This is a genomic window from Paraburkholderia phymatum (assembly GCF_040965635.1).
Classification (GTDB): Bacteria; Pseudomonadota; Gammaproteobacteria; order Burkholderiales; family Burkholderiaceae; genus Paraburkholderia; species Paraburkholderia phymatum_B.
The window spans coordinates 55,718-142,203 of the sequence record NZ_JBFRCH010000019.1 but is presented as its reverse complement, the minus strand read 5'-3'; the positions used below and the strand labels follow the sequence as shown (position 1 = coordinate 142,203).

The following is an 86,486-nucleotide window of genomic DNA, read 5'->3' as shown; positions in this document are numbered from 1 at the left end:
GGATGTCGAGCCGCTGGGTAAAAGACGCGACCGGTAGTGGTCTGACGCCGTGCCAGTGATACCGCGATCCCTGTCTCGGGCGCTCGGCAGAAGTGCGATAAAAAAACGGGTTGTTCAGACCTTCCCCTGATGATCCGAGTCAGAAAGTTGCCAGCTTCCCAGAGCAGTTCGATTTCCTCACTGACCAGGAGGCCTTCCGGTATGGCGAGAAGCGAGCGCACACCTTTATCGATTGCATGCTTTCGACTCCACCGATGAAGGGAATGGCCGGCGACGATTTACAACTGGGAGACCAGGCGTCCACGGTCTAGTCGATTCTGTTTCGCGTCGCCATGTCCGCGTCGTAGTGGCCAGCCGGGGCCGTCCGAACAATTGTGGAAACCGGTTCATAGCCTGGAGTACCGCCATAGAGTCAGCCATCCGCAAGAAAGCCGCGGACCAGGGCAATCGTCGCTCCTGGGACTTCTTCCATCACCCAATGGCCTGAGTCCGGTATAACGCTCTCTCGCGCGTCGTCGGCAGCGGACCGCATCACCAAGGCCATCCGGTAGGTCAGAAGCGGCTCGAGTTCATATAGATTCCGTCGTCGACGAGCATAGCCGCAGTTCGAATTCAGCGTTCGTTCGAACGCTCATCGCATACCGCTTTCATGCGCGATCCGCACCAAACGCCGTCGCGCCGTCGCTTGCGCAGCGGCGTTTGTCATTTGAAGCGGCGCTAGCGTGACTTTGTATCGCAATGTATCTACCGCCGTTCAGGAAATAGTGGCGTACATTTCCGCGCGTTCGGGAAACAAGCGAGATACATGCGCCGGTTCAAATAACGTCACGCAAGGTTGATTCATGACAGTGCGACTCGCCGGGACGACATGGAATCGCGATGCAAGGTGCAACGCGCGACGGCCGCCCGGAAGCATCCAAGCCATTCAACTTCTGGAGAATACTCATGAAACTCGTGCAATCCCTCTTCGTCGCAGCATTGATCGCCGCTCCCGCCATTTCGTTCGCGCAGTCGAACCAGCCGCTGACCCGCGCGCAAGTGCGCGCTGAACTTGTCCAGTTGCAGCAGGCCGGCTACGACCCCGCTAGCGACAACACGCAATACCCGAAGAACATCGAAGCCGCGCTGTCCCGCATCCAGGCGCAAAAGGATGCGTCCTATGGCGGCGTCGCAGCGGGTCAGGCAAATTCGGGCTCGCGTCATGACATGGCACAAGCGCCCGCCGCGCAGCAAAACATCATCGGCCTCGAACCGATCTACGCGCACTCGTGATCGTTGCTGCTCCGAAGCGAATACGTGAGAGCGCCTTCGCTTCGGAGCACGAGCCCGTCGCACATACATCCATCGATAACAAATCGTTCAAAGGCACCACAATGACACGAACGCTCAGAACCTGCGTCGCATTCGCCATGATGCTGTGCGGACTTTTCGCGCTGCACACCGCGCGCGCCGCATCGCAAGCCGATCTCAAAGACACCAGCGTCGTCCTCGTGCATGGCGCGTTCGCCGACGGATCGAGCTGGAACCGTGTCATCCCTATTCTCGAAGCGCACGGTCTGCACGTCGTCGCCGTGCAGAATCCGTTGACCTCGCTCGCCGACGACGTCGCTGCTACGAAGCGCGTCATCGATCAGCAGAATGGCCACGTCGTGCTCGTCGGGCATTCGTGGGGCGGCGTCGTCATCAGCCAGGCAGGCAACGACGACAAGGTCAAATCCCTCGTGTATGTCGCGGCATTCGCACCGGATGGCGGACAATCGATTGCCGACATGACGCACGGCATGAAGCCGCCAGCATGGGCGAACGAATTGCAAAAGGATGCGGCCGGCTTTCTGACGCTGTCGGACAAGGCGGTGAAGGAAGACTTCGCATTGGATCTGCCCGCCGCACAGCAGCGCATCGTCGCCGCGACGCAAGGACCGTGGTTCTCCCGTTGCATCGACGACAAGGTGACGCACGCCGCGTGGCATGAGAAGCCGTCGTACTTCGTCGTCGCCGGCCGCGACCGGATGATCGATCCGCATCTGCAAGATCAGATGGCGAAGAACATCGATGCACAGGTCACGCACGTCAACGCAAGCCACGTCGCGATGCTGAGCCAGCCCGAAGCCGTCGCCAACGCGATTCTCGCCGCTGCGCGCCGGGCGCAGTAAGCGACGAAACATTCATGCTAACGGGAGCCGGAGGCTTTACTTCGTCAGCGCGACGCTGCTCGTTTCGGCGGTGCATTGTATTCGTTCGGTCTCTGCGTGCCCGGCGATGCGTCGCCACCTTCACAAGGTGATTCGCGATGAGTTGCGTGCATCGCCGGTAGCCCCATTCACGCGCCCGGCGCGGGCGCGATGTTCTGATTCAGGCGGAACATGTTCGTCGGGTCGTACTTTGCCTTGATCGAGGCGAGCCGACCGAGCTTGGTTCCATACGCAGCCTGCAATCCGGCGACGCCCTCGTCGCCGCCCAGATAGTTGACGTACGCACCGGGCGCTGTGTACGGGCGCAGCGCGTCGAGCAGCTCGCGCGTCCATGCAATGTTCCGTTCACTATCTTTCGCATCGGACCATGCAGACGTGACCACGATATTCCACGGCCAGTTGCGATGCCCGAACGCAGTCGCGGATTCGGGAATGCGGCTCCATGCGCTGTTGCCATAGTTCTCCAGCACGATCACGGTCTGCCTTGACGGGACACGCGCAAAACGATCGACGACGATATCGACGGCCGCGTCGTCAAGCGCCTTGAGATAGCTCGATTTCCAGTAACCGTGCAGGCCCGGCGGCCACAGGAAGTCCGCCATGCGCTGAGCTTCGTTGTATGGCGTGGGGGCGAACTTGTCGACGAGGGGCGGTCCGTATTCGCGCAATCGCCGCAAGACTTTCTCGCCTTCTTCGACTGGACCGGCGTAGACGCCACCGAGACCTGCGACGGGGGCGCCGCGCATCGGCGGAGGCAGCGAAGGATCATCCGGCATGTGAAACAGAAGCGCGCCTAGCGTCGATTCGTCCGGGGCTTCCGCTTCGAGATCTCGCCATCTGCGGATCGCACTCGCCGCTGCGCTCGCGGGATGGAGCACAATGCCGGCAAGCACGGTTCCGGCCGGGTGCGCCTGGAATTCGAACGACGTCACCACGCCGAAGTTGCCCCCGCCGCCGCGTATCGCCCAGAAGAGATCCTCGTTCTCGCGGCTGTTGGCCTTCACCTTGCGACCGTCGGCGAGCACCATCTCGGCGCCCAGGAGATTGTCAAGCGCGAGTCCATGCTTGCGGACAAGCCAGCCGAGCCCACCGCCCAGCGTCAGTCCGCTTACGCCAGTAATCGACACGAAGCCGCCCGTGGCGGCGAGTCCGTGCAACTGAAGCGCGTCATTGACTTCAGCCCAATTGCAACCGCTTTCCACACGCACGGTACGCGCCGACGGATCGACCGTGATCGCTTTCATGAGCGACAGGTCGATCACGACGCCGTCGTCGCATACTGCGTAGCCGGCGACGTTGTGACCGGTGCTGCGTATGGCAAGCGGCAGGTTGTGCTTGCGTGCAAGCGTCACGATCCTCGCGACATCGTCGGCGTCGACGCAGCGCGCGATCAGAACAGGACGCCGGTCGATCGACGCATTGAACACGGCACGCGCCTTGTCGTATTCCTGATCCCCCGATTGAATGACTTCGCCCTGAAAGCCGGACTGGCGAATTTCAGAAGAATTGATCATCGTTTTCTCCTTCGGTGATTCGCCCGTCACTTGGTAAAACCATGTTGATGTAAAACGCTGCGCAAATACGTCACTATTCCGGCGCCGATGAAGCGTCGGCTTCGTTTCGAAAAGCGAATGGCGACCCGCAGATCAGCCGACGGACTTCTTCAGCGCTTCGGCGCAGATGATCACTGGCGCTCGGTGAATCGGGTACTTCAGAATGGGCGTCAACCCGGACCGGTACGGCCCAGGTTCACTTTAGGAAAATGTAAGCCGTATATCAAGGTTCGCGACAGGATGGGTGCGATTCGCGTTGCGATCGCGGCGTCCGGTCCTGCGCACTGATCCCACGGTGAAGTGCTTCGTTAATACAGTGGCGACTGAGGTAGCGGTCGTATTGGGTAGCGGCCGTTCATCGTGCAAGTCAATTCAGCGTCTGCGCTTGCGGTGGCGTGAGCTCACGCAACTGGAATTTGCGGTTGTCGTTGAACAGCCAGTCCTCGAAGAGTTCCAGCTGCCCGCGTCCATTGAGCAGTTGCGCCGGCGGCTGCGGCAACGGCGAAGAGCGGCGAAGAGATGCGAGCGCAATGCTCTCGGCGTCGCCGTCGCCATTCGTCCGATACACCGAGGATTCGATCACGCGTCCGTCGCGATCTACGATGAACGAAACCACCACAACCGAGCGCAGCATTGCCTGGGGATTGCCGTGCAGCACGTCCGACGGATTGCTCTTCTCAATACGTTGCGCGACGGCGACCTGATACTGGTCGAGCTGGGTGGAGGGCGCTTGCACCTCGTTCGCCACCGGATCGGGATGCACGTCGCGCGCGCGTTTTTCGGTCCTGTTCTTCTCAGCCGTATCGAATGGATGCATCACCTGCCCCAAACGATCACCGCCGCCACCTGTATCCGCCTGCGAGCTTCCGACATTCCCTGCGTCGGGGATAGTCACGGCGACGCTCATCGGTTGCCGCGCACGAACCAGTTGCACTGCGGTAGTGGCTCCGGGGCGCAGTTTAGCCACAGCTTCGGCGAATGCGGCGGCGCTGCCAATCGCCCCGTCGCCGATCTGAACGATCACGTCCCCCGGCACGATGCCGGCCACTGCGGATAAAGATTCCGGCTTGACCGCGTTGACCAGCACCCCTGATGGCTGAGGCAAGCCAAGTGCAGCAGCAACGCCCGTACTGACATCCTGCACGTCCAGACCCAGACTATCGGGTACCCGTCCCACCGGACGTTCCTGCCGGCTTTGCAAAGTCTTCAACAGGACGTTGGCGGCATCGACGGGAATACCGATCGTCATTCCCGCATATCCATCGACATCCGGGTGCATCTGCACACCAATGCCGATCACCTGGCCGGCGCGGTTGAACAGCGGACCGCCGGAATTGTCTGGATTCGTTGCTACTTCCGTCTGGAAGAACGCAAGCCGCTTGCCATCGACAAGAGTGGTCGGCGCAGCGCTCACGATGCCCGCTGTCACCACGTTGCTCCCTGCACGCGTCGTTCCGATCGCGAGTACCGGTTCGCCGACGAGTACCTGAGAAGCGTCGCCTAGCCTGACGACGGGCAGATTCGTCGCGTCGATCTTGAGTATCGCCACGTCGCTTGTCGTATCGACCGAAAGCACCTTCGCCTTGTACGCGCGATGGTCGGTCATGGTAACCGTCACATCGCGCGCATGATCGATGACATGCGCTGTCGTCACGATGAGACCGTCGGCACTGGCGATAAAACCCGAACCAGCGCCCGTCATCACACCCGGAAAACGACCCGTGGTCGGCCGCATCTTTGGCGGCGAAGTATTGGAAAACGCAACAAGGGGATCGGCAGGATCGACGACTTCTACTGCCGGTGACTTCTGCCTGGACTGCGCTATGACGCTGACCACAGCGGGACCATATCGGTCGACGATAGCCGGAAAACCGCCTGGTTCGCTTTCCCTCGACACGACTGGCACAGCGTCGGCTTTTCCCGGCGGAGGTTGAACGACATCGGCAGCCATCGCTGCAGGCAGCGAGCCGGGAATACCGACGACAACGGCAAGCGCGATAGTCCGCAAAGCCCTGCGAACGCGCTTCTGGAGTAACACGAACTACTCCTGGTTCTGCTTCGTCGGTTCGGCTGAACGCCTTCTCGCGGCAACACAACTGCTGCTAAGGATGGCGAGAAGAACCGGCACGCCTCTCGCGCGTTCGATTTACCGTAGCATACCGAGTGCCCGCTACGGCGCTGCCGCCAAGCCCGCACGCTCGCCAGCAAACGGGCTTCTTTCATCAGCACCGAAGCACGTTTCATTGCCCCTCTAGCCGATATACAACTCCCCACATCAATCGCTCGAGTACATCCTCGACGCGTTAATGTTTCAATGGCTATTGCGATTTGTTCTTCGCTCGCTCTATGGTTTGGTGTCAATTGTCAGGTTAGCGTCTGCGGCGCCGGATCGAGCCGGCCTCAAACTCGAAGGACGGGTGGCCGAACCGCAAAATGGTCCAGCGCGCAACGGGTTTTCGACGAGCCACCGCGCCGGCGCTGATTGCAGCCGTCGTTCTGCGCCGATTCATTGAAGGAAGATGTGGCATGAAGAACTCACCGACGATCTGGCCAGTGCTTCTCGCATTGGCACTCTCACTCGCTGGCTGCGCCACAGGCGGCACGCCGGAAGGTATGACGCATCTGAGCGCAACGCAATGCCGCGACCTCACCGCTCTCAGAAACAACGCGCCCGTCACACAAGAGCGCAACAGGAGTGAACTCGCTGCGCTCGAGGCAGCGGGGTATGACCCGTCACGGTGGTTCGATCCGTACTATCCGGATGATCTGCAGGCGGCGCAACGTCAGGTCGATCATTGGTACCTGCAGGATTGCCAGCAGGCGCGGCCCGGTTAAGGCATGCTCGGCACCAGGTGCAGGCTGCCGGGCCGGTTGTCGATTCGCATGCGGATCGTTCGTCGTATCTACGGACCGGTCGGGTCCGTAGACCTGGAGAACATCATGCGCAAGCTCATCGTTTCCGCTTTCATCAGTCTGGATGGCGTAATTCAAGCCCCTGGCGGGCCTGGAGAAGATACCAGCGGCGAATTCCGCTTTGGTGGCTGGATCGTTCCCTATGCCGACGAAGCTATCAGGCAAAACCTGCAGGACCTGCTCTCGCAGCCATTCGACTTGCTGCTCGGGCGCAGCACCTACGACATATTCGCGGCGTATTGGCCGCACGTACCCGCCGATTCAGGCAGCCGCGCCATCGCCGACTTGTTCAACAGCGTACCCAAGCACGTAGCCACGCATCGATCCGCTACCCTCGACTGGCAGAACAGTCATGCGCTGGAGGGCGACCTTGCGGACGCGATCCGTGCGCTTCAACGTCAGGACGGCGCCAATCTATTGACGTTCGGCAGCGGCGACATGGTGCGCCAACTGCTCGCAGCGGGCCTCGTGGACGAGCTTCGACTTCTGACTTACCCCGTCATGCTTGGGCACGGCAAGCGCTTGTTCGGCGACAACGCGCTAGCGTCTGCCTTCACTCTGGCGCGCTCGATCAGCACGCCTAGCGGCGTGCTGATTACGCGCTACCTGCGCGACGGCGAGGTGCGCACAGGAGCGTTCGATCAAGTCGATTAACAATTCATGCGGCAAAGCTGCTTGACATTCTATCTAGCAGTAGATAAAGTACGACCCATGGACACGACAACCACAGTTCGCGATCAGATTCTCGACCACGCCATCACGTTGATGATGCTCCGCGGTTATAACGGGTTTAGCTATCGCGACCTGTCCGGGCTGGTTGGCGTGAAGACATCGAGCATCCACTATTACTTCCCGTCGAAAGATGACCTGGTGCTCGAAGCCGTCAACCAGTACAGCGGCGGCATTCTCTCCGCGCTTGGATCTATCGACGCTTCTCTTCGGGCGGATCAGAAGCTCAGCAAGTATACGAAACTGTTCGGCAGAACCCTCGGCGAAGGCGATCAGATCTGTCTGTGCGGCATGCTCGCCGCCGATATCGAGGCGTTGCCCGATAACGTGCGAGCGGCGGTGCAGGCATTTTTCAAGGCCAACGAAAGCTGGCTCGCGAAGGTGCTTGCGCAAGGTGCGAAGGAAGGCACGTTGAACGTCAATGGCAAGCCCGAGCATGTCGCACGAACGCTGTACGCCGCCTATCAGGGCAGCGTGCTTGCAAGTCGGCTGTTCAGGACGAAGTCGCGGCTTGAAGAAGTCGAGACTTCATGGAAGGTTTCGAAGTAGGGGTATTGCAGGCGGTCGAGCACCGCCTTTTGTTAGGCCATGTCGTCTATCTTCTAGTAGATCTATAACTGGCCCGAGAAGCATCGAAGAAGTAGTGGACGTTCGCACCGTTATCTATCTATTGGTAGATAGCAATGAATCGCACCGCATATCAACCACTGTTTGTCAGGAGTTACATCATGTCGATCGAAAAAGTTCTGTACCGCGCCCACGCTCATGCCACGGGAGGCCGCGATGGCCGCGCCGTCGTCCCTGAAGGCAAGCTCGACTTCAGGCTGGTCACGCCGCGGGAACTGGGCGGTGCGGGTGGCGAAGGCGCCAATCCGGAGCAACTGTTCGCGGCCGGCTACAGCGCATGTTTTCTTGGCGCGATGAAGTTCGTTGCGGCGCGCGACAAGACGCCGATTCCCGCGGACGTCTCCATCGACGGCAGCGTCGGCATTGGCGCGATCCCGAACGGCTTCGGCATCGAGGTCGAACTGAAGATCTCGCTGCCCGGCACGCCCCGCGACGCCGCTCAGTCGCTGATCGACAGGGCCCACATCGTGTGCCCGTACTCGAACGCAACGCGCGGCAACATCGACGTCACGTTGACGCTGATTTGATCGACTTCGCCGCATTGACACAATACTGGAGCACAAAATGAAAACCCTGAAGCCCCTCATCCTCGCCGCCGTTCTCGCCGCAAACACCGTGATTGCTTCGGCGGCAACGCCCGTCGCGCAGGCAACGCCGGATCGCGTCACGACGGCATTCCTCACGCAGCTCAACAGCGGCACGGGTCCCGCCATCAATACTTTGCCGCCCGCCAAGGCACGTCAGGTGCTGATCGATGCGCAGAACAGCGTGAAGGTCGACCTCTCGGGCATCGAAGTGTCGAACCGTACGATCGAACAGGACGGCATCAGCGTGCCGCTGACCATCGTGCGTCCGCAAGGTGCGACGGGCACGCTGCCCGTGTTCATGTTCTTCCACGGCGGCGGCTGGATACTCGGCGACTTCCAGACCCACGAACGGCTCGTGCGCGACCTCGTCGTTCAATCCGGCGCGGTTGCCGTGTTCGTAAATTACGCGCCCTCGCCCGAGGCTCGTTATCCTGTCGCGATCAATCAGGCGTATGCCGCAACCAAATGGGTCGCGGAACACGGCAACGAGATTGGCGTGGACGGCAGCCGTCTCGCCGTGGTCGGCAACAGCGTCGGCGGCAATATGGCGGCCGTCGTGAGCCTCATGGCGAAGGACAAGCACGGTCCGCAGATCCGCTTCCAGGGCCTGATGTGGCCCGTCACGGATGCAAACTTCAACGATGGCTCGTACCTCGCGTACCAGAAGAACCATTTCCTGACGCGAGCCATGATGCAGTGGTTCTGGGACGCCTATACGAAGGACCCGGCGCAGCGGGCGCAGATCTACGCTTCGCCGCTGCGCGGCTCCGAGGACGAATTGCAGGGACTGCCGCCCGCATTGATTCAGGTCGCGCAATTCGACGTGCTGCGCGACGAAGGCGAAGCATACGGACGCAAGCTCGGTGCAGCAGGCAACGAAGTCACGACGACGCGCTACAACGGCACGATCCACGATTTCGGTCTGCTCAATTCGCTGGCTTCCGATGCGCCGACGCACGCTGCGACGAAACAACTCGCGAACGAAATCAGGACGCGGCTGCAATAGTCGTTTGATTCCCGTCCCGTTGGAGTGGCGGTCAAGCCACCATGCCGGGCCCGGGTTTCGGCGAGAGCGTCAAACTTGGGCGCTCTCGCCTCTCCGACGACATTGACCGTACCCGGCAATGTCCACGTCAGGGATCGCATCGCGTTGTATCCGCGATGTGTTTGCGAAGGCATCACTATGCCTTTAGCTCCACGACGCAACTTGCGCACCGAGGCGCTCGAACACAAGACTCACTTCGAGGCAGCCTGCTCACGGACGATGAAGTCGGCATACCAGTCCGGCCAGTTTTCGTCGTGCTTGCCGGTTAGTTTCTCGCGCTCGCCGTGCGCGGCCGCAGCCCGGCGAAGCGCACCCGCAAGGTCCATCGACGAAGCGAATGTCGTTTCGAACTTCTCCACTCTTCCGGGAAGATGTGAGAAAGACTTGATCCCCTGACGCGGACTTCGCGTTCGACGTCATCTTGTCGAAGTCGCATTGTCGACTTGCATATCGACAAACGGTGTCGCGGTCATCGCCGCCGCGACGTGATCCGATGCCGGTAAAAGACCAGCAAACGCTGCGATACCTGTCGCGCACATCACTGCAACAGAGATGGCGGCGACGATGACGAGCGAACGACGGGTTGTGAAGGATGCGACGACGTTCCGCAGGATGAGCATGGCCATCTCCTGTATTGACGCGTCGATCGTTTGCAACTACCGCGCCAACGGAGATGGCGTCCGTTCCACTCTCTTCGGCATCGTGGCGTTTGGCCGTGCTATCAACGGTTGCGCGCGGCGAGCGATTGGCAAACGACTGCCGCAATGTTGGATTCATCCCAACACTGCACCGCGTCCGCTAGCTCCAAAGCCAACACCGACGACGCCAGACGTATCTCGTCGCCCGTTGCCCCCACGATGCGAGATCTCGAACAGGCGCAATCCACTGGCAACGTCAGCCGCGCCCGCGCATATCGCGCCGCCTGCGAACGCAAGTTTCGCTTTCAAGTACTTTGCAATTCCATATAAAAGTTTTCGGGTACTGAAAGAACCATTTCACGGCACTTACGAACGTATTCTGGCGAACCGATTGAGAGCTTCGCGAAAGCCGCGCGTCATCAGCTGTTCATCAAGTTCGTCACGCTACGCAGCGCGGGCTACGCGGAAGTGCCGAGAGGCGTTTCGTTCGCTCCGGGTACTGATGTCAATGGCATTTCTGATCTGGCCTTTCGAGCCAACGGCGACAAGACGATCACATCCACCTTGTATCCGACAAGGTTTTGGTACGTCGGCGATCTCCGCCAACGAGCGCTGTGTAGCATTTGATTAACGCGGTGGGTGCTACCACAATCATGACGTCAGGTGCCGGGCGACTCGCCGACGGGCGACTCCCAAGCTTCAATTCCCGCAAGGCGCGAAACATAGACGGCGAGAAAGACGTTGCACTCGTTCCAATGAGGAACACACGCGAAAGTACGAACGGCACACGTCTCAAAGATCAGTAGAAAGGCAAATTTTTTCCGTTGCTGCGGTGTCGCATTGCGTTTGGTCAGCGTAGCCTTGATCGTCTGACACGCAGGGTATCGGAAACTACCCACCGTCCCGCAGGTGGCGTCACGCCGGTGCGTATCAACACTTCGAGCACTTCGGCTTCAGGATGAAGCGAACAATGGGAATCATCCGGGGCAATTCCAGGTTCAGCCTTTTCCTGTACACCGGGATCGTTGCATTGGCATATTACGCGAGTGCAAAGATAGGTCTCGCCTACGCGGTCGTGGGCGGCGCGATCTCCCTGGTCTGGCCTTCAAGCGGTATCGCTCTTGTTGCGCTTCTCGCTCTGGGCTTCAGAGTTGCGCCGGGAATTGCCCTTGGCTCATTCCTTGCCAACGTCTCTGGGGGCGTGCCTGTTGGTGTGGCCGCGGTGATCGGCACCGGGTCAATGGTTGGCGCCTTGACGGCAGCCATCGTATTGAACCGCGCGACACGATTCCAGATCACCCTCGACCGCATCAACGACGTATTGGCGTTCATTGGCGTCGCCGCCGTGATGAGCACGGCAGTCAGTGCGCTGGTCGGCACGACCGCCCTGCTGGGAGGGGGCCTCGTGCCCGTCACCCAGTACGTCGCAGCGTTTCTGAAATGGTGGCTCGGCGACATGATGGGGGTTCTCGTCGTGGCACCGCCGCTGTTCAGCTTCCTCACGTACTCGAACCCTGTCCGCTCGATGGAGCAGGCCATAGAAGCGTGCGCACTAACCATTGCGGCCTTCTGGGTCAGCTACCTCGTCTTCGGCGCCCCGGAACTTGCCGGGCACGGCTACTATCCTGCAGCTCTGGCGATTTTCCCGTTCATCATCTGGGCGGCTCTGCGCTTCGAGCACCTCGGCACCAGCATCGCGACCCTGATGGTTTCGGTCGTCGCCATCCTGGGCACCAGCCACGGCACGGGCCCCTTCGCCGCCGAATCTCCAGTGGACAGCCTCGTGCGGTGGTGCACCTTCGCGAATGTCGTGGCGATTACGGGACTGCTGCTGGTGGCGGCACGTGCTCAGGAGCAGCGCGTCTATCGCCTGCTGCAGGCAGCGCACGTCGAGCTGGAACGACGCGTCCAGGAGCGAACGGAAGACCTGGAGAAGGCGAACGATGAACTGAAGGAGGAGATGGCGCGACGCCGTCTGCTCGAAGGAGAACTGATCCAGATCGGCGATCAGCAGCAGAGGCTGATCGGCCGTGAACTGCATGACGGACTCGGGCAACAGCTGACCAGCCTGGGACTGTACTGCACCGCCCTGAATCAGAAACTGCGGACGCAAGCCCACCCGGCCGCCGCCGATGCCGCTACCGTCGTCGGATTGGTGAAGCAGGCGTCCTTGACGACCCGCAGGATTGCCCATGGCCTCGACCCGGTCGCGATGGAATACGGTGGCCTTGCGGCCGCGCTGCGTGGGCTGGCGGACACGACTCACACGCTCAACGGCGTGGAGTGCACGCTGCGGATCGCACCGGACGTGGACTTGCTCGATCCGCTCATGCAGATCAACCTTTACCGTGCAGCGCAGGAAGCAGTGAACAACGCGCTGAAATATTGCCATGGACACCGCATCTGGATCGACCTTGAGCGGGCGGGCGGTCTGCAGACGCTTTCGATCAGCGACGACGGCATCGGCATCGGCCAGGAAGAAATGGAGCGTGCGTCGGGACTGGGACTGCACAACCTGCGTCACCGGGCAAGCCTTCTGGGCGGCTCTTGCACCGTGACTCGCAATGGTCTGGGTGGCACCACGGTCGCCATCAGCTATCCGCTACGGGAGGGTCCTGGCCATGCACGAGAAATCCGCTAGGACCCAGATCCTGATCGTGGACGACCACCCGATCATCCGCGAGGGGATGACACATCTGCTGAATCTGCAAGAGGATCTGCACGTCTGCTGCGCGGCCGGCAGCGCCGAACAGGCTCTCGCGGCGATGGACTGTCAGCCCGACATGGCCATTGTGGACATCAGCCTGCAATCGGACTCCGGCCTGGAGCTTGTCAAGACGCTCCGTCATCGCTATCCGAATCTGGCGATTCTCGTCCTCAGCATGCATGACGAAAGCCTCTTTGCCGAACGCGCACTGCGATCCGGCGCGAACGGGTATCTGATGAAACTCGAGGCCACAGAGCACGTGATGAGCGCCATCCGCGAAGTGCTGGCAGGCAATGTTTATTTGAGCGCCGCCATGCACGAGAAGCTGGCAAGAGCCCTTACGGTTCCCCATAAAAAGCCGGAGGGCCGAATTGCGAGCCTGTCGGAGCGGGAGTTCGAGGTCTTGCATCTGATCGGCCTCGGCTTCAGCACGCGCGAAATTGCAGGGAAGCTGAACAGGAGCGTGAAGACCATCGAGGCGCACCAGGCCAATATCAAGGAAAAGCTGAATATCCGTAGTGGCAAGGAGCTGATGCGGTTCGCCATTCAGTGGATCGAGAGTCAATAGGGCTGAGCCAGCCTGACCAGGTACTGAATAGGGCAATCCCCGAGTCTCTTTTAGGACGGGGGCCTTATTCATGCGCATGCGGCCAGCGAATACAGTCGACACTGCCGGCGTGCTGCGTCGGCGATGTCAATGCAACATGCTGGAGGATGCGATGAAAGCCATGTTTTTGATTCCCGTCGCAGCATTGTCACTGTATGCGATGCAGGTCCACGCCGACGACGCCAGTACGTCGAGCATGAGTTCCGACAGCAATGCCGCGATGACGACCGACTCCGTCGGCGGAACGACGGCAGGTGCGACCACCAGCGGAGCGAGTGTCGGCAAGACGCGCGCCCAGGTCTATCAGGAACTCATCCGGGCCGAAAAGGATGGATCGCTGAATCGGATAAACGGGTACTACGGTGGAAACTGACGCCTGATTCGAAAGGCATTCCGTCAATCTTTGCCAAAGTACCCGCGCCCTCGCATGGATAAACCCGATGTCCAGATTGGCGTCGATACAGATATGAGTCGTTTCGATGTTCTCAGGCCTGGTCAGAGGGCAAGTAGTCTTATATCGACGCCTGATTGCAAGAACTGAGCGGCGCGCTTTTTGAGTCGGCAATTCCCGGGCGCGGCTCGATACTTCCGGCGATCCGCGGATGCGCAACTACATGCAGCCAGACTGAAATCGATATCCGGGCTAATCGTCCTTCAATGGCGCGATGACGCTCGGCTCGTGGCCTCGCGATCACATCGAAGTAACGGTACGAAGATTTCCGCTCACAGCAGGCCTTTCACAAATGGTAGCGCCCCAACCGGATATCGAATCATCTTGTTGAATCAAGACGCCTCAGTACCGAGCGATCCGCTGCCGGTGCGTCTGCCGAAACCGTGCGACGGGTGCAACAGATGAGGACCCGACGCGACACGCTGAAGGAACGATCATGCGCGCACTCGACATCATGACTACGTCCGTCGTTACCGCCACGCCAGACATGACGATCCACGACGCCGCGAGACTATTCGTCGACAACCGTATCAGCGGCATGCCCGTCGTCGACGAGAACGGAAAGGTCGTCGGCATCGTCAGCCAGGACGACCTGTTGCATCGCGTGGAGAACGGCACCGGCCACGGGAGGCGTCAGTGGTGGCTCGAATTCCTGTTGTCGTCGCCGCGCGAGCAGGCCGCGAGGTACGTGAAGGAGCACGGTCATACCGTCGGCGACGTGATGTGCAATCAGGTGATTTCGATTTCGGAAGACATGCCGCTCGCCCAGATTGCGGACCTCATGGAGCGCCGGCACCTCAAACGCGTGCCGGTGCTCAAAGACGGCAAGCTGGTCGGAATCGTGAGCCATTCGAACCTGATCCGCGCACTGGCGAGCACCGCACCAGCCGCTGACCCAATTACGCACGACGATGCGAGCCTGCGCGACGCGATCGTTCGGGCAATGCACGGGCAGCGCTGGAGGCTGCCGAAACAGGGTGTGCTCGTAAAGGACGGTGTTGCGCACCTGTGGGGCGTCATTGAATCCGAAGAGGAAAAGCGCGCGATCCACATCGCGGCCGAGTGCGTGCCCGGCGTCAAGCGCGTTGAATACCACCTAGAGTTTCCGAGCGTGATTCCGACGCTTTAGCTGTTGTCTGCATGCGCCAGAAAAAATCGGGCAATAGCAAGTCCCGCGACAAGATCCAGCCGGAGACCAATCATGAGAACATTGTGCACCTTGACGGCCAGTCTGCTTTGCTGCCTCTTTGCAGCCGCGGCCTATTCCGCCGACATCACGGGAGCCGGCAGCACGTTCGCCGCGCCTCTCTACACCAGGTGGGCCACCGATTATCAAAAGTCAGGCGGAAGCAAGGTGATCTATCGCGGGACGGGATCGTCCAATGGACTCAAGCAGGTCATCGCACACGAAGTCGACTTCGCCGGATCGGACGCACCGCTCACCGAAGAGCAACTGGCCAAAAACGGCTTGCGGCAGTTCCCGACGGCGATCGGCGGCGTGGTGCCCGTCGTGAACCTGCCCGGCCTCAAAGCGGGCGAGGTCATCCTGACGGGGCCGGTACTTGCCGATATCTTCCTCGGCAAGATCCTGTACTGGGATGACCCCGCGATCGCGCGGCTGAATCCGAAGATCAAGATGCCCAACTACCCGATTGCCGTCGTGCGTCGCCAGGACGGCTCGGGCACGACGCTCATCTGGACGCACTACCTTGCGCAAGTCAGCCCGGAATGGAAGCGCAGGGTCGGCGAAGGCACGAGCGTGCGCTGGCCACTCGGCATCGGCGGCAATGGAAACGAAGGCGTTGCCACGTACGTCGGGTATCTGCCCGGCGCGATAGGCTATGTCGCGTGGGACTTCACGAAACAGAACCACTTGACGTACACGGCCATGACCAACGCGGCGGGCAACGTCGTTCAGCCCGGCGTCGCGACATTCAAGTCAGCGGTGGCCAGCGCCGACTGGTCCGGTTCGCTCTATCAGTTGCTGACGAACCAGCCGGGCAAGGATGCATGGCCGGTGATGGGGGCCACCTACGTGCTGCTTCGTGAAACGCCGGACCAGCTGGGCCACGACGGAGCGACGTTGAAGTTCTTCGATTGGGCATTCAACCATGGGGGAGAGACAGTCAATGTTCTCGACTACGTACCGCTTCCCGAGTTGGTCCTGACGAAAATCCGCGCGCAATGGCCCGCAACTCCCGGCGAAAACGTGGCGGGCAAACGGCTCGCGGGTCAATGATTCGAAATTGCCAACATTAACTCACTACACAGCGCGCGTCCTTTAGACGAGGCCATGAAGCAATATCGGGCATTGCTTGCATCATACGAATCCGTAACGTGTGCATTGTCCGATTGCAAGAGACGGTTCGGGGCAATGTCCGTTCAGACGCGGCCGAACCTACCGCTTTCGTCGGTACTGCCGTGACAGCGAGGACAAGCTGCGACGGACACTCAGCGTCCCATACGTCTGTCATAACTGCGCGAGATGCGATCGAGCAGTGAAGGGTCGCGCGCGTCCTTCGAGTTGAACTGCACGACGACACTTCCATCGGCTTGCTGCCGTACGCTCGAGGTCACAGTCGCACCGTCGAGTCCGCCGACGATCGTGCCGCTCGCAGGGTCCTGCACAGTAATCGACAGCCCCTCGTCGCGCATTGCGCCCGATGCGGCAGCAAAAGAGCGGTCAAAGCTGGCGGGCGTTGTAATGACGGTGCCGGGAGGCGCCGCATAGTATGGACATCCCGTCAGCGGCAGCAGCGAGCCGAGAATGCCCGTCAGCAAGAGGCACCTGAAGATCAGGCCGAATGGTCCCGGCTTGCCGCGCATAGCCTTCTCCGTGCCTGCGTGAAACTGGCTTGTTCCGCGAAGAATCATCGCTGTTCACCCGGATCGAACACGACATCCGCGCATCGTTGGTTGCCAGCGTTCGCGCCTCTATAGTAGTGTTCCGCGCCGCTTTTACTGCGCGGCACCAGGCGTGACCGTGATCGCGACGGCCTCTGTATAGACGATCTCCACCTGATCGCCCTTGCGGACGTTCTTCATCTGCTCCGGGTCCTCCACTTGCACGTCGACCAGATTGCCCTGCGGACCCTTCAACGTGACCGTCTTCGCCTTTGTATCGACCGAGACGACATCTGCCATCACGGTGATCTCCCGGCCGATCGTGCCGCCTGGCTTGGCTCCCGGAGAAGCGCGCTCTTCAATCAGGCGTTGCGTCGCTGAACGTGGACCGTTGGTTTTCGAGAGGCTCAACGACATCGCTTCCCTGTATTCCGTCGTGACGATATCTCCGACCTTCAGTTGATCGAAGTTGCGCGCCTCTTCGCCGACCTCCAGCTGGATCACCTTGCCTTTGCTGTCCTTGAGCGTAACCGTCCGGGTCGCGGGCTCGATTGCTACGACCGTGGCCGTCACCTTCGACGTTCCGGCAACCGTCGCGCTTCCCGCCCCTTTCGTGACATCCACCGAGGTTTGCGGTTGGGCAAGTGCCGGGCACGCCATCATCACAACAGCCATCGCAAGCAAAACGTGACTCGCTTTCATTTCCGCGCTCCCGACGATCGGCCAGTAGATCGGCCAGTAGTCCGCGGCTCCGAACAGGTTCTGCCGGAGAAGGACTGCGGCCCACGGTCAATGGCGATTAAATTGAAGAATCCAGCATGGCTCATATGCGCACGCACGCTCGACGCTTCGTGGCCAGTGTGCGCGCATCCAGTCTAGGCGCTGTCTCTGATCGACGGTATTGGACTTTGGTCTTATGGACTACGGACGTGCGGAACGCGCATTCTTCCTGAATAGGCCGCCCGACTCCTCTATTGCCGTTGGCGTGACTGGACTATTCTTCTTTTGAAACGGCATTGCGTCCGCTATCCGGTGAGCGGCTCTTTCGACCACGAGCATCAACACATGCAATCCGATCATCCCGTTCCTGAAGGCGGGCATGTTGCGGCCAGAGCGCCAGGATGGTTGCGCTGGCTGCCGGGCCTGACGACGTTGAAGCAGTATCAAGCGAGCTGGCTGCCTAGTGACCTGACAGCCGGGCTCGTATTGACCACCATGCTGGTGCCCGTCGGCATTGCTTATGCCGAGGCGTCCGGTGTTCCTGGCGTCTACGGCCTCTACGCGACGATTGTTCCGCTGCTTGCGTACGCCATTTGGGGGCCCAGCAGAATACTCGTCCTGGGTCCGGATTCCGCACTTGCTGCGCCGATTCTTGCCGTCGTCATTGCTGTCGCGGGCGGCGATCCGTCGCGCGCGATCGCGGTGGCCAGCATGATGGCGATCGTCTCCGGCCTGTTCTGTATCGTGATGGGGCTTTTGCGGCTCGGATTCATCACGGAACTGCTGTCCAAGCCGATCCGATACGGCTATATGAACGGCATTGCGTTGACCGTCCTGATCAGCCAGTTGCCTAAGCTCTTTGCCATTTCCTTCGACGATCAAGGCCCGCTGCGGGACCTCCTGACGCTCGGCAACGCCATCGCTGCGGGCAAAGCGAACTGGTACAGCTTCGCCGTCGGCGCGGGATGCCTGGTGCTGATCCTCGCGCTCAAGCGCTTCGAGAAGGTTCCGGGCATTCTGATCGCGGTTGTTCTGGCGACGCTGTGCGTCACCGTATTCGACCTCGATAGCGCCGGCGTCAAAGTGCTGGGCAAGATTCCGCAAGGCCTGCCGTCATTCGCGTTGCCATGGGCGAGCGATGCCGATCTCGTCAGGATATTGCTTGGCGGCTGCGCGGTCGCGCTGATCTCATTTGCGGATACGAGCGTGCTGTCGCGCACCTTCGCGGCGCGGTTTCACACTCGCGTCGATCCGAATCAGGAAATGGTGGGGCTGGGGGCAGCCAATCTGGCGGCCGGCTTCTTTCAGGGTTTCCCGATCAGCAGCAGTTCGTCGCGAACGCCTGTGGCGGAGGCGGCGGGTGCCCGAACGCAGTTGACGGGCGTCGTCGGCGCGGTGGCGGTTGCGTTCCTTCTGATGGTGGCGCCGAATCTGATGCGCTATCTGCCCAATAGCGCGCTGGCTGCCGTCGTCATTGCCGCGGCCCTCGGACTCTTCGAATTTGCGGACCTCAAGCGCATCTATCGCATTCAGCAATGGGAGTTCTGGCTCTCCATCGTCTGCTTTGCCGGAGTCGCGGTTTTCGGCGCGATTCCCGGCATTGGCATCGCGGTGGTGATCGCGGTGATCGAGTTTTTGTGGGACGGATGGCGGCCTCATTTCGCCGTTCTCGGCCGCGTGGAGGATTTGCGCGGCTACCATGACATCAAGCGTTATCCGCATGCTGCGCAGATTCCGGGACTGCTGCTGTTCCGCTGGGATGCACCGTTGTTCTTCGCGAATGCAGAGCTCTTTCAGGAACGCCTGATCGAAGCGGTAGATGAATCACCGACGCCCGTGCGCAGGGTCGTGGTGGCCGCCGAACCCGTGACCAGCGTCGACGTGACCTCCGCCGACATGCTGCGGGCGCTGACGCGAATTCTGGACGAGCGCGGAATCGCACTGCACTTCGCCGAAATGAAAGACCCCGTGCGCGACAAGCTCAAACGTTTCGAATTGCTCGACATTCTCGGCGATGAATGCTTCCATCCTACCGTGGGCAGCGCAGTGGATGACTACGTTGAACGGGCGGGCAGCGGCCACGATCGATGATCGCCGGCTTCCGTGCGACGAACGGCCGACACTCCAGACAGTCAGAAGCTCACCGCCAGCCCAAACGACACCCCATGCACATTGTGTCCGAACACATATCTCACGAGCGCGCGCGTGCGAGTGATGACGATCGGATATTTGCTGCTGTCGAGTTCCAGTCCGACGCCCACCGACGTCAGGTCGTTGAAGCCCAGCACGCCGGCGCTGTCGCCGAAGTAATGCGAGTAGGCAAGCTCCAGCACGTAGCGCACTGGCCGGTCCAGCGCATGCCAGCCGGTCGGCGCGCGCCAGCGCGTCCACAGGCTCAGTTGCTGCGCCATCGCTGAACCCTGAACGGCGTCGGACCCGCCAAAGCTGCGCAGATAGATATCGGTAGCTCGCAGTTCCGCATCGATTTCATAGTTCTCGCGGTAGTGCTCGTAATCGAGCATCAGCGAGCCGCCATAGCCGTATGCGTCCAGCGATCCATTCTCGAGAAACTGGAGGTTGCTGTCCGTGACATGGTTGAAGACGGACTGCCCTACCTTCAGATCGCTCGAAACGCGTCCGATCGTACCGTTCAGGATCGGACGGAACACAAGCTCATCGGTGATCCGGAAATCCCAACCGAGGCCCACCGTGCCACTGAAAGTGTTCCATCGGGTCGGCACCCCGCGCTGCATGGCGCCATCCGTGGCGATGAACGTCGGGTCGTAGCGGCTATAGGCAAGCGTGCCCTCCATATACAACGGAAAGGACCTGCTGATCGTGAACCCGCCGCCGAACTGCGTCTGGCCGAAACCCGGGTTGCCCGTGGCACCGCTATTGATCGACAGCGAACTGGTCGTGACATCGGGAACTGTCGTGTACGTCATGATGGCAAGTACGGCGTCGGCATGCTGCTTCACGTTGCCGCCTATCACGGTGCGGTTCGACAGCTGATCCGGCGTCCCCTGGGCATGTGACTGCAAGGGCAACAGCGCCATGAGCAGATACGCACCGATCATCCATCGCGCGTAACGTGACCGTCGCCACCCGATAGCGCCCGTTTTCATGCGAACTCGCGGACCGTCAAGTTGACCGCACGCCGATCTGATGGTGTGCGCCTGCATAATGTGCTCCGTCGATTGCTGCGTCTGGTTGCTTCCCCGCACTCCCCGTTGATCATTCCCGCTTTCTATCCGGCTAATCCTCCGCGCCCGAGTCTCATCCCGCCCGGCGGCGTTGCTCGAAAAGCAGAAGCATCAAACACGCGTAGACCGTTACCGCCAGAAAGAGCCCCATGCGCACCGCAAATGCAGTGTAGACATCCTTGCCCGCGACGCTGTCCTGCACCGACTGCCCCAGCAGAATGATCATCGTGACAAGGCTGTTCAGCCAGAAGCCCGGCGAGTAGCGCGTCTGACTAAGGGCATAGAGCTTGCGTCCCACCAGCAGGCCGAAAAGCAGCATCCACAGGAAGAACATCCACAGATGCACAAAGAGCCTCAGTGAAAACCAGAACGCGATGGCAAGCAGGCCGCCGAGCAGCGTGGAGCCGATCAGATCGCGTGCCGCACTGCGGGCCGTCGTCGTGCAGCTTTGTCTTCCGAGGCTGACGGACTTCATGATGATCGGCATGTAGCCCGCCGGATCGGTCATGGCGAGCAGATACGCGGGCATCACCACGAGCGCGGCGCGAAGCGCGATGTACGCGGCCTGATCGTCAGGTATCGTGCGCGGGGCAGGCTGCGGCCGCGCGCTCATGGGCTCGGGAAGCAGCCCGTGAGTCAGGGCGGACACGAGCACCGCAAGCAGGAGCCCCTTCACCAATGCGCCGACGACCGTCATGGCCAGTTCGAAGTCAGCCGTGCCTGCTGCGGAGATCATCGTCAGTCCGGCCACCAGAAACGTCGCGACGAGATTGTTGCCGCCGCGCAGTCCATAGCGGAAAGCGAGGAAGAGCATGAGGCCGATGAGCGCCACGCCTGCGAACGCATAGTGACGAAGCAATGGAACGAGGAGAAGGCCGCTGCCCGTGGTCAATGCCACGACAAGCGCGAGAACCACGCCTGCCTTCAACGACAGTGGCCGGTTTCGGGTGGCAAGCAGATAGACGGCAAACACGGGCGCGACGACGGGAATCGACAGGTCCAGCGCGAAGCTGACCGCGAGACACAGCGCCGTGCCGATAGCCAGGCGCAGCGCGCGTCGACCGGGAAGCAGGAGCCTGTTTTCCATAGCCGTCGTCAGTAGAGGTAGGAGACCCAGCTCATCACACGCAGAAACACGCGGCCCAGCGGATTGAGCGGATTGCCCTGACTGGGAAACGCCATGACCTCGGCCTGTCCGCCAACACGAATGTTGTTCAGACGCGCGCGCTCGTCGCGATCGAACTCGACGATCACGGGGAAGCGTTGCGCGGGACGCAACCAGTCACGGCTGTTCTGCACGGAGGGCAGGCTGCCGGGCGGCGTATCCTGGCCCACGCTCACGCCATAGCCGATACTGCGGACGCGGCCTTCGAAGACTTCGCCCGGCAGTGCGTCCAGCGCTATCGCGACGGGTGTGCCCGGCTTCAGATGACCCAGGTTGTTCTCGGTCATATCCGCGCTGACCCACACGTCTCGAATCGCGATCAGCGTCATCACCGGCTTGCCTGCCGCCGCGAACTGGCCGACCTCGGTACTGAGATCGGTGATGACGCCGCCCGTGCGCGCCTTGATGCGCGTATTGGCCAGATCGAGTTCGCTTTTCTCGAGCGCGGCGGCCGCGCTGCGCAACTGCGCGTTGCCCGCCTCCTCGCCACCCTGCTGCTCGCGTGCGCGCTCGACTTCGGCGCGCGCCGCCGCAACCTGGCTCTGTGCCTGCTCATGCGTCGCTCGCGCCACTTCCAGGCGCCGTAGCGAGACCGTACCCTCATCCTCGCGATACAGCCGTTCGAGCCGCTCGCTGTCCTGCCGCGCCTTGACTTCGTTCGCGATCGCCGCGCGAAGCGATGCAAGCGCCGAATCGATGCCTGCCGTGCTTGCCCCGACCTGGCGGCGAGTGGTTTCGAGGTCGGCCCGCGCGCGATCGGCTGCAATGCGGTACTGCTCGCCATCGATTTCGAAGAGCACGTCGCCCGCGTTGACCTCCTGATTGTCGTGCACGAACACGCGCGTCACCCGTCCCGACACTTCCGCGGCGACAGGGACGACGAAGGCCTGCACGCGCGCCTGCTGCGTGTAGGGCGTGAAGCGGTCGGCAAGCAGATACCAGATGAGGCTCACCGCGATCAGCGCAACGATCCACTTCACCGCCCTGCGCGACGGATCGGCGGGGGGCGCTGGCGGCGGGCCCGGCGACGGCGCCGTCGTCGATCGGGAGGTTTCGGTCGTTTCGCTCATGGCGACGTACCTTCGGATGGCGCGTTGGCCGCTGGCGCATTCGTTTCGTTCAGCATGCCGCCCCAGTCGGTGCGTTGCTGCATCTGCTGGCGCGTCGCGGCATCGACGAGCGGCTGCCGGGTGGTCCAGCCGCCGCCGAGTGCCTTGTATAGCGCGACCAGACTGCCCACCGCATTGCTGCGGTTGACGATGTACGCGTCCTGCTGTGCGAAGAGCGCGCGCTGCGCATCGAGCACGCGCTGGAAGTCCGAATACCCTTCGCGGTAGACGGTGTTGGCGAGCGTGAGCGAGCGCCGCGCGGCCGCTTGTGCGTCGTTCAGGATCGAGTCCCGCTGTAATGCAGCGATCAGCGCGGTGGCGGCATCGTCGGCCTCGCGCGCCGCCTCGCGCACGGTGTTCTGGTAGGCGACGGTCAACTGCTGCAACCGCGCATCCTGCACGCGCACGTTGTTCGTGATCCTTCCATGATCGAACACGTTCCATGTCACGCTCGGGCCGGCGGCAAAGGCCAGCGTGTTCGGCGAGCCGGTCAGCGAACTCGCGCTCCAGACCAGCGAGCCCAGCAGCGAAACGGACGGATAGAGATCGGCCTTGGCGACGCCGATGAGTGCCGACTGCGCGGCCATCTGATACTCGGCGGCGCGCACGTCCGGGCGGCGCAATAGCAGATCGGCGGGCACGCCTTGTAGTACGGCGCGATCCACGAGCGGAACCACGCCTTCTTTTCCGGATTGCACATCCAGCTCGGGGAGCGGGCCCGGTGGCCGCCCCATCAGCACGGACAGCGCGTGACGCGCGAGCACGATCTGGCTTTCAAGATCGGGGATGCTGCTCAGCGTACCCAGATACTGCGTCCTCGCCTGCTGAAGATCCAGTTCATCCGTCTCGCCGGCCTTGAAGAGCTTCTGTGTGATCTCGTAGCTGCGCTTTTGCAACTGGGCGTTTTCGCGCGCGATACGCAGACGCGCCTCGGCCGTGCGAAGCGTGAAATACGTATCGGCGACCTGCGCGTGCAACAGGACCAGCGCCGCATCGCGGTTGGCCTGCGCGGCGAAGAACGCGGCGTCGGCCGACTCGATGGCGCGGGCGAAACGCCCCCAGAAATCGAGCTCCCATCCGATGGTGAAGTCCGCACCGTACTGCAAATAGACGCCCGAGCGGGTATTGAATCCATCCGAGCGCTTGCGCGCCGAGGCAAGAACAGCGGCGCTCGCCTGTTGCACCTGGGGGTAGCGCCCCGCGAGCGCGATGCCGAGCTGGGCGCGCGCTTCCAGCACGCGCAGGCCGGCGATCTTCAGATCGCCATTGCCGGCATCGGCTTCGGCGATCAGCTGCTCGAGGTTCGCGTCACCGAATACCTGCCACCACTGCCGCACGTCGGGTTGCGCCGCCTGCTGCGTGACCTGTTCTATCGACGCGCTGCTCCAGTGTTCGCTCCATGCCTCATGTTGCCGTTGAAAGTCGGGGCCCACGCGCATGCAGCCCGTCAGAAACCCCGCAAGGCACACGATGAAGCAGTCTCGCCGGAGCGGCAGTACCGTCCCGTATCGGCGAATCGAAGGCCACATGGCGCCGTCTCCGCAGCGTCCTTCAAGGCTGCTTCTGTTTTTGCCACGGCTCGCGTTCCGGCTGCTCTTTCACCCAACGCCAGAACAGCTGGTAGGCCACTGCGAGCATCACGGGACCGATGAACAGCCCGATCACCCCGCCCGTCACCATGCCGCCGAGCGCGCCGATCAGCACGACGGGCATCGGCACCGCGACGCCACGCCCCAGCAGCAATGGTTTGAGCACGTTGTCGGCGAGACCCGCGACGAACACATAGACGGAGAAGATGATCGTCGCCGTACTCACACCTTCCGTAACGATCACGAAGACAATGACGGGAATCGTGATCAATGTCGCGGGTAGCTGCATGATGCCGATCAGCAGCACGGCGAGCGCGAGCAGACCCGCGCCCGGGATGCCCATCACGATGAACGCAATGCCGATCAGCAGCATCTGGATAAACGCGATCCCGACCACGCCCTGGGCCACGGCCCGGATGGTGGCCGTGCACAGATCGGCGATCTGCCGGCCGTTCTCGGGCCCCGAGATGCGCGACGCGATCAGCACTGCGCTGTCATAGCCTTTCTCGCCGTGAGCCATGAAAATGCCCGCGACGATCAGCGCGAAGAAGAAGACGAGCAGCCCCGCGCCAAGACCCGTGACCGTGCCCAGTAGCGCGAGGCCGGCTTCCTTGAGTTGCGGCGCAAATCTTTGTGCAAGACCGGCTATGTCGGTCGAGGCCTGCGCCCAGAAGTCGTACACTCGCCGGCCCACTATCGGCCAGGCTGCGACGGATTCGGCAGGCGGCGGAATCTGGAGATTGCCGCTCCTGATAATGGCGATCGAGCGCTCGATCGAATTGGCCACCGCGACGCCCAGCAGATAGGTCGGCACCAGAATGACCGCAAGCGCGACGAGAACGATCAGCGTGGCAATCAGGCCGTCCTTGCCGGCAAGAGGACCGCGAAGTTTTACCTGAAGCGGATACAGCGTGATCGCGAGGATCAGGGCCCAAACCATCAGGTTGAGGAACGGGACGAAGATCCGGAAACAGAAGACGGCCAGAACAGCGACCAGTCCGGCGCGAATCAGGACATCGAGCAAATCTCTCGATAACGTCCGTTGGGTAATCGGCGTGAGCATCATCAGGTGTCTCCTCACAGGCTGCCGCAAACAGTTGTCGCTGCCCTGGCAAACCCAAGGCCTGCCCACCACAGGACGCTATCGTGTGCGCGACCCGCTGGCAGAAGTTCGTCAAAACGGACAAAGCCGTCCCGACGTGCCGCCTACACGGCACGCGCTCAAAGGCCTTGCCGCGCAAGCCGCCGTTTAACGAATCAGTTTCGTCCCTGTTGCTTCAGGAACGGGAAAAATCAATCGGGCCGTCCGGCTGGCCGGCACCCGCGAATCTGAGCCTGCTGGCGGAACCTTGGCGAAACGGGAAACAACGTCCGGGCGTTACAAACACGAATGCAAACATCGCAAAGCTGGCAATGACATCGATCCCGCCTGGAACAGACAAGGCAATCCACTCGATAGCGCACGGGATCACGAATTCATCACATTTCCTGCGGCGCATGCGGGTTGAATCTTCGCCGCACTGCCGCCTTCTTCTCGCGACGCTAAGCGACCGTCGCGACACCGATCGAACTCAAGCGCGGAAATTTGCTCACGCTTACTTATGTTATTTAACGGCCCCGAAAATTCAACGCTGTTGCAATGTCCAGTCCGTTCGGCCCGTACCACAAAACTTAGGGTGAAGGTTCATCGACTGCCCTTTCGCAGACAGCCGCCGCTTTGCATTGCAAAGAAGCGCCGCGACGCGTGAAGCGCATATAGCAGAGATTAGTGCACGACTCACCAACAGAACTATTTCATCGACAAAAACACATTCACCGCATTCACCATTACGGGGGCGAGCGGATCGAACTTTGCCTGACTTCGTCTGAAGACCTAACGCGTCCTCGTTTCGACGACAACGATCGAACCCTGTGTCATTTGAGACGCACCCACACCCACAGCGGTACGGATTCGAGCAGATCATCAATGCCCAGCCACAAAATCTGAATTCCGATGCAAAAGAGTACGAACGCGAAGAGCCGCTCGGCGACTTCGGTGCCGACTGGCCCAAGCAATTTCTCGATGTTCGCTGTGAACCGAATGCACAAGTAGATGCTGCACCACAGAACGGCCAGGGCCACAAGCACACCGGCGAGGTGAATCAACGCGACGCCTCCGCGCGGCCTGCCTGTGCCGAGTGCAATTGCGACGGCGATCGATCCTGGGCCCACGGTGATGGGAAGCGTCAGCGGATAAAAGGCCCTGGCGCGCAGCGAGGCCTCGCGAGTCGCATCGGACGCCGTCTTCTGTTCCGGCTCGCGATCCGCGTTCGAAGGCGCGTGCAGCAGATTCCAACCGGCAAACGCAATCACCATTCCGCCGGCCACCCGCAACGCCGGCAGCGATATGCCGAAGAAGGACAGCACGTACGCGCCGATCGAGAGAGACAGAAACAGGATGACCAGACTGTTGATCGAGATGCTTTTGGCAAGAAAGGCCCGCTCAGCCGGCGTCGCTTGCGGGACCAGGCTAAGGACGATGAATCCCGCAGCCGGCGGATTGATGACGGGAAAGAGACCCGCGACGACGAGAAGAAAGGTCTCGGCAAACTGATTCAGCATTCAGCCTCCACGCTTGCGCGAAAGTCGGATCAGCGGAAGGCGTATGCGATCCCGACACCGCACGTGATCTGGTTGCGTGTTCCCCGCTGGGTGACGATGGGGCTGTTGGCAGCGTCGTCCATCAGGCGCTGGTAGTACACCTTCTCCTCGATGGCATCAGCAATTCGCGGTCGCGTCGAACGTCATTGCGACTCGTCGCCATGCGTTGCCGACCCGAATGTAGAACGCGTTCTGGTGCTCGACATCATCGCAATGATGGTCGGGGCGGCGATGGTGAGCCGCGCGCCAGCAACTTCACTGGTATTCTTTCAGGCACAGCAAGCGAGTGCTGCAACACTGCCGTTTCTACTTGACTCGTGGACTATCGGAGCCATACTCCAGCCGGTCTCTTCTATCGCTGTAAATCATCGGGATATTGGAGGGCACATCATGTTCACCTGGAATCGTGAGTTCACCGTTGCGATCGCTGCGATAGTCCTTGCGATGTCTTCTGGTCATTCCTCTGCTACAGAGCAGGCGCAACAACGTCGTGCCGGCCGGGACGTTCGGCAGGAAACCCGTCAGGGGGCCCGCCATACGAAGCAGGAATGCCGCGCCGCCGATCAGAAGAACAATGCGCAATGTCGGCAGGACAAGCGGCAGACCAAGCAGCATGGCCGTCAGGTTGCCCGCGATATCAAGTACTGAGCACTGGCAGCGAGCCGCGACAACACGGGCAAATCGCGGCGCGGGCCCGCCTGGACGTGCCCAAGCAGCTTCCACCAAAGCGGCCCGACGACCAGCCAGACGACCATGTAGACGATGCTCATCAGAAGGCCGGCCCTCCCTTGCTTTTTTGGTCCCTTCTTTCTGGTCCCTAGTTAGCGGGCGTCAGGAAGCATCGTCACCTGTGGCGCGCAATGGCATCGATGGCTGTCGTCACCACCGGGTCCGCCTGCGGCCATGGCGCGTACAACCCGCGCTCATCATGTTTTTTCCTCGCGGCCGTACCGGCGCACGCAAACACGCGTGCCCCCCGGCCGCGATGATTCGCGGAAACGTGTCGCGTTACCTGCAGCGCCCCATCGACCAACATCGCGCGTACGGCGACGAGCACCTCGTTGCGACTCGTGCCCAGTTGCTGCGCAATCTGCATGGCGGTGCGCTCGCTGCCATCCGCCAGCAGCGCCCTGATTTGCGCAGCCAGCCGTCCCGTCCTTTGGGGCTGACGATCCACAGCCGGGGGGATCAATGTACTGTTCTTTTCACACTTGTCTCGCCTGATCACAGGCGAACGGGCTGTTGGCTCGCTGTCGTGCTTCCCGGGATTGCGCGCGTAATAGCAACGCCGGTCGACATCGAGCCGGCAAAGAGGGTTCTCGAAGATTGTCGTCAGTTGATCGACGGTAAAGCGCGCGCGGAGCGCTCGCCATACGTCCTGCCATCCGTCGCAAACTCCGCCGCGAGCGAGTTCATAGGCAGCCTGCCTGATCGTTTCGCGAGTCTGGAGGATGTCCCAGTCGGGCACCCGCTTCATGGCCGGCTGCGCCGTGCGCGGCTCGTGTTCCGGCTACCCGGCATTCGAACTGTGTGGCGTGGGTCCTGAGTGGAACAGTCTGCCTGCAACATCGCCCGAAATCGGGTCATGGTCGAAACGTACGGCCAACCGACCGCCGCGCGGACCATGGCTATCAGCAGATTCCTTGACGTCGTCATGCGAATCTCCGAACAAACATGCGCGAAGTCAAGAATAAGCCGGGCGTGCGCCAGCGGATATTGGACCTTGGTCCAATACCAATTGGGGCAGGCAACCGATTGGCGAGAACCCTGCCCGCGCCATCCATCACGCGACTTAGGCAAACGATGCGCTGGCGAGGTCGGAGCGCGCATTTTTATCTGCCTCAGCCCATTGCGTTGACGGTCTTCGGTCACGATTACCTGTCAGATGCGTTCAAGCAGATTTTCCACCGGCTTTCCTATTTCGATTTCCCTATAGCGCTTCTTTTATTTCGTCATATTCTTGCCGAAAAAATGACCGACAGATGCGGCAATGGCACTAATTACTGGTAAATGCGATGTGCCGGCAAGGGCGGCTCGTGTCGTTGCTCTCTAGCACCTTGACGGATGGTTTCCGGCACTCGGGAAGCGGAAAACTTACATGATCAAAAGACGCCAGATTCTCGGCTGCCTGACGGCACTCGGCGGCAGCTATGTTCTTAGCGGATGCGGGGGCGGCGGTTCCGGCCCAGGCGCTGTCGCCAACGATCCGCGCGTCGTCAATGCCGCGACTGCGGGCACGTTTTACGGTATCAACGGACACTATGACTATCGTTACACGCCTGCCCAGATCGTATCGATCATGAAGAGCATAGGCTGCTCGATATATCGGCTCGGCTGCACAGACGACCCGACGCAACTGAACGCCGTGACGAAACTCGCACAGGCATTCCAGTCGGCGGGACTGACCTTGTTCGTGCTCATCGATCTCAGCATTTACGATAGCAACCGCAGAATGTTCGCGAGCGAATCGATCGCATACGACCGTGGGCAGTCCTGTGCGGCAACGGTCGCTACCGCGCTTGCCCCGCATGGTGTGACGATGTACGAATGCGGCAACGAGTTGACACGGGCAGGCGACATCATTCTCGATCCCACCAATGCCGGCACGAAGGCCGTGGATTTCAACAACACCAACTGGCCGATCATGCGCGGTGTCATGCGGGGAATGATCCAGGGCGTGAAATCGGTGCAACCGGGCGCGAGTTGCGGCATCAATTTCTGCGTGGCCGACATCGGCGCATCGGACGCTTTGTGGGACGGCAAGCAGCCGGACGGAACAGGCGGCTATCCGACGGTACGATGGGACATGACCACATGGCACAACTTCGAGGTCAACGGCAACATCTTCAATATCGGCTCCGATGGATCAGGTCCGGGCTTCAATCTGCCGGCATACTGCAAGTCGCGCTACGGTGTGCCGTTCCTGCTCACCGAGTGGAACACGGGGCCCGAAAAGACACCGGCATATCGGGCGGCCTATATCAGCACTCAGTTTGCCAACTGCTTCATGGCCAGAAAGACGGAAAACATCCAGTCGGTGATGTATTACGAACTCGATAGCGGAGACGCGACCTTCGGCCTGATGATCGACGGCGCCATATTGAGTCAGCCGTATGAGGCGTTCACCAGCTTCATCGCGGGGCACCCTGACACCTGACGGCGCCGCCTCGTGAGCGTATGCGCGCGCCGATTCCACAGCGCAGTCAGCCCGGCATGCCCACGGCCCTGGTCGCTGCGCCCGATGCTGATCGTCGCGCGCAACTTCGATACGCTGCCGCTGCCCGCGCGCGTGCTTGTCGATCATCTGGCCGGGCACGGGGCAGCGTCCGCCGGAGCAATGGGCGTCAGCCCTCCGCCTTCGACATGACGGCCGTGGCCGGGTCGTACCGATAGCCTTTCTGGGCCAGCTGCTGCGCCATCGTCGAGCCGATCAGCTTCTTTTGCGCTTCGCGGAAGACCAGTTCGTGATCGGGCTTGAACCGCTCAAGCTCGAACGACAGTCGTCGCAACAGCGCCGCTTCGCCCGTGCTGCGCGCGTCAATGAACAGGATCTTCTCGTTCGCCTGCTCGAGCCGCTGTTTGATTTCCTTCGCGTACGTGACCCACTGCTCGGCATTGGCGCGCAACTCGTTATAGGCCTTTGTATGGGCTTTCGACTGAGCCTCGATGTCGCGTCGCAATGCGGCGATTTCGTCCGATGTCGTGGCTGCTTCGGCCTCGATGCCGGCCTGGTGCTCGCGTTGCGCGTCCCTTGCCGCTGTAGCTTCGCGCTCTTGTTCGGCAAGACGCTGCTCCAGTTGCGCCGCATGCTGCTCGGCCGCATCGGCGCGTTCCTTCGCTGCGGATGCTTCCTGCGAGAGGCGCTCGCGTTCGGTGTCCGCGGCGGTCCTGGCCCCGGTCATCGCGGCGATCTGCGCTTCGGCCTCTTCTTCGAGTTTCCGCGTGACGCTTTGAAGCTCTTCGAGCCGCGCCGCCGCTTCTTCTGCCCTCGCGGTGCTTGCCTGCTGCTCTGCTGCGAGGGTTTGCTCCAACTGCGCGGCGCGCTGTTCGGCTGCGTCGGCGCGTGCCTTCGCAACGGATGCTTCCTGCGAGAGGCGCTCGCGCTCGGCGTCTGCGGCCATCCTGGCCTCGGTCATCGCGGTGATCTGCGCTTTGGCCTCTTCTTCGAGTTTCCGCGTGACGCTCTGAAGTTCTTTACCCGCTTCTTCTGCCCGTGCAGCGCTTGCCTGCTGTTCTGCCGTGAGGTTCTGCTCCAACTGCGCGGCGCGTTGTTCGGCTGCGTCGGCGCGTTCCTTCGCGGCGGATGCTTCCTGCGAGAGGCGCTCGCGCTCGGTGTCCGCGGCAGTCTTGGCCTCGGTCATCGCGGCGATCCGCGCTTTGGCCTCTTCTTCCAGGTTCCGCGTGACGCGCTGAAGTTCTTCGAGTCGCGCCGCCGCTTCTTCTGCCCTCGCAGCGCTTGCCTGCTGCTCCGCTGCGAGGGTTTGCTGCAACTGCGCCGCGCGTTGTTCGGCTGCGTCGGCGCGTTCCTTAGCAGTGGATGCTTCGTGCGAAATGCGCTCCCGTTCGGCGTCCGCGGCAGTCCTGGCCTCGCCCATCGCAACGATCTGCGCCTTGGCTTCTTCGAGTTCCCGCGTGACGCGCTGAAGTTCTTCGAGCCGCGCCGCCACTTCTTCCGCCCTTGCCGCGCTCGTCTGGCGCTCGGCTGCGAGTGCGCCGCGGGTTTGGTCGAATTCGGGCTCCAGCGCCGCGAGCCGCGCCTGGCGCTCGCTCGCCTGCGCCTCGGCGGCTTCGGCACGCGATGTCGCCGCGCCCGCTTCCTGTGACCATCGCGCCACTTCTTCCGTCAACGCCTGGCACGTGTCGTTCAACGTCGACACTTCGCGCCGCGCCTCGTCGCGCTCCTGTGCGAGCCGCGCGAGCTCGTCGTTCTGACTCGACACCGTCGCAGCCAGCCCTTCATTCGCGTTGCGCTGCTCGTCGAGCGATGCCTGCGTCGCTTCGAGCTTCGTTTGCGCCGTCGACGCCCGTTGCGCGAGTTCTTCGACCTTCGCCTCGGCGGTTTCGGCGCGGGCGGTCGCGGTGGCCAGTTCGGCCTGAACCCGCGTAGCGGTCTCCTCCGAAGCCTGCAAGCGGCTGCGGTGCGCCTCCAGTTCAGTCTCCAGCGCGGCGACGCGCGCGAGGCTCTCGCTCACCTGCGCGGCGGCGGCATCGGCGCGCGACGCGGCGGCGCCCGCCTCCTGCGTCCATCGCTCCACTTCGGCGGCCTTCGCCTGACATGCGTCGTTCAACGTCGCGATGTCGCGCCGGGCGTCGTCGCGCTCCTGCGTGAGTCGCGCTATTTCGTTGTTCTTGCCCGAAACCGTCGCGGCGAGCCACTCGTTCGCCTTGTGCTGCTCGACCAGCGACGCCTCTGACGCCTCCCGCCTGGCCTGCTCCGCCGATGCGTGCTGCGCCGACTCCTCCGCTTTCGCCTCGGCCGTCCCGGCCCGTGCGGTCGCCGCGGCAAGCTCCGTGCGGGCGCGCGTCGCCGCGTCGTCCAGCGCCTGTAGTTCGCTGGTCAGTCCGTCGAGCCGGTCGCGGCCCGTTTCGACTTCCTTTTCCGTCTTCTGATATTCGGCCAGCGCCTCGTCGCGCTCCTTCAGCGCGACGGCAAGCTGATTGTCCACCGCGCCCAGACGGTCGCCGAACACCCTCGACGTGGCGTCGTGAGAGGCCGTCCAGAGCCGGTGCGCGATGTTCATCAGGGCCTCGGCGAGGTCGTCGGGCACTTCGGCCTGGACCTGAGCGGGCGGCGTCTGGGGCTGTCGCGCGTCGCGCCAGCGCTGCAAGGCGACTGCAACGGCAACGATCGATCCGCTGCGAACTTCCGACCAGATCGTCACTGGGGAAATTTCACGGCCTTCCTGGGTCATGCGGTCTGCGATTGCAGCAACCTGTTCGTCGATAGTGGTGTCTGCGTCCATGGACATAAGCGCCTCGAGAATCAAAGGGGCCGGGCGAAAACTGGCTCCCGCGATACATTACTACGTTCTGCGCGATACGCTATGAAAGAACCACGCCCATAGGTATTCGGAGGGCATTTCCTGGAGGGGATCGGCCGGCGCACGGCATCAGACGTTATGCCGTGCAGGCGTCGCAGAAACGGCCAATGACCACGAAGCCGGCGCCGCCGTCACCGCGCGTTGCGCAGAGAAAACTGCCACGCAAAAAGGCCGGGAATGAAGATCAACAGATCCCGGATACGCCGCGCGCCAGCCAGCGCAAGACTGGTCGCCGGCTCGATGCCGAGCCATCCGCCGATCAGCACGAAAGCGCCTTCCTGAATCCCCAGCGCGCCCGGCACGACGAAGGCCGCGCTGCTCACGGCCTGGATCAGCACTTCGATGACCAGCGCCGCGAGAAAGCTCACATTTGCGCCGAGAAAATACAGCGCGAGCCAGATTTCGAGCGCCGTCGCGAGACATTGCAGCGGTTGCCAGAAGAACAGATAGCGAAGGACGACAGCGCGACGGCGCCAGATCACCTTGATCGACTGGTCGGCTTTCACAGAGTGGCCGACCAGCGTGGTGAGCTTGCCGCTCGTCATCCGGTCGAGTCCTCGCGACACCATCGCGAACGGATTCGCATGCTGCACGAGCGCGAACAGGATTGGAACGGGTACGAGCAGCGCCGTGCTCCAGGCGAGGCCGCCGACCACGTGTCCCGTTGCCGAATCGCCGCGAGCCGCGAGAAATCCGATCCCTGCCATCGTGAAGACGAACTGGCTGATGATCGTCAATTGCATGTCGACGACGAGACTCGCCGCCGCCGTCGACGCGCGCACGCCCCAGCGCCGCAACAGCTGGAACGAGACCAGTTCACCGCCGACGCGAGCAACGGGCAACATGCAATTCACCGACTCGCGGACCCACACGAGCTTCAGCATCGAAAGAAGACTGGGCCGATTGGCGCCGCGTATCAGCGTTTGCCAGTCGCGCGCGTTCGCCAGCATCGGCAGGACGTGTGCAAGCCCGGCGACGAGCAGCCCCGCGCCCGCCTCGCGCAAGAGACCCAGTACCTCCGCGGGATGACTGCGCCACACGACGAAAAGCGCAATCACGAGACCTGCTAGAGCCGCTAACCTGCTGACGTGCCTGATCATCGAATTGGAATTGGGTGCAAAGCTATCGTTGCTCAGTCGGTGGAAGAACTGGCGGGCGCGACTTTGAGCAGACCATCGTCGTCTACGTCGAAACTCACGCCTCTCCAGACAACGCGCGAAGAAAGCAGACTCGCGAAAAGAATGGCAAATGCCATCACGTCCCACAACGGCAGAAGCCAGGGTTCACGAACGGAGCGCTTCAGCGCAAGATCCATCCGGCACTGAAGCACGAGCCTCGCGCACAAGGCGGCTGCGAGCAGATACATCGTCCACAGCGGCGCACTTGCGAACAGCAGTGCGAGTAGCGCCAATGGTACCGGGTAACTCACGGCCGAGCCAAGATGACCATACGGATCGATCCGCCGGATGGTTCTGCTCCACCGCAATTCATGCTCGACAAGCCGCGCAGCCGTGGACTCGGGGCATGCGTGGCCGATCACGAAGCCGGGGACCACCACGCGCTGCCCTGCCGCTCTCACTGCCATCCCGATCGCATGGTCTTCTGCGAGCAGATCCGCAAACTGGCGCAGCCCGCCGATTTTATCGAGCGTTTCGCGGCGCATCGCAATGGTCTGGCCAAAGCACGGTTCAGCAAGGCCCAATGCAAGCGCGATCAGCACGCCGGGAAGAAACTGGTAATCGACGGCTCTCGCCGAGAGCTTCGGCCAGAAACCGGGGTCGGGCGCGCCCACGTACGCGCATGTGACGAGGCCGACGCCTTCCGCCTGAAGTTCGCCCATCACTCTGCTGAGGTAATCGCCACCGACCGCGACGTCGCTATCCGCAAACACGTAATGCTCGTGGACGGCTAAAGGAAGCATGTTGAGAAGATTGCTGACCTTCCGGTTGCAGCCGTGCAATTCGCCGTTCGCGACCACGGTGATATGCGCGTCGGGGTACAGGTGTTGAAGCTCTTTCACGACGTCGAGCGCGGGATCGTTCGGATCGTGGACACCGAACAGATACTGCACGTCCCCCTCGTAATCCTGTTCGCAGAAGGTTCGCAGATTCGACAGAAGCGCGGTTTCCATTCCGCGCAGCGGCTTGATTACCGTGACGGGCGGAAAACTTTTGGGCGGAGGCGAGCTTCGCGCGAAGAACCAGCCGACCAGCGCGGCAGCCGCGACGGTGTACAGAATGCCGAATGCCGCAGATGCGCCGCACAGGCAAGCCAGAAATTCGCGTACGAGTCCGACATTCGAAACCAGCGCGCTAATCGCCATTGGAAGTGCCCGATGTGAAGGTTCTATGAATCAGGCGTTCTACCGACGCCGTAATCGATGGGCCGCAGCCGCGTGAAGAACCGCGGAAGCGCGGAGTGACACGAAACGGAAGCGCCGGGGACGACCGCCGTTCCAATGAACGCTTCGCGAGGTTGGAAGAGGCCGATCAACAAACGACGATCGATATGAACAGGCAAGGCGATCGTAGTAGCACAACCTGAAGAAAACATTAAAACTCTACGGGCTTTATATTTCGGTTGATTACAGCGGGATTTATTCAATCTAATGCGTCGCATTTATCGACGTTGAAATATTCCCGCAATACAAATCGCGCTAATGTGAAAGGTTGGAAACACCGGCAATCGACGCGACCGCCTGTGCTCCAACCCACACACGATGGCGGAAAAGAGAGCGACCTCGGCGGTTCCATGCGGTCTCGCCCATGCACAATCAGAGCCATATCCGGCCGGTCCCGCGCGCGCATCGACGCGACGCGCACGCAGCCAGCCGCACACGCGCACTGACAACGCGCACCGACGGCGACAACCACGCGCCAGCATGGAGAAGCGATGGGTTGGAAAAGTCTGCTGATCGAAACGCCCGTCTGGCTGATCGGCCGGTTCTGCCCGCCACGTTTTGACCCGCGGCGTGACCTGCCGCGTGAAATTCTCGTGCTGCGTCCGAACGATTTCGGCGAACTGCTGACCACCACGCCGCTCTTCGAAGCGCTGCGCGAGCGCTTCCCGACGACGCGCCTGATCGCCGGTATCGGCAGCTGGGGGCGGCCGATTCTCGAGAACAATCCGTTCATCGACGAGATCGTCGAACTCGACGCGCCCTGGAACAACAAGCTCGTCGATGACCGCTCGCATCGTAACGTCGTGCGCTTTCTGTGGAAGTCGCCGCAGGTCGCCGCGCTGCGCGCGCGACGCGGCTTCGATGTGGCGATCGATGTGCTCGGCAGCTATATGGGTGCGTTGCTGATGATGCGCGTGGGCGCGCGATATCGCATCGGCGTGCGCGGTTATCGCGGCGGATGGAGCGCGTGCCAGGCCTATGTCGAATATGCGAGACGCCAGTGCGGACGCGCCGCGCTCGCACAAGGCGAACTGCTCGGCGCAACGGTGCTGCCCGAAGTGCGCCCGCAACTCTTCCTGACGGGCGACGAGCGCACACAGGCCGCGCACATCTGGAGCGCCGGTGACGTCCCCGGCCGCAGGACCGTGCGCGTGGTCGTCGGCGTCGGAGCCGGCGTGCAGACCAAGGCATGGCCCGCGCAACAGGTCGGCACCGCGCTCGCGCAAATCTCGCACGCACTCGAACAGACCGGCAGCGCTTGCGACATCTTGATAGTCGGAAGCGAAGCAGATCGGGCGCGCGCCGCCGAGGCGATCGCCGCAGCGGGACCGGGTGTGCCCGTTCGCTCGCTGGCAGGCGAAGTATCGATGCGCATCGTGTTCGCGTTGACCGAAAAGGCCGACGTCGTACTGACGAACTCTTCGATGTTGATGCACGTCGCGGCCGCGTTCCGCCGTCCGACCGTTGCAGTGATCGGCGGAAGCGTGACAAGACCTGAAGTGCACGACGCGATATGGGGTTATCCGCCGCCTTATATGAGCGTGTCTCCGCAGCAGTATGTGCCCGGAGAACACGCGAAGAACTGGCCAGGCGCGGAGCGCGTCGTGCAAGCCGTGCTGCAGTCCGTACCGAAAGACGACGAGACACGCACGCGCGCCGGAGCGGCGGCCTGACGGCGCCGCCCCTTCTTGCCGCTACTTATTGCGGCTCGTCCGTCCACGTATAGGTCGGCAGCGTGCTTATGGGCTGGCCGATCTGCAACGTGATGTCGCGGTGCGAGATCAGCTCGATATTGCGCGGATCGCCTTGATAGCGCCGAACGTCGCCGTTGTCGTTGATGTACACGATCACGTTGCCCATCACGCCCGCCACGTTGGTGGTCGTCAGCGGTTCGCCCCAGATGTCGAAGAACTGGCCGAGCGTAAAGGCCTTCACACCGGGCGCCTCGATGTGGATGATCCCCGTCGAATCATGCGTATGCATCTCGTAGTTGCACGATGACGGAATGCCGATTTGCGCAGGCAGCGCAAGCCCTTGACCGTCTCTGACGATCGCCACATGCGCGTGCACGTGATAGGCCTCGCTCATGCCCACCCCGCAGACGATTCCATCGACAGGCGCACCCGTGCCGCCCGTCGGCGTGCTGCCACTCGCCCAGTTAGGGGCGCCGATCGTGCCGCCAAAGGTGAGGGCGATCGGCTGCTGTTGATTGAACGGCGGCGGATCGTTCCACGTGTAAGTGGGAATTTGCGTGAGCGGCGTGCCGACCATGATCGTCACTTCACCATGCGCGGGCAACGGGAGGCTCGCGAGATCGCCCGTGTATTTCGTGAGCGTGCCGCCATCGTTCACATAGACCGTGACAGGCCCCGTCAATCCGGCGACATTCGACGTCGAAAGCGGCTGCCCCCAGATCGCGAAGAACTGGCCGAGCGTATAGGACGCGCCGGAACTGGAGTCCATGCGGATCTTGCCCGTCTGATCGTCGGTGTGCAGCGGATACGCGCAACCCGTCTGCACGGCCATCGTAGGCTCGACGGTACCGATGTTTTCAGGCAATGCCAGCAGCCTGCCGTTCACATAGATCGACAGGTGCGAGTACGTGTACGCATTGCCGCGTGGGCCGCAGTTCAGGCCGCTCACCGGTTGTCCCGTTCCACCCGTTGCTGTCGAGCCCGCAGGCCAGTTCGTATCACCGATCGTTGTGCCGTCGTCGACCTTCGTCGCCGCGGCGAGTTGCGGCGAACTCGTGCTGCCGGAAGACGCGGAATTCGATCCGCCTCCGCCACCTCCGCCGCAACCCGCTAGCGCAAGAAAAGCGCTAACGACCACCACCCTTGCACCGATGCCATTCCACATGTCGGACTCCGCTTTAGTCAATGAACAATCTCGTCGGCTCGTACGCTGAGTCATGCAAGCTCAGCGGAAGAAACCGTATTCGTGCGTCATCGTGTCTCCACGTGTCCGCATGCCTTTTTGCTTCACGCTCCGCGCACGAACGCCTCGAGCCGCCGCCATATCGAAGGCAGCCGCCCCTCATCCGAGCTATCGGCGTTCGCGAGCCTGTGCGGCATGTGCTGCAAATCGTCCCAGTCGACTTCAAGCGACCGTGCATGGCCGGCCGCGGTAAAAGGCCATTCGATCGCGGTGGCTCTCACGATCGACGCGGGCGCCTTGTCGTCCGCGTGCCCGATATATGCGTTGATCGCCGATGCCTCCCGCTCGGCTGCCTCATGCGACATGGCCGCAACGTAATCGTTGATCCCTTCGATGTGCACACACCAAAGCTGTTCGCTCGAGTCACGCTCCTTCTTAATGCCGACTCGCTGCCCGCTTTTCTGCTCGCCTGGTTGCTCGCTTATTTGCTCGCCGTATTGCGCGGCGAGCGCGGATTTTTCAAGTCTGATTGCTTGAAGCATCGGGGCACCTACGCGAACGAAGCCTTGAGGCGTTCCCATTTCAGATCCGAAAAACACGGACCTTGGGTAGCCTCGCTGAACTTGACGTCGTTATGCTCGGCGTTCCACTCCATCACCTTGACGTTTTCATCGACGTCGACGATCAGGTCCCAGCCGACGCATCGCGCGAAAGGAATCTTGCCGTGCAGTTCGAGCACCGTCGCGACGCATTTCCAGAAGGCCGGAATCTTGACGCCCTCGAAAGAGCGACCGGAGTCGGGATGCGCGTCGACGGCCAGCCAGTTGTCGAGATAGCCTTCGCGACGCAATTCGCCCTTGAGCAGATCGACGGGAACGCACACCTCGTCTTCCGCCGTGACGTGCGTATGCTCCGCTCTGCCGAGGCGCAGGAAACACGAACGAACGGAAATGTCGCCCGCGTCATCGACCACTGTCGTAAAGCGCAATGTCGCAACCGAATTCGATGTGAATTCGCTGAACACCCGATGCTGCTCGATGTACGTCTGAATTACGCCATTGCCATACGACCTGATCAATTCAGGATCGAATGTCTTCCGGTCGAAGATGTAGATGCCCGAGCCGCGCGCGGACCCGTCCAGCTTGTAGACGATCCGGTCCGCGTTCTGAAATACGAATCCCGCGACATGCGCCTGTGGAATCGCCACCTTGTGAGCCGAAAAGAACAGGCCATTCGCAAAGTACGCGACGTCGGGAAAGCTTTCGCTCCCGAAGATCAGCCGCGAGACCGTCTTCAGGTTCGAGATCTTTCCGTGCCATCCTTTCATGCTCGGGACGACGACGGTTCCGTAGAAGTTGTCGGGAATCCAGCCTTCCTTGAACTTGCGGTTGAATGCCGTATAGGCGCGAAGCCACGGGGCGTAGACGGCATCGCCGAACACGTCGCGTGCATACGTATCGGCGAGCCTGATGTTCATCGGGTCCGCCTTGCCATACGTCTTTTCGAGCACCCGCAGAATTCCCTTCGCCTGCAGCGCGTGCTCCCAGTGGAACTTGTGGCGCCCAATGGTTTTCAGCGACTTTCTCACGGCGCTCTCGAGGTCGCTCGCGATGGTACTGGTTTCGCGCTTTAACCAGGCAAGTCCGCTATCGGCTCCCTGTCGAACGTTCATTATTTTTGGCCTTATGCTCAGTACGCGTTGGGATGAACAATGCCCTTGAAAATCGTCGCGAGGATGATGCGCAGGTCGAGTCCGAAAGACCAGTTGCGCAGATAGTAGAGATCGTGTTCGACACGTCCTTCCATCTTCTCGAGGCGGTCGGTTTCACCGCGATATCCATTCACCTGTGCCCAGCCCGTGATGCCGGGTTTGATCCGGTAGCGATGGATATAGCCCGACACGACGTTCTGGTAGAGGTCGTCATGTTCGATTGCGTGCGGACGGGGGCCGACGACCGACATCTCGCCACGCAGCACGTTGATGAACTGCGGCAATTCGTCGAGGCTCGTGCGACGCAGGAAGCCGCCGACGGCAGTGATGCGCGGGTCGCCGCGTTTGGCCTGTTCGAGCACGCCCGCCTTCTGCTTGTGCAGACGCATCGTGCGGAACTTGTAGATCGTAAAGACCCGGCCATCCGCGCCCTTGCGACGCTGCTTGAAGAACACGGGCCCCGGCGAACTCAGCTTCACCGCAATTGCACAGCCAAGCAGAATCGGGGAGATCGCCACGAGTGCGCAGAACGCAAACAGCCGATCGAAGATGTCCTTCTTCACCATTGCGTTCGGGGGCAACGGCGACGCTGCGAGATTGATCGTCGGCAGACCGACCAGGCTCATCACGCCGCCTTCGAACAATGCGAGCGTGCGCACGTCCGGCATGAAGCGGATGTTGATCAGGTCATTGCGAAACTCGTTCACGAGTTTCATGATCGTTCGCTCTTCGGCGAGCGGCAACGCGAGCCACACTTCGCTGATCTGCTGCTCGCGCACGTAGCTGGCAAATGTCTTGTGATCGTCGAATGCGGGCACGTGCGGCACCGTTTCCGCCTCGGGACGCAGATTGTAGATCGCCCGCGGCCGGAAGCCCGACGTAGTCTCGCTCTCCATCCGATGAATGATCTCGTTGCAGTGCTCTCCGCACGCGGCCACCGCAACCGGCTGCAAATCCAGACCGGCATTGCGGGCGCGGCCGAGCAGCCTGTGCATCACGAGACGGCTGACGATCATCGAGCCGCCGGAAATACCCGTCCAGTACGCAAACCACAGACGCGACACGAAGTCGATGCGGTGGAGCGAGAACATCAGCGCCAACGCGCACGCCTGCACGATCAGCCAGCCCAACGCCACCTGACCCACGAGCACGCGCTTCGAGCGCCCCCGCCACGACTCATAGACACCGAGCGCCGGAAAAATGGCCAGCGAAAATGCCGCTGCAAACGCGACAAACGCAAGATAGAACCCACGCTGCGAGACATCGTCGAACCGGATTCGCGATGCCACGAGCGCACCCGTCACGATCAAGGCGACGTCGAACACCCTCGCCAGTAGACCTGTCATTGCACGCATCACTTCCCCCCTTCTATCCATCACCCATGGCAACATCCGTCGATTAGCTGCAACGGCCGTACTGGTCGTCGAACCTGACGATGTCGTCTTCGCCGAGATAGGCGCCCGACTGGACCTCGATGATCTGAAGAGGTACATGCCCGGGATTCTCCAGACGATGCCGCACGCCGAGGGGAATGAAGGTTGACTGGTTTTCAGTGAGCAAGAACTGTTCTTCGCCGCGCGTGACCAGTGCGGTTCCGCTGACGACGATCCAGTGTTCTGCCCGGTGATGGTGCATTTGCAACGACAGACGCGCGCCCGGACTCACGACGATCCGCTTGACCTGAAAGCGATCCCCGTTATCGATCGAATCGTAAAAGCCCCAGGGACGGCGTACTTTTCTATGGTTTTCCGCTTCCGGCGATTTCGTCTGCCGAATACGCGATACAAGCCCTTTGATGTTCTGCACATGGGAGCGATCCGCCACGAGGACGGCATCGTCCGTTTCGACGACGACAAGACCGTTGGTGCCGACGCACGCCACCAGCCGGCCGCCTTCGGAACGCGCATACGTGGCCGTCGCGCCTTCCATCATTACGCGGCCGTTTGCGACGTTGCCGAACTCGTCCTTGTCCATGGCTTCCCACACGGCGTCCCACGAACCGAGATCGGACCAGCCTGCTTCGAGCGGCACCACGACACCCGTGAAGGGCGAACCCTCTTTGCCGAGCTGCTCCATCACCGCATAGTCGATCGAATCAGACGGGCAACGCTCGAACTCATCCGCGCCGGGCGTGATGTACACGTCCTCGCGCTTCGCGTTCGCGTGAGCCTCGACACACGCTGCGTGCATCTCGGGCTGAAAGCGCTTGAGCGCGTCGAGCCATACGGAAGCGCGCACCACGAACATGCCGCTGTTCCACCAGTAGCTGCCCGATGCAACGTATTCAGCGGCGAGCTCGGCCGCGGGCTTTTCGACAAAGCGGTCGATCCGATGCGCACCGTCCTTGAGTGGCGCACCAAGGCGGATATAGCCGAAGCCGGTATCGGCGCGCGTCGGCGGCACGCCGAGCGTCGCAATCACGCCCTCTGCCTGCGCGAGCTGCGCAGCCTGCTCGATCGCGGCCTGCAATGCCGCTACGTCGGCGATCGCATGGTCTGCGGGCATCGCCACGAGGATGGGATCATCGCCGTCGGTGCTTGCTGCCAACGCAGCGAGCGTCAACGCAGGCGCCGTGTCGCGACGCGCAGGCTCAACGACGATGCGCGGCTTGACTTCGCATTGCTGAGCCTGCTCGCGAGTCGCGAACGAATGCTCTGCGCCGCATACGATGACAGGCTCGGCCGCCACGTCCCATGCTTTCGCGAAGCCATCCATTCGCTTCATCGTCGCTTGCAGCAGCGACTGATCGCCGACGACACCGATCAGCTGCTTCGGATACTGCTCGCGGGACACGGGCCACAGACGCGTACCCGACCCGCCCGCGAGAATGACCTGCACCAGCCGCCGGCAATCCGCAGCGGGTTCGGCGACAGCTGTTGCAACGGCGCGTTGTTCTACATTCATCAATTGTTTGTTCACTTCAATCTCCCTGGCATTGAAGTTCGTTCTCATCGTTCGCACGAAAGAACGTCGCGGGACCAGACTAGCGTCGCTTTAACTACACATCGTGGGCGTGTGCCTGATTCAGGCACCGACGCCACAGCTTGATGGGCGAAGATCGCATCAAGCAGAGTTGTGCGAACGATCGACGGACAATCGTTCGTCACCGCGCCCTGCTCTCACGATCCTGCAAAGTGAATGGAAGATGTTCTCGATCGATAACGAAAACAGCATCCCGCGGACGTTTTGATAGCGACCCAAGGCCACGACATTCAATTCGACCTGTATCGATGATAGACAGGTTGTGCTGCTCAGCCGCACGTCTGGCGCGAACGGTTGAACTTATGGCCCCGCCCGCTGAAGCTTTCGAATATCGGCCACCCGCTCCCCAAGTTATCTTTTACTGATTGTGTCCGGCGTGGAAATCGATCTCCATTCGTGGTACTTTGCAACGGGCGCGGCGCTATTGTCTTCTCCGTGAAGCGAGCATGACAGCCTGTTCCGGCTCACATATCTGCGCAAATCCTGCCACAGCGGACGTGCTCTCAACGCTGGCATCAATACTGCACGTCAAGCCTGTACGCAATTCTTCTGCGGCAAGCCGATCGTCATGCGATCACTCGCCGCATCGCAGTTTCATCCTCTTACAAGTCCATTGATGACAGCCGCGTAGTCATCAATGACAGTGCATTTTTAATCGCGAGAGTCGACATGGCTTACATATCGTTACTTGCGCTATTCCTGACGGTCACTAACCTGGTACCGATTAGCGCAGTGGGCTTTGTCCCGATCATTCTTTGCGCGTGGCGCTTCTTCGGGCGCAGTTATCCGTCGTTCTTCGCACCGCTGACGGCACTTACCCTGTTCGCGCTGATCTCGACCCTGCTCTACAATGCGCACTCGCTGACCGAGTTCGAGTTCTATCGACGCGACGGTAACTTTTTCATCTCCTATGCGCCGTTTTTTGCCGGTTGCGTGTACTCGCACCGTTTCGATCTGAACAAGATCCTCCGTTCGTTCTTCATCTGCGCGGTGGCCGCCAATATTCCGCCGTATCTGGTTTACCTCGCGCATAACGGACTATTGAGTATCTTCAAACATCCCGACGACAGCTTCGGCAGTTTCTTCATTGCGCGTAATGCGGCGGGCGGCTTTCTCGCGATGCTGTTCTGCCTCGGCATCGCCTGCTACCTTCAGGAACGCAGCAAGCTGCTCCTGTCGATGCTCTTCCTCAACTTCCTGATGCTGTTCTCGACTTACAGCCGGGGTTCGCTGCTCGGCGCGATGGCGGTCTTGCCGTACCTGTATTTCGGACGCAAGCGCTGGATGCTCGCGACGTTGATGAGCTGCCTCGTCATCGCGTCGGTCGGCATGGCGATGTATCACATCAGGCCTAACGTCGATTACATGGGCTACACATTCAGCATCCAGAATTCGGATGCGAAGGTCGCGAATCTCGACATCCGCTACGAATGGCTGTGGCCGCGCGCGCTGACGTACTTCCGTCAGAGCCCGATCGTGGGCATGGGATTCGGCTCATTCGACGATCAGGTCCGCAATGTCGTGTCGTACTTCGGCCTGCTGGGCGTGCCTTCGGATATCGTGGTCGAGCACAGCGATTCGCACGCGCACAACTCGTATCTGAACTTCCTCGCGGAGCTTGGCGTGGTCGGACTGTTCCTCCTGCTGGCCTTCTACTGGAAGCTCATCAAGTGGAGCCAGGATGGCGCCGCCTATAGTGCATTGAGGGATGCGGGACGGAACTTCGCGGGATTCCGGTTCGTCGAAATTTCGTCGGTATGCCTGCTCGTGATGGCGGCCACCGAACACCGGCTAGTCACGCCATCGAATGTTCTGATCCTCTCCCTCGTCGTGTCACTTCTGCTTGCCGCGCGCTCCGAGCGCGCCCCGGTTCAGCAAAATCGCCCGGTGCTGAACCCGCGGCCCGTCGTGCCGACTCCACCTTCCCGGGCTATTCCAGGACATGTTGCTAGAACACGGAATTAACCTTAGCCAATTTGATCGCACCGATATGTGGATGATTTTCACCAACATCGGTGATGCGGCGCTGACCGTACCCGTCGCCATTCTGTGCGCTGCATGGATCGCGAGGGTCGACGTGGTCCTCGCGTGCCGATGGATACTCGCGCTGACCTGCGGAATGGCGTTGGTCGGCGCGACCAAGGTTCTCTATTCGACGTGGGGCATAGCGCTGCCGCTTGGCCACTTCCGCGTGATCAGCGGGCACACGATGCTCTCCACTGCCGTGTGGATCGTAACCATCGCCTTGCTGTCGAAATGGTGGCGCCAGCCGCCTCTTGCGGGCATCGTGGCGGGTCTGCTGATCGGAGCCCTGACGGGCTACTCGCGCGTATTCGACCACTCGCACTCGGTGATGGAAGTGATCGTCGGCTGGGTGGTCGGTGTGATCGCTGCTGCGTGGTTCCTGCGAACCGCGTTGCGCGTAGAGTTCAGGAAGTTTCGGCCGATCTGGGCGACGGTGAGTCTGCTCGCCATATCGACTCTGGCCTACGGACACAAGGCGCCGCTTCAGGACATCATCGATGCGAAGTCGGAAGCCCTTCGCGGACATGCGCCCACTGTCAAATGCGCGCTGTCCAATGTGCGTGCTCTGTCCGCACTGGGAGGACGCTTCTCCTCCCGCCAACGTCCCGATTAAGCCAGGTTTCGAATCAAGCCAGCTGGTGATGATGTTCGTCGTCGCGCGCGCGTTCCTTCATCGCATACGGCGCCGTGCGATCGACGAATTCATTGGGCAGGCGCGCGTCGACGAACGACATCAGCGCTCTCTTGAACTTCTCTGACGAAAAGCGTTCGGCGTTCTTCCGGCACACACGCGCGTCGAAGAGGCCCGCGTTCTCTTCGAACCGCGTCACGGCTTCGAGCAGCGACTCTTCTGTCTGCTCACCGAAGAAGACACCTGTGGGCCGCTCAAGCGGCAGTCCCATCACTGATTCGAGCGCGCCGCCTCTGCCATATGCAATGACGGGCGTGCCGCAAGCCTGCGCCTCTACGACGGAAATGCCGAAATCTTCTTCCGCCGCAAACACGAACGCGCGTGCGCGCTGTAGATGGTCGACCAGCACATCGAAGGGCTGATGACCCATGATGGTCACGTTGTCGCCCGCAACCCCCTTGATCTTCTTCATCTCCGGTCCATCGCCGATCACGACCAGGCGACGGTCCGGCGTCTGCGAAAACGCCTTGACGATCAGGTCGATGCGCTTGTACGGCACCATCCGGGACGCGGTCACGTAGAAGTCATCCTTGCGCTCGCGCAGCCGCATGTTGCTCAGATCGACGGGAGGATAGATCACCGTCGCATCGCGTTGATAGGCCTTTCTGATGCGCCGCGCGATGAACTGCGAGTTCGCGAGCAGATAGTCGACACCATTCGCAGAACGCGAATCCCAGCCGCGTATGTAGTGCAACAGCACGCGCGCCAGAACCGACTTCAAGCCCGCCGCCAGATGCGACTCGCGCAAGTATTGATGCTGGAGATCCCACGCATAGCGTATCGGCGAGTGAACGTAGCTGACGTGCAGTTGGTTCGGACCCGTCAACACGCCTTTTGCAACGGCATGCGAGCTGGAAATGACGAGATCGTAGCCCGAGAGATCGAGCTGTTCGATCGCAATCGGCATCAACGGCAAATACGCGCGATAGCGCTTCCGTGCAAACGGCATTCGCTGAATAAATGACGTAGCGACGGATTTTCCCTTGATGCACTTGCGGTCTTCCAGAAAATCGACGATCGAGAACAGGTCCGCGTTGGGAAAGCACTCGATGATGTTCTCCAATACTTTTTCGGCTCCGCCCGATACCACCAACCAATCGTGAACAATCGCAACTTTCAATTCCACCTCCTGTGCTCGTCCGGTCCGTCTGTTCTTACGCTCTTCATAAGTACCGACGCACATTGCAACACCATTGATAATTCACCCCCGACGCAGCAAAACATCTGATGCGTCATCGATATCATTCGTCTTTACCCGTTCCAGCATGTGGCTTGGCCCACGCCATACGGCCCATCAACTCCATCGCGCGGCCCGCTCCCGGCAGCAGCGTGACGAGTTGCAGACGCACCATGATCGTCAGCAGCATCACCGAAAGTGATAGCTCACCAATAACGCGGGCAAACGCCATGCCTTCTGCCCCAAACCGGGGCGCGAGCCACAGTGCAGACGCAAGATTCGCAATGCCCGCGGCTGCCCCAGCAACGGCAAGCACACGATCCTTCCTTCGCGGAACGAATACGTAGAAGGCTGCAAATTCGTTGAACGCCGCGAACGGGAACATCCATGCAAAGCACTGCAACACCCGCGCGCTAGGCGTGAATGCGTGTCCGAGAATCAGTGGCAGCACGAACGGCGACAGCGCCAATGCGCCGCAAAAAACCAGCAGTCCGTAACCGAGCAGCAACATTGCGCCGCGTCGCGTGGTGGCGTGCGCACCCGCCTTGTCGCCCTGCGCGAGCTGGCGGGAGATCGTGGGGATGAATACCTGTCCCGCAGGCCCCATCAGGGCCAGTGCGATCGTCGCGAAACGTTCTGCGGCTCCGAAATAGCCGACCTGTTCCGGAGTCGACAACAGCGTCAGCAGATAAGTCGATGACGCCGTCAGCACGACGGAACCCGACGAATAGCAAAAGAGCATCGTCGAGTTCTTTATCAGCGGAACGATGCCCGACACCGACAGGTGCGGCCGGCCCAGTTGAAACGTTGCGAGCGCATAAGAGATCGCGGCCGATGCAATGCCCGCAATGAACAGGCTCGCGACAACCCATATCGAGTCCGCAGGGCCTTTGACCAGGCTCAGCACGAGCGCGAGACTCAGCGCGAAGCCGAACACCTCGATCATGATCGGCGTTCTGAAGTGCTGACGGCCCTGGTAGAGCCAGCCGAGATTCAACGCGGACACGATGCCGAGCAGCGTTGCCAGAACGCCGATCAAAGGCCGCTCCGACAATGCCGGCGAGCACATCGTCGCGATGAATCCCACGGCGCCGCCCAACACGCCCAACGCGAGGCGCGCGCTGACATGCAGCGAGTAGATCGCGTTGCATTCGTTCGTGTCTTGCGCCTTGGAAACTTCACGCATGCCGACGAACGTGAACCCGTAGCTGACGAGCATCCAGATCACGTTCATCAGCGACATGGCAGCGAGCACGCGGCCATATTCGGAGACGCCCAGCACGCGCCCGTAGAAGGGCACGACGATGATGAGATACACGTATCTCATCAAATATCCGCCGTAAACAAAGGCTATGACGTTAGCGCTCTTCTTACCGTCCATACCGACCTCTTTGATATCGTCGATGCCGCATGGCGGTCTCCTAACGCCCGGCCGCGGCGCTTCGACGCGCTAGCGGATTGGTGATGTACCGGACCACGAAGTTGGAGAGTGGCGAATATGGCAACAGACAGAGGCTGGACAGAAAAAGCGTTCCCGCCTTCTTTTTCAGGCTCCAGAAAGGATTGGCGAGTATCGAGTACCGATAGTCGTAAGAGTCGTTGATCACCCAGCGCCAGCGTGTCGCCAATGGCGCTTGATAGAGGTTCGAGCAGAAATAGGCCTTTTCATGCGCAAAGTCGTGAAATGACATCGGCAGTTCCCGATTGAGCCGCGTACGGGCGAGCTCGCGCAATGTTGCCCACCGCGCCTTGAATGCCTTCGGTGCCTTAGTCAATTGCTCCGAGTTTGCGAACGACACGCTCGATTCATTTGCACGTTGATGAACGCGATACGCTCCAAGCGAGCGGGGTACCATCGCGACCGGCCCGACCAGAGCGACGCCATAGATCGCATAGAAGTCGGCGCCGTAGCGGTTGATCGCCGTTTCCGGAACCGGGAACAGCTTCTTCAGCGCGCGCGCGCAATAGGCATTGCCCGACGCAGGCGGCGACGGATAAAGCCAGCCGCCCATCAGCAAGGTGCCGCAATCGGTCGGCGGTACGGAGTGCGGAACGTGGGCGCCTGTCTGCTTGCCCTCGACGTCGATGACATCGAGGCGAAATTGCACCTTCGCCACGTCGTCGCTCGCGAACGTGCGCATTACTTCCGACACGGCGTCGGGATAGAGCACATCGTCCGAGTCCAGGAAGAGTACATACTCGGTGTCGGCGAGTTCGAGTCCGAGGTTGTAGGCGGATACCTGGCCGCCGTTCTCCTTGAAGACCGCGGAAATGCGCGAGCCGTAACTCTCGATGATCGCGCGCGAACCATCCGTCGAGCCATCGTCGATGACGATCACTCGCGTTCCCGGATAGTCCTGGTTCAGCGACGAGTCGATCGCCTCGGCAATGAAGCGCTCGTAGTTATAGTTGCAAATAACGATGGCCATCTGTTTCATGGGATCTCGCGGCGATAGGTTGAATCCGTCGATGCTCAAATCTTCTCTCTCGGTAATCGGCACTATTGCCTCGCCGATAAAAAGCTGCGTGTCTCATGTCGTCTTCTGTCGCCGGACGACGAGATAGGCAAGATGAGCGGGCGACTTCTTATCGGCACCATTGACTGCGGCGGGCACGCGAAAACGGATGCTCAGCGTCCCGCTGTTCGATGTCAGCATGGCGTCTTCACGAGGTGCAACGGCGCCCGTCACGGCGTCGATGAAAAGCACCTCTGCACCGTCCAGTGACGGCTGCTCGACGCCTGCCGCTTCGACCGTCCGCCAGCCCGGTGCGGCGCTGACCTGAATGACGATGTCGCTGTCCGAGAGCAGTGCAGAACCCTTGGCTTGCGGCCCGAACCGAAGCGACTTCGAGAACGGCGCAAGCATGCCGGGAACCGTCTTGTTCAGAACCACCAGGCTGCGCCCCGAAGGGTTGTACGTGCGGGGCGGCCCGCGATGCGTCAGCCGGTACGGCTCGAAGCCGTCCCAGTGGTACACCATTGTCACGTACTTGTCAGGGTCGTCCCAGTTGCGATCCAGCGCCCACACTGCAAACTCGAAGAAATAGCGCGGCAGGTAATGCGGGTCTTCCATGTATCTGTCGCCGATTTCGGTTTGCCACAGCCCGCGAGCCGGACCCTGCTTCACATACCGCTGATACAGACCGTCGAGATCGCCGACGGGCAAATAATGGGTATCGAGGTAGTCGACCCAATCGATCATCCGCTCATTCGAGCGCGCGCTCCTGTATTCGAGCCATTTGCCGAACGTGTCGAGCCCGCCCTGATCGGGCCATCCGCCGTAGACGATATACGCGCCGTACTTGCGGACAATGCGGGCTGCCGGCAAGTGGATCCTGTCGACGTAGTCCTGCATCGCGCGCTCGTATGGCCCCGAGCGCTTTTCGTCGCGATCGAACCTGGGTCCATGCCAGAACGTGGCCTGCGGCAGCCCACCCGACAAGCGGCCGGCCGCCTCGTTCCAGATCTGGAAATGGCGCACGTTATAAGGCGGCTTCGAGTACTTGCTGACGGCAGCTTCCACATACCGTTGCCACGCCTCCACGTCGACGGGCGCCGACTTCGAATCGCCGGGCACGCTTGCATTCCACTTCGGCGTATAGCCGAGGAACAGCAAAGACCTGATTCCATTCGCGTTGTTGCGCAAGATGGCCGACGGCAGATCGCTGTCGTACGCATTGCCCGTTCCGTTGACCCGCATCGTCTGCTTCGCGGAATCGGGCTGCCCGGGGCCAACGGAACCGCGGCCCCAGCTGATGCCCATCGCGTGCCACATGCTGATGTCGGCGTCCGATCCTGGCCATCCGTTCGTTCCGATCATGTCGGTCATCCTGCGAACCTCACGTTGCTTGCCCACTGCGTCGGCCGCGAATGCAACCGGCGTCGTGCGCATGCCCGGCAGGCCCGCGCATGCGAGTGCAGCAAGCGTCTTGAGCGCGTGTCGTCTATCTTGTCGGTTTCTCTTCCTATACATTGGTCCGTCCCGGCGACTAGCGCTTATCAACCCACCGTCGCACGCGGAAACAACTCCGGCATAGGCTCGCTCTCTTTCCCATACAAGAGATCCAGCAGCCTCTTCGCCGACCGGTCCCAACGGTACTCGCGCGCATGCGCCATGCCTTTGCTCCGATAGCGTTGGCGCAACTCGCCGTGACTCATCATCAGCGAGATCTTTTCAGCAATGTCGTCTGCGGACACGGCGTCGCAATACATGGCAGCGTCTCCGCACGCTTCAGTTATCGACGTGCGCGACGAAGCGATCACGGGGCATCCGCAGTACATTGCTTCGAGAGGCGGCAGTCCGAATCCCTCATATAGCGACGGAAACACGAGGCAGCCCGCCTGCTCATAAAGCGCCTTGAGTTCGCCATCCGTCACGAAGCCGGCCCAGATCACCTGCTTCGACTCGGGCCTGTCGCTCACGCCTTCGCCGCTGAATACACGTTGATTCCTGCCCCCGACGATGACGAATTTGACGTCACGCAAATGCTCCAATCTCGCAATTGCATCCAGAGCGCGTTGAAGGTTCTTGCGCGGATCGAGACTGCCGACGATCACGCAGTACGCGTCCTTCTCGAGTTGCAGACGGCCGATGATGCCAGGCTCCGACACGACACGGTCGAGGTGGTCTGCGCCCGGCGGAATCACGGCAATGCGCGACTCGTCGATATTCAGATGGTGGCTGATCCGGTGCTTCGAAAAAGACGACACCGTCAGCACGAACGGGTCCAGCTTCGGCAGCATCGAAAAACAGAGCCGGTACCAAAGCCGGAACTTCTTCGAAAAGCCGTCAGGCACGTCATAGACGGCCATATCGTGAACCATCACCACCTGACGGCGCTTGAGAATCGGACTGGTGTTGCACAGATTGACGAGCGTCATGCGACGCGCGGCAATCGGCAACGTAATCTGCTCCCACAGCGTGCCCCGCAACCACGGAAACCGGCGCTGCCGCTTAAGGGACGCACCCGGCTCCATCGCGTTTTGCGGCACGAAGACCTCGAGTTCACTACCCGGGTTCTCGCGCATCTGCATTGCCCTGGTGAGCTCATAAGCGACCCTTTGCACGCCCGTAATGGGTTGCGAGGTGAATTTTCCGTTGATCGCGAATGCCATTGGGTTTCTCCGCCTCACGAAGTTGTACCGTTTCCTGTTGTCGCGTAAGCGTGGGATAGCCCGACATCAACTGGCCGTCTCGACGTCTCCGAAATCGCTCGCGTAATTGGTCGCGTAGCCATAGCTGCGCGTGCTGCGGCGCACGGGTATGCCATTGAACACGCACCCGGCGATACGACCGCCAGCGCGTTCGATCTTCCTGACCGTGTCGGCGATCTCTTCCTCCGACTGCATTTCCGAGCGCAGCACGAGCAACGAGCCACCTGCTTCGTTCGCGATAATCGATGCGTCGGTGACGGCGAGGAACGGCGGCGTATCGATGATCACCAGGTCGAAGTGATTGCCGAGCCGTTCGAGCAATTGCCTGAAGCGTGGGCGCGTCAGCAGCGCGGCCGGATTCTCGGGACGTGCACCGCAAGACATGAACGTGACGCCGTCGATGCCGACTTCGCGCAGCGCATCACGCAGCGGAATACGGTCGGACAGGACTTCCGACAGGCCGCCGCGGTTGCTCTGGCTAAAGAACGCAGCGAGGTGGCCGCGACGCATATCACCGTCGATCAGCACCACGCGCGAGCCCGCTTCGGCGTGCAGCGTCGCGAGGTTTGCGGCCACGAAGCTCTTGCCTGCAGACGTCGTCGGCCCCGTCACCATCACGATGTTGTTGCGGGCGTTCGCGAGATCGCGGGACATCGTCGTGCGAACCGCGCGCAGCGCCTCGACAGACGGGTCATGCGGGAAACGCGCCGCGAGTACCTTGGTGCCCGAATCGCTAAACGAAGGATCGATCCTCTCGTTCGCGCCGGCCGACGGTTCGCCGCCATTGCGTTGCGGCGATCCATTCTTCCCGCTCACGCCAGGCAGCGGTTTTCGCGCAGCAGCGGGCAAGCTCCGGTCCAGCATCGTTTGCTGATGACTGAACAGCACTTCGCCGACCACAGGCACGCTCAAGCGGCGCTCGACGTATCGCGGATCGGTCACGCCCACGAGCACGTGACGGCGCATGAAGACGAGGAAGATGCCCGAAACGAGGCCGAGCACGACGCCGCCCGGCAGCACGATCAGCGGATTCGGCTTAACAGGGCGATGCGGCCGGATCGCCGAATCGACGATGTGCGCGCCGCCCGTCGTGCTCGCGCGACGAACCGTCAATTGCTCCGCTTTCTGCACCATGCCCATGTAAATCGTCTCAGCGACCTTCTGCGCGCGAATCAGATCGACGCTCTCGCGCTCGGACGCAGGCATGCCCTGGAAGCGGTTGTCGAACTCGGACTTCGCCTTGTTCAACTGGGCGAGCTGGGAGTCGATGCTCTGAATCCAGCGGCTTCCCGGCGCGTACTTGTCCAGCAACTGGGTGCGCTGCAATTGCAGGCTCGCGATCTGACGATCGAGGTCCAGACCTCCCTGCAGGTAAGTCTGCGATTCGGCCGTCGGCTGCATCGAATTGGATTTCGCCCGGAAGTCCTTGAGTGCTTGCTCCGTCTTGCGCAAATCCGCAAGCAGGCGCGGCAGTTCGCCCTTGATGAAATTGAGCGTCTGCGTGTCGTTCATTTGACGGCTCGCGGCAGCGGTAGTCAGATACTGCTGTCCAAGTGCATTGGCCACATCGGCAGCCATCGACGCGCTCTTGTTTGCGTACTCGATCTGGATGAGACCGGAGTCCTTCACCTTGTCGGTGATCTTCACGACATCCATGAAGCGCTTGACGGCATCGACGCCATTCCACCGGATCACTTCGAAGTGCGTTCCGGGCCGCGCGGCCAGCTTACTGATCAGTACCGAGACGCCGTTGGCCGTCACGGGCTTGCCGACTTCGCCCTTGAGCAGAAACTCGCCCGACGGACCCAGAAGCTCATACGTACCGCCATCGAGCGCAACGAGCCTGAGCTTCTCTTCCTCGAGGTTCTGCGGGACGTTCAGATAGCCGACATTCACGACCTCTCCGCCCCACGCAAACGACTTCAAGCCGAGCCATGCACTGTTAGGCTCGCCCGGCGTTGCGAACTTATCGGCGATGTCGCCCAGAACCGGAATCGTGCGCGGCTTGACCGTGACGTCGAAGCGATATCGTTCGATCACAGGATCGAGCACCGAACGGCTTTGCATCACGCCCATTTCAGTGCTGGGCGACGGTGCGGGCGGCGGAAGCATCGAATCCTGATTCTGCAGCGCGATACCGAGTGCGTTTGCCTCTGGTGGATCGACGCGCACGAGCACGTCCGCCGAATAGACGGGACTCGCGATCAATTGATAGCTGAGCGCGAGCAGGAATACGGCCGCCGTGGTTGCCAGAATCTCCCAGATATGATCGCGCATGAGGTTGAGCATCTCGCGCCCACTGAGCTGCGTGCGCTCGTTGTTGACGGGAGCGGGAGGAGCAGGAAGCGAGTTGTAGGGGTAGTAATCCACCTGAATCATCCTTTCATGTACGTTTCCCTGGAGCACTCTGCGGTACGCAGAAGTGCAGCACCGGATCGCGAACTGAAGCTGCTGTTGCCGCTAGAGTTGACGCGGATTCGGCGCGTCGGAATGTCACTCAGCCTGGCCGGAGCCGGCAGGACATGCGAACGCCATTTCGGCGTCGGCACTCAGACTCTCTGTCTAGCTAGTGCCGTGCCGGAATCTCCGGACGAGAAGATCAACATGCGTGCGCATTCCATTCATGCGTTCCTCCCTCTGGAGCAAAGTGGTTGCCAAATATCTAGACGCACCTCTATGACTTCAGTGAGCCAATAGAGATGTACTGTCCAATACGGTGATTGCGTACTTTTATCCCACGACCGAAGAAAACTGATCAGCGCGCGAGGTCACAACATTTGCGCACTTTCGGCGTAAGCGATTTCCCGGTGAAGACCTGCAAGCAACATTCCGGCGAATTGCGGAATTGGCAATGGCCTCTCCAAGCTGTTGCAGCGAAGCATAGACGGGCAGAATCCGGATTTGAACGACTTCGGCTCAAATTCGGGTACAAATGGCCGATAACGTGGAGCGTGTAACGGGGTTTACCAGGGAAAGAAAGAGTTGTGCCGATCTGAAATTGGTGTAACAGATTGATACGACCAGGCCGAAATCACGTAACAGAAGCCTGGTGACAGTGCCACAAGCCGAGATTTGGGGAATGAAGCGAGATACGCCTTTCAGACGCTTATCCAGCAAGGCTCGCAGAGGATAAGACCCGCTTTTCTTTCATAAGTGCCAGATAATTTTTACGCGAAATAATTTCCTCGGCCGGAAAAATCAACAACGAACATAACGCTAATAAACGGTAATACTTGCCATTTTCGAACAATTACGCCACATCGTTCGCCCAAATCCGACAGCTATTCAATCGATCTATTCACTACGGTATTCTGGGCCGCATCGAAGTATTTCGCATTAATTTGGAGAGCTAAACGTGAATGGGTTTGCTCGATCGCATCCGTGGCACACTGACGAACGACAGGTTGATTCAAGGCTTGAGAGGCACATTGGCGTGCTCATCTCGCATCACTGCTCGATGGCAGCCGTAGGCGCCATTGGAGACGCTTTTCGCCTCGCTAACGAATTCGACCACGGCAACGGCGAACATCCTTCTTATCGGTTCACCGTGCTGTCGGAGTCCGGCGGCTTTGTTACGGGCGGTTCCTGCTTCTCGATCTGGACGCAGAAGCTCGAGCAATACCGGCTTGCCGACTTTCACGCACTCTTTGTTGCTCGCGGCTCCGATGTCGCGGCACAGAATAACGAGGCACTCGTTTCCTGGCTGTCGCGTCAAGGGTCAAATATGCCGACCGGCATGCAGCCAAAGCTTGAAGCATTTACGCCCCCGGCTCAGTCGTCCGTGCCCGTATTCGTCCTCGACGATGGCATGTCCGAAACGCGTCCCGCCGGCGCGACGCCGTCGGAGATGGCGCTCGTGCAGATCGAACGCGATCTGAACGCGGAGATCGCGCACAGAGTCGCTCGTGCGTTGCAGACGAACGTCCCTGAGCGTGCGCGACCCGACGCTGAGGATTTGAACATCGCGACGACAACCGAAAAGATCCGGGAGTCGGCACGCTGGATTCGCGAGAACTACAGCAAGCCAATTTCCGTCGGCCTTGCGGCCGAGTCGGCCGCGATGAGCAAGCGGAACTATCAGCGCCGGTTCAAGAGCGAGTTCGGTATGACTCCGCTCGAGTACCTGCTGCGCACGCGCTTTGAAGTTGTTTGTTCGATGTTGATCGAAACGGATCTTCCTATCGACAAGATTGCACGGCGTTGTGGAATGGGCGACGGCAATCGGCTCGGAAGGATATTCAAGCTGCGGTACGGTGTATCGCCAACCCACTTCCGGGCGCTGCGCCATCTCCCGGCCGAGGAACGTTCGCAACCGCCCGCAGCCGCATCGACGGCCGGCGTTGCCGTGCATGCCGCAGCAGTTGCGCCATCGGCAAAGCTGATCTACTGACCTGATGCACGGGGAGCGCAAAAAGATGCCAATAATTGAAGGTGTGCGGTCGAGCGACGCAGTGAGTGCGTCGCAAGGCGTGAAGCAGGAAGCGGCTCACGGTGGATCGAATGAACTTCCGTCGGCGTTCAGGAGAGTGAAAGAAGCCGCCAAGCAGGTATTGCCTGACGTGCTCTTTTTAAGCCTGCTACACAAGAAGTGTATTGGCCGGTATCCGAAGCTCATTCACCCTACCACGTTCAATGAGCAGATCCTTCAGCGCAATCTTCGACCAGACCCGCGCTATGTGCCTCTGACCGACAAGATCGCGGTTCGGGAGTACGTCGAAAAGAAGCTCGGACGGGAGCATCTCGTTCCGCTAATCGCAGCACCCGAGATATTCACGTGCGAGGTCTTCGACAGACTGCCGTCTTCTTTCGTCATGAAGGCGAATCACGGCAGTACTTTTGTTGAAATAGTCAGAGACAAATCGACGACGTCGTTCGAGAAGCTAAAAGAATTGGCCGATCGCTGGTTGTCGACTTCGTTCTATCGCGTCGCCCGCGAGCGACACTATCTGAGCATTGAGCCGCGCCTCTTTTTTGAAAAGCTGCTGCTCGACAGGCGAGGGCAGATTCCAGCCGACTTCAAGCTGCATTGCTTCGGTGGACGAACGGGACATCCGACCATGTACACCTTGTTGATTTCCGATCGCTTCGGGAACAACACGCATGGCGACGTGTTCGACGAAAACTGGAACGTAATGGATGTGATGATCGGACCGTACACTCGCAGCCCCGTGCCTCCTCCGCGACCGAAAAACCTGGACGCGGTATTGCAAGCGGCAACGCGACTGTGCGAAGACTTCGACTATGTTCGTGTCGATCTCTATGCACCGGACGATGAAATCTATTTCGGCGAATTGACCTTCACGCCCGGCGCTGGCGTATTGCCTTTCACGCCGGACCACATCGACTATGAATGGGGAAAGCTTTTGAACAGCCGGCCCGACGCTTGAAATCACCCCTCCTCCGCACAGGAACCGAGCGAAGGAGGGGCAACGAACAACTACCGGCCCACGCCGAAATCAGTGTGCGGGGTTGCTTGTCATGAAACTCGTGAGCGCGCTGTACGGCGGATTGAGCGTCGTACCGTTGGTCATAACACCATAGGTGTTGTTTCCGCTGTCGAGCACGTAATACATCACGGCCTGAATGTTGTGAGACGTTCGTGCCTGATAGTACTTGCTCAACGTGTTCGTGATGTAACTGGCTCGGTAATCCTGCGGCTTCTCGGGACCCGTGTTCCATTCCGTAATGATGAACGGCACACCGTATCTGGCCTTGCAGTACGTCGGCAGGTCGAAGCCCGGACCGGAACCGTCAATGCCGATATTGAAGATGTCGCCATACACTTCGTAGTTGTGCCACGTCGTGATGTCCCAGCGCACCTTCGGGTAGCCGCCCGTGCCATCCGGTTGCATGCCGTCCCACAAGGCGTCGGCGGCACCAATATCCGCGACACAGAAGTTGATACCGCATTTCGCATTGGATTGAACCGACTTCACGCCGTCGATCATCCCGCGCATCACGCCACGCATGGCCGGCCAATTGCTGTTGTTGAAATCGACCGCTTTCGTACCAGCGTTGGTGAAGTCCAGAATCGTCGCGTTCTGGCGCGTCAGCTCGTTACCGCATTCATAGATCGTCACGCCATACTGCTTGAGTGCATTGGCGATGGCCATTGCAACCTGTTGGCCACGCGAATATGCCGCCGACTCGCTGCTGAACACATTGCCATTGGAATCGTAGACGCCCTGATTGATCAGGACGAGCAGTTGGAGTCCGGCCGCCTGGAAGGCCGCAGCCAGTTTGCTCACGGCGTTCAGCTGATTCGGATCGTCGGTGCAGCCGACACGGTAGCTCGTGCAGCCCATGTTCCTTAGAATCGACACGAGCTGAGACGGCGTGTACGTGTAGTCAAAGTGCCCATTGACACCGTAGAACATGCCCGTCGAGGCCGCAACGGCAGCAGCGTTGCGAGGGTCGTTACACGGTAACCAGCGATCGAGGTCCGTGAGCACATAGAACTGTCCACCCGTACCGATGTGCCAGATCTTCCCGCCGTACCACAGCAGCAGCGACACGTTATACGTGTTGCCGACGGTCCCGCCATTCCGATAGATAACACCGTTGACGACGGTCCACATCGCGCCCGCCTTGTCGATGATGTACGAAGCGGACGGAATAGTCGTACCGTCAGGCGACGTTCCGCCGAGGCGTGGATCGTTACACGCCGTCCACGTAGACCCGTTCCACGCATAGAACTGCCCACCCGTGCCCTGATGGTAAATCACTGCGCCATAAATCATGAGCAGCGTCACGTTGTACGTGTTGCCGGCTTTCGCGCCGTTCCGGTAGACCGACCCTTGCGACAACGTCCACACGGCACCGGAGGTGTCCGTGATCGAGCTTGCCGATGGAATGGTCGTGCCGTTTACCGATGCAGTGCTTGCGCGAGCCGCAACGTTCGCGACAGCGGCTCCGGAAGCGCTGCCCGCGCCATCGCCTGAACCGCCGCCACAAGCGGCGAGAAGATAGCTGCCACCGATAGCCGTCAGCTGACCAAGAAATTGACGTCGTTTATTCATGACAAATACTTCCCCTGTCGAGAAATTTCTCGAATAAAAAGTCCCAAGTGGGTGAATGCCCGAACTTCGAATGCGATGTCCGGTGTCGGCGAAGCGCTACTTAATCAGTAATCCTTATGTATAAGAACAACTACTCGCGCTTTCGGTGAGTGACATGAGAAATGATTGAACTACCCGCTTCGGGTGCCTCTCGAGCGGTGACGCTTGAAACTCAAAATCCACGACTGCAGGCAGATTCGCCCTGCCGTGGAAGACTTTGACTAGCGAGCTACGACGATTCCCAAATGCGTTGCCACTGACTGCCGCTCAACTTTGTGCAATGTGCAAACCTTTGCTTGCAGAAACGGAAAAATCGCCCGGCAATTTGTTCACGCATTCCTTTTGGATCGGTGGAAATAATACCCGGACGTGCTTCGGATTTACATACGAATCGAAAATGAATAGGTAAATAGCACGATTCTTCTGACTGTTTGCGGTCGAAAAGGAATTCCGCCTTTTTTGGTGGCTCGCGAGATAGTCTTGCGCGGTATGTGCGAGATGAATTGTTCGCTGGGTGCGTTCGACTTGTCTGGCGCGATAAGCTACTGGCTGTGTTGGCGTTGCACAGGGCAATGCGCGCTTGTTACTTTGATTTATGAAGTGTGGGAGAACTTACGCGCCAACGCTAAGCGGTGATGCAATTTTCACCACGTCGAGAATATTATTTCGGTATCGACCCTGGAAGCTGCGCGATAAGCATCGGCAATCTCTACCAATACGCACCATTATATATTTCTTTTTTACCGGATCCGTGAATATGGCACTGCAATAGCACCGCGATTCATGGTTTCGGGGATGAGTAAAAGGTACTGTCGAAATGAAAACAATTGGCCATATAGCGTGGCAATAGTACTGACTACTGCTGTGCAAGTGCATCTCTTACCGCTTGCACAACGTCAGCAGGATCTGCCGATCGCGGGAACCAACGATCCCACTCAGCCCAGTCGAGGTGCGCGTCATCGATCGAGAAGGCAATCATGACGGGGCGATGCAAACGGGTCGACCTTCGCGATAGATCTCCGAGCAAATCACCGGCGTTGGCGGCGCCGATCGGACTTGATGCGACGATGACACGCGGATTGAGCCGACGAGCCTCAACCCGCGCTTCTTCCGTTGTGGCGACCGGCATAACCTCCATGCCTTGCGAAGTTAGTCTGGATACGAGCCCGGAGAGCCGCTCCGCGTCCGGATCTAACACGAGGACATCGACTGTAGCAGTCGACCCGATCGCGTCACGCTGCGGGCACCCGTCGTGACGCGATCGTGCACGCGAGCGGACCCACTGCCTGAGCGGCCAGACGGTTCGATTGAGCTCGTGCCGCAGTACCAGATTTCGCCATACCCGCTCCGCACTGAAGGCGTCCCGATGGGCCTCGCGCTCGAGCATCCGTTTGCACCCAGGCAGATGGAGCAGCGAACATCCTTTGAACCAGCGAAGATCCCGGTGAGTATTGCCGGACCAGTGGCGTCCAACAAGCCGATGCGCGCCAAGATCGATGATCTGATGACCCTCGTCTGCCAACAGATTGAGTGCTGCCGAAATAAATGCCTCATCTCCGTTATGGTTCAATTCATCTATGGCAAGTCGGTAACGCTCGAAGCACGCGTGAGCGTAGGGCACCAGTTCATTGATGAAGCCGGTCGACGCAAGCAGTACTTCGCCGCCAAACCATCGCGGGTTTCGAAGCGACTTTCCCGCCACGGTCTCGAGATCGCCAATGACGCGTGCGTCACCGTAGGCCGAAAACTCCTGATCAGAAATGTCAAATGCGCCAACACCTATCATTTGACAACGCCGTAGAAGTTCTTCGTCGAGCGCCCGAAGCGCGAGCATGTCGGTATCGAGCAGCATCAGCAGTTCACCTTCGCGCAGCGTCGCGGCGACCTGCTCCATCATGTCCAGCTTGAAGTGCGCGCTATAGAAGCGCGTCAATTTCGGCAACGTCAATCCGGACGACCTCAACTGCAGTACGCGGGGACGTGAATCGGAATCGACCTTCGTCAAGTACTGCTCGATCTGCTCGGCGACGTTTGTCGCGACCGTCAACCTCGGCAACCCAATCGCCATCAGGCTGCGGTTGAGCGTAATGGCCTGTTCCAGGTAGCAAAAGGGGTCGGCGCGCGTGCAATTCGGGCTGCCCGTGCCGTCCGTTTCGATGAATACGAGCGCGCATGGGACGATCCCGACGCGGCGCGGCGCCGAGCCAGAAGAAGGAACCGCCTGCCTGCAAGATGGTTCGTCTAAATCACGGCGCAAGAACGCTGACATACATCGTTGCCTCCAGCCGACGTTGATAGCGGACACCGCGTCCTCCCCAATTGCAGTTCGTGTCACGTGCGCCGAGCGGCAGGCAATGCACGAGGCGAGGTACGCAGCATCCGTGCCATCCGGACACAGATCAGCCGTCGCGGCTTGAATCAGTCATTGCACGGCATTTTGAAAAATTATCCTGTAGAGCATGCAAATTCTTTCTTTATCTTGCACGATGGCTGGCAATGGGCCTGCTATATGTGCGACCCGTTCGCGCGCAGCGCTGGCCGCACTCAAAGCGCCTTCGACGCCACACTGGCAATTCTGCGGAGTTCATCGAACTGCGTGACGAGTTCGAAGCAGAGAATGAACGCCAGCATCGAAGAAGGCCCAGGATAGCGCTCGATCCATAGCAAAGATGGAGTGGCATAGCGCGTCCGGATAGGGGTCCGCGTCATCAGATAAGTAATGGCAATTCCAATCGCCGCACCTGCGAGCAGGTCAGTCGGATAGTGAAAACCGAAGTAAGCGCGCGGAAAACAGATGAAAATGGCGGTGTACAGAAATACGAGTACTCCTGCGAAGCGCGAAACGATAAATACGCCCGTAGCAACCGACATCCATAGCATCGCGTGGTCGCTCGGAAACGAGCTCCAGTTGGAAAGCATCGCGTCATGTAGAGAACCAGTCGCGAAATGCAAATGCAATTCAGTGTTGTAGACGGGACGTACCCGGAACGGCAGAAAATCGGCGAGCACTCGTCCAACGGCGAGCGCCAGCAAGCCACTCACAACGGTTGCGATGACCACTTCGCGCTGCCATTCCCGCCGCTCACTGGGTTTGAACCAGATCCACCACAACATGGGGATGAGCACGAGCCCTCTGAACGTGTACATATCGGTGAGGGCTCTCATCGCAAGGCTCGGCAGCGGACCGAGATCGAGGTGCGCGAGATATGTCTCGATGGTTGTATCGAAGTTAAGCATTCTTGTAGTACCACCGGATTCGTAGCAATAGCGAGAAGACAGGCAGAAAGTGGAGATCCCGGTGCTCATGCGCGTCGCCGACGCGCACTGCGACTGGACCTCGACCTTAGCCTGCTACGCACAAACCCGTCCGCTGCCGTGCTTTCTCGTGGTAGCCATTTTTGTTCCTGAACGGCCGGTCGGGCGAGCTTCCTTTGTGTACGACTCCTCCTTTTCATCAACGATTTCTGCAGGTATCGCGCACATGCCTGAAAGGCACGCGCTGGTGAGAGCCGCTCATCGTAATGGCAACTGCCCCTTGCAATGAAGAGCAAAGCGGACGCAATCATTCAACACATAGCGCCAAAGTGTAAGCCTATATTTCTGTTATTCGCTGTCCGTCGGTGAATTGAAAGCCCATCGCTTCTACGCGATGCATTCGTATGACGGGACAAAATTGCGTCGAACCGACTTTTACGCCAACGATACGAGGGTGGGCTCTCTTGCCGGCTCGCTGTGCCTCGACAACGCCAAATATGCGCTCACGCCGGCATTGAGCGTAGCCGGCGCTTACACGTATAAGCACACGAGCGGCCTCTATCTACCGCGTCAACCACGGATACCGCTCCGTATCCGCTCCCTCATAGTCCGGGTCCAGGTAAATAAAGCAGCGCTGAATCTTGCAGTCGCGGATTTCGAACACATCGCACCAGCGCCCCGCATGCGACACGCCCGCGCGCCAGTCAATGCCGCCCTTGCTGGTCCCGTAGCTCGTGCCCTCGACGACCACCATATCGCCCTGCTGAATCACGTTCAAATAGGCAAGATCGTGCTTGAACTTCGACACGATTGAACCGAGGTCCGTGAAAAGCTTCTCGAACGACGCGCGGCCCGAAGCAATGCCCCATTTCGGAAAATATACTTCCGCATGATCGTCGAAGAGATCGAATACAGACACGCCGCAGTCCAGCCTGCGCAAATATTCGATTGCAATGGTCTTGCGCTGTTCATCCGTCATAGTGGTGGTTTCCATTTCAGTCTCCTGTCGACCAGAGTTGGCGTGTCGACCGGAGTTTGCGCTTCAGCTGTCGGCTGGAGTTAGTGCTTCAGCACTTAACTCCAGCCCCATGCAGAGCACTTACTCCGGTCCCATGCGAATAGTTGCGATAGGGGTTTCAGTGAAGCGTGTTTAGATACGCGATGATCTTCCGGCGACGTGCCTCGTCGCCTTCGAAGTAGGTCATTGCATTGCCCGGTGCGACGGTCTGCGTATCGGAGAGCCACGTGTCGAGAAGTTTTTCGTTCCACACCTTGCCCGACGAGGCCGCCTGCATGCCCGCCGAGTACTTGAAGCCAGGCTGCGCAGCCATCGGCCTGCCGACGATGCCGAAGAGGTTCGGCCCCTGTGCGTTCGGCTCGCCCTTGCCGAACGTGTGACATACCGCGCAGTTGTTAGTCGCGAGCTTCTTGCCCAACGCGGCAAGATCGGCCGAGTCCTGCGCATAACCCACTTGGCTCAAGAGCGCGAACGAGATGCCGATTGATAATGTGCTGATGCGTTTCATCTTGCCTCCCGTTATGCGCGCGAAGTGTTCTCGGCATGCGCCGCATTCGCCGCGCGATACGCAAACGCGATGATGGGTCCAAGCGTGCCGCCACCCGCCCAATACGCGCGCGCCGACGCCGACGCGACGCAATTGCCCACGCCATACAGGCCTTTGATGGGCATCTCGCGCACGTCGAGCACCTGGCCATGCGAATTCGTCTTGGGGCCGCCCTTCGTATCGAGATTCCCAGCGACGATCAGCGCCGCGTAGTACGGTCCTTTCGCACTGAGCGGATACATCGTTTCGTTTTTCTGATCGGCCTTCTTCTGGACGGGCCCATTAAAGAGCTTTTCGACGACGCGTTCGCCGCGATGAAAATCCACATCTTTGCCCGCCTTCGCAAAGCCGTTAAAACGCTTGATCGTCGCATCGAGGTTCGGCACGAAGTCGTCGCTCAACTGCATGCCGCCGAGCGCATTCGCATGCTTCGAAAGCCGCTCGCGAATCGCGTTCGCCAGCTCCTGCAGTGTGTTGCCGCGCAGCACGTGCCTATCGTTCGAGCCGGGGGGCACGATCAGGCTGCCGTAGTCCTCACTTGCGCAGTGGTCCTGCGCCTGTTGATCCCAGATCGAAATCAGCGCGAGATTCGGGTATTCGCCCTTCGAGCCGTCCCATTGCGAGAACGTCGCGCACACTTCGTTATAAGCGAGCTTCTCGTTGACGACGCGCTTGCCATACCGGTTCACGTACAGCATCGAATCGCCTGTCGGCGTAAAGATGCCCGAGAGCGAGCCGTCCTTTGCGATCGCCTTGTCGAGCGAGATCGGCGCCATCCACGAGTAGTTCATGTTGCGCAACTGCACGTCGAATGCGCTTGAGATGCGCACGAAGTCGCCTTCGTTGGTGACGGCCGCGCATCCGCCATACACTGCGCCGTGCAGGAAATTCCTGCGCAGTTCCGGGTCGTGCGTAAAGCCGCCCGTTGCGAACACGACGGCTTTTTTCGCACGCGCGCGAAAGATCGTGCCTTCCTCGGTCAACGCCTCGACGCCCGTCACCGCGCCATTCGCATCGACCAGTACCTTTTGCACGCGATAACCCGTGCGGATATCGACGCCGTCACGCCGCGCGGCGGCGCTCATCGTGCGGATCGCCACGCGGCCGCCATCGGACATGCTCGGCAAGCCGTCCTTCGGAAACAGTACGCGGCCACGGGGCGCCTTGTTTTCGGGCAGCTCGGCCCAGTAGTCGGGCACAGCGGCTTCGTGCCGGTAAGGCAACGCGCCTTTCGACGCGAGCAATTCCGCCGCCGGCGATGCGCTGTCATAGATCGCTTCGCACATCTCGTACTCCCACTCCGAGAGGCCGAACTTCGGCAGCGCAGGATCATATTGCTCGGGCCGCGAAAGACGCGCGACGTAGCGCAGATAATCGTCCTTCGGATCGGCGATGCCCGCGCGACGCATCGGCTCGTTGTTGGGTACCCAGTACCAGAACGCCGCTTTCGCGGCCGTACCGCCGACGCTGCCTGCCTTCTCAAGAATCGCGACGCGGTTGCCGAGCCAGCGCGAAAAGAGCGCACAGGGCAGGCCTCCACCTCCGCCGCCGCAAACGACGATGTCGTATTCCGCGTCGAATTTCAGTTGATCGGCTGCTTTGGCGGAAAGCGTCACCGCGCCGAATGCGGCGGCCGCAGTGCCCGCGCCCGCCGCCTTGATGAAATTGCGCCGCGATGTAGCGGGCGTCTGGATCTCGTCACTCATGGTTGTCTCCCGGGTTATTGCTTTCGATCGGTGAATAGGGCATCGCTTACCAGTAGTGCCACGCCTGCACGAGAACGGCATTGGTCAGCGTCGTATTGCGCCCCGACACCGAGTGCTGGTACTGGATGGAAAGCTGGTCGTACATCTTCTGGTGCACGAATGGCAGACTGTTCGGCTTGAACTGGAACAGCACGCCCGCGCCAACCGTTGTTTCGCGGCTCGCGCTGTTCCCCACCGGGATACCCGCTGTCTGGTTGAAGGTGCCGCCGCTCGTCTGGTGATCGAGCGCGAAAAAGGGAATGGCAAATGGATTGTCGGGTGGCGAAATGCTGTAGCCGATGCGCAGATTCAGATGAAACGTGTCGCCGGGACTGAGATCGTCATGACCCGATTGCAGCGTCCGTCCGCGCAGAATGCCGCCGACCAGAAGGTCCACGTTCACATGGCCATACCAGTCGTCGTAAAAGACGGAAGGCCAGAACGACCAGGTGTTGGTCGATACGCTGTTCTGTCCGATGGGCACCTGCACGTAGGCCTGAAACCCGAGCGTTGTCGCGGGCGCGGGGTTGTACCAGACGAGTCCGCCGATCAGCGGATCGCCGATCCCGCTTGCGGCGAATTGCGAGCCCTGTGTGCGGATCGCGGGCAACGTGATGCTCGCATTGAAGCCGACGTGCGGCAGCGACGGCAGCTTCCAGTAGTGAATGAACGTCGACAGTCCGACGAAGGTATTCGTATCGGGGCCGTTTATCTGATTGCCGTGCGAGTCGAACGCGCGGCTGTCATGGTTCCACCAGATGTTTTCGCCGAATGAATCGTAAGTGCCCTCGAAGTCCGAGCTGAACTGCCACGTCTGCGGCCGATCGGTTGCGAACGGTATGCCCGCAGCGTAGGCGGCATCGGCGAGCGGCAGCGTGCCCGTCATGCCGAGCAGCGCGGCCAGCACCCTGCCGCGCCGCCGCGCGCTGTGCCGCCAACACTGAATGCGCTTGCGCGCCAATGGTGCTCTCATCGTCGTCTCCGTTTTGGTGTCGTGTGCCGCGAGGCATGGAGTGCACCGTACGTCGACGTAATCAGCGGGTCTTTCAGGTTTCGCGCTTTATAGATTCCGGTTCAAAGCGCGCTATCAGGGTCGCTACCAGGATGAAAATCGCGGACGCGGCGTTCGCGAATGGCGAACCATCGAAACACGTTCACGCCGATGCGCGCCTCTATACTCGAGTGAATGCAGAAATACGAACGTCGAGCCGCGGGCGCGCGTCAGTGCGTCAGTGCGTCATCGACGGAAACGGAGACGAACATGACCGCATTGACCCAGCGCCCGGCGGGCCGAACTATCGATGCATTCGCCGCCGTGCCCAGCGCGCGGGGGCTCGAATACTGCATTTCAGGCGCACAGCCGTACACATTCGACGTTCACAACACGTCGGATACGGTCTGTCTGCTACTTGGCACGATTGTTTCGAATACGCGCTACGACGACGGTCCCGCCCTTCCGCTCACGTTTCGCGCGGAGACAGCCGCATTTCATCCGCGCGGCGGAAAGATGCATATCGACGCGCAGCAGGTCCGCGTCGGCTTCGTTGCGTTTCGGTATTCGGATGAATTCAAGCGCGGCATGAACGAGGTACATGCGGATACATCGAGAAGCACCGCCAATCGCGACAATCTCGGCGCTGACGCGATCCGTCATCTGGTGCGCTACGCACGGCTCAAGACGACATCGAATGCCGCGCTGCCCGTCGATCCGTGGGAAATGCAGTGTCTCGCAACGCTCGCATGGATCGAAACGACGCGGCAATTGCAATCGGCTAAAGACATTCATCGGTCGACACTGTCGAGCGTCGAATTCCAACGACTCGAACAGTATGTCGAAGAGAAGCTCGACGACGCATTGAGTTGCACGCAAATCGCGGCAACGCTCGATCTTCCCGTGCGGGTCGTGTCCGATGGCGTGAAGGCGCGAACGGGCCACTCGCTGTATCGCTTCGTGGTCGAAAAGCGCCTGAATGCAGCGGCCAGCATGCTGCGCGCAACGGACACGCCGCTTTGCGACGTGGCCGCAGCCTGTGGATTTTCTTCGCAACAGCACATGACGGCGCTTTTCTCCGAGCGGCTGGGCACGACGCCGTCGCGCTACAGAAAGCACGCGGCGTGAGCCCACGCGGAGGCTTTTGCTTATGGTTTCCCATTGCTCAACGATGCGCGCAATCACGTCCCGTCACGCGCGTTCATCATTGCGTGAATGTGCTAGCCTGAGCTTCCATCATTCGACGTGATCCGGCGAGGCGCAAAATGGAACTGCGGCATCTGAGAATATTTTGTGCGGTCGCGGAGCACGGCAGCTTCACGGCAGCGGCCGAAAAGATCCACAACGTGCAGTCCAACGTAACGATGCGCATCAAAGAGCTGGAAGCAGAATTGAACCAGCAGCTATTCATTCGACAGAAGAATGGCGTAGTGCTCACGTCGGCAGGGCAAATCTTCCTGGGTTACGCACTGCGTATTCTTCAATTGACGGATGAGAGCCGCAATGCGTTGCTCGACAACGCATCGCCGCGAGGGCTGTTGCGGCTTGGATCGATGGAAACGACAGCTGCCATCCGGTTGCCGAAAATCCTCGCCAGGTACCACGAGCAGTATCCGCAAGTTCAACTGTCGCTGATGACGGGCACGACGACCGAGTTGATCAAGGCCGTTGAATCGCATCGGCTGGATGGCGCTTTTGTCGGCGGCTTTCATCAGACTTCGTCGCTGTATCAGGAAGAAGTCTTTCATGAAGAACTGGTTCTCGTGAGCGGCATCGAATTCGAGTCGCTGTCGGCTCTTACGAATGAGATATCGCGTCAAACAGTGCTCGTCTTCAGGACGGGCTGTTTCTATCGTTCAACGCTCGAACACTGGTTTTATCAGGCGGGCATCATTCCCGGCCAGATCATGGAGCTGGGCACGCTGGATGGAATCATGTCGTGCGTCGCTGCCGGCATGGGCATCACGTTGCTGCTGCGATCGGTCGTGGAGAGCCACGGCGCGCGACATTCCGTTCACTGTCATGAACTGCCGCAGGAATTCTCGAACGTCAAGACCGTGTTCATTCGCAACAAGGACGCGCTCGTCACGCCGGCGCTCACGGCGATGATCGAACTCGCGCATCAGCAGATTGCAGTGGATGGCAGCGCTCAGGAACCGGCTGGTGAGAACATCTTGACGACCAGGCTCGGACGTATCGACGCTTCGGAATCTGGCGCAAGCGTTCATTGAATTGTTCGATGCTCCCAGAAGATTTCGTCGTGCAAACGGGTGCTGGAAAAGACGACGCGCCGTGAACCTTGATTTCAGTTCACGGCGCGTCGTCTTCACTTTCGAGCACCGTTACGCATAGCGTAGACGCACTTCCTTGAATGGCTCGACTGAGCCGGCCCGGACCCGTTCGCCGCTGCTGCTCAAACCTTGCGCCAGTTCCGCCACGCGCTTGGCGGCCGGGATGATGCCGTCGATCTTTCCCACGCCCTGGCCCGCATACAGCGACAGCTTTTGCGCCATCTTCGGCCTGTCGATCGCGCGCGCGCCGCCGCCGATAAAACGCAACAGGTTCCACTTGTCCCGATTCGGGATCACACGATGCGGCGTGCCGTATTTCCATCCGAACGAGTACCCCGTTCGATACTCGGTGTCGTCGACGGCAGCTTCCACGATCTTCTGCTTATAGAGCGGATGCGCATTCGACTCTTCACACGCGACAAATGCAGTACCCACGAGCACGCCGCCCGCGCCCATTTCCATCACGGTTCGAACGTCATCGCGATTCGTAATGCCGCCTGCGGCCAGCACAGGCCGGCCCTCGGAAACTTCAATAAGCGCGGGCAGCAGCGAAAGCAGCCCAATGGTGCCGCGATTCAAATGGCCGCCGCTCTCGCTGCCCTGAGCCGTGATGATATCGGCGCCATGCGCAATCGCACGACGCGCAAGCTCGACGGAGCCCACCTGAACCATCACGATCATTCCCGCGTCTTTTGCGCGCGCGATCATATCCGGGTAGTTTTCGGCATAGAACAGCGACAGCATGCGCGGCTTTTCCTGAAGCACGATCTGAAACTGCGCTTCGAATACATCCGGGCCGCCAAACGACGGCACGAGATTCACGCCGAAAGGCTTGTCCGTCAGGCTTTTTGTTTCCCTTAGCCACTTGCGCAACGCGAGCGGCGGCAAGCGCAATCCGCCTATCGTGCCCATTCCTCCCGCGTTCGCAACGGCAGCGACGAGCTTCGGACCCGAGATAGCGGCCATGCCGGCGAGGAAGATCGGGTATTCGACTCCGCAAAGCGCCGTGACGGCATTGCCGCCGAATTCATAACTGGTTGTGCTCATGGTGTTAAAGCTCCACACGTTTTCCAAGCATCCGTTTCAAGGCGTCGTTTTTCAGCACGAAATGGTTCTTGCAGGCACCGAAGATATGCAACGCCAACCCGATCACAAACGGCGTGGCGCCGATCTTGAAGAGAATGTCGAAGATTCGCGCCGCCTGATGATCCGGCGATATCAGTGCAGGAATGAACCACCCTCCGGGCAATTCGATCGGCAGACCAGCCGCCGACTTCGACAGCCACGCGGCGATCGGCAGCAACACCATCGCGAGCGCGAGGGCCGTCGCCACCGAGCGGCTGACGATCACTTCGACGGGATTCGGCGTGCCCACGGGCAACGGATGATAAGACGTGATGCGCGCCCAGAACCGGTAGACCGATACAGGGAACAGGATTGCGCCAAGCAGATTCAGCACTTTCATGAGCCCGCTGTCCATCGAAACAGAAAGCGCAATTTCGATCGCGATGATCGACAGCACGAGTGCCGCCACCACCCAATGAAGCACGATCGTAATCGGCGAAAAGCCCAGGCCGTTATCGCGCGCCTGAAATCTGGCCTTCACGCGCTCCCCGTCCGAACGGGATTCCGATACGTATGAGGTTTGCAGCTTCGACATTTCCACTCCAATCAATAGTTAATGACCGACCGCACCCGAAGAGCCAATGCCTGTTTGAGCGCGAACGAACTGATTGTCGAACTTCTCCCGCTCTCTCGATGCTCGCGCGCCCTGATCGGTAAGCGAGCCCATCCACGCGAAGAAGAACGCGATGGTCATTGAAACGATGGCGGGGTAGTCGTACGGAAAGATCGCCGTCGCGTGCCCGAGTACTTTCATCCACACAGCGGGAGAAAGCACGACGAGGCTCACCGCGCTCACGAGGCCAGCGATGCCGCCCATCAGCGCACCGCGAGTCGTCAAGCCTTTCCAGTAAATCGCCAACGTCAGAATCGGAAAGTTGACGGATGCCGCGACGCTGAATGTCAGCGCCACCAGAAACGCGACGTTCTGATCCTTGAAAAGAATGCCGAGCAGAATCGCGACACCGGCGATCGCGATCGAGGCAACTCTCGACACGCGTTTTTCCTGCGCGGCATCGGCGTTGTTTCGCTTGATCACCATCGCGTAGAGGTCATGCGAGATCGCCGAGGTACCCGCCATCGTGAGCCCCGCTACGACAGCCAGAATGGTTGCAAACGCGACGGCGGACAGAAAGCCGAGCACGAAATCGCCGCCCACGGCCTTGGCCAGATGCATCACAGGCATATTGCCGCCGCCGATCAGTTTTCCGCCGAGTACGCCGTGTTCATAGAAGGCGGGGTTGCGCCCGACGATGACGATCGCGGCAGTGCCAAGTACGGTGACGACCAGGAAGAAGTATCCGATGAACCCTGTCGCGACGAACACGGACTTGCGCGCTTCCTTTGCATCGGGCACGGTAAAGAAGCGCATCAGGATGTGAGGCAGTCCCGATGTGCCGAACACCAGCCCCACCGACAGCGAAAGCATCTCGAACGGATCGGCCACGAGTTTGCTCGGCAGCATGATGCCGCTTCCGCTCTTGTGCGCGGCGATTGCCTGTTCGAACATGTTATCGATCGAAAAGCCGAAATGACTCAACGACAATATCGCCAGCAGGCTTGCGCCGAACAGCATCAGCACGGCCTTGATGATTTGCACCCAGGTCGTCGCGACCATTCCGCCGAACGTCACATACACGGCCATCAGAATGCCGACCACCACGACCGCGTAGTTGTATTGGAGCCCGAATAGAAGCTGAATGAGCTGCCCCGCGCCCACCATCTGCACGACCAGATAAAAGCAGACGACCGTCAACGAACCGAACGCCATCAGTGTCCGTATTCTCTGCTGGTCCAATCGGAACGACGCAATATCGGCGATAGTGACTTGCCCCAGGTTTCTGATGCGTTCGGCAAAGAGAAACATCAACAGCGGCCACGCGACAAAGAAGCTCACCGCGTAAAGCATGCCGTCGTAGCCGTTGAAAAAGATCATGCTCGTCAGTCCGAGCAAAGCCGCCGCCGACATGTAGTCGCCTGCGAGCGCGAGACCGTTCTGAAATCCGGTAATGCCGCCGCCGGCGTTGTAGAAGTCCTTCATCGACTTCGTCTTCGATGCGGACCAGTACGTGATGCCTAGCGTCGCGATCACGAACACGACGAACATCGCGATCGCGGTGGTGTTGAGCGGCTGCTTCTGTACTTTCTCCAACGCTTCCGGCGTGGCCATCGCCGCTCGCGCAACGAAAGCCGTGAGCACAGCGACTGCGATTCTGATCGGCTGCTTCATCGAGCGCCTCCCGCGAGAATCCGAGCGGTCAATTGGTCGAACTCTCCGTTTGCGCGCCGAATATAGATACCCGTCAAAACCCACGTTCCGACAATCAACACCGCACCGACAGGCCAGCCTATCGTAATCACACTTCCTGGATAAAGCCGCGTGGCAAGCACTTGCGGTGCGAACCCCGCAATGAACACAAACGCGTAGTACGGCAGCAGAGTGCCCAACGTAAGCCATGTCACGAGCCTGCGTCGCCGGGCGACCAGTTGTTCGAATGCCGGCGACCGCCGGACGTCGTCATGCGCAGTGGAATCGACCACGATGTCTCCTGTATCTCGTTACGGGTTAGGCGCATTGCGCTGCGCTCTTCCTCTTTTGCTCAACGATAGAAGCGCGGGTCGATCAAGTAAAATGATGTTTGATGATGCGTGCCATCACCGCGAGTGAAATAGCGCTTCGCCCGCTTCGCTCAATTAGTGGCGGAATTCCGCACCAGTGAATTCCAGAAAAAGCACAGACCGCACATTGCACCGCCCCGGCCTCGTATTTGTACGACGCCCAGCGCTCCGCACCGTTATGACGCAACGTCAATAATCGCCCCACTGACACACCGTTTGGCGCAGCCATATCCGCGCCGTCCGCGCCCGCGGGCGCCGCCCGTCGGCTATTGGCGGGAGTGCGCAAAGCATCCGCATTTGTTCCCATGCGTCAAAACTGTTTGTCCGCTGCGGGTGTACGCAAGCGGATCGAGGAAGCCTAGATTGACGACCTAACGGCGCTGTCGATTCCCGACGGCAAATGCCACCCACATATCGAGGTCAATCATGAGCAACTCGCAAAAGGTCGTTATCGTCACTGGCGCATCGCAAGGTATCGGTGCGGAACTCGTCAAAGCCTTCCGTGAGCGCGACTATCGCGTCGTCGCGATCGCGCGTTCGATCAAATCCTCCGACGATCCGAACATCGTCACAGTCGCCGGCGACATTGGCGATCGCGAAGTGGCGAAGCGTGCCGTCTCCGAAGCCGTCGAACGCTTCGGCCGCGTCGATACGCTGATCAACAACGCGGGCATCTTCATCGCGAAGCCGTTCACGCAATACACGGCTGAAGACTATGCTTCCATCCTGAATGTCAATGTGAACGGCTTCTTCCATATCACGCAGCTCGCAATCGCCGAGATGGAAAAGAACAAAAGCGGCCATGTGTTGCAGATCACGACGAGTCTCGTCGATCATGCAATTTCCGGCGTGCCTTCGGTGCTCGCGTCGCTGACGAAGGGCGGCCTGAATGCGGCCACCAGATCGCTCGCAATCGAATACGCGAAGACGGGTATTCGCGCGAATGCCGTCTCGCCGGGCATCATCAAGTCGCCGATGCACGCGCCGGAAACGCATGAAGCACTGGGCGCGCTGCATCCCGTCGGCCATATGGGTGAAATGCGCGACATCGTCGACGCCGTCGTGTACCTCGATTCCGCGCCGTTCGTGACGGGCGAGATCCTGCACGTCGACGGCGGCCAGAGCGCAGGCCACTAAGGACAACGGCGAGGCGCCGGCAGCGGTGCCTCATCCGCTTAACATCACGGAGATTCTCATGCCTATCGTGACCATTCAGGTTACTCGTGAAGGAAACAAGCCCGGCACGAATGCGGTGACGCCGGAAGAGAAGGCGCAACTGATCAAGGGCGCCAGCGAGTTGCTGCTCAACGTGCTCAACAAGCCGCTCGAAGCGACATTCGTCGTCATTCAGGAAGTCGAGACGGAGAACTGGGGATGGGGCGGGCTGCCTGTCGACGAATATCGTCGGCAGAAAGCGAAGAAGCCGGGCTGAGTGCCGGCATAACATTGAAGCAGCCAGTTGCGGGCCATTGCGCGAAGAGACTTAAAGGTTCTCCGCGCAATGGCCCGCGCGGTTTCGTTCAGGGCTCTCTACGCGCGCGGCCGCGGCGCAAATCGAGCATGCTGCTGATCGACTCCTCGCGACGCCCCGGCACGAGTCCGATACGCGAACCCGCTCGCACCCATCCCGTTTGCACGACGCTCAGATAGACGCCCGCAAATCCGCTCAGGTACATGTGCTTTACCGCGCGCCTGTAGCCCATCACGGCGTTCAGCTTGAAACAGGGGCTACGTGGCGCTTCGACGCGCAGCCTGACTTCATCAATGACGAGCACGTCGCCGACCCACAGGTCTGTTTCGAGCACGCCCTGTGTCGTCAGGTTCTCACCCAGCGCGCCGAATTCGAGCGGTCTGTCGGCATGCGGGACGTCCGCCTCGATGCGCCGTTCACGCCACCACGCGTAGTGCTCGATCGGGTACAGATAGACGGCCTTGTCGAGCCCGGCGTGAACGCTGAGGTCCGCCTGCTCGTCGCCGACGATACCCAGCTTCCTCACTTCGACGATCGCGCCTTCACTCGCGCTGCTAATCGCGCGCTTGCGTATCGCCGACTCGACTTGCAGCCCTTCCGAAGAAAGCCCGACGTCGAGAGGCTGGATCAAGCCGACATTGATCGACAACACCGTAGCGCCGATGTCGCGCATGTTCTCGCCGGCTTCCGCATAGCTAGTCTGGTCTCCCATCTCGCGCCGATCCGTTTCTTCAGGACGCGAACTGCTGCAAGCGACGGATGGCCTCGAAGAGTTCCGTTTCCAACTGGGCAATCAGGTCGGCGGCGGGCAGCGAGCGGGCGAGCGCGGCCGCCTGGCCGCCCCACTGCGCGCCATAACCGAACTCGCCCTTTGCTTTCGCGGCGGCATGCAGCGCCTTGCCCGCGTCGTAGGTGATCGGATAAGACGGCGTCGCCGGACGATCCGCCGAGCGGCCGAGTTCCGTGAACCTGTTCATCATGCTACGCGCAGGCCGCCCGGAAATCGCCGAGGTCAAAACCGTGTGATACGCCGGATCGCCGAGAATCGCGCGGCGGTAGCCTTCGTCGATCGACGTCTCCGGGCACGGGACGAATGCGGTGCCGAGTTGCGCCGCCTGCGCGCCGAGCGCGAGCGCCGCCGCGATGCCCGCGCCGTCCATGATCCCGCCCGCTGCGATCACGGGCAGATCGATTTTCTGCACGAAGAGGCGCGTGAGCGCGAACGTGCCCAGGCCTTCGTCGAAGGCTTGCGTATCGAACACGCCGCGATGTCCGCCCGCTTCGACACCTTGCGCGACCAGCGCATCGACGCCCGCATCGGCGACGGCCGACGCCTCGTCCAGATTCGTCGCTGACGCCAGCAGCTTGATGTCCGCGTCCTTCAGCGCCTTGATGATCTCTTTCGAAGGCAAGCCGAAATGAAAGCTGACAACAGCGGGCTTTTCCTCCAGAAACAAGTCGAGCATCGCCTGATCTTCGACGAAGCTCGTATAGATCTCGCTGAGCTTTTCAGGCGCGCTCGCGCCGTACTTCTCGAAGTGCGGAGCAAGCCAGTTCAACCATTCCTTTTCGACTTTCGCGTTGGCGGTTGCGGGTTCATGGCAGAAGACGTTGATGTTGAAAGGCGCGTTGGTCAAAGCGCGCGTATCGCGGATTGCCTTTCGCGCGGCCTCGGCATTCATCGCGCCCACGCCGAGCGATCCAAGGCCGCCGGCATTCGAAACGGCCGCGGCGAGCGCAGGCGTGCTGGTACCCGCCATGGGCGCCTGGATGATCGGCTTGCTGATGCCAAGCAGCTTGAGAAGCGGCTTGTCTTCGAAACGATTGCTCATCTGATGACCTCATCGCGTAAGTTGGAGACCGTGCCGCCTGTGATTCACACGCCCGAGCGGATAGTCGAAGGTCTGTGCTTTCGGCTGCACATGCTCCTGCAAGCATAGCCTCTTTACATGGGATGATCGGTTATCGGGCAAAGACCGGTCAACCGGTTGCCAGTCAAGACACTGTTGAGCGGCGGGAACAGATCGGGCAACTCGCGAACCGTTGCGGCAGCAATGGCTCGTCGTATCGCGAGCCGTGACGCACGCGCGCTCGCACTACGCGCCGGCCCATGCTGCAAGACCTGCTATCCTCTGCGGACCTTTCGTCAACCATCCGCTGCACCGCGCCGTGCCTTTGCGTCAGGCAAAACGAGCAGCGCATCCAGATCATGGAAAGGCCATGCAGCGTCAATTCGAAGACGTTCTTCTGGGCAGTATCGAACTGTTCTGCCTCGCGGCCGAACTGGAGAGCTTCACGGTCGCCGCGACGGCAGCGAGCGTGACGCCCGCTGCCGTGAGCCGGTCCGTCGCGCGCCTGGAGTCGCGTCTCGGCGTGCGGCTCTTCGTGCGCACGACGAGACAGATCAGGCTCACGGATGCCGGTCGCCGCTACTTCGAGCAATGTCGTCAGGCGCTCAACCAGCTTGCCGACGCCGAGCGCGAAGTGACGGGACAGCAGAGCACGCCCACGGGCGTCTTGCGCATCAGCATGCCGACGCCGTATAGCCACTATCGCGTGCTGCCGCTGATGGCCGAATTCCGCGCGCGCTATCCGGGCGTGACCGTCGAGACGCATCTAAGCAATCGCAATATCGACTTCGCCGACGAAGGCTTCGATCTCGCCATACGAGGCCGCGCGCCCGACGACTCCGGACTGATCGCGCGCACGCTCGAAGATGCCGAGCTCGTCGTCGTGGCTTCGCCGGCCTATCTGAAATCGGTGGGCAAGCTGGAGACTCCCGACGATCTGATCAACCACGAGTGCATTCAGTACGCGTTGCCGAGCACGGGGCGCAATCTGCCGTGGCTCTTCATGCGAGAAGGCGAAGAAGTGGAGATGATGACGCGCGGCGGATACAGCACGTCCGGCGACGTGCTGGCGGGCGTCACCCTCGCGCGCCACGGAGCGGGCCTGTTCCAGACCTATCGATTCGTCGCGGAGCGCGACCTCCGGGATGGAACGCTGCGCGAAGTGCTCACGCCCTACGGAGGCCGCATGCGACCGTTCGTGCTGCTGTATCCGCATGCGCGGCATCTGTCGTCGCGCGTGCGCTGCTTCGTGGACTTCCTGATGGAAAAACTGAGAACACAATAGCCTATGCTGCCGAATGTCGATTCGATTGCCGCGCGTCTGCGGCTCAAGCAACTGCGTCTTCTGATCGCGCTCGACGAGCACCGCTCGCTGCACTGCGTCGCCCAGCCCGACGCAACGAAGGCGCTGCGCGAAATCGCTGTTCGAACGCGAGTTCGAGGAAGCACGACTCCCGGTGCCGCCTCACTCGATCGAAACCGCGTCGACGATGACGACGGTGCTGATGCTGCAGCGCGACCCGGTACTCGTTTCGCCTGATGCCGTGCGACATGGCCGCGATGCTGTCCCGTCATGGCCTTGTACGGACGCTTGCAATTGAAGTGCGGTCCCGTACCGAACCCTATGGAATCGTGACGCGGCGTATTTCCATGTTATCGCCCGCCGCGCGGCTGATGATCGACGAACTTGGATGACGGGCTACGCACTAACCGACGGCGAATACGTCACGCTGTGCCATTCATCGCGACGGCGCTGCGCAAAACGGCGAAGGCGCGAGTTCACGCGCCTTCGAACCCGCCATTGAATGCCCAGCCGAATGCCTCCATCTCGGACTTGTGCAAGGCAGCCAGCCGGAGCAGAAGGCGTTCGCCCCTGGACGTCAGATGCACCTCCACCTGGCGGCGGTCGCTGCGGCTCGTCTTGCGCGCGACGAGCCCCGCCGACTCGCAGCGCGACACGAGCGCCACCGTGCCGTGAGGCGCGGCCTGCAGACGCTCCGCAAGCTCGCCGACCGTCGCCCAGTCGCGCCCTTCGATGCCCTGCACATGCAGCATCAGCTGATACTGCAACGGCGTGATGCCGGCCGTATGCGTCACCTCCTCGGAAAAACGCAGGAAGCGCCGCAACTGGTAACGGAACGCGGACATCGCCTCCAGATCCTGCTTGGTCGGGGCTTCGACCGCAGCGGCGGGACGTGCTGCCATGGGAGACTCCATCGATGTCGGGTACTGGTTGAAATTATGTCACCGCGTGACTAATATCGAATCATCGCGGCGGATTGGCGCATGGTGCGCAAAGATGCGCCGACGAATCAGTGTGCGCATTTCCGGTTGCAAATGAAATCTTACGTCGTTCTGCTCACAGCGTGGATGGCAGCATTTGCCGCAGCCGGAGTCCATTCGGCTGGCGCGGGCTCGCAGGCTATCGTGCTCGCCAACCTGCCGTCCAGTTCCGGCTTCGACCCGGCGCTCCTGCAGCCGCCGCCCCCGCCCGAACGGCATCGCACAACGACGCCGTCGCCGGCCATCATTCACGGGCCGTCCTACTTGTCCGCGTTGCGCGACTACGATCTGCTCGCCCCGAAGCATCGGCTGTTATATGGCCCGTCGGCGGGATTCAAGCTGAAGGATCGCGGCGATTAGACCTCGCGCGCGTCAACTCACGACGGGCGTATGGCCCTCGTATTTCCGCAGCGACACGCCGACCACATGCTCGCGCCAGATCCCGCACTTCGCGACGACGGGAATCCACGACTGCTTGCTGCGCAGACGGGCAAACGCGCGCATCGTCACCGTCGACTCGACGGATTGAGCGCCATTGCTGCCGGAGAAAATCCCACTGCCGCCGTCGACGTTGGCTTTCAGCACGCGCCGATCGGGCGCGAGAAACATGTCATAGCGTGACGTAGTGCGAACCCAGCGGTCGAGTTCGGCAATACAGTTGATGACGGCGGAACGCACGTGAAGACGCGTGAGATACGCGTAGTCGTCGGGTACGTCGGTTTGAGGCTGCGACTGCGAAAAGGCAGTCGAGCAGAACCAGATGAGGCCCAGGATGCCAGATACGGCGATGATGCTTTTCATTCCGCGCTTTTCATTCCGCGCTTTTCATTCCGCGCTTTTCATTCCGCGCTTTTCATTCCGAATGGCGCTTCGAAATTCAATGCGATGCAGATGCGTCGCGAAACATTCAACGCGCGAAAGTATACTCGCTCTCGCTGGCTCTTATCGCCGCGCGCGTTTCACAAGCTCTCTACGCGCTTCAATTGCCCTGACGGACCGAAAATTGAACCTCTCTTATCTTGCTGTCGCCGCGATCGTGTGCGTGGCGCTCGTCGCGTGCTCACACAAGGACAGTCTCTTTTCACTGGCGCCGAACTACTCGACGCAAACGGAGCAGACGGTATCGGATGTGGAGGGATGCATCGCCGGCCGCTGGCAAGCGAGCGTGCGGCATTTCAGCGAGGTGCGCGCGAACGGCACGGTCAGGATCGAGGCGCAGTCGCTGTTTCGCGGCATCGCGATCGGCGTTCGGCTCAGACCGAACGCGAACGATACGCTCGTCGAGTATTTTCAGCGCCGCGTCGCCGATCCGATCTATCGGTCGATGGTCAGGGAGTGCACGCGAACGCTGGCGTCAACGGGACACTGACCCCTGCTCAGAATTCCACGAGCACAAAGTCTTGCTTGCCGACATCGCAGAGCGGACAGCGCCAGCTTTCCGGCACGTCCGCCCAGCGAGTGCCGGGCGCGATGCCTTCTTCGGGCACGCCGGCTGCCTCGTCGTAAATCCAGCCGCAAATCACGCATACCCACTGCTTGAATTCGTCTTTCGAAGACGGCGCTTGCGTCCCGTCATTCGATCCGCGCGATTCCGCGGCTGCCGCGCTGTTGTCGCGGTCGAGCGACACGACGAGCGGTGTTGGCCGCTCACCGGCTAGCGTGTCGAGATAGCGTTGCAGCGCCTGATGCAGGGCTGTCGCTTCCGTCAGATTCAGGTCGATCCAGAAGGGATCGCCGGCGCCATCGTTGAGCCGGTCGGGAGAGAACTGGATTTCTACAGCAGTGGCTTTCTTGTACATGCGAAGTGAACGACAGGCGAGCGGCGTGTCTTGCCAGCCGCCGTCTAGTAGAAGTGACGCAGCAGGGCGCTGCACAGCACAGCAGAGATGCCTACGAAAGAGAGCAATTGGAGCAGAGTCAGCGAACGGCGGCTATTGGCGCGATTGGGTGTCGACATGAGATTGAACGAAATGATTGAGGGGCAGATCCGATGCTGCATTTTCCGTGAAAAACGCGAGCCCGGATTGTAAAAACGCTCATTCATTCGATTGAATCCTGGCTGGATTCTTTTCCCCTTCGAGTTGCGCTGGTCGGGGTACGGCATGCGTGACGCTTGACTGATGTAAGAGGCTCTCGATTATCGCCCACACCCCGCACCGATATTCCTTCCTTGTGGTCAATAGATTCTTTCGGCCAGGGTGTTGTAGGCGCCTGCGTGGTAACGGCGGCCGGGTTGAAGGAATCGGCCATCGAGATGCAAGGACGCTTTGGCGAAGCAGGGATTTCGTCGCGGCGGGCAGCGGGAATCGATCGGCCGCAAACAGAAACTACCGCAAAACACTACTGGCTCGAAGTCGCCGACGCGTGGCCATGCTCCGCCTGCCGCGCAGCGTCTATCGGATCGCCCGACGTATTCCGCACGCGATCTTCGGCGCGATAGTAGTCGGCGTTCAGATCGAACTTCGCGTAAGAGGCCACGGGCGCAGCCAGCCCGGCGAAACCAGCAAGTGCAAGAGCGAGCGCAAGAGTCTTTCATGTTTCAACTCCTTGTCCGATCGTTGCTACTTCAATCGATTGAAGCGAGCGCAAGCTCGCGCGGCCTTCGGGTAATGTCGTTTGCTAACGTCGAAGTCATGTTCGACACACGTCCGCTCGATACGGCCAACGCAATGCCCGGACCTCATCAATGGATAGTCGCTCGCTCGCGAGGGTGTTAGCGTTGCCGAAGTGGGACGTGCGCCAGACCACGCATGCACGGCGCACACGATTCATCACATCGCCTTCGGGCAAAGTCGCGAGCCGCGCGGCGCCGTAGCCGGGCACGCAGCCCGCCGGCGTGCGCGCGAAACGGCGCGTCTCGTGCTCGATCATCACTCTTCTGTTCCCGCTTTGCCGTTGAACAGTCATCGAAGGTTTCCGTCTAATCGCATGGCGCGTGCGCAGGCTTTCGTCCGCTCTTGTTCGCTTTCGCGCGCTTTCGTCCACTCTCTTGCTCGAAAGCGCGGACATCCGTCGCCGGGGAACATACCTTGCTTGCGCGACTCCTTGTCTTCGAACGGTCTTCACTACCAGGAGCGCCCCTTCCGATGCCGCAACCCCGAGCCCGCCGCATGCGTTCCACAGCCTTCGACGCCGCCCGCATCGTTCGCATCACCCTGTGCGCCGGCGCGCTGCTCGCGTTCAACGTGCAGCCCGCCAACGCGCAGGCCTTACCCGCAGCATCGTCCGGTGCATCCGCAACAGCGTCGGCATCCGCTACAGCGTCGGCATCGACCCGGGGCACCCGGAACGCATCGCCCGTTGTGCCCGTTCCGCCTTCGGATTTGTACGGCGACCTGTATCGCGATGTCGAACTCGCGCATCTCTATCCCGACAGCAAGACCTTCGCCGATATGGAGCCCAACGTGCCACCGAAGGAGATCGTCGCCGATTATGCCGGTCAGAAATCAGACGCGCATTTCGATCTCAAGTACTTCGTCGACGAGCGCTTCACGCTGCCCGCGCGAGAAACGAAAAACTACGTGTCCGATCCGAACCAGAGCGTCACCGCGCATATCGATACGCTGTGGTCCGTGCTTCGGCGAGACCCCGATTCGAACGCGAGCCCGTGGTCGTCGCTGCTGCCGCTTGCGCATCCGTACATCGTCCCCGGCGATCGCTTCGACGAAATCTACTACTGGGACTCGTACTTCATCATGCTCGGTCTTCGGCAAAGCGGCCGTGAAGATCTGCTGAAGGACGAGCTCGACAACTTCGCGACGCTGATCGACCGCTACGGCCACATTCCCAACGGCAACCGCACGTACTATCTCAGCCGGTCGCAACCGCCGTTCTTCGCGCAGATGGTGCGTCTCGCGGCCGAGCGCGAAGGCGATCAGGTCTATCTGCACTATCTGCCCGCGCTGCGCAGAGAATACGCTTACTGGATGGACGGCCAGAACCAGATCGCGCCCGGCGGCGCATATCGTCATCTCGTGCGTCTGCCCGATGGCACATTGCTCAACCGCTATTGGGACGAACGCGGCACGCCGCGCGACGAATCGTATCGGGAAGACGTTGTCACCGCGCACGAGACGCCTAAGCGCAACGCAGAAGACCTGTGGCGCAACCTGCGCGCGGGCGGCGAAACGGGTTGGGATTTCAGTTCGCGCTGGTTCGCCGACGGCAAGTCGCTCGCGACCGTCGAGGTCACGTCGCTGATCCCCGTCGATCTGAACTCCCTGCTCGTCGATCTCGAACGCACGTTGGCGAAGGCGTATCGCGTGCAGGGCGACGCGTCGCACGCGGAAAACATGGAGCAGCGCGCGGCCGTGCGCGCCGAAGCGATTCGCCGCGTCGCGTGGGATTTGCAGCTGAACGCATTCGGCGACTACGACTTCGTCAAGCATCAGCTTACGCACCGGCTCAGCGCGGCGACCGTCTATCCGCTGTATTCCGGCATCGCGACAAAGGCGCAAGCGGCGTCGGTTGCCGCGACGGTGCGCACGCGCCTGCTGCGTCCCGGCGGCCTCGCGACGACGACGGTCCGATCAGGACAGCAATGGGACGAGCCGAACGGCTGGGCGCCTTTGCAATATCTCGCGGTGACGGGCTTGCGTCGCTACGGTCACGCGGACCTCGCGCAGCAGATCGCGACGCGCTGGATACGCACCAACGTCGCGTACTACCAGCACACGGGCAAGCTGGTCGAAAAGTACAACGTCGATGCGAACGCAGGCACGACGTCGGCGGGCGGCGGCGAATATCCGTTGCAGGACGGATTCGGCTGGACGAACGGCGTGCTGCGCACGCTGATGGCGATGTATCCGAACGCGGCGGGCCCCGCCACGCGTCCCGCCGATGTGCCTTCGGGTCCGAGCGGCGTATCGGAAGCGGCATCGGCGGCGGCCGCTGCGCCGAAGACCACGCACCGTTTGCGCGCGACGCCAACCCAGTGACCGGGCGCTGTTACGTGGCGCCCGATGGTGGAATTGAAGGGCGCCACGCGTACAACGTACTGATCCTGCCGCCATCCGCTCAATACCGGCGTCGTTAAAGGCATCAATAACCCCACCAAAGTCATCAAACCCCGTGCTTACATGTATCGCGACGAGGAATACTCCTTCCTGAAAATCAGCGCCGCGTTGCCCGGTAATCTTCAATGCGGCCGTGCACGGTCACCGCGTGAGCCAAGATGCCGCCGATGGTGAGCGGAAAATCCGTTCTCGTAGGCTGCATCGCGGCTTCAGCCTTCCGTCATTTCGCATACCTGCACCAGCGGAGCACCGGCCGGGGATGCCCTCGCGCCGACGCCGGCCGGCGCCCGCCAATTCTCGCGTCCGTCGCCGGCCGCATCCTCGGCGCCCACGCGCGTCACGCCGACAATGCCGGTCGCCATCACCGCGCAACGCCCGTTCGCTTCAAGTAGTCTCGCTTCGAGAAAGATGACGCCCGTCGCGCGACGTACTGCTTGGCACTCAACCACGGGCGTCTTGCAGCGCACAGGCTTCATGAATTGAATCGATAGCTGCACCGTACCGCAGGTTCTTCCGCGAAAGTGCAGGATGCCCGCAATCGACATCGCGCAATCCATCATGCCGGCGATCATCGCACCGTTCAACCGCTCGGTGCCCAGACCACCCGCATGCGCGGGCGTGATGCGCTCAAGCACGAGACGTACCGCGTGGTCGTCGGCAAGATCGATCCGGACGCCGAGATGGTTAAGAATCGCCATTTGCGACAGGCGCATCTGCCATTCCATACGATGCGCGGCGCACATCGAGATGGGGAGTGCCCCGCCCCCTGCCGATCTGACGCTCATGCCGGCACCCCCTCGCTGGCCGGTTCTGCAGGCGCACGCACACTGTCAGACGCCGGCGCGCTGCGATACGGCGACCAGATGAACTGGCGCCAATAGCTCTCGGCAACCTCCACCCATGTCCGCAGGGTATCGAGACTTTCCAGCGAGTTCGCGAGACTAACCATCAGCCAACTGTAGACTGCCTGGCTGTCGCGGCAATCGTCGCAGTGTCCCGAAGTGCAGCAAACCTCGAGCGTCTGCAGGTCTGCCCTCCAGGTATTGAAGAACGGCAGCGTCGGGTTGCCGTTATCCAACCGCCCCGAATTGTCCGGATGATCCTGGCTGACGCTCGGGCACGTATCGCGACCGAACGAGCCGCACCAGGCGTTGCCCGTCGCCATCGCCCGGATGTGGGCCGGATGATTCAGCACCACATCGGGATAGGCCGCTCGCACGCGAAGCATCTCGGCAAGCAACCGTTGCTCGTTCATCATCTTGAGCGGATGACCGGTGTTGTACTTGCTGTAGAAATTGAGGCTCACCACATTCCCGTTGTCGCGAATGCGCCTGATCGTGGGCTCGATATGCGCGATGCCGTCCTCCGAGGCCGCGTACACGAACGTCGCGCGCGGGTCCTGATAGTAGTTCCCCAGCGCAGTGTCGAAGAGCCCCGTGAACGGCGCACCGCTCGGCTTGATCGCGCGCAGCTCGTCGTCGAGCGGGCCGCGCCCCCGAACAGCGAGATGAATATAGTCACGTTGCGGAACGGCTCGATATTCGGCAGCGGCTTCAGACCATTGGTGGAGATCGAGACGAACCGCATCGTGCCCACGAATGCTTCGACGCGCTCGGGAAAGAGTGTCGGCTCGCCGCCGATCAGCAGCACCGTATTCACGCGGCGCTTCCGCTGTGCGTTCGCGAACTCGCGCCAAGCGTCGATTTCCTTGTTTTCCTTCGCGTGCTTGTCGTGCCCGAACTCAAAGAACCAACATCCCTTGCACCGGATGTTGCATGCATTGGTCAGGTGGTATTCGCTCGCGCGCACGAGCGCCGAAAAGCCACGTACGTCATTAAACCTCTGCGCGAGCGCCGGATCTTCGGCGAGCAGCGCGGGCATCCGCTCCGCAATCAACGCTTTGCGGCGCGCGTGCATTTCCCTCTGCAGGCTCATGTTAGTGCACCTCGGCAGACGCCGCTGTCATCCCGGGCACCAAAAGGCCAAGTGCGGTGAGCTTAGGCAGCGTTTTGTGCACGAATGCCTTGCGCAGCTCGCCGTTGGTCGTCTTGCGCAGGCCCCGCTTGACGTACTGCTGCGAGCGGCGTGAATCGTCACGCCCGAAAAGCGCGAGCACGTGCGACCAGAGGCGATCGAGCGCTGCCTGAGCTTCGATGCGACCCTCCGGCGAACGGCAGGCATCGCGCACGATCCGAAAGCCATGTGCGACATGCACATGCTCATCCTTGATAATCTGCCGCACAAAGATCTCGCTGAAAGGGGCATAGCTGCAGGTTTCGAATTCGAGCAGATGCTCGAGCACGACAGCCTCTCCAAGAAACGAAAAAATGCCACGCTCCATCCAGTTGCGCACGCCGCGCACCAGTTCGTTCGCGTAGTACGGTCGCTCCAGGAAATGCTGTTCGAGCATGCTGCTCGTGTCGACGCCGACGTCGGCCGAGCGCGATCAGCCACGTCACCGTCTCCCGCTCGAACGCGATCAGGTCCACCAGCCCCGCGAGAGTCACCACGTCCGGTTGCTCCGCCAAGAAGCGCAATGCATCCCGGCAATAGGTGTGGACGTAGGGCCCATAGTCCTTCCACCCGTGACGGTCCAGGAAAACGTGACCGAGGGTTTGGATGTTGGCCCCTTGTCCAAGCAGTGCGCGAAGCGTCAACGGTGCGCCCGTCTCGAGCGCGTTCAGAAAGGAATTGACGAGCCGGAAACGATAGTTCGTCACGAACCATTCCGCGCGATCGCCTTGCCGTGCGTATGCCCACGCAGCTTCACACTTGTCCTTGGCGAAACCGAAACGGTCCAAATTGGGTGCGTGTTCGTCCGGCGCGAAAAGCGCGTGCTGAA

Annotated in this window: 80 protein-coding genes; 30 read left to right on the top strand and 50 right to left on the bottom strand. The window is 60.6% G+C overall.

The features are described from left to right. The first annotated feature begins 945 nt into the window (after positions 1-945). Together AB4Y32_RS26845 and AB4Y32_RS26840 are read left to right on the top strand one after the other, a co-directional pair. Entirely contained in the window at positions 946-1,272 is a 327-nt protein-coding gene (locus tag AB4Y32_RS26845) for a DUF4148 domain-containing protein (protein ID WP_368724262.1), read from the top strand. A 101-nt stretch (positions 1,273-1,373) separates the two neighbouring features. After that, the gene (locus AB4Y32_RS26840) at positions 1,374-2,153 is read left to right on the top strand and encodes an alpha/beta fold hydrolase (RefSeq protein ID WP_439899848.1); all 780 of its coding nucleotides are present in this window, start codon (positions 1,374-1,376) and stop codon (positions 2,151-2,153) included. Positions 2,154-2,320: 167 nt separating this feature from the next. On the opposite strand, the gene AB4Y32_RS26835 is transcribed toward AB4Y32_RS26840, so the two are convergent. Together AB4Y32_RS26835 and AB4Y32_RS26830 are read right to left on the bottom strand one after the other, a co-directional pair. Then, on the bottom strand, positions 2,321-3,706 hold the full coding sequence (locus AB4Y32_RS26835) for an FAD-binding oxidoreductase (protein WP_368724261.1): 1,386 nt from the start codon (positions 3,704-3,706) through the stop codon (positions 2,321-2,323). 406 nt (positions 3,707-4,112) lie between these two features. After that, a complete protein-coding gene (locus tag AB4Y32_RS26830) occupies positions 4,113-5,696 on the bottom strand; it encodes a trypsin-like peptidase domain-containing protein (RefSeq protein ID WP_368724260.1) in 1,584 nt (527 codons plus the stop codon). A gap of 575 nt (positions 5,697-6,271) precedes the next feature. Between AB4Y32_RS26830 and AB4Y32_RS26825 the strand changes: the two genes are divergently transcribed. From AB4Y32_RS26825 to AB4Y32_RS26805, 5 genes are all read left to right on the top strand, one after another. After that, a complete protein-coding gene (locus AB4Y32_RS26825) occupies positions 6,272-6,580 on the top strand; it encodes a DUF4148 domain-containing protein (protein WP_368724259.1) in 309 nt (102 codons plus the stop codon). A gap of 105 nt (positions 6,581-6,685) precedes the next feature. After that, a complete protein-coding gene (locus AB4Y32_RS26820) occupies positions 6,686-7,312 on the top strand; it encodes a dihydrofolate reductase family protein (protein ID WP_368724258.1) in 627 nt (208 codons plus the stop codon). Positions 7,313-7,369: 57 nt separating this feature from the next. Continuing rightward, the gene (locus AB4Y32_RS26815) at positions 7,370-7,936 is read left to right on the top strand and encodes a TetR/AcrR family transcriptional regulator (RefSeq protein ID WP_368724257.1); all 567 of its coding nucleotides are present in this window, start codon (positions 7,370-7,372) and stop codon (positions 7,934-7,936) included. Between the two features lie 179 nt (positions 7,937-8,115). Next, entirely contained in the window at positions 8,116-8,541 is a 426-nt protein-coding gene (locus AB4Y32_RS26810) for an organic hydroperoxide resistance protein (RefSeq protein WP_368724256.1), read from the top strand. Between the two features lie 37 nt (positions 8,542-8,578). Next, a complete protein-coding gene (locus AB4Y32_RS26805) occupies positions 8,579-9,607 on the top strand; it encodes an alpha/beta hydrolase (RefSeq protein WP_368724255.1) in 1,029 nt (342 codons plus the stop codon). A gap of 230 nt (positions 9,608-9,837) precedes the next feature. Here AB4Y32_RS26805 and AB4Y32_RS26800 read toward each other — a convergent pair whose 3' ends face one another. Together AB4Y32_RS26800 and AB4Y32_RS26795 are read right to left on the bottom strand one after the other, a co-directional pair. Continuing rightward, positions 9,838-10,005, bottom strand: coding sequence for a hypothetical protein (locus tag AB4Y32_RS26800; RefSeq protein WP_368724254.1), 168 nt, complete (start codon positions 10,003-10,005; stop codon positions 9,838-9,840). A 57-nt stretch (positions 10,006-10,062) separates the two neighbouring features. Then, positions 10,063-10,266, bottom strand: a complete 204-nt coding sequence (locus AB4Y32_RS26795; RefSeq protein ID WP_368724253.1) for a hypothetical protein — start codon at positions 10,264-10,266, stop codon at positions 10,063-10,065. Between the two features lie 988 nt (positions 10,267-11,254). Between AB4Y32_RS26795 and AB4Y32_RS26790 the strand changes: the two genes are divergently transcribed. The 5 genes from AB4Y32_RS26790 to pstS all read left to right on the top strand — a co-directional run bounded on the left by AB4Y32_RS26790 (position 11,255) and on the right by pstS (position 16,288). Beyond that, complete coding sequence (locus tag AB4Y32_RS26790; protein WP_368724252.1) at positions 11,255-12,925, top strand: MASE1 domain-containing protein; 1,671 nt, start codon at positions 11,255-11,257, stop codon at positions 12,923-12,925. Next, positions 12,906-13,559 (top strand): response regulator, encoded by a 654-nt coding sequence (locus AB4Y32_RS26785; protein WP_368724251.1) that lies wholly within the window; start codon positions 12,906-12,908, stop codon positions 13,557-13,559. Before AB4Y32_RS26790 ends, AB4Y32_RS26785 begins: the two co-directional genes overlap by 20 nt. A 136-nt stretch (positions 13,560-13,695) precedes the next feature. After that, complete coding sequence (locus AB4Y32_RS26780) at positions 13,696-13,971, top strand: DUF4148 domain-containing protein (RefSeq protein WP_368724250.1); 276 nt, start codon at positions 13,696-13,698, stop codon at positions 13,969-13,971. A gap of 514 nt (positions 13,972-14,485) precedes the next feature. Then, positions 14,486-15,178, top strand: a complete 693-nt coding sequence (locus tag AB4Y32_RS26775; protein ID WP_368724249.1) for a CBS domain-containing protein — start codon at positions 14,486-14,488, stop codon at positions 15,176-15,178. Positions 15,179-15,250: 72 nt separating this feature from the next. Further along, positions 15,251-16,288, top strand: coding sequence for a phosphate ABC transporter substrate-binding protein PstS (gene pstS, locus AB4Y32_RS26770; protein WP_368724248.1), 1,038 nt, complete (start codon positions 15,251-15,253; stop codon positions 16,286-16,288). Positions 16,289-16,500: 212 nt separating this feature from the next. Here the strand turns inward: pstS and AB4Y32_RS26765 are convergent, their stop codons facing one another. Then, positions 16,501-16,875 (bottom strand): hypothetical protein, encoded by a 375-nt coding sequence (locus tag AB4Y32_RS26765; RefSeq protein ID WP_368724247.1) that lies wholly within the window; start codon positions 16,873-16,875, stop codon positions 16,501-16,503. Between the two features lie 132 nt (positions 16,876-17,007). Beyond that, entirely contained in the window at positions 17,008-17,595 is a 588-nt protein-coding gene (locus AB4Y32_RS26760) for a hypothetical protein (protein ID WP_368724246.1), read from the bottom strand. Positions 17,596-17,958: 363 nt separating this feature from the next. Between AB4Y32_RS26760 and AB4Y32_RS26755 the strand changes: the two genes are divergently transcribed. Next, on the top strand, positions 17,959-19,704 hold the full coding sequence (locus tag AB4Y32_RS26755) for a SulP family inorganic anion transporter (protein WP_368724245.1): 1,746 nt from the start codon (positions 17,959-17,961) through the stop codon (positions 19,702-19,704). Positions 19,705-19,745: 41 nt separating this feature from the next. Here the strand turns inward: AB4Y32_RS26755 and AB4Y32_RS26750 are convergent, their stop codons facing one another. From AB4Y32_RS26750 to AB4Y32_RS26720, 7 genes are all read right to left on the bottom strand, one after another. Continuing rightward, on the bottom strand, positions 19,746-20,690 hold the full coding sequence (locus AB4Y32_RS26750) for a hypothetical protein (RefSeq protein WP_368724270.1): 945 nt from the start codon (positions 20,688-20,690) through the stop codon (positions 19,746-19,748). A gap of 199 nt (positions 20,691-20,889) precedes the next feature. Then, on the bottom strand, positions 20,890-21,903 hold the full coding sequence (locus tag AB4Y32_RS26745) for a DUF2955 domain-containing protein (protein ID WP_368724244.1): 1,014 nt from the start codon (positions 21,901-21,903) through the stop codon (positions 20,890-20,892). Positions 21,904-21,911: 8 nt separating this feature from the next. Next, positions 21,912-23,051 (bottom strand): HlyD family secretion protein, encoded by a 1,140-nt coding sequence (locus tag AB4Y32_RS26740; protein WP_368724243.1) that lies wholly within the window; start codon positions 23,049-23,051, stop codon positions 21,912-21,914. Next, on the bottom strand, positions 23,048-24,619 hold the full coding sequence (locus tag AB4Y32_RS26735; RefSeq protein WP_368724242.1) for an efflux transporter outer membrane subunit: 1,572 nt from the start codon (positions 24,617-24,619) through the stop codon (positions 23,048-23,050). Before AB4Y32_RS26735 ends, AB4Y32_RS26740 begins: the two co-directional genes overlap by 4 nt. 22 nt (positions 24,620-24,641) lie before the next feature. Continuing rightward, entirely contained in the window at positions 24,642-25,745 is a 1,104-nt protein-coding gene (locus AB4Y32_RS26730; RefSeq protein ID WP_368724241.1) for an AI-2E family transporter, read from the bottom strand. A gap of 848 nt (positions 25,746-26,593) precedes the next feature. After that, entirely contained in the window at positions 26,594-27,280 is a 687-nt protein-coding gene (locus AB4Y32_RS26725) for a MarC family protein (protein WP_368724240.1), read from the bottom strand. Between the two features lie 29 nt (positions 27,281-27,309). Further along, positions 27,310-27,420 (bottom strand): MipA/OmpV family protein, encoded by a 111-nt coding sequence (locus AB4Y32_RS26720; protein WP_368724239.1) that lies wholly within the window; start codon positions 27,418-27,420, stop codon positions 27,310-27,312. Between the two features lie 94 nt (positions 27,421-27,514). Between AB4Y32_RS26720 and AB4Y32_RS40720 the strand changes: the two genes are divergently transcribed. After that, positions 27,515-27,967 (top strand): hypothetical protein, encoded by a 453-nt coding sequence (locus AB4Y32_RS40720; RefSeq protein ID WP_439899847.1) that lies wholly within the window; start codon positions 27,515-27,517, stop codon positions 27,965-27,967. A 196-nt stretch (positions 27,968-28,163) separates the two neighbouring features. On the opposite strand, the gene AB4Y32_RS26710 is transcribed toward AB4Y32_RS40720, so the two are convergent. Beyond that, positions 28,164-28,796, bottom strand: coding sequence for a hypothetical protein (locus tag AB4Y32_RS26710; protein ID WP_368724238.1), 633 nt, complete (start codon positions 28,794-28,796; stop codon positions 28,164-28,166). Between the two features lie 197 nt (positions 28,797-28,993). Between AB4Y32_RS26710 and AB4Y32_RS26705 the strand changes: the two genes are divergently transcribed. Continuing rightward, on the top strand, positions 28,994-29,329 hold the full coding sequence (locus tag AB4Y32_RS26705) for a hypothetical protein (protein ID WP_368724237.1): 336 nt from the start codon (positions 28,994-28,996) through the stop codon (positions 29,327-29,329). A gap of 88 nt (positions 29,330-29,417) precedes the next feature. Beyond that, on the top strand, positions 29,418-30,476 hold the full coding sequence (locus AB4Y32_RS26700) for a hypothetical protein (protein ID WP_439899846.1): 1,059 nt from the start codon (positions 29,418-29,420) through the stop codon (positions 30,474-30,476). Between the two features lie 187 nt (positions 30,477-30,663). Here AB4Y32_RS26700 and AB4Y32_RS26695 read toward each other — a convergent pair whose 3' ends face one another. The 3 genes from AB4Y32_RS26695 to hpnI form a co-directional block, all read right to left on the bottom strand. Next, complete coding sequence (locus AB4Y32_RS26695) at positions 30,664-33,288, bottom strand: DNA-binding protein (protein WP_368724236.1); 2,625 nt, start codon at positions 33,286-33,288, stop codon at positions 30,664-30,666. 203 nt (positions 33,289-33,491) lie between these two features. Further along, a complete protein-coding gene (locus tag AB4Y32_RS26690; RefSeq protein WP_368724235.1) occupies positions 33,492-34,460 on the bottom strand; it encodes a lysylphosphatidylglycerol synthase domain-containing protein in 969 nt (322 codons plus the stop codon). Between the two features lie 32 nt (positions 34,461-34,492). After that, positions 34,493-35,683, bottom strand: a complete 1,191-nt coding sequence (gene hpnI, locus AB4Y32_RS26685; protein ID WP_368724234.1) for a bacteriohopanetetrol glucosamine biosynthesis glycosyltransferase HpnI — start codon at positions 35,681-35,683, stop codon at positions 34,493-34,495. Between the two features lie 569 nt (positions 35,684-36,252). Here hpnI and AB4Y32_RS26680 point away from each other — a divergent pair. Then, on the top strand, positions 36,253-37,434 hold the full coding sequence (locus AB4Y32_RS26680; protein ID WP_368724233.1) for a glycosyltransferase family 9 protein: 1,182 nt from the start codon (positions 36,253-36,255) through the stop codon (positions 37,432-37,434). A 25-nt stretch (positions 37,435-37,459) separates the two neighbouring features. Here AB4Y32_RS26680 and AB4Y32_RS26675 read toward each other — a convergent pair whose 3' ends face one another. From AB4Y32_RS26675 to AB4Y32_RS26655, 5 genes are all read right to left on the bottom strand, one after another. Next, positions 37,460-38,620 carry a hypothetical protein gene (locus AB4Y32_RS26675; RefSeq protein WP_368724232.1) on the bottom strand — a complete coding sequence of 387 codons (1,161 nt, stop codon included), beginning with the start codon at positions 38,618-38,620 and terminating at the stop codon, positions 37,460-37,462. 122 nt (positions 38,621-38,742) lie between these two features. After that, complete coding sequence (locus AB4Y32_RS26670) at positions 38,743-39,180, bottom strand: hypothetical protein (protein WP_368724231.1); 438 nt, start codon at positions 39,178-39,180, stop codon at positions 38,743-38,745. 8 nt (positions 39,181-39,188) lie between these two features. Next, positions 39,189-40,214, bottom strand: a complete 1,026-nt coding sequence (locus AB4Y32_RS26665) for a sugar-transfer associated ATP-grasp domain-containing protein (protein ID WP_368724268.1) — start codon at positions 40,212-40,214, stop codon at positions 39,189-39,191. A gap of 113 nt (positions 40,215-40,327) precedes the next feature. Continuing rightward, positions 40,328-41,704 (bottom strand): undecaprenyl-phosphate glucose phosphotransferase, encoded by a 1,377-nt coding sequence (locus tag AB4Y32_RS26660; RefSeq protein ID WP_368724230.1) that lies wholly within the window; start codon positions 41,702-41,704, stop codon positions 40,328-40,330. 43 nt (positions 41,705-41,747) lie between these two features. After that, positions 41,748-43,253 (bottom strand): mannose-1-phosphate guanylyltransferase/mannose-6-phosphate isomerase, encoded by a 1,506-nt coding sequence (locus tag AB4Y32_RS26655; protein WP_368724229.1) that lies wholly within the window; start codon positions 43,251-43,253, stop codon positions 41,748-41,750. Between the two features lie 747 nt (positions 43,254-44,000). Between AB4Y32_RS26655 and AB4Y32_RS26650 the strand changes: the two genes are divergently transcribed. Further along, entirely contained in the window at positions 44,001-45,296 is a 1,296-nt protein-coding gene (locus tag AB4Y32_RS26650; protein WP_368724228.1) for an O-antigen ligase family protein, read from the top strand. 25 nt (positions 45,297-45,321) lie between these two features. After that, a complete protein-coding gene (locus AB4Y32_RS26645) occupies positions 45,322-45,969 on the top strand; it encodes a phosphatase PAP2 family protein (RefSeq protein WP_368724227.1) in 648 nt (215 codons plus the stop codon). A 13-nt stretch (positions 45,970-45,982) separates the two neighbouring features. Here the strand turns inward: AB4Y32_RS26645 and AB4Y32_RS26640 are convergent, their stop codons facing one another. The 6 genes from AB4Y32_RS26640 to AB4Y32_RS26615 form a co-directional block, all read right to left on the bottom strand. After that, positions 45,983-47,167 (bottom strand): glycosyltransferase family 4 protein, encoded by a 1,185-nt coding sequence (locus AB4Y32_RS26640; protein ID WP_368724226.1) that lies wholly within the window; start codon positions 47,165-47,167, stop codon positions 45,983-45,985. A gap of 121 nt (positions 47,168-47,288) precedes the next feature. Continuing rightward, a complete protein-coding gene (locus AB4Y32_RS26635; RefSeq protein ID WP_368724225.1) occupies positions 47,289-48,605 on the bottom strand; it encodes a lipopolysaccharide biosynthesis protein in 1,317 nt (438 codons plus the stop codon). A 40-nt stretch (positions 48,606-48,645) separates the two neighbouring features. Next, entirely contained in the window at positions 48,646-49,662 is a 1,017-nt protein-coding gene (locus tag AB4Y32_RS26630) for a glycosyltransferase family 2 protein (protein ID WP_368724224.1), read from the bottom strand. Positions 49,663-49,755: 93 nt separating this feature from the next. Continuing rightward, positions 49,756-51,198, bottom strand: a complete 1,443-nt coding sequence (locus AB4Y32_RS26625; RefSeq protein WP_368724223.1) for a hypothetical protein — start codon at positions 51,196-51,198, stop codon at positions 49,756-49,758. A gap of 26 nt (positions 51,199-51,224) precedes the next feature. After that, positions 51,225-52,340 carry a glycosyltransferase family 4 protein gene (locus tag AB4Y32_RS26620; RefSeq protein WP_368724222.1) on the bottom strand — a complete coding sequence of 372 codons (1,116 nt, stop codon included), beginning with the start codon at positions 52,338-52,340 and terminating at the stop codon, positions 51,225-51,227. A 66-nt stretch (positions 52,341-52,406) separates the two neighbouring features. Next, positions 52,407-54,758 (bottom strand): polysaccharide biosynthesis tyrosine autokinase, encoded by a 2,352-nt coding sequence (locus AB4Y32_RS26615; RefSeq protein ID WP_439899845.1) that lies wholly within the window; start codon positions 54,756-54,758, stop codon positions 52,407-52,409. A gap of 1,468 nt (positions 54,759-56,226) precedes the next feature. On the opposite strand from AB4Y32_RS26615, the gene AB4Y32_RS26610 reads away from it, so the two are divergent. Then, a complete protein-coding gene (locus tag AB4Y32_RS26610; RefSeq protein ID WP_368724220.1) occupies positions 56,227-56,769 on the top strand; it encodes a helix-turn-helix domain-containing protein in 543 nt (180 codons plus the stop codon). A 61-nt stretch (positions 56,770-56,830) separates the two neighbouring features. After that, entirely contained in the window at positions 56,831-57,766 is a 936-nt protein-coding gene (locus AB4Y32_RS26605) for an ATP-grasp fold amidoligase family protein (protein WP_368724219.1), read from the top strand. Positions 57,767-57,835: 69 nt separating this feature from the next. On the opposite strand, the gene AB4Y32_RS26600 is transcribed toward AB4Y32_RS26605, so the two are convergent. The 7 genes from AB4Y32_RS26600 to AB4Y32_RS26570 all read right to left on the bottom strand — a co-directional run bounded on the left by AB4Y32_RS26600 (position 57,836) and on the right by AB4Y32_RS26570 (position 66,975). Then, positions 57,836-59,398, bottom strand: a complete 1,563-nt coding sequence (locus tag AB4Y32_RS26600; protein WP_368724218.1) for a hypothetical protein — start codon at positions 59,396-59,398, stop codon at positions 57,836-57,838. 895 nt (positions 59,399-60,293) lie between these two features. Further along, positions 60,294-61,706 (bottom strand): response regulator receiver protein, encoded by a 1,413-nt coding sequence (locus AB4Y32_RS26595; RefSeq protein ID WP_368724217.1) that lies wholly within the window; start codon positions 61,704-61,706, stop codon positions 60,294-60,296. Between the two features lie 275 nt (positions 61,707-61,981). Continuing rightward, positions 61,982-62,674, bottom strand: a complete 693-nt coding sequence (locus AB4Y32_RS26590) for a phosphatase PAP2 family protein (RefSeq protein WP_368724267.1) — start codon at positions 62,672-62,674, stop codon at positions 61,982-61,984. A gap of 580 nt (positions 62,675-63,254) precedes the next feature. Then, positions 63,255-63,686 (bottom strand): nuclear transport factor 2 family protein, encoded by a 432-nt coding sequence (locus AB4Y32_RS26585; RefSeq protein ID WP_368724216.1) that lies wholly within the window; start codon positions 63,684-63,686, stop codon positions 63,255-63,257. Between the two features lie 142 nt (positions 63,687-63,828). Next, positions 63,829-64,218, bottom strand: coding sequence for a cytochrome c family protein (locus AB4Y32_RS26580; protein ID WP_368724215.1), 390 nt, complete (start codon positions 64,216-64,218; stop codon positions 63,829-63,831). Between the two features lie 11 nt (positions 64,219-64,229). Further along, positions 64,230-65,963, bottom strand: coding sequence for an FAD-dependent oxidoreductase (locus AB4Y32_RS26575; RefSeq protein ID WP_368724214.1), 1,734 nt, complete (start codon positions 65,961-65,963; stop codon positions 64,230-64,232). 46 nt (positions 65,964-66,009) lie between these two features. Next, positions 66,010-66,975, bottom strand: a complete 966-nt coding sequence (locus AB4Y32_RS26570; protein WP_368724213.1) for a transporter — start codon at positions 66,973-66,975, stop codon at positions 66,010-66,012. Positions 66,976-67,263: 288 nt separating this feature from the next. Here AB4Y32_RS26570 and AB4Y32_RS26565 point away from each other — a divergent pair, with 288 nt between their 5' ends. Next, a complete protein-coding gene (locus tag AB4Y32_RS26565; protein WP_368724212.1) occupies positions 67,264-68,121 on the top strand; it encodes a helix-turn-helix domain-containing protein in 858 nt (285 codons plus the stop codon). A gap of 137 nt (positions 68,122-68,258) precedes the next feature. Next, entirely contained in the window at positions 68,259-69,224 is a 966-nt protein-coding gene (locus AB4Y32_RS26560; RefSeq protein ID WP_368724211.1) for a LysR family transcriptional regulator, read from the top strand. A gap of 111 nt (positions 69,225-69,335) precedes the next feature. Here the strand turns inward: AB4Y32_RS26560 and AB4Y32_RS26555 are convergent, their stop codons facing one another. From AB4Y32_RS26555 to AB4Y32_RS26540, 4 genes are read right to left on the bottom strand one after another with little or no spacing between them, the layout of a single operon-like run. Further along, positions 69,336-70,331: an NAD(P)H-dependent flavin oxidoreductase gene (locus tag AB4Y32_RS26555; RefSeq protein WP_368724210.1), complete on the bottom strand. Its 996-nt coding sequence runs from the start codon at positions 70,329-70,331 to the stop codon at positions 69,336-69,338. Positions 70,332-70,335: 4 nt separating this feature from the next. After that, entirely contained in the window at positions 70,336-70,944 is a 609-nt protein-coding gene (locus AB4Y32_RS26550; RefSeq protein ID WP_368724209.1) for a cytochrome b, read from the bottom strand. 18 nt (positions 70,945-70,962) lie between these two features. After that, positions 70,963-72,636, bottom strand: a complete 1,674-nt coding sequence (locus AB4Y32_RS26545; RefSeq protein ID WP_368724208.1) for a cation acetate symporter — start codon at positions 72,634-72,636, stop codon at positions 70,963-70,965. Next, positions 72,633-72,869: a DUF485 domain-containing protein gene (locus AB4Y32_RS26540; RefSeq protein WP_439899850.1), complete on the bottom strand. Its 237-nt coding sequence runs from the start codon at positions 72,867-72,869 to the stop codon at positions 72,633-72,635. The genes AB4Y32_RS26545 and AB4Y32_RS26540 overlap by 4 nt, the downstream gene beginning before the upstream one ends. A gap of 582 nt (positions 72,870-73,451) precedes the next feature. Between AB4Y32_RS26540 and AB4Y32_RS26535 the strand changes: the two genes are divergently transcribed. Together AB4Y32_RS26535 and AB4Y32_RS26530 are read left to right on the top strand one after the other, a co-directional pair. Next, positions 73,452-74,162: an SDR family NAD(P)-dependent oxidoreductase gene (locus AB4Y32_RS26535; protein WP_368724206.1), complete on the top strand. Its 711-nt coding sequence runs from the start codon at positions 73,452-73,454 to the stop codon at positions 74,160-74,162. Between the two features lie 58 nt (positions 74,163-74,220). Further along, positions 74,221-74,457 (top strand): tautomerase family protein, encoded by a 237-nt coding sequence (locus AB4Y32_RS26530; protein ID WP_090869305.1) that lies wholly within the window; start codon positions 74,221-74,223, stop codon positions 74,455-74,457. 88 nt (positions 74,458-74,545) lie between these two features. Here the strand turns inward: AB4Y32_RS26530 and AB4Y32_RS26525 are convergent, their stop codons facing one another. Together AB4Y32_RS26525 and AB4Y32_RS26520 are read right to left on the bottom strand one after the other, a co-directional pair. Further along, positions 74,546-75,208: an MOSC domain-containing protein gene (locus AB4Y32_RS26525; RefSeq protein ID WP_368724205.1), complete on the bottom strand. Its 663-nt coding sequence runs from the start codon at positions 75,206-75,208 to the stop codon at positions 74,546-74,548. Positions 75,209-75,227: 19 nt separating this feature from the next. After that, positions 75,228-76,328 (bottom strand): NAD(P)H-dependent flavin oxidoreductase, encoded by a 1,101-nt coding sequence (locus tag AB4Y32_RS26520; protein ID WP_368724204.1) that lies wholly within the window; start codon positions 76,326-76,328, stop codon positions 75,228-75,230. Positions 76,329-76,716: 388 nt separating this feature from the next. Between AB4Y32_RS26520 and AB4Y32_RS26515 the strand changes: the two genes are divergently transcribed. After that, entirely contained in the window at positions 76,717-77,631 is a 915-nt protein-coding gene (locus AB4Y32_RS26515; protein WP_368724203.1) for a LysR family transcriptional regulator, read from the top strand. A gap of 3 nt (positions 77,632-77,634) precedes the next feature. Then, entirely contained in the window at positions 77,635-77,886 is a 252-nt protein-coding gene (locus AB4Y32_RS26510) for a hypothetical protein (RefSeq protein WP_368724202.1), read from the top strand. A gap of 239 nt (positions 77,887-78,125) precedes the next feature. On the opposite strand, the gene AB4Y32_RS26505 is transcribed toward AB4Y32_RS26510, so the two are convergent. Beyond that, on the bottom strand, positions 78,126-78,551 hold the full coding sequence (locus AB4Y32_RS26505) for a MarR family winged helix-turn-helix transcriptional regulator (RefSeq protein ID WP_368724201.1): 426 nt from the start codon (positions 78,549-78,551) through the stop codon (positions 78,126-78,128). A gap of 132 nt (positions 78,552-78,683) precedes the next feature. Between AB4Y32_RS26505 and AB4Y32_RS26500 the strand changes: the two genes are divergently transcribed. Next, positions 78,684-78,989, top strand: a complete 306-nt coding sequence (locus AB4Y32_RS26500) for a hypothetical protein (protein ID WP_368724200.1) — start codon at positions 78,684-78,686, stop codon at positions 78,987-78,989. 12 nt (positions 78,990-79,001) lie between these two features. Here AB4Y32_RS26500 and AB4Y32_RS26495 read toward each other — a convergent pair whose 3' ends face one another. Beyond that, positions 79,002-79,430 (bottom strand): BspC domain-containing protein, encoded by a 429-nt coding sequence (locus tag AB4Y32_RS26495; protein ID WP_368724199.1) that lies wholly within the window; start codon positions 79,428-79,430, stop codon positions 79,002-79,004. Positions 79,431-79,632: 202 nt separating this feature from the next. Between AB4Y32_RS26495 and AB4Y32_RS26490 the strand changes: the two genes are divergently transcribed. Beyond that, positions 79,633-79,998: a hypothetical protein gene (locus tag AB4Y32_RS26490; protein WP_368724198.1), complete on the top strand. Its 366-nt coding sequence runs from the start codon at positions 79,633-79,635 to the stop codon at positions 79,996-79,998. 7 nt (positions 79,999-80,005) lie between these two features. Here AB4Y32_RS26490 and AB4Y32_RS26485 read toward each other — a convergent pair whose 3' ends face one another. The 3 genes from AB4Y32_RS26485 to AB4Y32_RS26475 all read right to left on the bottom strand — a co-directional run bounded on the left by AB4Y32_RS26485 (position 80,006) and on the right by AB4Y32_RS26475 (position 81,107). Then, positions 80,006-80,428 carry a rubredoxin gene (locus AB4Y32_RS26485; RefSeq protein ID WP_368724197.1) on the bottom strand — a complete coding sequence of 141 codons (423 nt, stop codon included), beginning with the start codon at positions 80,426-80,428 and terminating at the stop codon, positions 80,006-80,008. A gap of 44 nt (positions 80,429-80,472) precedes the next feature. Further along, a complete protein-coding gene (locus tag AB4Y32_RS26480) occupies positions 80,473-80,673 on the bottom strand; it encodes a hypothetical protein (RefSeq protein ID WP_368724196.1) in 201 nt (66 codons plus the stop codon). 296 nt (positions 80,674-80,969) lie between these two features. Next, positions 80,970-81,107, bottom strand: a complete 138-nt coding sequence (locus AB4Y32_RS26475; protein WP_368724195.1) for a hypothetical protein — start codon at positions 81,105-81,107, stop codon at positions 80,970-80,972. Between the two features lie 632 nt (positions 81,108-81,739). Between AB4Y32_RS26475 and treF the strand changes: the two genes are divergently transcribed. Beyond that, entirely contained in the window at positions 81,740-83,566 is a 1,827-nt protein-coding gene (gene treF, locus AB4Y32_RS26470; RefSeq protein ID WP_368724194.1) for an alpha,alpha-trehalase TreF, read from the top strand. Positions 83,567-83,853: 287 nt separating this feature from the next. On the opposite strand, the gene AB4Y32_RS26460 is transcribed toward treF, so the two are convergent. The 4 genes from AB4Y32_RS26460 to AB4Y32_RS26445 form a co-directional block, all read right to left on the bottom strand. Further along, positions 83,854-84,357, bottom strand: a complete 504-nt coding sequence (locus AB4Y32_RS26460) for a PaaI family thioesterase (protein WP_368724193.1) — start codon at positions 84,355-84,357, stop codon at positions 83,854-83,856. Positions 84,358-84,425: 68 nt separating this feature from the next. Further along, positions 84,426-84,950, bottom strand: coding sequence for a hypothetical protein (locus AB4Y32_RS26455; RefSeq protein WP_368724192.1), 525 nt, complete (start codon positions 84,948-84,950; stop codon positions 84,426-84,428). Further along, a complete protein-coding gene (locus AB4Y32_RS26450; protein WP_368724191.1) occupies positions 84,947-85,525 on the bottom strand; it encodes a radical SAM protein in 579 nt (192 codons plus the stop codon). The genes AB4Y32_RS26455 and AB4Y32_RS26450 overlap by 4 nt, the downstream gene beginning before the upstream one ends. Positions 85,526-85,580: 55 nt before the next feature. Next, complete coding sequence (locus AB4Y32_RS26445; protein WP_368724190.1) at positions 85,581-86,054, bottom strand: Phenylacetic acid catabolic protein; 474 nt, start codon at positions 86,052-86,054, stop codon at positions 85,581-85,583. Between the last annotated feature and the right edge of the window lie 432 nt (positions 86,055-86,486).

Coding starts and splice junctions, on each gene's coding strand:
- AB4Y32_RS26825 (WP_368724259.1), top strand. CDS start 6,272: ATGAAGAACTCACCGACGATCTGGCCAGTGCTTCTCGCATTGGCACTC.
- AB4Y32_RS26550 (WP_368724209.1), bottom strand. CDS start 70,944: ATGTCGAAGCTGCAAACCTCATACGTATCGGAATCCCGTTCGGACGGG.
- AB4Y32_RS26805 (WP_368724255.1), top strand. CDS start 8,579: ATGAAAACCCTGAAGCCCCTCATCCTCGCCGCCGTTCTCGCCGCAAAC.
- AB4Y32_RS26615 (WP_439899845.1), bottom strand. CDS start 54,758: ATGATTCAGGTGGATTACTACCCCTACAACTCGCTTCCTGCTCCTCCC.
- AB4Y32_RS26775 (WP_368724249.1), top strand. CDS start 14,486: ATGCGCGCACTCGACATCATGACTACGTCCGTCGTTACCGCCACGCCA.
- AB4Y32_RS26515 (WP_368724203.1), top strand. CDS start 76,717: ATGCAGCGTCAATTCGAAGACGTTCTTCTGGGCAGTATCGAACTGTTC.
- AB4Y32_RS26485 (WP_368724197.1), bottom strand. CDS start 80,428: ATGTACAAGAAAGCCACTGCTGTAGAAATCCAGTTCTCTCCCGACCGG.
- AB4Y32_RS26830 (WP_368724260.1), bottom strand. CDS start 5,696: ATGGCTGCCGATGTCGTTCAACCTCCGCCGGGAAAAGCCGACGCTGTG.
- AB4Y32_RS26495 (WP_368724199.1), bottom strand. CDS start 79,430: ATGAAAAGCATCATCGCCGTATCTGGCATCCTGGGCCTCATCTGGTTC.
- AB4Y32_RS26560 (WP_368724211.1), top strand. CDS start 68,259: ATGGAACTGCGGCATCTGAGAATATTTTGTGCGGTCGCGGAGCACGGC.
- AB4Y32_RS26575 (WP_368724214.1), bottom strand. CDS start 65,963: ATGAGTGACGAGATCCAGACGCCCGCTACATCGCGGCGCAATTTCATC.
- AB4Y32_RS26760 (WP_368724246.1), bottom strand. CDS start 17,595: ATGAAAGCGAGTCACGTTTTGCTTGCGATGGCTGTTGTGATGATGGCG.
- AB4Y32_RS26630 (WP_368724224.1), bottom strand. CDS start 49,662: ATGAAACAGATGGCCATCGTTATTTGCAACTATAACTACGAGCGCTTC.
- AB4Y32_RS26755 (WP_368724245.1), top strand. CDS start 17,959: ATGCAATCCGATCATCCCGTTCCTGAAGGCGGGCATGTTGCGGCCAGA.
- AB4Y32_RS26500 (WP_368724200.1), top strand. CDS start 78,684: ATGAAATCTTACGTCGTTCTGCTCACAGCGTGGATGGCAGCATTTGCC.
- AB4Y32_RS26620 (WP_368724222.1), bottom strand. CDS start 52,340: ATGGCATTCGCGATCAACGGAAAATTCACCTCGCAACCCATTACGGGC.
- AB4Y32_RS26445 (WP_368724190.1), bottom strand. CDS start 86,054: ATGCTCGAACAGCATTTCCTGGAGCGACCGTACTACGCGAACGAACTG.
- AB4Y32_RS26710 (WP_368724238.1), bottom strand. CDS start 28,796: ATGAAGCGGGTGCCCGACTGGGACATCCTCCAGACTCGCGAAACGATC.
- AB4Y32_RS26810 (WP_368724256.1), top strand. CDS start 8,116: ATGTCGATCGAAAAAGTTCTGTACCGCGCCCACGCTCATGCCACGGGA.
- AB4Y32_RS26555 (WP_368724210.1), bottom strand. CDS start 70,331: ATGAGCACAACCAGTTATGAATTCGGCGGCAATGCCGTCACGGCGCTT.
- AB4Y32_RS26785 (WP_368724251.1), top strand. CDS start 12,906: ATGCACGAGAAATCCGCTAGGACCCAGATCCTGATCGTGGACGACCAC.
- AB4Y32_RS26460 (WP_368724193.1), bottom strand. CDS start 84,357: ATGCGCCTGTCGCAAATGGCGATTCTTAACCATCTCGGCGTCCGGATC.
- AB4Y32_RS26570 (WP_368724213.1), bottom strand. CDS start 66,975: ATGAGAGCACCATTGGCGCGCAAGCGCATTCAGTGTTGGCGGCACAGC.
- AB4Y32_RS26820 (WP_368724258.1), top strand. CDS start 6,686: ATGCGCAAGCTCATCGTTTCCGCTTTCATCAGTCTGGATGGCGTAATT.
- AB4Y32_RS26525 (WP_368724205.1), bottom strand. CDS start 75,208: ATGGGAGACCAGACTAGCTATGCGGAAGCCGGCGAGAACATGCGCGAC.
- pstS (WP_368724248.1), top strand. CDS start 15,251: ATGAGAACATTGTGCACCTTGACGGCCAGTCTGCTTTGCTGCCTCTTT.
- AB4Y32_RS26740 (WP_368724243.1), bottom strand. CDS start 23,051: ATGAGCGAAACGACCGAAACCTCCCGATCGACGACGGCGCCGTCGCCG.
- AB4Y32_RS26750 (WP_368724270.1), bottom strand. CDS start 20,690: ATGATCGGTGCGTATCTGCTCATGGCGCTGTTGCCCTTGCAGTCACAT.
- AB4Y32_RS26635 (WP_368724225.1), bottom strand. CDS start 48,605: ATGGACGGTAAGAAGAGCGCTAACGTCATAGCCTTTGTTTACGGCGGA.
- AB4Y32_RS26610 (WP_368724220.1), top strand. CDS start 56,227: ATGGCGCTCGTGCAGATCGAACGCGATCTGAACGCGGAGATCGCGCAC.
- AB4Y32_RS26840 (WP_439899848.1), top strand. CDS start 1,374: ATGACACGAACGCTCAGAACCTGCGTCGCATTCGCCATGATGCTGTGC.
- AB4Y32_RS26600 (WP_368724218.1), bottom strand. CDS start 59,398: ATGAATAAACGACGTCAATTTCTTGGTCAGCTGACGGCTATCGGTGGC.
- AB4Y32_RS26735 (WP_368724242.1), bottom strand. CDS start 24,619: ATGTGGCCTTCGATTCGCCGATACGGGACGGTACTGCCGCTCCGGCGA.
- AB4Y32_RS26450 (WP_368724191.1), bottom strand. CDS start 85,525: ATGCCCGCGCTGCTCGCCGAAGATCCGGCGCTCGCGCAGAGGTTTAAT.
- AB4Y32_RS26835 (WP_368724261.1), bottom strand. CDS start 3,706: ATGATCAATTCTTCTGAAATTCGCCAGTCCGGCTTTCAGGGCGAAGTC.
- AB4Y32_RS26505 (WP_368724201.1), bottom strand. CDS start 78,551: ATGGCAGCACGTCCCGCCGCTGCGGTCGAAGCCCCGACCAAGCAGGAT.
- AB4Y32_RS26745 (WP_368724244.1), bottom strand. CDS start 21,903: ATGGAAAACAGGCTCCTGCTTCCCGGTCGACGCGCGCTGCGCCTGGCT.
- AB4Y32_RS26650 (WP_368724228.1), top strand. CDS start 44,001: ATGGCTTACATATCGTTACTTGCGCTATTCCTGACGGTCACTAACCTG.
- AB4Y32_RS26510 (WP_368724202.1), top strand. CDS start 77,635: ATGCTGCCGAATGTCGATTCGATTGCCGCGCGTCTGCGGCTCAAGCAA.
- AB4Y32_RS26680 (WP_368724233.1), top strand. CDS start 36,253: ATGGGTTGGAAAAGTCTGCTGATCGAAACGCCCGTCTGGCTGATCGGC.
- AB4Y32_RS26480 (WP_368724196.1), bottom strand. CDS start 80,673: ATGAATGAGCGTTTTTACAATCCGGGCTCGCGTTTTTCACGGAAAATG.
- AB4Y32_RS26530 (WP_090869305.1), top strand. CDS start 74,221: ATGCCTATCGTGACCATTCAGGTTACTCGTGAAGGAAACAAGCCCGGC.
- AB4Y32_RS26660 (WP_368724230.1), bottom strand. CDS start 41,704: ATGCGTGCAATGACAGGTCTACTGGCGAGGGTGTTCGACGTCGCCTTG.
- AB4Y32_RS26545 (WP_368724208.1), bottom strand. CDS start 72,636: ATGAAGCAGCCGATCAGAATCGCAGTCGCTGTGCTCACGGCTTTCGTT.
- AB4Y32_RS26790 (WP_368724252.1), top strand. CDS start 11,255: ATGGGAATCATCCGGGGCAATTCCAGGTTCAGCCTTTTCCTGTACACC.
- AB4Y32_RS26655 (WP_368724229.1), bottom strand. CDS start 43,253: ATGAATGTAGAACAACGCGCCGTTGCAACAGCTGTCGCCGAACCCGCT.
- hpnI (WP_368724234.1), bottom strand. CDS start 35,683: ATGGCGATTAGCGCGCTGGTTTCGAATGTCGGACTCGTACGCGAATTT.
- AB4Y32_RS26765 (WP_368724247.1), bottom strand. CDS start 16,875: ATGCGCGGCAAGCCGGGACCATTCGGCCTGATCTTCAGGTGCCTCTTG.
- AB4Y32_RS26780 (WP_368724250.1), top strand. CDS start 13,696: ATGCTGGAGGATGCGATGAAAGCCATGTTTTTGATTCCCGTCGCAGCA.
- AB4Y32_RS26565 (WP_368724212.1), top strand. CDS start 67,264: ATGACCGCATTGACCCAGCGCCCGGCGGGCCGAACTATCGATGCATTC.
- AB4Y32_RS26695 (WP_368724236.1), bottom strand. CDS start 33,288: ATGTCCATGGACGCAGACACCACTATCGACGAACAGGTTGCTGCAATC.
- AB4Y32_RS26675 (WP_368724232.1), bottom strand. CDS start 38,620: ATGTGGAATGGCATCGGTGCAAGGGTGGTGGTCGTTAGCGCTTTTCTT.
- AB4Y32_RS26625 (WP_368724223.1), bottom strand. CDS start 51,198: ATGTATAGGAAGAGAAACCGACAAGATAGACGACACGCGCTCAAGACG.
- AB4Y32_RS26795 (WP_368724253.1), bottom strand. CDS start 10,266: ATGCTCATCCTGCGGAACGTCGTCGCATCCTTCACAACCCGTCGTTCG.
- AB4Y32_RS26670 (WP_368724231.1), bottom strand. CDS start 39,180: ATGCTTCAAGCAATCAGACTTGAAAAATCCGCGCTCGCCGCGCAATAC.
- AB4Y32_RS26845 (WP_368724262.1), top strand. CDS start 946: ATGAAACTCGTGCAATCCCTCTTCGTCGCAGCATTGATCGCCGCTCCC.
- AB4Y32_RS26645 (WP_368724227.1), top strand. CDS start 45,322: ATGTGGATGATTTTCACCAACATCGGTGATGCGGCGCTGACCGTACCC.
- AB4Y32_RS26815 (WP_368724257.1), top strand. CDS start 7,370: ATGGACACGACAACCACAGTTCGCGATCAGATTCTCGACCACGCCATC.
- AB4Y32_RS26705 (WP_368724237.1), top strand. CDS start 28,994: ATGCGCGAAGTCAAGAATAAGCCGGGCGTGCGCCAGCGGATATTGGAC.
- AB4Y32_RS26585 (WP_368724216.1), bottom strand. CDS start 63,686: ATGGAAACCACCACTATGACGGATGAACAGCGCAAGACCATTGCAATC.
- AB4Y32_RS26730 (WP_368724241.1), bottom strand. CDS start 25,745: ATGATGCTCACGCCGATTACCCAACGGACGTTATCGAGAGATTTGCTC.
- AB4Y32_RS26520 (WP_368724204.1), bottom strand. CDS start 76,328: ATGAGCAATCGTTTCGAAGACAAGCCGCTTCTCAAGCTGCTTGGCATC.
- AB4Y32_RS26700 (WP_439899846.1), top strand. CDS start 29,418: ATGATCAAAAGACGCCAGATTCTCGGCTGCCTGACGGCACTCGGCGGC.
- AB4Y32_RS26535 (WP_368724206.1), top strand. CDS start 73,452: ATGAGCAACTCGCAAAAGGTCGTTATCGTCACTGGCGCATCGCAAGGT.
- AB4Y32_RS26725 (WP_368724240.1), bottom strand. CDS start 27,280: ATGCTGAATCAGTTTGCCGAGACCTTTCTTCTCGTCGTCGCGGGTCTC.
- AB4Y32_RS26690 (WP_368724235.1), bottom strand. CDS start 34,460: ATGATCAGGCACGTCAGCAGGTTAGCGGCTCTAGCAGGTCTCGTGATT.
- AB4Y32_RS26580 (WP_368724215.1), bottom strand. CDS start 64,218: ATGAAACGCATCAGCACATTATCAATCGGCATCTCGTTCGCGCTCTTG.
- treF (WP_368724194.1), top strand. CDS start 81,740: ATGCGTTCCACAGCCTTCGACGCCGCCCGCATCGTTCGCATCACCCTG.
- AB4Y32_RS26595 (WP_368724217.1), bottom strand. CDS start 61,706: ATGTCAGCGTTCTTGCGCCGTGATTTAGACGAACCATCTTGCAGGCAG.
- AB4Y32_RS26590 (WP_368724267.1), bottom strand. CDS start 62,674: ATGCTTAACTTCGATACAACCATCGAGACATATCTCGCGCACCTCGAT.